Raw genomic sequence first — 114381 nt, forward strand, 5'->3', positions numbered from 1 at the left:
CCGGGCCGATCGCGGGCACCGGCGCTTGGATCATCCACAGGCCTTCCTTAGGTTCGGATTTTTCCAGTGCTTTCATTGTATTGGGACGCATTGCACTACTCCCATAAATCGGTGGACAGGTATTTTAGGCCGCTGTCGCAAATGACGATCGCGACGCAGCCGCCACGCTCCGGGCCGCGCAGCAGCTCGATCGCACCAGCAAGGTTCGCACCGGCCGAGTATCCGGCAAAGATCCCTTCGCTGCGTGCGAGCAACCGGGCGCAATCTCGGGCCGCGTTGCCTGATACCGAAAGGTGCCCAGCGAGGGGGACGCCGTTCATATGGGTCAGGTCAGCCATGGCGTAGCCGCCGCCCTGTATCGGGTGGTCGGGCGTGTCGACGACTTCACCGGCCAAGGCCCGTGCGCCTTCGGGTTCGATGGCGTAACACCGCACATCATACGGCGCGAAGAATGCCGCTGCTCCGGCCAGGGTGCCGCCTGAACCGGCGAAATCACAGAAGGCCGTGACAGCGCCACCCGATTGGTCCCAGATTTCCGGCCCGGTCCCGGTTGCATGCGCTTTGGGGTTGCCGGAGTGGCCAAACTGATCCGCGCGAAACGCGCCGCGCTCTGCGGTGACTTGCTTCGCCGCTTGGTCCACCAGAGCCAGATCAGCGCCCGAAACCTCTCCCGGTTTGCTGCCAGGTGCCTGAGGCACGATGATCACCTCAGCCCCCAGTGCCCGCATCATGCGCGCACGCTCGACCGAGTTCCCGGCGCTCATCACTGCGACAAAGGGATGGCCCATGATCCCGCAGACAATCGCCAGACCGGTTCCCATATTGCCCGAGGTCAGCTCGACCACAGTTTGGCCCGGTGTAAGCGTTCCGTCGGTGCGGGCCATTTCGATGATGGATTTTGCCGCGCGGTCCTTTTTCGAGAAGCCGGGTAACAGATAATCCAGCTTGGCCAGAATGCGACCGTCCAGCTGAAGCCGCTGGCAGATGCGCGACAGGTCCACCAGAGGGGTGTTGCCAATAGCGTCGATGACAGAGGCAAGGGTCATTTGATGACCCCAAGCTCTTTGCCGACTTTCTCAAAAGCGGCAAGCGCCTGGTCAAGCTCCTGCCGTGTCAGCGCGGCGTTCATCTGGGTTCTGATCCGGGCCTGCCCGCGCGGGACCACAGGGAAGAAGAAGCCCGATACATAGACACCTTCATCAAACAACCGGGCCGCCATATCCTGCGCCAATGTCGCATCGCCCAGCATGACGGGAATGATCGGGTGTTCACCGGGCAAAAGGTCAAAACCCAGCTTCTCCAGCCCCGCCCGCCAGTATTTGGCGTTTCCGAACAGCTGCGCGCGCAGCATGTCGCCTTGTTGGACTAGACGGATGGCCTCAATCCCGGCGGCGACGATGGAGGGCGGCAGCGAGTTCGAGAACAGATAGGGCCGCGCCCGCTGCCGCAGCAGGTCGATCACTGGCTGCGGCCCGGCGATATAACCGCCGATTGCCCCCCGAAGTGCTTTTCCCAAGGTTCCCGTCAGGATGTCGACATCGACACCGAAATGATCCGGCGTGCCCGCGCCGTTCGGTCCCATAAACCCGGTAGCGTGGCAATCATCGACCATGACGATGGCGTCATACTTATCGGCCAGCTCACGGATCTTCGGCAGGTTGGCCAGATAGCCATCCATCGAGAACACGCCGTCGGTCGCGATCATGATATGCCGCGCTCCGTCCGCGCACGCCTGTTTCAGCCAGGCCTCAAGGTCGTTCATGTCGTTGTTCAGATAGCGATAGCGTTTGGCCTTGCACAACCGCACCCCGTCAATGATCGAGGCATGGTTCAGACTGTCCGAGATAATGGCGTCCTCGGGGCCGAGAAGGGGTTCGAACAGTCCCCCGTTCGCGTCGAAACAGGCGGCGAACAGGATCGAGTCATCCTTGTTCAGGAACTCGGCAAGTTTCTGTTCAAGCTCGCGGTGAATGTCCTGCGTGCCGCAGATAAACCGGACCGAGGCCATGCCGAATCCCTTGGGGCCCATCGCTGATGTGGCCGCGTCGATCAGCGCGGGATGGTCGGCCAGCCCCAGGTAGTTGTTGGCGCACAGGTTGATGACCTGCTTGTCGCCCACCTTGATCTCACCGCCCTGAGGCGATGTAATCATGCGTTCGCGTTTATACAGACCTTCGGATTCGATCTGCGCGAGGGTGTCCGTGATATGGGACAGGAATGCATCTGCCATGGCGACCTCCGTTCATCTGAGTCGATGTCTAACATAACGGATACAATTCCCAAATAGGAGAATTACACTATACGGGAAAAATTTCCGTGAAGGTGGAATTTAAGCGTTTTTGACTATCAGAAAGACCCGCGCGGGGCCTTTCGAAGCAATGGAATGGGTCACATCAGCTGCATATCGGGCGGTGTCGCCCTGTTGCATCTCAGATATCGCAGTGCCCGAGGTGACGCGCACCGCGCCTTCCAGAACCGTCAACTGTTCATGTGTGCCGCGGGCATGCGGCTGGCTGTTCAGTGTGCCGTCGTGGTCAAAGCGGATGTCGTAGACCTCATGCCCTCCGGCCTCTTCCGGGGGCGACAGGATACGGATGCGGCAGTTCTGTCCCATATTGTCGATGCTGGGCACCTCGGCCTGGCGCAGAACCTCGATCTGGTCCGAGGTTTTGGTCTCTTCCAGCAGCCCTGCGAAATCCACCTGCAGGGCCCGCGTCAGGTTCCACAGGGTCGAGATGGTCGGGCTGCTTTCGCCCCGTTCGATTTGACTGACCATCGAGCGGGACACGCCGCTGAGATTTGCAACAGCTTCCAGCGACAGGCCCTTGGCGCGACGCGCCTCTTTCAGGCGGGCGGGCAGAAGGGTCAGGATATCGTCTGTGTTTTCCGTCATGACGGAATCTGATGCGCTTTTCACGGTGGGTTGTCAATTCTGCTTGTGACGGTACGTCCCATGGGACAGCCTTGTTTCGCAGATGCATAGTGTCGCCAAATCCAAGCTGGGAGTAGAGACATGAAAGATATCGTCATTCTGGATGGGGCCCGCACGGCTGTTGGAACGTTTGGGGGCGCTCTGGCCTCGACCGCACCGATTGACCTGGCGACCGTTGTGACCGAAGCCGCGATGGAGAAATCGGGCGTCGAAGGCGGCCAGATTGGCAATGTTGTCTTTGGCCATGTGATAAACACCGAACCGCGCGACATGTATCTGTCGCGTGCGGCGGCCAAACAGGCAGGTATCCCGGTCGAAACCCCCGCGATGAACGTGAACCGTCTGTGTGGATCGGGGGCGCAGGCAATTGTGTCGGCGGTACAGTCGCTGATGTTGGGCGATGCCGACTTTGCTGTGGCTGGTGGGGCTGAGAGCATGTCGCGCAGCCCATACATCCTGCAGCAGGCGCGCTGGGGTGCCAAGATGGGCGATATCAAATCGCTGGACATGATGTTGGGTGCGCTGAACTGCCCCTTTGGTACCGGACATATGGGTGTGACAGCTGAGAACGTCGCTGATGAACATCAAGTCACACGCGAGCAGATGGATGAGTTTGCTATAACCAGCCAGACCCGTGCCGCAGCGGCCATTGAGGCAGGATTTTTCCAGAGCCAGATCGCGCCGGTTCAGGTCAAGGTTAAGCGCGACATGGTTGATTTCATGGTCGACGAGCATCCCAAGGCGACCTCGATTGAGGCGCTGGCGGGTCTGCGTCCGGCGTTCAAGAAGGATGGCCGGGTGACGGCGGGCAACGCCTCTGGCATCAATGATGGCGCGGCAGCGATGGTTCTGGCCACGGCAGGCGCGGCAGAGAAGGCTGGTCTGAAGCCGAAAGCGCGTATTCTGGGTTACGGCCACGCCGGTGTCCGCCCCGAGGTGATGGGCATTGGTCCGGTGCCTGCGGTTCAGAACCTGCTGGCCAAGACCGGCCTGACGGTGGAAGACTTCGACGTGATCGAAAGCAACGAAGCCTTTGCTTCGCAGGCTCTGGCCGTGAATAAAGAGCTGGGTCTAGATGCCGCCAAGGTAAACCCGAACGGTGGTGCGATTGCGTTGGGTCACCCGGTGGGTGCGACTGGTGCGATCATCACGCTGAAGGCTTTGTATGAGTTGGAGCGGACTGGAGGCTCCAAAGGTCTGATCACCATGTGTATCGGCGGTGGTCAGGGTATTGCGATTGCCATAGAGCGGCTCTGACCTCGAGTTGGGCAGGGGGGCTGTCTGCCCCCCATCGCGCCTTAAGCGCAATTCCCCCCGAGGATATTTTCAGCCAGATGAAACAGGCGGCTGGCGCCTAGCTGAGCGCTGTTAGCAACAGGACCAAAGCAGCGCCTGCCACGGCTCCGAGCGTGGCGGGAAGGGCTTTGGACCACAGGCGGGAGTTGGACTGATCGTCTTTCTGGGTTTGTGCGATCAGAGCGTCTTCCACCAGCGCAGGCAGACGTGGGCCGAACCGTGCCAGAACCAGCGCGGTTTTGCCAAAGTCGCGGAGCGCCGCGCGCGGGCCGATGGATTTCTTAATGTAATCCTCGACGACCGGGCGCGCGACCTCCCATATATTGATATGCGGATCGAGTGAGCGGGCGACGCCTTCGACCACAACCATGGTGCGCTGCAGCAGGATCAGCTCGGTCCGGGTTTCCATGCCGAAGCGTTCGGTGACTTCGAACAGGTAGTTCAGCAGGCGGCCCATCGAGATATGGGTGGCGTCCATGCCAAAGATGGGCTCGCCCACAGCGCGCAGGGCGCGGGCGAATTCGTCAACGTCTTGGTTGGCGGGGACATATCCAGCCTCGAAATGAACCTCGGCCACGCGTTTGTAGTCGCGGCGGATGAAGCCAAAGAGGATCTCGGCATAGACCCGGCGGGTGTATTCGTCGATATGGCCCATGATGCCGTAGTCATAGGCGATGATATCGCTGTTGGCGTCGACCTTCAGGTTGCCCTGATGCATATCGGCGTGGAAATAGCCATCGCGCAGCGCGTGTAGCAGGAACAGGCGTAGGACACGCTCACCCAGATCGCGGCGGTTATGGCCCGCGGCGTCCAAGGCGTCGTTGTCACCCAACGGGATGCCATCCGCCCAGCTGAGCGTCATCACCCGGCGCGCGGACAGGGACCACACGACCGGAGGCAACCAGAACCCGGCATCATCCTTGGTGTTGGCGGCGTATTCCGAAGCTGCTGAGCTTTCCAGACGCAGATCCAGCTCACCCCGTACTACTCCATCGAAATGTTCGATTACTTCCATCGGGCGCAGGCGGCGCGCGCCAGGGGCGCAGAGCTGTACCATGCGGGCGGCGAAATAGAACGCGTCGACATCCTTGCGGAAGGCGCGTTCGATGCCCGGACGCAAGACTTTGACGGCGACGTCTTCGCCTGTGGTCGCCAGCTTGGCCTTGTGAACCTGAGCGATCGAGGCCGCAGCGATCGGTTCGCTGAATTCGCTAAACATGTCCGAAATCGGTTGCCCCAGCTCTTTCTCGACCTCAGTCATGGCCTCGGCCTTCGGGAAAGGCGGCAGCTTGTCCTGCAATACGCGCAGTTGCTCGGCCAGTTCGTTGCCAACCACGTCGGGTCGGGTCGACAGGACCTGTCCGAATTTGATGTACGCCGGACCCAGCGCCGTCAGGGCGCGTGTGGCAGGGGGCATCTCGGGGTCGCCCTTGTACCCAAGCCATTGAAACGGTTTGCCAAGCGCGTGGGCGACAAAGCGGACCGCGCGGGGGGCTTCGAACGCGTCCAGCACGACATTCATGGCGCCCGTGCGCTCTAGCGTGGCGCCTGTGCGGATCAGGCGTATGATGTTGTGAGGGCCGCGCATTTAGATTTTCCAGCCGGAATGCAACGCGGCGATTCCCATGCTCAGGTTGCGGTATTTGGCGTTTTCGAAACCGGCGCTGCGGACCATACCTAGGAATGTCTCCTGATCGGGGAACTTGCGGATCGATTCCACGAGGTACTGGTAGCTGTCGTAGTCATTGGCGATCAGCTTGCCCATGCGCGGGATGACGTTGAAGCTGTAGAGATCATAGAGCTTTTGCAGACCGTCATTGGGCAACTGGCTGAACTCCAGCACCATCAGGCGGCCGCCGGGTTTCAACACGCGGTAGGCCTCGTTCAGCGCCTCTTGCGGGCGAGTGACGTTCCGAATGCCGAAGGAGATCGTGTAGACGTCGAAGGTGTTGTCCTCGAACGGTAGGGACATCGCATCGCCGACGACCCAGTTCAGGCTCTCCGACATTTGGTCGGCCTCAGCCCGTTGGCGGCCCTCGACCAGCATCGGCTCGGTCAGGTCCAGAACGGTGGCGTGGCCATAGCCCGCGCGTTTGAGGAAGCGGAACGAGATGTCTCCTGTGCCGCCAGCAACGTCCAGCAAGCGCTGACCGGGGCGTGGGGAAAGCCAGTCCATCATTGCGTCTTTCCAGACCCGGTGGATGCCCATCGACATGACATCATTCATCACGTCGTATTTCGAGGCCACCGAGTTGAAAACGCCCTGTACGCGCCCGGCCTTGTCAGCCTCGCGCACGGTTTCGAACCCGAAATGAGTCGTCTTGTCGCTGTTGTCGGACATTTGCCTTGCCGTTTGTCGAATTTCGCCTCTGTTATAGGGCCATCAGAGGCGGGCACAATGCGGCCCTTTGGAATAGGAGCCATCTAATGCCCGAATTGCCCGAGGTCGAGACAGTAAGACGCGGCCTGTCCCCTGCGATGGAGGGGGTGGTGATCGAGCGTGCAGATGTGAACCGCCCCGATCTGCGCTGGCCCTTCCCGGAGCTTATGGCCGAGAGATTGACGGGACAGCGGGTGGATCGGCTGAGACGACGCTCCAAGTACATTCTGGCGGATCTCAGCAGTGGCGAGACGTTGTTGATTCACTTGGGCATGTCGGGGCGCATGACGGTATCAGGTGACCCGCTGGGGCAGTTCGTCCATGACCATCCAATGCCCGAAAAGCATGACCATGTCGTGTTCCACATGGCCAATGGTGCCCGCGTGACGTTCAATGATCCGCGCCGGTTCGGAGCCATGGATTTGCTGCCAACCGCAACCGCAGAAGACCACAAACTCCTGTCCGTTCTGGGGCCAGAGCCATTGGGCAATGATTTTCACGAACAGCACCTGATTGAAGCGTTCAAGGGCAAGAACACGCCGGTCAAATCGGCGCTTCTGGATCAGGGAATCGTTGCCGGGTTGGGGAATATTTACGTTTGCGAGGCGCTTTATCGCGGCAAGGTGTCGCCACGTCGCAAGGCCGGACAGATTTCTGCGGCACGTGTCGCAGCCCTTGTGCCGATCATCCGGCAGGTGTTGCAGGACGCGATCGAGGCAGGGGGATCGTCACTGAAAGATTTCCGTCAAGCCGATGGAGAACTTGGATATTTTCAGCACAGCTTTGATGTCTATGGCCGCGAAGGAGAACCCTGCCGAACCCAGGGCTGCGGTGCCGAAATCAAGAGAATCACCCAGTCCGGTCGCTCATCCTTCTATTGTGCGCAATGCCAAAGATAGCTTGATCCAGCGAAATCGCGTGTTAAGGAATCGTACTTGAACGGAACAACCGGAAGCTTATACCTCATGGCTTTTGAGACGATCATCGTCGAAATCGAAGACCACGTCGCCCTTATCAAACTCGACCGACCAGATGCGATGAACGCGCTGAACACCCAATTGGTGGGTGAGCTTTGCGATGCGTTGGAAGAGGCGGATCAGAACGACAAGGTGCGCTGCATCGTGCTGACCGGCTCGGAAAAGGCGTTTGCCGCAGGTGCGGACATCAAGGAAATGTCCGAGATGAGCTTTGTTGACGTTTTCAGCACCGACCTGTTTGCCTCGGTCAACGAGCGTGTCTCGGCCATTCGCAAACCCATAATCGCGGCGGTTGCGGGCTACGCGCTGGGCGGCGGCTGCGAATTGGCCATGATATGCGATTTCATCATAGCGGCCGATACAGCCAAGTTCGGCCAGCCCGAGATCAATCTGGGTGTTATAGCCGGTATCGGCGGCACCCAGCGCCTGACGCGCTTTGTTGGGAAGTCCAAGGCGATGGACATGAACCTAACCGGTCGCTTCATGGACGCAGAAGAAGCTGAGCGCGCGGGTCTTGTCAGCCGCGTGGTTCCTGCGAAAAAGCTGATCGAAGAAGCTGTGGGTGCAGCCCATAAGATTGCTGAGAAATCTCTGCTGACGGCTGCAGCCGCCAAAGAAGCAGTGAATCGCAGCTATGAGCTACCGCTTAGCGAAGGTCTGCTTTTCGAGCGTCGCGTCTTTCATTCGATGTTCGCCACCGAAGATCAGAAAGAGGGCATGGCGGCGTTTCTGGAAAAACGCGCCGCGCAATTCCGCGACAAGTAGGGTCGCGACAAGGAATTTCGGAAGGGCAGGCTGTGGCCTGCCTTTTTTTGTTGGGCGTACGGGGTAAGAATCGGCTTGGCAAACCCGTAAAACTTGGGTAGAGACCTCCGTCATACATGCGCGTGCGGCCCGCTTGGCCCGACTCACACTCGTGATTTCTGATCCGGTGCGGATAACTCCGTGGCGCGCAACCCTAGACAACCGTACCTAACAAAGGTCAGAGACACATGGCAAATTCGCCCCAGGCAAAGAAACGCGCCCGTCAGAACGAAAAGCGCTTCGCCGTAAACAAAGCGCGCCGTTCGCGCATCCGCACCTACCTGCGTAAAGTTGAAGAAGCGATCGCTTCTGGCGACAAAGACGCTGCAACCGCAGCTCTGCGCGCAGCTCAGCCTGAACTGATGCGCGGCGTCACCAAAGGCGTTTTCCACAAGAACACCGCATCGCGTAAAATGTCGCGCCTGTCGGCACGCGTAAAAGCGCTGGGTTGATTCCCGCCGGAACGCGTCAAGCGTTTTCTAACTAAAGGCGTCGCGCATTGCGGCGCCTTTCGTGTTTGTTGCCAGAAAGCCGCGACCTCACGAAGTCGAGAGATTCTTTCGCCCTGAACCCCGAGTCAATATCAGAGTTTCGTTGCTGCGACAGGCAACATCTTGCTACCATTGAGTCAGCGATTCACTCGCTTGGGGGGACAGGCTGTTCCAGACATCTGACTGACGGGCATCAGTCAGACATCAGGAACCAGCGTTCGAAAACCGGCCGTGGCCGGTTAAACGATCTGCTCTGGGTCTCGGGTTTTCCGATGATCTCAGCCCTGTCAAACAATTGGGTTACGACGCGTGCCCCGGTTCTCCGGGATCCTGCTGCGGGATACGATTTGTGCATGCTAAGTATTCATTTACCCGCCGGATGGAACAGTCCGGTGCAGAGTACCCTTGTGCGTGAACGTCAATGACCGGGAAACCGGCGACGATTGATAAGACCGACAGGTCAAAAAAAAATGGGATGCGTGAGGCGCTTGATGACACAAGAGAAATGGGGACAACTACGTAACAAACTACTGAAGGCCGTTGGCAAGAACAACTTCACCACCTGGATTGAGCCTCTGGAATTTCAGGAGCTGCAGGATGGTGTAGCCGTGTTCTCGGTTCCAACCAACTTCATGGGGAATTACGTCAGCCAGAATTTCGCAGATTTGATTCTGTATGAACTGAATACCGCGGGTGAGGCCGTCCAACGTCTTGCGTTCAAGGCGGCAGCCAATTCGACCACCCGACCGGCAGTTGTCACGGATGAACCCAAGTTGACCGCAGCTGCTGCACCAGTTGCGGAATCTGCCAATGCGGCGCTCGAGGATCTACAGGCCGCACCCTTGGATGCGCGTTTTACCTTCGACAGCTTTGTTGTCGGCAAACCCAACGAACTGGCCCATGCCGTCGCGCGCCGCGTGGCCGAAGGTGGCCCGGTCACGTTCAATCCGCTGGTTCTCTATGGTGGTGTTGGGCTAGGTAAAACCCACCTGATGCACGCGATCGCGTGGGAGCTGAAAACCAAAAGCCCCGAGCTGAACGTGCTTTACCTGTCGGCGGAACAGTTCATGTACCGCTTTGTTCAGGCATTGCGCGAACGCCGGATGATGGATTTCAAACATCTGTTCCGCTCGGTCGATGTGCTGATGGTGGACGATGTGCAGTTCATCGCGGGCAAGGACTCGACCCAGGAAGAGTTCTTTCACACGTTCAATGCGCTGGTGGACCAGAACAAGCAGATCATCATCTCGGCCGACCGCGCCCCAGGTGAGATCAAGGATCTGGAAGATCGCGTGAAATCGCGCCTGCAATGTGGTCTGGTCGTTGATCTGCATCCCACCGACTACGGACTGCGTCTGGGCATTTTGCAAAACAAGGTCCAGCAGCATATCGCCACCTATCCCGATCTGGTCATCGCCGATGGCGTACTGGAGTTTCTGGCGCATCGCATCTCGACCAATGTACGCGTTCTCGAGGGCGCCCTGACCCGTCTGTTCGCCTTTGCCTCGCTTGTGGGGCGTGAGATCGACATGGAACTGACGCAGGACTGTCTGGCGGATGTGCTGCGCGCCTCAGAACGCAAGATCACCGTCGAAGAGATCCAGCGCAAAGTGTCGGACTACTACAACATTCGCCTGTCCGACATTATCGGCCCTAAGCGCCTGCGGTCCTATGCTCGTCCGCGTCAGGTGGCCATGTATCTGTGCAAGCAACTAACCAGCCGCTCTCTACCAGAGATCGGCCGCCGTTTCGGAGGGCGCGACCACACAACCGTTATGCATGGGGTCAAGCGCATCGAAGAGCTGAAGACGACCGATGGTCAGATCGCAGAAGACGTGGAAATGCTGCGCCGCTCGCTAGAGGCCTGAACCGCGCCCATTGTCGGTAAATGCCCCGGGCCATTGCGTCCGGGGCATTTTCTTGTGCGCTATTCTCCACGGTTGCGGAGGAATGGACGCGTTTCGCGCGCGTACCTCTTGACCACCGGGGTATTCCCACCCAGAAATCGGTAAAAAATCCTTGTGCCTCAGGGCTGAGACGCTAACGTGCCAGTCCCGCCCATTTTCGGCACGCAAGTCAGAGGAACAGAGGGTATGAAGATCAGCATCGAACGCGGCACCCTTCTCAAGGCCGTTTCCCAGGCCCAATCCGTTGTGGAACGTCGCAACACGATCCCGATCCTTGCCAATGTGCTGATCGAGGCTGAAGGCGACCAAGCCCTGTTCCGAGCCACCGATCTGGATATCGAGGTTGTCGACAAAGCGCCTGCGCAGGTCGAAAAGGCCGGTGCGACAACAGTGGCTGCTACGACCCTGCATGAAATTGTGCGCAAACTGCCGGATGGCGCGCTTGTCACCCTGACGGCGGACAGCGCAGCTGGCCGTTTGACGGTAGAGGCGGGGCGGTCGAACTTCTCTCTGGCGACCTTGCCGAAAGAGGATTTCCCGGTCATGGCGTCCTCGGAATACCAGTCGAATTTCACCGCGTCGGCGGCGTTGCTGCGTCGGTTGTTCGACAAATCGAAATTCGCCATCTCGACCGAAGAGACGCGGTACTATCTGAACGGTGTCTACATGCATGTCGCGGACGGGTCCGAAGGCGGCAAGGTTCTGCGCTGCGTGGCCACCGATGGTCACCGTCTGGCGCGGATTGATGCGGACTTGCCGGATGGTGCTGCGGACATGCCCGGTGTAATCGTGCCGCGTAAAACCGTGGGTGAGCTGCGCAAACTGTTGGACGATGACGAGATGGATATCGCTGTCTCGGTCAGCGAAACCAAGGTGCGCTTTGCCACGCCGGATATCACGCTGACCTCGAAGGTCATTGATGGCACCTTCCCCGATTACACACGCGTCATTCCGCAGGGCAATACGCGCCAACTGGAAGTGGATGCTGCCGAGTTCGCGCAAGCCGTGGATCGGGTTGCAACGGTTTCGTCAGAGCGTTCGCGCGCTGTGAAGCTGCAACTGGATGCCGATAAGCTGGTGTTGTCGGTCAATGCGCCGGATAGTGGCGCGGCTGAGGAAGAGCTGGCCGTTGCTTATGGCGATGAACGTCTCGAGATCGGGTTCAACGCGAAATACCTGCTCGAGATTGCATCCCAGGTGGATCGTGAGAACGCGGTGTTCCTGTTTAACTCGGCCGGTGACCCAACTTTGATGCGCGAAGGCAATGATCTAAGCGCGGTTTACGTTGTTATGCCGATGCGCGTCTGATCGCGCTGGCGCGCGACGCCTCCGGCGGAGGTATTTTTGAACAGAAGAAGGGAGGGGTCATGGGATTGGCCCTGACCGAGCTTACGGTCTCGCATTTTCGGTCTCATAAGCTGGCACGTTTGTCTTTGGATGGGCGGCCTGTCGCCATCCATGGGCCGAACGGGGCCGGAAAGACCAATATTCTGGAAGCGGTGTCTCTGTTCTCACCCGGTCGCGGGATGCGGCGGGCCAGCGCGGCGGAGATGACCCGGCGGCCCGAAGCGTTGGGCTGGAAACTCTCTGGTCTGCTCAGTGCGCAGGGCGGGCGATATGAGATCGAGACGTGGTCCGAAGGCGGTGCGGCGCGTCAGGTTCGGATTGACCACAAGGCTTCCAGTCAGATTGATCTAGGCAAGCTCGCACGCGTCGTGTGGTTGATCCCTTCGATGGATCGGCTGTGGATCGAAGGGGCTGAGGGGCGGCGGCGGTTTCTGGACCGCATCGCGTTGAGCTTTGATCCCGCGCATGCCGAGGCGTCGCTGACCTACGAAAAGGCTATGCGTGAGCGGAACCGGCTATTGAAAGATCAGGTCCGGGATGCCCATTGGTACACGGCCTTGGAAGGTCAGATGGCCGAGACAGGGCATCGGATCCATGCGGCGCGTCTTGCCGCATTAGACCATTTGCGTGCCGCGCAGGATCAGGCCGAAACGGCGTTTCCTTCAGCCGAGTTGGAGTTGATCCAAACGGATGGTGCGATGCCCGAGACAGCGGATGATCTGCGGGAGGCGCTGAGCGAAAGCCGTTTCCGCGATCTGGCGGCGGGTCGGACTCTGGTCGGTCCGCATCGCTCGGACCTGTATGGGGTGTTTGCTGCCAAGGGGGTTCCCGCCAAGGATTGTTCCACGGGTGAGCAGAAGGCGTTGCTCGTGTCCCTGATCCTGTCAAACGCACGGGCGCTAGCGGGAATGGTCGGTGCGCCACCGATCGTTCTGCTGGATGAGGTGGCTGCGCATCTGGATGCCGGGCGACGCGCGGCGCTCTATGATGAGATCTGTGCGCTGGGCGCTCAGGCCTGGATGACGGGCACCGGGCCTGAGCTGTTTGCGGAATTGGGCGACCGGGCCCAAACGCTGGTTGTAACCGAAGGCGATGAAGGCTCGGTCGTGTCGGCTTAGGCTGGTTCGCCCACTTTACGTTCCCACAGGAAGCCGCGCATGACCTGATCGACCGGAGTTTTGGCCATGTTGTGCCCCGACAGAATTAATGCTCAATCGGGCCTATCCGGGCCTATCCGGGCCTATCTGGGATGAGGGGCGTTAAACCGCGCAGAATAAGGGGTTTTTCGGGTGCTTGAGGAGGCGTGACGATGAGGGCTCAAAATCGGGCTTGCGACAGTGATTTGCCCAATCTCGACCGCTCAGTGGTTCAGATCGCCGGAAAACGCTGGTTTTTTCTTCGCATTTCAGGGCCCGGAATCGAGCGTATTTTCCACGATCTGCGCAGGCCAGAACACCCGGATTGCGCCGATCGGTCAGAGCGCGTGGCATTGGCGTTTAACGGGGCTTTGAAGATGCGTTTAGGGCCTGTGTTGGGGCGGTTCAGGAACGGGCCCACCAGTTGGGTGGTTCGATCCCGAGGATGTCCCATTGCGGTGTCCAGGCCTTGCCCACGGCATCAGGCCATCCATGCCGGGCTGCGGCCTCTTCCTCAGGGGTATCAAGGCGGTCGATACCGTGACCCTCGACCCATGCGGTGATCTGCGCAATGGCCTCGCGCACGCAATCCCGCAATCGGTGAATCTCTGCGGGTTCGGGCAGGCCCGCACCCCAGGGGAACAGCAGGCCGTTTCTGACAGCCCCGATGGAGCATCTCAGTTCCACGGCGAATCCGGCGCCGCAGGTCGGTTTGCCGGATTTGAGTGTTTGACGGAGCCAGTCCACGGACTGCCCTGGCTCATGATCGTAGAGGAAATCACCGAACATCCGATCATCGAGATCTTCGCGATCACGTGGATCGCACTCGGTGAGACCGTGCCTTTCGAGGTCTTCCCATGTCAGGAAACCAGCCATTCGAGAAGTCCTGCGATCAGTTGCTCCATGCGGTCTTCGCCAAAGCGCATCAGGTTGACGCGGCTGCCCCCGGCGATGGCGTGAGCATAGTTGACGTAGCCTGCGCGGTCCAGTGCGCTGGTGGCGGCATGGGAGGCCAGCCGCTGCATGGCGGGGGCGTTCATGTCGAGACCGGCCGCTTGCTCGTTGATGCGCAGCGTGGCCAGTTGCCAGAGGCGATTGGCGGTGTGGCCAAGCCCGGGGCGGGGATCGGTGGCGCGGAAGAGCGAGCCATCATGGCCCACGGCGACGACGCGCACGAGGCCGGGTCGCTTTTCCAGCTGCTCAAGATCAACAGATGACAGGGCTGCGGAATCGGGATGATTGTGCACGACGCCGATACGGCGGGCCGGGTCTCTCAATATGTCGAGCATCTCCGGAGACAAGTCGACCCGGTCTCGCGCGCCCTCCACCCATTCCACGGGTGCGGCATTGCCGCCACGCACGGGGGTGTCGGCGTCGAGATCGATGGCGGCGAGATGTTCCCTGCCGGTTCTGAGGCCGCGTGCGCGGGCTTCGTGGATCAGCCCCAGTTCGATGCCGCGCGCCACCGGGTCCAGGCCCTCGGCGATGACATCATGGCGGCCCTGCTCGGCGAGGAATGTGGCCCCGGGGTTGGTCTCAAAGCCCGGCGTGATGCCCTTGGGAACCTCAAGGCTGCGCCCGGTGCGGGGATCGGTCAGGCTGCGGGTTTCCATTGGTGGCTCGGTGGCGACGGTCAGGCCCCGGCGTTCCAGCGCGCGGGCGGAGAGCTGGCGGGTGGTACAGGCGCAGAAATAGCCGTTGGGCGGGAAATGCATGGCCCACCAGATATGATCGACCGGCACAACCAGCCCGTGGAAAGGCTGATGCGCCGCGCGGCGGCTGGCGCGCTGGAGCTGGATATATTCGAGATAGGGAAAGACCTCTTTGGTGCGCTGGATGCGCATCCAGCGTCCGGCGGCATATGCGGTGCGCAGGTTGGTGTCGAATATGACGGCAAGGCGGCGTTTCGAGCCAAGCTGTACGATGCGGGTCTCGCCGGTGAGCGGATCGGTCATGCTCTTGCGGCCCCACCATCCGGCGGCCTTGAGCTTTGGCTCCAGCGCCGCGCGGAACTGCTCCATGGTCCAGCCCCCGGCGATGGCCTCGTCCACGGCTTCGCGGATCGTGGCCAGCAGATCGTCCTGCATCGCCTTGGCGACCACGAAGCCGCGCGCATGGGAGGCGCCCCACCAGTCGCGCCAGGAATAGCGCCCTTCAGGCGGGGCGTAGCCCTTGGCGCGAAAGAACTCTATGGCTTCCCGGGGCTGAAGCGCTGTGGCGGTGGCCAGTGGCGTGAGATCGATCGGGTCAGCCATGGGGTCACGCCTCCGGATCGCTTTCGGGCATCACCGGCGCATCGGCGGTGCCTGCGAGCTGGGCTGCAAAATCAGCGCGCGCGTAAAGCCCGGCCAGCGCTTCGGCGGCTGGGTGGGTGGCCAGTTCCGCCAGCCGGTCGCGCAACGCTTGAAGCGTTTCCGCCTCATCCAGTGCGCCCTGAACGGGAATGAGCGTGGCAGCGGCGGCCTCTGTGGCAATATCGGGGCCGATGAGATGGCCGACCAGCCCGGTGATGGCATCACCCGGGGCGCCGCCGGGCGGCGCGGCAAACTCTGCGGTGGGATCAGACATGTCGGGCGGCCTGTCGGGCCGGGGGGCCGGCTCTTCCCAGACCCCACCATAGACCTCTTCGATATAGCTGCGCGCGGGGCGCAGGCCGGAGGCCTGGGTGATGTAATAATCGCGTTTTGCGCGGATCTCGAGGTCCTCGGGTGGCGCGGTATCGCGGTAAAGCCGGGGCACGGCAGCCCCGGGAAAGTTCCAGTGGGTGAGCCATGTGGCCACGCTGGCGTGCAGGCATTCGGAAAGCCGATGTTCGTCACTGGCGATGAGGGCCTGAAGGGTTTCATTCTGGACCCTGGCTGTGCCCACATGCTGGCCGATCTCGGAGGTGGCGTGCTGGCCCACCACCGCTTCGGCGATCATGCGATCCAGAGCGGACAGCATGGAGCGGAAGTCTCCGCCCCCCGAGCCTCTACCACCGGCTCCACCGCCGGAACCGGCGGCGGCCAGCGTTTCCACCGACTGGCCCTCGGGCAGCGCGATGCAGCTGGCTGTCACCGCCTGTCCCATGATTGCCAGCAGCGCATCGATCTCCGGTTGCAGCGCATCCTGTCTGTATTTGCCCACCAGCACCGGCGCCCCGAACTTCTCCAGCGCCACCGACCACATGCGCAGCACCTGCCGCTTGAGCCAGACCGGCCAGATGCACCAATGCGCGGCCCCCAGCCCGAAGGGTTGCCCGCCATGGCGCGGCGGGGTGCGGTGCAGGATGTATTTTGCTGGCGGCAGCGGGATCCCGGCCGGATGGCTCCGGGTGATCAGCAGCGGCTCGAGCGTGGTCCGGTCATGGCGGATGAGGCGCGGATCGCGACTGCGGATATCGACCAGCCGGACGCGGTGCCCCTCCACCGCCCAAAGGCATTCGGAGATCGCATAGCCATACCAGATCGCGTGCAGAAGCGCCCGGCTGACCCGGTTCATGTCGAGGCCGCCCAACTGCAAGCGCAGATCGTCGGCGGCCGCCACGTCCCGCGCGCGCGTCCCGCCGGGCTCGATTGTCAGGGGGGCCGCCAGCAACCCGTCGATGCGCTGGCCCAGCACGGCGGTGGCCTTGCTGTCGGTCAGGGCGATCTCGGCGGCGTCCAGTCCGGCGTCATCGCCCGGGACAGCGCCAAAGCCGCCCGGCCCGCCGGCCAGCGCGCTGCCCAGACCTTCCAGCCAGCCTGCGGTCTGACCCCAGATGCCGGTTCCGCCCAGCCGGGCGGTCTGGGCCGGTGCGGCCCGCTCTGCGGTATCGGGGCGCTTGGGGACATCACTGTCACGGGGATCCATGGCTTACCTCCAGCCAACAGGGCCCGCCAGCGGCGAGCGGATGATGTCGAGATCGGGATCGGCGCGGTAGCCCGCGCCCGCGCCTGGCCCGCCGCCCAGCCCGGCGGAGCTGAGTTGCGGACCCGGCCGCATCTCGAAGGGCCCTGCCACCGAGGCGGCTCCGAAGGCCGCGAGCGCCAGGGCCCAGAAGCGATCGGCATGCCCGTCACTGTCCTTGCGGTCGGCAACAAGGCGCGGCGCCCCGGAGGCCGAGGGTTCGGCGCGCACGGAATGCAGATCATCCCAGAGCGCGGGATCGGCGGGAATGCGAATGCGGCGATCCTCGAAGGCCTCGCGCAGGGCGCCGGCCACATCGAGCTTGCGGGCCGCCGACAGCAGCACCCCTTCCACGGTGAGCGCGCCATGGTCTTCCTGGTACTGCTCGACCACCGCCTCGCCCATGCCGGTCTGATCGACCAGGATGCGCAAGGGGCGGTGCGCGCGCGCAAGACGGCGCATTTCGGCGCGCTGTTCGGCAAAGGTTTTGTTGTCCAGTGTGACAATCTCGCGCAGCCAGAGCGTGCCCCCATCATCTTCCAGCACGGCGGCCACCCAGAGGTCGCGACGGCGCGCCACATCAACACCGATATAGCAGGGACCGGAGCCGCGATGGTCGGGGTTTCCGGCGCGCGCGTCGCGTGAGGCGGCGCGGATGAGATCATAAAGCAGCCAGGCCCCGCCGCCCGCCGAAGGCACGCAGTCGAGCTCTTCCGGCCCGTGGCGGCCATATTGGGCGCGGATGGCGGCCTCCCAGGCGGTTTCGGCCGGCTGCGTGAGCGGTTGATCGGTAAGCTGTGCAATCCGCCCATAGAGCCCCTGAGCGAGCGCGTCACGCAGTGTCACCCGGTGGAGCGTGCCCGGCTGGCGAGCCTCCCGGATATCGCGCACCAGCGTGTTGAACGGGTTGGCCTCGCCGTTATGGGTGGAGATGATCCGCACCCGGCCGCCCCAGGTCAGAAACGCAAGCGCCGCTTTCAGCACCGCGTCGAGCGTGTCGACAAAGGCGGCCTCATCGATCACCGCCACATCGCCCGGACGGCCCTTGCCCCGAAACCCGCGTGGGGAAGAGGTCATGGCGAGGATCTGTTTGCCCGAGGCCAGCGCGATCCGGAAGGCCTGGATGTCGCGGCCCTCATCATGGATCAGAACCTCGCCGGCCGCCCCGGCCGCGATGTCGAGGTCCTCGGCCCAGCCCGCGCAATCGTCGATGAAGCCGCGCGTCATGTCGCGTGCGTAGCTCTGATAGTAGATATCGCCCCGGCCCGTGCCTGCATGCATCACCGCGTGATAGGCCTCGGCCCAGCTGATCCCGATGCGGCGGGACTTCTCGATCACGGCCAGCGGGGCGGGGTCCCCCACCCAGGCCGATTGATAGGGCAGAAGGGTCCTCATGCATCACCACCCTCGACCGCCTGCCGGATCAGGGCGGCAACATCCGGGCTGAGACCGGCCCCGCGCGCGGCCGCCCCGGCCCGTTCTCCCCCGGCGCGGCGCTCGGCCTCGGCCAGGCGTTTGCGTTCCTTGTCGGCCATTGCCTCGCGCAAGCCCGATGAGCTCATGACATCCTTCATCATCCGGCCCAGGAAATGCAGATCACGCGGATCGATCTCCCCGGCCTCCCGGGTCATCTGCGCTTTCATCACCTTGAAGGCCACGGTGGTGATCATCTCGAAGAGCACCGATTGGCGGCGGGCTTCCTCTTCCAGCCCGATCTCGTCCAGCCACCCCGCCGCCCAGCCGGTGGCCTCCTGCTGAAGGCGCGAGAACTCCCGGTGTTCCTGGCCGAACCGCTGCACCGTTGAGCGCCCGATCGTGACCAGCAGCCCCTTCTCGGCCAGGCGGTCATTGAGCGCGTCGGTGATCGTGTCATAGTCGGCAAACCCCTGCGCGGCGAGCTCTTCGCGCAGCCAGTCACGGATGGCCGAGGGCAGAAGATCGATCTTGCGCCGTCGCGGCATGTCACGGCCCCTTTGGTGCGGGCCGCCTCACGCCGGGATGGAGGGCCCGGCCTTGCGCGATATCCACGCCGCGCGCGGTGGCCGAGGCCAGAACGAAGCCCTCATGGTCCTCCAGCGTCACAAGCTCCTGTTCGCTGAGCCAGGCCAGCGTTGAGACCAGCCGGTCGCGCGAGGTGGTAATGCCCAGCCCATTGCAGACATCCATGAGGATCTCCGAGTTGGAGGCATATTCGAGACAGGCCGAAAGATGGGTGAGGATGGCCAGGCGGCGGTGGGCGTCCAGTGTTGCGGCATAGCTCATCTGCGGCTCTCTCCCAGAAGATGGTCCTCGATCCGGGTGATGGCGGCCGAAAGGGTGCCCACGGCCCTGGCATCGCGCTCCATGGCGGTGCGCAACTCCGAGACCGCGCCCGCCTGGCGTTCGATGGCAAGCTGCAGCGCGTGAATGTCCTCGCGGCTGGCCAGTCCGGCCACCGCGCCTTCCAGCCGCGTCAGCCGTTCGGCGTGGCGGTCGAGCCGGTCGGTGACATCTGCCCCGGGTTCGGATCGGGATGGGTGCGGGGAGGCGCTGCGCCGCAAAAGACCCAGCCGCTGCAGGGCCACCACGGCGCCGCCCAGAAGGCCCAGGATCGCAAGGAGCGCGGCAAAGCTCTGCCAGTCTTCAGGGGTGGGCATCATCAGCAGGCCTCCGGGAAAGATATGCGGGCAAAAGGGTCCTGCCCACATTAGCGGCTTTGCGCCACATCAGTCAGCGGACCATGGTCCGCTGCTCTGGTTATACCCGGGGCGGTGCGGGATCGTTGCAGACCGGACAGGGCACACCGCGCCGCACTTCACTGTCGGTCATGTCAAAAAGCCAGCCCGCCTCATGGCCGCAGCGGCCACATGTGAAATGCCCGCCCTTTGCGGTGCGCCAGCCGGGCATCAGGCCCGGAGCCTGCCCCCGGTCATCGGCATGCATCATCACGCGGCGCATCCGGGGTGGGGGCGTCAAACCCGGAAGCCAGGGCTGGCGGCGTTCAGTCTTCACTGTGAACCGCCCGCGCCGCCTCCAGCCACATCAGACAGGCCGCACCCAGATCGCCCCCGTGGGCGACGAGGCCGTAAAGCTGTATTTCCACGATGCCGCAGGCGAGCTGGGGGATTTCCACCTTTGCCCCGGTCTCGATGAGCGCCGTGGTTACCGCCTCGGTGATCGTCTCCACATCCTCCATCCCCGAAAGCCGCTCCAGAAGGGCGGTGCGGGCTGTGGTGCCGGGATCGGCGTTTTTGTCCTGTTCTTCCATATCCATATCCTTCATCTAGGTACATTCTCCCGCTTCCGCCTGGCACAGAGCGCCTTCGGTCTCAAATATCCAGTCCCCCTGGCGCGCCACGAAATCGGCCAGCTCCGCGCAGCTTCCATCCTTGCGCCAGTATGCGCCTGAGGGGGTGTTGCTGAGGCGCGAGGCCAGCGCTTCCATCTCTATCCACCAGGCAAAGCGGTCGGGGTCATCGCGGGCCAGGGCGGCGCGCACGGCCTCTGACTTGAGAAAGCAGCCATCGCAATTGCCCAGGGGTGTGCGCCCGTCCTCACCTGCCAGCGCCAGATCGAAAGGCTGCGCGGCCCAGAACGCGGCCACGTCGCGCCGGGCAATGCCGGCCCCGGCCAGCGGATACCAATTTTGCCATCTTTCTTTGGGATCATATTTCAAGCGCGATTGTTCATCCGCTCGTATACCCAATGCCGTCGTCCAGTTTTTCCAGCCCTGACCCACCAGCCAGCGCTTGGCGGTGCGCACTTTGAGCTCGGCGGTGCAGTAGCGCGCGGCCACATTGGGCAGATGCCGCTTGCGGCGAATGAGCGCCTCAAAAGGCTCGCCGTTTTGCGACGCGGTTGCGTGATCAACCTCGACCGCGCGAGGACCATTGCCATAGCGGTATTCCAGCCAGACAATCTCCACGCCCCAGCGGGTGCCGCATGTCGCGACAAAATCCAGCGTCTCTTCCCTCTCGCGGCCGGTGTTGGTGAAGATCACCCGCACGTGGTCGGGGTCAAGCCCGCCATTGTTTTCAAGAATATGATGCAGCATCAGGGCCGAGGAGCGGCCGCCGGAAAAGGCGATCTGCACCGGGCCTTCAGGCAGGCGGAAGGGATCGGGGGCATTCATCGCGCGCGCGCCTCGCGCCGGTAGCGCCGCACGGTGCCGGTTGCAATACGCAAGGCGCGGGCGATCTCGCCTGTTCCCAGGCCGCGCCCTGTCAGCCACAGCACCACCGCGCGGCGCGCCAGCGGCACCTCCAGCACATGACCGCCACAGCCCTGCATGAGCGCCTGTGCAGGTGCGTGACCCAGAAGGGCGATCAGGGCCTGGCCCTCGGGGCTTTGATCGCGCGCGGGCACCCGCCAGCTCCGCCCGCCATGTTCCAGCGCGATGGCAAGTGCTGCCTCGCGCCCGGCGTGATCGGCAATCTCGGCCAGGGAGGCCGGCAGGGGCGCGGATGCGCAAGTCTGATGCGGGCGGGTCAATGGTCAGGTCTCCGGTGGGCGCTCCTTTGGTGCCGCAGGCTCAGCCGTTCGGCGCGGTTCGAGATCGGCCCGGCCTGGGCGCTGGTTATGGTGACGAGTGCGACCGTGCCATCTGCCGTGCGCCGCAGATGAAACCGCAGGCCCTCGCGGATCACCGCGCCCTCGCCAAAGGTGCGCATGGCGGCCTCCGCGCCCGGCACCTGCGCCGCAATCCGCGCCCTCAGCCCCTCCACATCCACACCCCAGCTGCGCTCGAGCCAGCGCAGCACCGCGTGATCGGTGACATGCAGCGACCCGGTCATGCGCCCTCCTCCGGTGCGGGCCCGGAGCGGGCCAGCATCGCGCGCAGCGACCGGATCACATCGGTGATGCAGCCCGTATCGGTCAGCGCATCCACATCGAGGGGCACAAAGGCCCAATGCGCCCCGAAGCGCGCGCGGATGAAGGCGTTGAGCCCGGCGCGGCCCGGGCGTTTCAGCGCGCCCCGGCGCCCCAGTTCGCCCCAGAGCGCGTGAATGAGGCGCACGTCACCCCTTTTGGCTTTGGGGTGGGGGTTTGCGCCGCTGTGGCTGTCCCGGTGGGCCGCGCTGGCGCCCTTCTGACCGCCCCTGTGGACGCGCCCTGTGCCATCCGGGGCTCCGCCCCTGTGGCCGCCCCCTGTGCCATCCGGGGCTCCGCCCCTGTGGCCGCCCCCTGTGCCATCCGGGGCTCCGCCCGTTCGGCGCTTCATCCGTCCACTGGACGGATGACCGGTTGCACCGGACCGCGCCTCACCCTGCAGCGTGTTGAGATGGGCCAGCAGCAGGACCAGGTCGCGGGCGGACATGTCCCGCATCGACGCCTTGCCGGTCACAGCCAGTTGCACATCATGGCGTGCGTCCGCATCGAGTCCCAGCTTGCGGCAGGCCCCGTGCGCCCCGCGCATCAGCCGGGCGCAGTCCCCTTCGGCATATCGGCGGGTGCGGGTCATGTCACCGCCGCCCCGCCCTGCGCTTTGCGCGCCGCGCGTTCGAACCTCTTCTGCCGCCGCGCGATCCGCATCCGCTGCGCTTTGTGTTCGGGCGCCTTCATCGGCAGGTGCGTGACGGGCAGACCGGAGACCCCCTCGGGGATATGCCTGATCCGCCCGGCCGCCACCGCCGCGTCGATGAGCCTGCGCGCCTCGGCGGAGAGCGGGTCGCGCGTCATGCGGGTGCCAAAGACCGCCACCGCTCAGCCCGCCTTGGCCAGATCGATGCTGATCGGCTCCCAGGCCGCATCGGGGGTGGCGCGGCGATAACAGCGCATATAGGTTTTCGAGCCCACCACCCGCATCGCATCGCGGATCGCTTCCATCGCCCTGCGCCAGCGCCCGTCCGCGATATCGAGCCGCAGCAGGCTGTAGATGCCGGCGCGCGCGATCTCGCCCTCCTTGTCGACCTGGAAGGCGTGGGAGACGATGGTGCGGATCTCGGCGCGGCTGCCCTCGGCCCATTCGGCCAGGCATTCCTCCACCAGGTCGCGCGCCACCTGCAATTCGGGGCCGAAGGCGATGCGATCGGCGATCTGCACCTGCACCTTCATCGTGCCGTCATAGGACATATAGGTGCGGTTGCCCTTGACCGAGCGGCGGCTATGGCCGCCATATTCGGCCTCCAGGATCGCATCAAACCCGCCGATCTCATCAAAGCAATGGGACCGGAACCGCCCGATCTGCCCCGAGAGATCACCGGCAAAATGAATGACCCGGCGCACCATCTCATCCTGCAACTGGTCCTGCGGGCGCACCATCTCGAGCGGCGTCAGCCGCCCTTGTGCGTCGCGCATGTAGCGCGCACCATCAATGTCCACCGTGGCCGCATCGATCCAGTTCAGCGGCGGCAGGCCCAGAGATACGGGACCGGCTTCGCTCTCCGGGTCACAGCCCTGGTCGATCCGGGCCTCGGGGCCCCTGTCGGGATGCGGGTTTGTCTGTGCCATAACATGTCCTTTCGATGTGTTGACTGTTGCAGGGGGTCTTTTGCATCCGCCGTCAGCCCTCGGCCGCGTCCTCAAAATCCACATGCGCGAAGATCGCCGGCAGCCCGTCTTCCAGCCCGACCGCCTCGATCTCGTGAAAGCCGCCCGGGATGTCGGCGATCCAGACCTCCTCATGGGCGGGCAGCTCAGAGAGCCGTTCGATCAGCTCCTCTACGCTCATGACAGCTCTCCCGCCGCCGCTTCGATATCCGCCTCGGAGATCGCCTCGCGCCCGGCCCCGCGCGCGATCATCCAGGCCCGCGCCAGATGGCGGCGCAACCCGTGCAGCCCGCCGGGGCCTGCGGCGGCGGCGATCAGATGTTTCATCTCGCGGGCGCCCGGTTTGCGTCCCAGCGGTCCTGCGGCAATGGCGGCCACATCGTCGCGGGCCAGCGCCTTGAGATCGACCCGCATGCCGATCCGCCCCGTCACCTGCGGACAGCGCGCCAGCGTCATGCGGATGGTGTCATCGCCGATGAGCGCCAGCCCGCAGCCGGCCATGTCGCGAATGCAGCGGAGCTCATCAAGCAGGGGTGCGCGCAGATGATGCGCCTCATCGACCACGATGAGCGCGCCGCGCCCCTCAAGGCCGGCCACAATCGCCTGCTCGGCCTCCATGGAATGGGTCGGGCGTGCCCCCGCGCCAAGGGCTGTGCCGAGCCGCGAAAGCAGCCGGGGCAGGGTCGTGAGCGTCGGCGAGGCGCGCAGCCAGATCGCCTGCGCCCGGCCCGCGCAATGGGTCTCGGCCGCCCAGGTCTTGCCGCGCCCCGAGGGGCCATGGATCAGCGCCAGATCGCCGGCGGCCTGCGCATAGGCCAGGGCGGCACTGACCGCCCGCGTGGCACAGGTCTCGGCATGGGCATCGAGCCGGGCCCCGCCAAAGGCATGGGCGGCGCGCTCGGCGCGGGTATCAAGCCAGCGCCCGATCCGCGCCTCCACGGCGTCATTGTCGCCGCCATAGCTGCCGTTCAGCCAGCTTGAGAGCGTGGGGGCGCTGACCCCGGGACCGATCTCGGCCGCAGCCCTGGCGCGCGACAGGCCAAAGGCGGCCATTTCCGCCTCCACCCGCGCCCGCAGCTCCGCCGGGGCGGGGGCGGGATCGAGGGCGGCAGAAGCGGGATCGGGGTTCGCAGACTTCCCGCGCGCCTCACGCGCAAGGGGTGTGATGTTTTCTGCCGGTTCCATCGGGGGCTTCTCCTCTCTCAGATGTCTTCATCCAGAAACAGTTTCGCGGCCGCCTCCAGCGCGGGGCTGGCGCCCCCGGCCCCGCCAGCGGTGCGGCGGGAGGCTTTGGGTGCGGCGCTGGACGCAGACCCGCCTGCGCCCGCACGGGCCTCGGCCGCCTTGCCGGCCTCCTTGAGTGCCGGCGTCTCATGGGGTTGATCCGCCCGTGCCCCGGTGCTGGAAAAGGCAATCACCTTGCCCGCCGCCTCCTCAGACGCGCTGAGCACATCCTCCATCGCCCCTTTGGGATTGTGGGCGCGGGCCAGATCGCGGGCGTCCTTGCGGGCGGCCCTGTCGGCCTTGCGGGCCCGGGTTTTCGCCTGCGCCGCAATACGAGCCAGATCAGCCCCGGTGCGCGCGGGGTCCTCGGCCATGAAGAGAAACCGCCCCTCAGGCGAAAACACGAAAAGACGCGCGGGATCGGCAGGGTCATAGCGCAGCTCCACGCGCTCGCCCACGCGGGTGCCCATCTCCGGGGCCATGTACCAGATACCCCCCACCGAAAGGCCGTGCTTGGAAATGGTGCGGCGCGGCCCGTCTCCCGAGCGGCTCACCGGCTCGGCCAGCAGCGGATCAAGCGCGCGCGGATCGCTGATCTTTCTCAGCGGCTCCGCCCAAGCCGCCATGCGCTGAAAAGGGCTCCCGCCGGTGCCGCCATGGGCGCGGCGCCCATAGATGGCCTCGACCCAGATGTCGCATTTGCGCTGCAGCTCCGCCCCGGAAAGCGCGATGTCAAAGGTCTCGGCCGCGTCCGTGCCGCGTCTCCGGGACATGGACTTTTTTGCCTCAAGCTTCTTGCGGTCCATCACGTCATGGCCGGTAAAGCCCGGCAGGAAGGCAAAGAGATCGCGCGTCATCGTGCCGAAAAAGCGCTCGATATAAGGTTTTGCCTCGGGCGTATAGGGCGGGCAGATGTCATGCTGGATGCCCAGGTCCGAGAGCACCCGGGTGAGATGGCGCGAGGTGTAGTCCCGGCCCTCATCGGTGCGCGCCACCTCCGGCACGCCCCAGTCGACAAGGCAGCGCCGCAGGAGCGCGCAGATCGCCGTTGCCCGGCTGGTGGGCACCACCAGAACCTTCGCCCGGCGCGCCCAGACATCAATGGCCCCCACGATCGTATGCCGCCCGTCGGTGCAGATCACATCCGCAGGCGTCGAATCCAGTTCCCAGAGCGCGTTGGGCGCGCGCACTTCCGCCGCCGCGCACCCAAGCGCAGGGGCCAGCCGCGCGCGATGCCCGTCAGGATCAGAGACGGCCGAGAGCGCACGGGCGTTCTCCGCATCGCCCCGCCAGGCCTTCAGCCAGCGTTGTGTCGCGCGCAAGGACGGCGCCTTGCCATAGCGCGCCTTCAGCACCCGCTGCACATGGGAGGCGGTCAGGTGTCCCCCGTGCTCATGGATCAGCGCAAGGGCGCAGTCGCGCATCTGCGCGTCACTGAGCGGCCCGCAGCGCCCGCGCCCGGGCCGGTCGGTCAGCACCACCAGCCGCGCCTCGGGTGCCAGGCCCTGGCAGGTCAAACGCCAGCGGCGCACGGTGTCACCTGTCACCCCGGCCTCGCGCGCGGCCCGGGCATCCGCATCCGCCCGCGCTATCCCTGTGGCTATCAATCGCTCGGAGGCCGCCACCGCATCGAGCCGCATCCGCGCCTGCGCCAGTGCGGCAGACGAGCGGGGTGCGCTCGGGGGTGCGTCTGAACGAGACGGAAGACCGGCGGAAGGCACCGTGCCTGAACGGGTCTTTGAGGGGGCCTTGAGAGCCCCTTTAGCGGGTTTTGAATTGGACAGGCAGGGGGTCGTGCGGGCGCCTTGCAGGGGTGCTGCAGGGGGCGGGTTTGGCGATATGGCGGGTTTGGGTGGTGCGAATGTCATGGGCTATGGCCTGAAATCCCTGCCGGCAAGGGGCCGGCTTGTTCCGGGGTGGCGTCATCAACCGTCATGGCGTCGTGACGGTTTGCATCCGTCGCCAGGCGGGTGAGCGACGCGCTGACTTTTCCGGCCAGCTTCGTAACCCTCTCCTCCAGCGCCCGTCCGATCAGGGCCTCCAGTGACGGGGCCAGGCGGCGGCGTGCATTGCCGTGCAGACTTGCAACCGCGACCGCAAGATCCTCCGATTCCGTCGCAGCGAGAATGCGGCGATAACCCTCCTCCACCATATCAAGGCCTGCCTCGATATCGGCGCGCACACCATCAACCACGCGCCGCGCCGCATCGGGCCCCGCCCGCTCGGCCTTCAGCGCCTCGATCTCCGCCTTCAGTCGCGCGTTTTCACGCTCGGCACGGCCCCTTGCGGAGCGCTCCGCCATCACGCCGCGCAGCCGGTCCACGGACCAGTTGTAAAGCGAGGCCTCGGCCAGAACCGCGTCGCCCTCTTCCGGCTCCAGCCCCGCCACTTCGGCATGATGCGACCAGCTCAGTTCGTCCCGGCGTCGGGACGGTTCGATCCGCCGCGCCACCGAGGCGCGGTTCTTCAATGTGCCCAAAGGCACGTCCAGCTTTTCCGCCAGCCGCGTCATGTCGCCATAGGCCGTCGGGCGCTCGGCAACCCAGTCACCCATCTCCCAGGCAATGCCGTCAAGGCCACGGTCGAACGCCCTTTCGCGCGCCACAATCGAAAGACCCTTCTCTTCCCATTCGGCATCAAGGCGCGCCTCTATCTGTTCGCGGGGCTCAATCATTGTGCGTCCTCTTTTCCAGTGTGGCCTTGCTGATCTTCGGGTTCCGGCAACACGGGGGCGCGTTCGGCCGCCCCTTGAGCCGGTGGCGGGACCGGCCTCACAAGCCGGTAGAGAAAGATGCGCTCCATCGTCATCGGATCGATACCCTGGCGGCAGGCAATCTCCGCGCCGTTGGCGCGCAATTCCGCCACGGCCGCATTCACGGCGCAGACATCCGCCCCCGTCACGATCTCGCGCGTCGAGTGCTCCCGCCCGTCGCGCAAAAACGCGTGCAGGCGCTGCAGGCGCGGGGAGCGGGAGAGGCGCGCCGCATGCATCATGAGCGCCCTCCCCCACAGGGCGCACCGCCACCCGCAGGGGTCTCGTTGAGATGCGCAAGCACCTCCGCCACCATCAGCGCCGCCCCATCACAGGCCTCGATGCGCGCCTGCGCCCGGGCAATGCCACGGGTCACCGCCTTATGATCGCGCCCGCCAAGGGCCGCACCGATGCGCCCATACGTGGCTTGCGTGAGGGCAGCGCACAGGCACATGGCCATCTGCCGCGCCTGTGCAACCTCCCGATCCTTGAAACCCCCGCGCAGCGCATCCGCCTCCAGCCCGGCCACATGGGCGCTCACCAGGACAATCCGCGCCAGCGCGCGGTCCTGCCCGCCCGGCAGATGCGGCAGCGGCGCAAGCTCGCTGAGCAGGGCGCGCAGCTCCGCGCGCGAAAGGGGCGGTGTGTCGCTTTGCGGGACGGGTGCGTGCCCCGTCGCAGGGGATGTTTCCGGGGTTATCTCGGGGAGTGTTTCCTGACTTCCGACATTTTTTCGTATAAGTCATTGATATTATTATGCCTTGGTTGCCAAAAGGCACTACACGGACTTTTTTCGCCAGCGATTGTTTCGGAGTGTTGAGGGAGCTCAGGCTTTGGTCTGGCCAGTTTTTCGGGTGCGCCCGGGGGGTATCTTGAAAGGGGCTTCGTTCCAGGTCAGGCCGACGCAGGTGAGGATGCGTCTGGCATCGACCGTGGCATGGCTTGGCATGCCGTAGCGGTCAGGGGTGCCTTTGTGGCGCAGGATCGAGAGCTGCAATGCGTTCAACTCGTTGCGGATACGAGCCGGGCTCATCGGGTGTCCGAGCAGGTCCAGATGCTTGCGCAGGTGCTGCAGGCAGCAGAAGGCCATGTAGCAGATGGCGATATGGGCCCGGACCCGACGCGGCGACCAGTGATAGATGGGCCGGATTTTCAGATCGTGCTTGTTGGTGCGGAAGCAGGCTTCGATCTCCCACAACTGGTGATAGCGGGCAATGACGTCCTGTGCCTCCAGTTCGTCCGCACCATGAACAACAATGGCATGCAGCCCGTCCCATTGTGCCGCTGCCTTGATCTTTGCATCATCCAGCGTGACGTCCCCGCTGTCGGGGAAGGCCAGGAAGCGGCCATATCCCCGGCTGCTGAAGCTGCCGGGTTTGCGAGAGCGCTTGAGCTTCTTGTGCAGCTTTTCGATTGCCTTGTCGCGCTTGTGGGCATCATTGCGTGCCCGGGTGGGTGACCAGGTCACAATGACCCGCGCTCCCTCCTGGTCGATCACCTTGTACCAGCCCTTCTCGGTTGCCTCTTCAGAACCGTGTCCAGCCCAAGGCTGGCGTCCCTCCGGGCTCAAAATGTTCGCCTTCACGGCGGCCGGGGCGGACTTCATGCGATAGCCGAGGATGTAGGGCAGACCCTTGTTCTGCAACATCTGCTGGTTGTCCTTGCTGAGCATGGCGGCATCGGCCACGAACGTGACCCTGGCCACGTCGAAGCGTCCCTCCAACGCCTTCAGCGCAGCTTCCAGCGTATGACCTTCCCAGGTGTTTCCCGGGAAGAGTTCATAGCCCACAGGCAGCCCATCGGAGGTGACGATCAGCGCCAGCATGACCTGAGCGCGGTGATGCTTGCCATCCTTGCTGAAGCCCTTGGCCAGAAGATGATCCTGCTCGACCCCGTCCGCATCCTCGGCCGGGTCCTCGCGCTCGGTGTCAAAGGCCAGGGTCGTGCAATCGTAGAACAGCACGGTCACTGGCCCGCCCAGCAACTTCTCTGCCGCCGCGTGAGAGGTTTTGCAAATCCCGTCTATCACCGGCGTATTGATGTAATCCATGCTCCGATAGACCACGTCCAGATTGAGCGTGATGCCTGCCTGGTTCTCCAACGCCTCCACGGTCGCGCGCTTGCTCTCGGGCTGTGCGATCCGCGCCATAACCAGCTCTTTCACAATGCGATTGGCACTTTTACGCGCCGCCCCCAGAAGGGCCCCCCAACCCAGTTGGTCATACATCGTCCCCATGACATCCCGCAGACCCAGAGAGACCCGCGCCTCCTCACGGCACTCGGCAAGATCAACGCCAAGCTTGTCCGGCCGCGGAGCGCGGCGCACCAGCGCCTGCAGATCGGCATATTCCGTGGGCGTGAACAGTTCCATTTGCGGCGAGCGATCAATGCGTAATTGCTCCATCAAGCGGCCCGCCAGACGCTTGATATCCTCAATCTCGCTGTCGTTATGGGCCACACCCACATGGCGCAGGATCTTCTGGCGTACCTTGGAGCCGGTGCGGACGGATTCAACGATCTGGATCCGTGTGCGGTTGAGCTTTGCGTCATGTTTGGTGCGGATGAACATGGGCGAAGAGGTTAGCCATCTGAAGGCCCATGTCAATACTTTTTATAATAATGGGGCACTACAACGCGCCTCTGAGCAACCACACCTGAAAACAAACCAAAAACCAGTCAGATCAACAAAAAGGTCGGAAGTCAGGAGCGCCGCCCCATCACAGGCCTCGATGCGCGCCTGCGCCCGGGCAATGCCACGGGTCACCGCCTTATGATCGCGCCCGCCAAGGGCCGCACCGATGCGCCCATACGTGGCTTGCGTGAGGGCAGCGCACAGGCACATGGCCATCTGCCGCGCCTGTGCAACCTCCCGATCCTTGAAACCCCCGCGCAGCGCATCCGCCTCCAGCCCGGCCACATGGGCGCTCACCAGGACAATCCGCGCCAGCGCGCGGTCCTGCCCGCCCGGCAGATGCGGCAGCGGCGCAAGCTCGCTGAGCAGGGCGCGCAGCTCCGCGCGCGAAAGGGGCGGTGTGTCGCTTTGCGGGACGGGTGCGTGCCCCGTCGCAGGGGATGTTTCCGGGGTTATCTCGGGGAGTGTTTCGGGGGCGGTCTTGTCGTCCGCCTCGCGCCCGATCCTGTCGCCCGTCTCAAACGCCATCACGCCGGTGAGCGCCGCCTCTGCGCGGGCCATCGCGCCGCAGGCTTCAAGCTCTGCGCCAAGGGCCGCCGCCTTGCGCAGTCCGCCCAAGGTGGCTTTGGCGGTGCGGGCATCCATGCGGCCGCAGGGTTCGGCCGGGCCGATCGACCGGCCCGCCTCCGCAAGGGCGCGGCGCAATTGCCGGAAATCGGAGGCGGCGCTCATGGGCTCACCGCCCAGGCAAGCACCAGCAGAACCCAGAGTGCCCCGAACAGCGAGACCGCGCCAATGAGATCGCTCAGCCAGTGATCGTCCAGGGCGCGGACGAGCCGGGCAAGAAGGCCTCCACGGACAGGGCCGTGGGGGCAGGTGCTGCGCGCTACAGGCGGGCGCGCAGAGCCAGGGAGTAACCGGTCAGGGGTGGCGGCCGGGTCAGGCGTGACGCCCTCCCCCGCCGCCGGTACCATCGGAGATGCAAACCAACCGATGGAGGAAAAGATGGATCCAGATAACGCCGAAATAATCGCCAAGGTCGCAAGCCGCTCAGCCCGAAGCACACACCATTTACTGATCGCGCTGATTGCCTCCCTGATCGACAGCGGCGCGCTATCAGCGGAGGTATTTGCGGAAAAACTCAACGATATGGAGCGCACCATTCGGAGCGTCAGCCCCGAAGACGCCTGGGATGAACTGGAGATGAGGGTCACGATCAGCCTCATTGATCAAATTCGTGATCTTGTTTCTGGCGGCGAGAAAACGTCACCCTGAGCGCGGCGGCGATCGGCCCCCTGCAATCCATCTCGTCGACGAGCACATTGATCAGCCGATCAGCCGGATCGGCAATCTCGTCAAGATTCGGAGTAGGATGGTTATGCATGGCCGTTACCTCGTTGCTGCAGGGGTGTCGGGCGGGCGGATCATGACAGACCCTCCGCTTTGGCAGGACCGGGCGTAACGCCTGGTCCCGCCGCCGGTTCCATCGGAGATGCAAACCAACCGATGGAGAGATAAATGGATGCGGAAAAATACATGTTAATGACGGAGATCGACCGGCGTATAAGTGAGGCCGGCAATCGGGATTTTGAAACGATCATGAGCATTATGCGCCCCCTCATGGCTGTGGTCAGGGCAGGCCTGCTTTCGGGCGCGATTTCTGTTGATGACGCCATTAAGCTGCTGCCCCCGGGCCGGAATGAGGATCAGGATCGCGGGACGATTGAGCAGTGGGCAAACCCGCGATCCGGCGAATGAACGCACGATCATAGTCGTTTATCTCGATACCCGCCCCGGAGAGATCGTACTCAATCCAGAACACGCCAAGGTCCGAAGATGCGGTGGCAAAGGCGGCGATGACCTTGCGGGTCGCAAGGCGTTCCACCGGGTCTTTCCGGGTTGCCAGAACATCCACGCCACAGATGTATTGTTGCCTGTCGAAGAGTGTGGTGATCATGCAGTCTTGTCCTTGTTCATAGCGGGAGGCGGGCGTGGGGGAGATCATGACAGGCCCTCCGCTTGCGGCCCGGGCGTGCCGTCCCCGCCGCCCTCCCAGACCGGCAAGAGGCCCGCCACGCGGGTGGCCAGCGCATCGCGGCAGGGTGCGCAAAGTGCTGTCATGCGTGCGCAGGCCACGGCGCCCGGCTCCATCAGGTGATCATCCACCCGGATCAGCGCCAGATCGTAGACGCCCGCATCGCGCGCGCCGCAGTGATCGCAGCGCCCGCTCATGCAGCCGCCTCCGCAGCAGGCGAGCCCGGCGTCGGTGCGGGGCGCGGGATGTCAGAGGGCCAGGCGAATTCCGAATTGGCATGGTCAGCGATGTATTGCGCGACTCTTGCTGCGCGGCGGATTGTTACGTCATGACCGCGCTCCAGGCGCCCGCAAAAGTCGCCTGATCCCGCAGCATAGGTCGAGATCGTCTTTACGCTTAGGCCAGCGTGTGCCGCGTAGGCGTGAATTAGGTGTATCAGGGATTGGTTATCCATGACGAACATTTTTTCGTCAAACTTAACCAATTGCAAGTTAAATCTTCATGCGTGACGAATTTCAGCGATGTCGCTATTCATGACGAAATGGAATACAGAGACATTCAGGTTGCCCTTAGAGGGGCTGTTGAGAGGCGCGGCACAAACCCTTATAGAGCCGCGATCGAAGCAGGACTGCCCGGAACGGCTATCAGGCATGCTCTAGAAGGACACGAACCCAAAGTCGGCCGCGCTGCCGAGATCTGCCGCGCCCTTGGCCTCGAGTTCTACATCGGCCCGCCGCGCGATGGTGCGCCTGTCGGCCTGCCGCGCGCGCCGAACTGGAGCGCCTTCACCGATGCAACCCTGCCGCACCGAGGGCTGGCCACCTGCTCGGTGCAGGGCTGGTCGAAGAGCCAGCCCCTGCGCGACCCCCTGCCCAGACCGGAGGATATCATGGACGATGACGCTTTCTGGGTGTCTGCCACGGGGCAGTCGATGATCCCCGAAGGCATCGACGGGGGCTGCGTGTGTCTTGTCTCGCCGGGCCGTGAGGTGCGGGACGGGGACCGGGTCTGGATACTGGATTTTCAGGGGCGCGCGGCGATCAAACGCCTGGTGGAAAAGACAGAAACCGGTTCCCTCAAGCTCCGGGGCTGGCTTCCCAAACGCGACGGCGAGCAGCAGAGCTTTGACGAGGAGCGGCTGCCGGCGGGCATCCGCGAGGTCTACCCGGTGATGGCGGTGTTCCGGGGCAAGCCGGGTACGGAAGGGGCCGAATATATCCCCGACCCGAAAGCGCCTGCCCCCGCCGCGCCACCCGAAGGATCAAACGTCGCCCCTGTGGAGCGGGTGCCGAAGGCGATCACCGACATGCTGGGCCTGCCCGAGGGCGCCAGCGCGGATGCGGTGCTGAAAGCGATGGAGGCAAAGATTGCCACCCGGGGCACGGCCCATGCCACGCCGGTGGCGGCGCTGGAGCGGAAGGTGGCGCGCACGCTCAAGTCCGAGACGCGCTCCCTGAAGGACGAACTGGCGGCACTGCTGGACGCCCGCCTGCCGCCCGCACCGGACGAGGACGAGACCCGAATCAGTCTGCCCTTTGCGGGCGACGTGCGCGCGGGCCCGGGTGCGGGCGAAGAGGTGTTCGAGGAAAGTGAGATAAGCCTGGGCATTCCCGCCGAGGCTTTACCGCCGGGTCTGAGGCCCGAGCGTGCCATTGCGCTGCGCGCCGAAGGGCATACGATGGAGCCCACGATTCGCTCGGGCGATATCCTGGTGATCGACCACGGCGACCGGGAAGCACGCGAGGGCGCGCTCTTCGTGATCCGCACCGAGACCGGTCTTGTGGTCAGGCGGCTCAAACAGGAGGGGCACGGGGGCACGGGGGAATGGATCATGACCAGCGACAACCCTGAGGGCTACCCGCCGCGCCCGGTCGGGCCGGGGGACCATATCCTGGGCCGGGTGATCTGGTTCGGGCCGGAGAAGGCCGTTGTGGTGGGGGGGTGATGATAGGATCAAACGGCGAATCAGTGATGAGGATGGAGATATGGACAGCAACCGAATTATTAACGGCGCTATTAACGGCGCGATAAGTGCAGTATTGGCAACGGTGTTTATTGGGCTGCTCACCGCCGCCGCAAATTTGTTGTCCAACGGCAAAATGGCTGAAGCCCTGGGCGCGGTATCTGATCGAGAGATGAAACAGGTCATCAGCGATTTCGACAAAAAGATCGCACCGAAGCTTGAGGCTTGCAGGGTGTGTTTTCGGGAGGTGGCTAAATCACCAAATCAGTGCAAGCCTCAATATCCGGAAGCGGAAACTTGTAGCGGGTGGAGCACATCGTCTGCAAAAGGCCCGTGGACGCAGATATTTCTCGACGACACAGACGATGGTGCGGGCGGTTGCAAGTATCAATGGCGTCTTGAGTGCCGCGCGAATTAGCCTTCATCAATGGCTTGAACTCCAGCAGTGCCTCACCCGCCGCCTGAGATCAGCAACTCGCTGACCCGCTTGCTGGCCTTTGCATTGGCCGAATAGCGCGTCTCGACCTCTTCGCAATCGGCCCATGCGAAGATCTCGCGGATCTCTGCCCGGTCATTGATCGACAGGATGAACCTTCCCTTGATGCCTTTCAGCAATTCCGCCATGCGCGCAAAATCGGCGCGCGCGAACATGTGCGGGCCATAATCGCCCTCATGGCCCAGGTAGGGCGGGTCGAGATAGAAGAGCGTGCCCGGCGCGTCATAGCGGGCAATGAAGGCCTCCCAGTCCAGGCATTCGATCACGACCCCTGCCAGGCGGGTGTGCAGGTCTTCCAGCAGGGGCTCCAGCGTTGTGAGGTTGAAGCGCGCGGGCCGCTCCTTGCTGACCCCGAAGCTGCGCCCGGTGACCTTGCCGCCAAAGCTTGTGCGCTGCAGGTAGAGAAAGCGCGCGCCGCCCGTCTTGCAGCGGACCATGGTCCGCTGACATTCACGGCGAAGTGTTGGCCCCTTCGGGCGATGGTTGCGGTGAGATTCACGGGGACATAAGCTGTAAACGTGGGGGAATCTGAATCGGAAGGAGAAATTGATGGGCGATTTTGATCCGACATGGATAGCTGTCAGCGTTACATTACTGGCCTTCCTTTGCGGCGCGGGCATATGGATCGGCTCCGTGAATGCAGACCGCAAGTCCTTCAAAGCCTTTATGGCGGAGGTCAGGGATAAGCTGGACAACATTCTGTCACGGCTGCCGCCGCCGCGAGGGGTGGCACCGGGAAGCCCTTTGCAGTTGACGCCATTTGGCGAGAGGCTTTTCAAGGAGATTGAGGCAAGCGTGATCGCAACCAAACTTCTCGGCGAACTCCGCGACAAAATCACGGAGGAAATGACGAACTACGACGTTCAGCAAATGTGCTTCGATTATGTGAAGTTGGAATGGGAGCCGCCGCGCGAAACTGAATTGGCGATCAAGGAAACTGCATATCAAAACGGCACGGATATCGAGACAGTACAGGATGTTATCGCGCTGGAAGCATTTTCATTGCTATCCATGGACGCTGTCGAACAGGAAAGGTCCGCTCCAGATCTGCAAAGTGAACAAAGCAGTTCGCACATTTCTGAATCGGACAGTTGATTTTCACGTCGAGATCACAGACCGCCGCTCGGACATCGAGGAACCGGTCGGCCGCCTCAATCGTGTCTTCTCACGCCGTTCCGGCCAGCCATTCATCAAGGGCGGCATTGCCTGTGGTTTTGCGGGGCTGTTGGGCCTCGCGCCTGGCGGTGCCTGCCCCGGTGCCGGGTACGCGCGGTTCGGCGGTCGCGCCTCGACTGTCCGCTTCGGGAGTGCCCGCTGACGTGCCGTGGCCTTCGGGCTCTGCCGGGGTGTCGTGATGTGCGCCTGTTTCCCCTGCCACTTTCCCTGATGCCGTTTCGCCCGATGGATGATCCTGAGCCGGTCTCAGCCCTTCGATGGCGGCCATGGTCTCGAGGGTGCGGGCGACGTCTTTTGGCGGGCGGGACCTGCGCATTTTCTCAAAAGTGCGTGCCCCGAAATAAAAGCTCATGATCATGCCCAGGATGATCCAGAGATTGTCGGGAACAAGCTCGAGCGCGGTCATGCGGATGGCAAAGCCCTGGGGGTCCCACATGGCGAAGGCAAAAAGCGCGATGGTGCCGAGCGCCATGACCGGGCGTGGCAGGCGGTTGAGCGCGTTGACGACGCGGTCGAAGGCTCCGGCGGGCGGGCTTGCGAACTCGGCGGCAAACTGCGCCAGGGCGGCGGCTTTGGCATCGGCGGCGCGCTGTGCGGAACTTTCCGCATTGGGGCGGAAGGTTTCGATCACCTCGGTGGCGACATTGCGGGTGCCGCCGAAGAGGCCGGAGAGGATGCGCAGGAACATGTGGGGCCTCCTCAGGTCCAGGTGGCAATGCGGGTTTCGAACTGGCGCTGCGAGAGATGGAAGCGCGGGGCGATGAAGTCTTCCGCGCGGCGGATCCAGCCGCCCTTGCCGCCATCGCGGCGGCGCACGTATTTGCGGAACTGCGCCCGGCGCTCGGCGAGGCGGAAGTAATAATCGCGCCGGGCGATGCCATAGGCGTCCGCGAGCGGCGCGCCCTGTGCGGCCAGCGCGTCTGCTGCCCGCGCGGTCTGGGGTCCGATGGCGCCATCGACGCTGACGTCCTGGCCGCAGAGCCGCAGCAGGCGCTGGAGGATCTTGATGGCGTTTGAGCCCGCGTTGACCTGCATGTCGAAGACGCTGGCGTGCAGCGCCTGCGGCAGCCAGTCGATGCGGGGCGCGCGAAAATAGTGCCGCAGGAAGATATCGACGGCCATCTCCTGGGTGAGGCACCTGACATCTTCGCCATCCACATCGCCGTCGCCGTCAAGATCAAGCATGAGGGTGCGCATGGTGTGGATCGTCACGCCCCATTTGGTGGGCCCGCCGGGATCGTCCGGGTCATCCACATAGCCGCCCTCGCGGGCCACGATCTCGCGGGCGATGGCCTCAGGGGTCTGCTCCGGGTGTTGCTCCGGGTGTTGCATGGCGCGCTTTCGTCACATGGGAGGGAGGGGCCGCCCCGCCGCGAGCGGCCCCCCCCCGATATGGTCGCGCCTGTCGGCGGGCGCGCTCGGGGTATATGTGTCTGCGCTTCAGGGTAGCGCGGTTTGGGCTCTTGCGTCAGCGGACCATGGTCCGCTGACGCGCAGGGCTGTGGCTGATAGCCTGGGCCTCATGAGAGTTTCCGCCGCCCCTGCCGCAGCCCCATCCGCTGCCTCTGCCGCCTTTTCCGCGCTGGACGGGTGGATCGATATTTTCCGGGCGGGCACCCATACCGATGCCCATGGGCGGCGCGCGACCTGGACGGAGGCGGACCTGGCCGCGATCGTGGGTGATTATGCCGGGGCCGACCCGGCCCCTGTGGTGCTGGGCCATCCGGACACGGACGGGCCTGCCATGGGCTGGGTCAGCGGGTTGCGGGTGACAGGCGATCGTCTGCAGGCGCGTCTGAGCCGCCTGGATGCGGGGTTTCGGGCGGCGGTGGAGGCGGGGCGTTATGGGCCGCGCTCGGTGGCGCTTGCGCCCCTGTCCACGGGCTGGCGCCTGCGGCATCTGGGCTTTCTGGGCGCATCGCGCCCGGCCATTGAAGGTCTGTCACCTTCGCAGTTTTCCGCGCGCGCCGATGGCGTGCTTGTCTTTTCCTGTCCCCAACCGGAGGGTGTGATGAACCAACCCGTTTTCACCAGCGCAAGGGTGCCGCCGCAGGCTGCGGCCCTGCCGCTTGACGCGCAACCCAGCCCCGTGATGCAGCCCGTGATGGACCCGGGGGCGGCCCGGTTCACGGCCCAGCCTGCAGAACAGATGCAAGTACAGCCCGCAGGACAGATACCAGCACAGCCGGGTGGTGCGCTTGAGGCCCATCCCCTTTCACAGGATGTGGCGCCGCAATTTGCGGTGCAGGCGGCCCAGCTCCCCCAACAAACCCCTCAGCAAGCCCGGCAGCCGGCTCTACAGTTTGTGCCTGTCTCACAGCCGCAGGGTGCGGTCCCGCCGCTTTTTGCGGCCGCGCCGCCCGCCGGGGCGCTGCCGCCGGGGGCCGGCGGTGTGACGGGGCCTCAGACCCGGGATGCGGCGGAAGTGGCCGAGCTGGCCTCGGAACGCCAGCTGCTTTTTGCCGAGCGCCAGCAGATCGCGGCCGAGCGCCTGGCGCGCGAAGGCATGGACCGCGAGCGGGGCGCAAGCGCGCGTGTGGCGGCGCATGTGCAGGCCGGGCGTGTATTGCCGGCGGAAGCGCAGGCCTATGCGGCGCTGTTCTGCGCGCTCGATCAGGGCGGTGGCCAGATCACCATGGCGGGGGTGGACGGGCGGCCGATGGCGCTCAGCCCGTCCCAGGTGCTGGATGGGCTGATCTCGGCCCTGCCGCAACGGGTGCCGCTGGGGCAGGGCACAGCCCTGCACCCCGCACATGCCCCTGCCCCCGCATTCGCGCAGGTGGGCGCACAGGTGGGCGCGCAGGTTTCACCGGAGGCGCAGTTCACGGCGGCCACCCAGGATCTGGCCAACCGGGCGCGGGCGCTGATGGCGGCGGACAAGAGCGGTACGCTTGATCTGCCCACGGCGATCCACCGGGCCGCAAACGGGGAGACGGCGCAATGATGGAGTATCTGCTCACAAAGAGCTTCAAGGCCGGGGCAGGTATTGCCGCGCGCCGGGTCTGCCGGATCACCGATCCCGGCACGGAAGCGGTTCAGGCGGCCGGTCCGGCTGTCCTGCCGCTCGGGATCAGCGCCGATCTTGGTGCAAGCGCCGGCGGGGCGGTGGACATTCATCTTGCGGGCATTGCGATGCTGGAGGCGGGGGGCGCGTTCAGCGCCGGCACCCTGGTGAGCGGCGATGCGAACGGCCGGGGCATTCGCGCCCCGCGCGGCGGTCTGCATCAGCGTGTCGTGGACGGGGGTGCGGCGAATGCAGCCCTTGCGGTTCCGGGTCTGGGGGCCTCTGACAGGCTTGTCGGTGTGATCGAACTGGCAGACGGCTATGCCGACCGCCTGGGCCAGGCCAGCCTCACGGATGATGCGGGCCTGAGCATATCGGTGGCGACCACCGGGGAGCGGCTCCTGGTGAGCTGGCAGGCCCGCGCGCATGCGGTGGGCATCGCCCTGCAAGCCGCGCACGCGCCGGGGGACCTGGTCCGGGTTCTGATCGCGCCGCAACAGATCTGAGGAGGCAGTCATGTTCCAGTTTCAACATCCCGATCCGGCGCAGCTGATGCCGGTTGCGGCCGGGGGCGCGCAGGGGCAGCCCATTCAGGGCGGGGGCCTTCCGGGCCCCGCCTGACTTCCGACCTTTTTGTTGATCTGACTGGGTTTTTGGTTTGTTTTCAGGTGTGGTTGCTCAGAGGCGCGTTGTAGTGCCCCATTATTATAAAAAGTATTGACATGGGCCTTCAGATGGCTAACCTCTTCGCCCATGTTCATCCGCACCAAACATGACGCAAAGCTCAACCGCACACGGATCCAGATCGTTGAATCCGTCCGCACCGGCTCCAAGGTACGCCAGAAGATCCTGCGCCATGTGGGTGTGGCCCATAACGACAGCGAGATTGAGGATATCAAGCGTCTGGCGGGCCGCTTGATGGAGCAATTACGCATTGATCGCTCGCCGCAAATGGAACTGTTCACGCCCACGGAATATGCCGATCTGCAGGCGCTGGTGCGCCGCGCTCCGCGGCCGGACAAGCTTGGCGTTGATCTTGCCGAGTGCCGTGAGGAGGCGCGGGTCTCTCTGGGTCTGCGGGATGTCATGGGGACGATGTATGACCAACTGGGTTGGGGGGCCCTTCTGGGGGCGGCGCGTAAAAGTGCCAATCGCATTGTGAAAGAGCTGGTTATGGCGCGGATCGCACAGCCCGAGAGCAAGCGCGCGACCGTGGAGGCGTTGGAGAACCAGGCAGGCATCACGCTCAATCTGGACGTGGTCTATCGGAGCATGGATTACATCAATACGCCGGTGATAGACGGGATTTGCAAAACCTCTCACGCGGCGGCAGAGAAGTTGCTGGGCGGGCCAGTGACCGTGCTGTTCTACGATTGCACGACCCTGGCCTTTGACACCGAGCGCGAGGACCCGGCCGAGGATGCGGACGGGGTCGAGCAGGATCATCTTCTGGCCAAGGGCTTCAGCAAGGATGGCAAGCATCACCGCGCTCAGGTCATGCTGGCGCTGATCGTCACCTCCGATGGGCTGCCTGTGGGCTATGAACTCTTCCCGGGAAACACCTGGGAAGGTCATACGCTGGAAGCTGCGCTGAAGGCGTTGGAGGGACGCTTCGACGTGGCCAGGGTCACGTTCGTGGCCGATGCCGCCATGCTCAGCAAGGACAACCAGCAGATGTTGCAGAACAAGGGTCTGCCCTACATCCTCGGCTATCGCATGAAGTCCGCCCCGGCCGCCGTGAAGGCGAACATTTTGAGCCCGGAGGGACGCCAGCCTTGGGCTGGACACGGTTCTGAAGAGGCAACCGAGAAGGGCTGGTACAAGGTGATCGACCAGGAGGGAGCGCGGGTCATTGTGACCTGGTCACCCACCCGGGCACGCAATGATGCCCACAAGCGCGACAAGGCAATCGAAAAGCTGCACAAGAAGCTCAAGCGCTCTCGCAAACCCGGCAGCTTCAGCAGCCGGGGATATGGCCGCTTCCTGGCCTTCCCCGACAGCGGGGACGTCACGCTGGATGATGCAAAGATCAAGGCAGCGGCACAATGGGACGGGCTGCATGCCATTGTTGTTCATGGTGCGGACGAACTGGAGGCACAGGACGTCATTGCCCGCTATCACCAGTTGTGGGAGATCGAAGCCTGCTTCCGCACCAACAAGCACGATCTGAAAATCCGGCCCATCTATCACTGGTCGCCGCGTCGGGTCCGGGCCCATATCGCCATCTGCTACATGGCCTTCTGCTGCCTGCAGCACCTGCGCAAGCATCTGGACCTGCTCGGACACCCGATGAGCCCGGCTCGTATCCGCAACGAGTTGAACGCATTGCAGCTCTCGATCCTGCGCCACAAAGGCACCCCTGACCGCTACGGCATGCCAAGCCATGCCACGGTCGATGCCAGACGCATCCTCACCTGCGTCGGCCTGACCTGGAACGAAGCCCCTTTCAAGATACCCCCCGGGCGCACCCGAAAAACTGGCCAGACCAAAGCCTGAGCTCCCTCAACACTCCGAAACAATCGCTGGCGAAAAAAGTCCGTGTAGTGCCTTTTGGCAACCAAGGCATAATAATATCAATGACTTATACGAAAAAATGTCGGAAGTCAGGAAAGAGCTTCAAGGCCGGGGCAGGTATTGCCGCGCGCCGGGTCTGCCGGATCACCGATCCCGGCACGGAAGCGGTTCAGGCGGCCGGTCCGGCTGTCCTGCCGCTCGGGATCAGCGCCGATCTTGGTGCAAGCGCCGGCGGGGCGGTGGACATTCATCTTGCGGGCATTGCGATGCTGGAGGCGGGGGGCGCGTTCAGCGCCGGCACCCTGGTGAGCGGCGATGCGAACGGCCGGGGCATTCGCGCCCCGCGCGGCGGTCTGCATCAGCGTGTCGTGGACGGGGGTGCGGCGAATGCAGCCCTTGCGGTTCCGGGTCTGGGGGCCTCTGACAGGCTTGTCGGTGTGATCGAACTGGCAGACGGCTATGCCGACCGCCTGGGCCAGGCCAGCCTCACGGATGATGCGGGCCTGAGCATATCGGTGGCGACCACCGGGGAGCGGCTCCTGGTGAGCTGGCAGGCCCGCGCGCATGCGGTGGGCATCGCCCTGCAAGCCGCGCACGCGCCGGGGGACCTGGTCCGGGTTCTGATCGCGCCGCAACAGATCTGAGGAGGCAGTCATGTTCCAGTTTCAACATCCCGATCCGGCGCAGCTGATGCCGGTTGCGGCCGGGGGCGCGCAGGGGCAGCCCATTCAGGGCGGGGGCCTTCCGGGCCCCGCGCTCTTTGCGACCCCGCCCGGTCAGGGCAACCTGCCGCCCGGCGCGCGCTTTGCCGCCGGTCCCGCGCCCAGCCCCTATCCGGTGGATTTTCATCGCTCGGGCATTGCCGTGGGCTATGCCAATGATGAATATATCGCCGATCTGATCCTGCCGCGCCTCGCGGCCCTGATGCGCCGCGAATACCGGTTCAACCGCTATCCCATTGAGGAGCATTTCACGGTGCCGCCCACCCGGGTGGGGCGCCGCTCCGCGCCTGCCATGGTGCATCTGAGCTCGGCCGAGGACACCCGGTCCGTGGAGGATTACGGGCTGGATGACGCGATCCCGGCCGATGACGTGACCAACACAGCCCCCACCGCGATGAACCCGATCGACCGCGCGTCGATGGTGCTGACCGATCTTCTGATGATCGCGCGCGAATTGCGCGTGGCGGAACTGGTGTTCAATCCGGCCCATTACCCCGACACCAACAAGATCACCCTGTCGGGCAGCTCGCAATGGACCCATGCCGACAGCAACCCGCTCAGGGATATCGTTGCGGCGCAGACCGGCATGATCGTCAAGCCCACCGATATCGCCATGGGCGAGGAGGTCTTTGCCGCCCTGCGCACCCATCCGCGCATGCTCAAGGCCACCCATGCCAATGACGGGGATTCCGGCATTGCCAGCCGCGAGGCGATGGAGCGGGTGTTGATGCTGCGCATCCATGTCGGCTCAGCCCGGGTCAACACCGCCCGGCCCGGCCAGGCGGCCAACCTGGCCCGCTGCTGGGGCAAGCACGCGCTGCTTTATCGCCGCGATCCCAACACCGACTATAAAGGCCCGCCCAGCCTGGGCTTCACCGCCCCCTATCTGGGCCGCCAGGTGATGGTGGGGTTCGATCCGCGCATCGGGGTGCGCGGCACCTATGTGGTGCGCGTGGTCGACAGTTGCGACGAGGCGATGGTTGCGAAACTGGCGGGGTATTTCTTCCGCAACGCGGTGGCGTGAGAGGAGGGGCGAATGACACGGACACAAGCTGCGAACGCAGGCGCACATCCCGCCCCGGCCGTTCAGAAAGGTGATCTCGAGATCCGGCTTTTGAGCGCAGTCAAACATGACGGGCTGCATTACCCGGCGGGCGCGGTCGTGACCTGGCCGCGCGCGGCCGCAGAGCTGCTCATCGCGGGCGGGGATGCGGTGGAGCCCGGCGCGGGGGCCGACACCGACCTGCCTGACCCGGATGCCCCGCCCGGCCCGCCCGGCCCGGATGCCCCTGCTCCCCCTGCCGACCCGGAGCGCACGGAGCGCACAGAGCCCGCGCAGCGCAGGGCGGCCCTGATCCGCGCGATGGCCGCCCTGGAGCCGGGCCATCCCGATCACTGGACGCGGGGCGGCAAGCCCGAAATCCGCGCGCTGGCTCAGATCACCGGGCTGCGCGACATCCGCGCGGCGGAGCGCGATGCGGCCTGGGAGGCCGCGCAGGCCGCAGAAGGCGGCAGGGCGGAGACGGGGCCAGAGACGGGGCGAGACACCACATGAGCTACGCGGCGGCAGCGGATCTGCGCGCCCGCTTTGGCGCGGACGAGATCGACCAGCTTCTGGATCAGGACGCTGACGGCCGGCCCGATGACGGCCGGCTTGAGGCGGTGCTGGCGGATGCGGCGGCGGCGATCGATGCGCGCCTTGCCCGCCTCTATGATCTGCCCCTGCCGGAGGGCGATTACCCGCTTTTGCGCGCCATCGCCTGTGATCTGGCCCGCGCGCGTCTTTATGACGACGAGATGTCCGATACGGTCAAACACGCCGCCCGGCGGGCGCGGGCGCAGCTTGGCGCCCTGGCCGGGGGCCAGGCCGTTCTGGTGCGCGCGGACGGCAAAGCGGTGAGACGGCGGGCGCAAACCCCGCGCATCGCGGCCCCGCAGGGCCCGGTCGCGGACGGCTTTGGCGACACATCCTGCCCGGAGCGCGGGCGATGAGCGGGGCGCGGATCGAGATCGCGCTGGAAGGCAGCGCGCTGCGCGCCACGCTGGGCACTCTGGCCGGACGGCTTGGAGAGCCTGCCGAGCGCGCCGATCTCCATGACGCAATCGGGGCGCTGCTGGCCGACGGGGTGCAGCGGCGCTTCATTGCCGCGCAAGACCCCGACGGCACCCCCTGGGTCGAAAGCGAACGGGCAAAAGCCGGGGCGCGCGGCGGCAGGACACTGACCGATACCGGGCGTTTGCAGCACTCGATCACCTGGTCGGTTGAGGCCGATGGCGTGCTGGTGGGCACCAATGTGGAATACGCCGCCATTCACCAGTTCGGCGGCGAGATCGAACAGAGCGCGCGGACCCAGGTTCTGGCCTTCGATGGGCAGGGGCGGTTTGCCGCGCGCAAGAGCACGCGCCGGCGCAAGACGGGCAGTGTGCCCATTGCGATCGCGCAGATCGGCGCGCGGCGCATCACACTGCCCGCGCGCCCCTTTCTCGGGATCGACGCGGAGGATCGCCTGGGCCTTGCCGGGGTGATGCAGGACTGGCTTGAGGCCGCGCTGCCATGAGCCGGGTGACGGGACATGAGGCGCCCCGGGCCATCGTGGAGCGGCTTTCCGAGGCGGGCGGGCTTGAGGGTGTCGAGATCTGCGAGAGCCTGCGCGGAGTGCCGCAGATGAAGGGCAAACCCGTGATCGCGGTGCTGACCTTGCGCGAAAGCGGCGCCGATCCGGTGAACCGGCAGAGCGCTGCCGCCCGGATCATCACCCGCCTGGCCGTGGTTGTGGCCATCCCGCTGCGCAACGATCCCGGAGGATCAAGGGCCAGATTGCAGCTGACACCGATCCTGGAGACGATCCGCACACATCTTGCGGCGTTTCGCCCGCCCGGCGCCAAAGAGCCGCTCATCTGGCGCGAGGGACGCCTGGCGGAACTGACCCCGTCGCGCGCGGTCTGGGAGGAGGGGTTTGATCTCATCTGGTGGGTGAAGACCTGAACAGCACATGGAAGGAAAGACGCGATGCGCGAGGAGCACCATAAAAACCAGATCGTGGTGGGGGCCGGCTGGCTCTACCTGATCGAGCCGGAAGGCGGTGAGCGGTACCTGGGCGAACTGCCCTCCTGTTCCGTCACCGTGACAAGCGAGTATATCACCGTGGAAAGCAGCAACGGGCCTGTGCGCCGCCGCCTGGTGCACAAGCCCCGCAGCGTGACGCGGCGGATGGATATCGAACTGGAGGATATGAGCGCAAAAAACCTCGCGCTCTTCATCCTCGGCGAAACCGGCCGTGATGCGCAATCCGCGCAGGTGGTGGAAGGCGAGCTGCTCTCCGCCTTGCGCGAAGATGTCTGGTACCAGCTGGGCGTGAGCCGCGCGCGCCCCGAAGGGGTCTCGGCCATCGCCGCCACCCCGGCGGTGACGGTCAGGAAAGGCGCGAGCGGCAACACCGCCCTAGACGCGGCGCATTACAGGATCGATCATGGCAGGGCCCGGATCCTCTTCACCGATCTCGAGCCCATCAGCGGCGCCTCCAAGGCGGTGCGCGTGAGCTACACCCCGGTGGCACAGACCCTGGCGCGCGCGACCTCCTCGGAGGCACAGCTGCGCGAGTTCGGCCTGCGCTATATCGAGGATGCGGTGGAGGGCGTGGGCAAGCGCCTTTTTGCGCCGCGCTGCACGGTGTCGCCCAACGGGCAGATGGCCCTGAAAAACCCGACCCAGGCGCAGCGCATCCCGCTGCAGGTGGAAATTCTCGAACCAGATGCGGGCGCGGCGCTGGTGATCTACGGACCGGAGGGCTGATCCGATGCGCAAAACCCGCAAACATACCGCAGAGACAGATCCCGGGACAGCGGAACCCGGGACCCCCGATCCGCGCCAGTGTGAGGCGGCGGTTCTGCTCCCGGACATGGATCTGATGCTGCAGGACCCCGAAACCGGCGCGGAGGTGAGCGTAACCGTGCGCGAGTTCCGCTTTATGGACGGGCTGAACGTGCAGGCCCGCGCGCGGGGGCTCATCGAGGACCTGGCCGCGCTTCTGGGGGAGCCCGAGGGCATGACGCCGGCGCGGGTGGCGGAAGTTCTGGGCACACATGCCGATCTCTGGGCGGATATCTGTGCGATCTCGACGGGTCGCGCGCCGGACTGGATCGCGGCGCTGCGCGAGCCTTGGGCGGGGATGCTCACGATGGCGGTCTGGCAGGTCAACACCGATTTTTTTACCGCGCGTCTTCTGGGCCAGCACCTGGGCCGGGAGACGATGAGCGCATATTGGGCCTCGCTGAGCTCCTCAGCCTTCTTGCCAGCGCAGGACATGGACGCCCCGACGAGCTGATGGCGACCCTCACCTGGCGGCAGATGGTGCTTTACGGGCGCGCCGCCGAGCGGCAGCGGATGCGCGGGTTTGCGACGATGATGGCGGCGCTCATGAGAGAGGGCGGAGGAGGAGGAGAGAGCGGAGATGGCGGATAACACGCTTGAGCTGGCCATGCGCGTCACGGCGGATACAAAAGCGGCCGCGACAGAAGTGCAACGGCTGGGCGGGGTGATCAAACGCTCAAGCCGGGAGGTGGCGCGCGCCAATGCGGTCGCTGCGCAATCGGCGGGTGAGGCGGCACGGGCCGCGCATGAACTGGAACGCGCCCAGGCAGAAGTTGGACGCGAACACTCCGACGCCGCGCGCACAGCGCTGGAGGACGCGCGCGCAAAGGACCGGCTGGCCCGCGCCGCCCTGCGCACAGCCCGCGCGAATGTTCAGGCCGCAGGTGCCACGCTCGCGGCGGCGCGCGCCGCGGCCCGTGCGGCGGGCGCGATGGACATGCAGGCCGCATCTGCCAGCCGCGCGGCCAATGCCAACCGCGCGCTTGCGGGCGCAGGCCGCTCCAGCCGCGCGGCGATACAGAACCTGGCTTTCCAGGTACAGGATTTCGCGGTGCAGACCGCCGCCGGGACAGCCGCCAGCGTGGCGCTGGCGCAGAACCTGCCGCAGCTTTTGGGCGGCTTTGGCGCGCTGGGGGCGGTTCTGGGGGCCGTGGTCGCGGTGGGCCTGCCGCTGGCGGGAGCGCTTTTTGACCTGGGCGAAGAGGCGGGTGAGGCGGGTGAGGCCTCCGAGCGGCTGGCGGAGGCCGCCGAGCGGCTGCGGTCCCTGCGCGCCCTGGCGCGCGACGTCGAGGCGCTGGCGGAAAGATACGGGGCCGCCGCCGACCAGGCGCGCGGATTGATTGCCGCCCAGGAGGCACTGGCGCGGCGCGATGCGGCGCGGGCCGTTGCGGAGGTGATCGGAGAGCTGGAGGATGCGGCTGGCCCGGCCTCTCTTGCGGCCACGCGCCGGACACGAGCCGATGAAGAGACGCTGCTGGCAGATCTGGCCGCCCGGGCCCGGGCGGCGTTTTCCGGCCCGCTTGAGGACCTGGTTAGCCAGGTCACCGAGACAAGGGAGGTGGCGCAGGCGGAACTGGCGCAGATATTCGATGGAGACGAGCTCGACGCGGCGGCGCGGCGCTTCGGCGTCACGGTGCAGGAGCTGCTGGAGGAGATTGCCCTTCAGGCGCAACCGGAGGCGTTTGCGCGGGCCTCGCGCGCGACATGGACGATCTGGGCGCACGGGCGCGCGCGGCCCAGACAGAGCTGGCCCAGGCCTTCGGTCTCACCGAAGAGGCCGCCGCCCGGGTGATTGAGGCCTTCCGGGGCTTGCGGGCGGGTGAGGGGGAAGAGGCGCGGCGCGCAGGGCAGCCTTTGAGGCGCTGCGCACCGCGCTCGTCACCACGGGGGCGACAGTGCGGAGCCAGAGCGAGACCCAGCGCGCCGCCCTTGAGGCCTTTATCCGCAAGGTGCTGGAGGCCGAGGACCAGGTGCTCGCGCTGGCCGGTGCCGGCGCGCAGATCGCGCCGGGGCTGGAAAGCGGGGTTCTCGTGGCCGACCGCCTGGCCGAGCGGTTGCGGCAGGCGGCAAGCGAGATGGAGCGCTTTGGCAGATCGGCCGATGCGCGCCTGGACGAGGCCAGGCTGCGACGCGCGCACGCGCACGATCCGGTGGCGCTGGCGCGCGCGCTCAGCCTGCACAGATCAGAACGCGAGATCGCGCCTGTTGAACAGGGCTATGTGGCAGGTGGCCTCACGGCCGAGGAAGCGCGGGCGCGCACAAGGGGTTTGCGCGAGACGGCGGAGGCTGCGGCGGAGGCGGCAGCCGAGACCGCCCGGCTCGGGGCGCAGTTGCGTGCGGCAGGCAGCGCCGAGCGCGCGGGGTCTCGCGCGGCCGCCCGCGCGGCGGCAAAGCTGCGCCGCGAGATGGAAAAGGCGCGGCAAGAGGCGCGCAAGCTGGAAACCGCGCTGGCGCGGACGCTGGGCACTTATGCGCGCGATGCCATCGAGAGCCGCGACGAGGTGGCGCAGGCCTGGGGTGCGGGGTTTAAGGGGCTGGAAGACGCCCTCACCCGCTTTGTCACCACCGGCAAGGCGTCTTTTGGCGATCTGGCCAATTCCATCATCGCCGATCTGGCGCGGATCGCCATTCGCCAGAATATCACCGGGCCGCTGGCCGATGCCCTGGGCGGGGTGTTCGGGGGAGGTGCAGCCCCCCGCAGCTCCCCGCGCCCCCGCGCGCGCCCGTTTCATGACGGCGGTGTCCCGAAAGTGGAGCGTAATCCTGCCCCGGTCGCTTTTGCCCCTGCACTCAAGCCGGGCGAGGTCCATACCGTGCTGATGGAAGGCGAGGCGGTGCTGACCTCGGCGCAATCGCGGGCCCTGCTGGCGGGGCGCGCGGACAGCCCCGATCAGGCCCGGGCCCAGGCGATCCTGCGCGAGGCGGCGCGCTATCATGCCGGCGGCGTGGCCGGTGTGCCGGGCGTGCCGGGACTGCGCGGCCACGATATCCCCAGCCTGCGCCTGCCGGGGCGCAGCGGTTCAGAGGCATCAGGGGCCGGGCCGGGACCGCGCGTTGATATCTCGATCGACAATCGCGGCACCGCGCAGCGCGCGGTGGAGGCGCACGCCAGTTTCAGCCCCGATCGCTGGGTGATCGGCCTCGTCGTCGAGGACATCCTCACAAACGGCCCCATCGGCCAGGCCGTCCGCACCACCACCGGGGAGAGCCCCTACTGATGTCCGCCCCCCTCTCTCCCACAAGGCCCGCATGGCCCGCTTATGCACGGATCGACCCGGCCCGGCAGATCCTGCCCGTCACCGTGGTCGAGCGCACCGGGTTCGACGATGGCGCGATACGCCAGGTGCGCCGCTTTACCGCCACCCCCGCCCGCCGCCGGATCCGCGCCTGGCTCCTGGGCAGCCGGGAGGCAGGTATCACGCGCAGCCCCGATGAAGACCTCATCCGGTTCCGCGCCTGGGCCGGGGCCAATGCCCATCGCCCGTTTCGCTTTCCCGACGAGACCGGGGCGCGGGTCATGATGCGCGTGGTGGGCGGGGATGGCGGCATCAGCTACCGCGCGCATGTCGCGCCCGCCGGGCGGCGCAGCTGGGAACTTGAGATGGAGCTGGAAACCACATGAGCAAAGCCGAAAACGCCGCGCGCGCCCGCGCGCGCATTGCCGCAAGCCCGAAAGACAGCCAGTTGGCGGCGCTGGAAATCGCGCACCCGGAGCTTTCCGCCCGGGTGCGCATCATCAATGACGGCCAGAGCCGCGACCGGGTGGTCGGGGGGCGCAAATATATCGCCCTGGGCTTTGAGGCCCGCATCGCCACGGACGCACCCGACCGGGTGCCGGCGGCGGAACTGGCGATTGACAATGTGGGCCGCGAGCTCACCGCCTGGATCGATGGGGCGCGCGCCACCGCCAGCGGCATCCATGGCATCACCGTGCGGGTCATGATCGTCACCGCGCGCGCGGATACCCCCGTTGCCACCCCCGATTATGACGTCACCATGGATGTGCTGCAGATCACCGCCACCAGCCGCAAGGTGACCGCCCGGCTGGGCTTTGATCCGCTCCTGGGCCGCGCGGGTGTAACCCTGCGCCACGATCCCGCCACCTCTCCCGGCCTGTTCTGATGGGGCTGTTCTGATGGAAGCTCAGCTGATGGAGACGCACTGGACAGAGCGCTGGATCGGGCATCGGGCGGAAGATTGCGCCGCGCTGGTCTCGCATGTGCTGCGCGTCGAGTTCGGGTCCGACATCGCCCTGCCCGCCGCGCCGGGCGGCATCCGCGCCAATGACGCGGCCATCCGGGACGCGCTCATGTGTGAAGCCGGGCGCAAAACCGGATGCACAACCGGGCGCGCAACCGAAGGCGGGATCGCCCGGCGCCTGGGTGCGCGCGAGAGGGCGTGCGACGGGGACGGGGTGCTGATGCGCGCGCGCGGACGCCGCGCGGGGCTGGGCCATCACATCGGGCTTTATGCCGACATGACCGAGCCGGCCTGCCTGCACTGGCAACCGGGGCTGGGCACGGTGCTGCACCGGTTGCGCATATTGCCCGCGCGCGGGCTTGTGGTGGTCGGGCTCTATCGCTGGGAGACAGGATCATGACCTCAAAAACACCCTCAAAAACACCCTCGCAAACGCCCTTCAAACCCCCTGTGACGGCCTCTCAGGTCGGCTTTGCAAGCGCCGATCTGTGGCCGCACCCGCTGACCGCGCAGGCCCGGGTGCCGGAGATCATCCTGCCCCTGCCCGCGCGCACCCCTGACGCCCCACCTGAACCCTTGAGCGTGGCCCAGGCGCTGGATCTCGCCTGGCCCGCGCGGGGGTCCCTGCCGGTAAACGTAAGCCTTGACGGGATCGCCCTGCCGCCCGGGGCCTGGGCGCACACGGCCCTGCGCCCCGGCCAGCGCCTCACATTGCGCGCAGCCCTTCAGGGCGATGATTCCAACCCGCTTGCGGCCATCCTGACCATCGCCACCATCGCCATCGGCGGCTGGGCCGCCTCCGCCATCGCCTCAAGCGGCGCGCTTGGTTTTGGGGCCGGCAGCCTGGGGGCACAGGTTGCCGGCGCCCTGGCCGGGGCCGCCATCTCCACCGCCGGCGGGCTGATCATCAACGCGCTGGTGCCCGTGCGCGACGCGGACGGGCTGGACCAGGACGCGCCCGCCCGCCGCGATTATTCGCTGAGCGGCGGTGCCAACCGGGCCCGGCCCTACGCGCCGCTCCTGCTCACCTTCGGACGCCACCGCGTCTTTCCCGATCTCGGCGCAAAACCCTGGACCGAGTTCGAGGATGACGCGCAGTTCCTCAATCTCAGCCTCACATTCGGCCTGGGCAACCTGCATCTGGAGCGCGCCGACCTGCGCATCGGCAACCAGCCGCTGTCGGACTTTCCAGGCGCACAGGCGCAGATCCTGCGCGGGCCCGATCCCACATGGCCTGCCAATGTCGACACCATCCAGGGCGCAGAGCTCGAAGGCCGCCGCCTGATCTCGCGCCGTACAAGCCCCGGCACCAACCGCTTCGATCTCGACATCACCGGGCAGCTCTTCGGTCTGCGCAAACGCTCCGGCAAACCCTACGCTCTCTCCCGCGAGATCGTGATCAGCTATCGCAGGGTGGGCGTGCGCGAGGGCTGGACCCGCCGCCGCGTCACGCTGCGCGCAAATGGCGACAGCCCCCGCGACGGGCTGCGCCGCACCATCCGCATCCACCCCGGGGCGACCGCGCAGTGGGAGGTCCGCGTGCGCCGCCGCACCGCGCCCTCGGGCGCGGATAACGAGATCGACGCGCTGGCCTGGGCCGCGCTGCGCTCCTTCCAGCCCGATACCGCCGACTATAGCGGCCAGACCCGGCTGCGGCTGCGCCTGCCCGCCTCGGCCCAGGCCTCCGGCCAATTGCCCGCCATCCACGCCATCACCCGGCATCTACTGCCCCGCTCGGTCTCGCGCCGCGCCAAACCCCGCGCCACCTCCAACCCGGCCTGGATCCTGCTCGCCTTCCTGCGCGGCGGCTTTCTCTCGGGCCGCCTTGCCTGGGGGCTGGGACTGGCTGACCGGCGCATCGACCTGCCCTCCTTCACCGCCTGGGCCGCCTGGTGCGAGAGGCAGAACCTCACCTGCAATCTCAGCCTCGACCGCCCCGTTCCCTCGGCCCGGATCATCCGCACCATCTGCCAATGCGGGCGGGCCAGCCCCACATGGGCCAGCGGCAAGCTGGGCGTGGTGTGGGACGACCCCGCAACCCCCGCCACCGCGCTCATCACCCCCGGCAATATCATAGCGGGCAGCCTCGAGATCACCTGGTCCGGCGAAAAACCCGCCGATGAGATCGCCGTGCGCTATCTCGACCCGGACGCCGACTGGCAATTCCAGACCCTGCGCCGCACCATGCCGGGCGTCACCACGCCCAAACGCACCGCAACCCTCACGCTGCCGGGCGTCACCACGCCCGCCCAGGCCGCCACCGAAGCCAATCTGCAGGCCGCCCGCCAGCTCTATCACCGCCGCCGTCTCACATGGGAGATGGCCGCCGAAGGGCTCTCCATCGCCCGGGGCGACGTGGTGCGCCTCACCCATTCCCTCATCGATGGCGGCCAGACCGGACGGCTCGTCACGGTCCTGCCGGCTGACGCCGCCAGAAACCTTCCCGAACGCTGGGACCTGGGCCAGAGCTTCGAGATCGCGCAAGACGAGAGCTGGTATGCGATGCTGCGCCTGGGCGATGGTCGCCTCATCACCCGCGCGATCACCGCCGACGGAGCCCTGGTGCGCCCCGCCAGCGCCCTGCCCGATGACTGGCAGCACGAAGAGACGGAGGTGTCGGATGTGCTCTGGCGCGTCTATCCCGGTGACGCCCCGCCCGCGCCCCTGCGCATCGTGGGCTTTGAACCGGTCTCGGCCACGCGCATCCGGCTCGAGGCCATCGACGAGGTGGCCGCCTATCACAACGCCGCCACCGCCGATCTCAGCGCGCCCCTGCCGCTGCCCGCTCCCCAAAGCCCGGCCGTGCTCGATGCCGCGATCACCGATCGGGCGCGCGCCGACGGAACCACCGAAGTGACCCTGCGGCTCACCACATCCGGCCCCTGGCAGGGCGCGACCATCCGCGCCCGCGACAGCCATGGCTGGCGCGTCGTGGCAGACGACCGGCAGGCCGTCACCACATATATCTTCTCAACCGATGATGCCTCCGGCCGCGAGATCGACATCGAGATCACCCCCGGCTCCCGCGCCGCCCCCCTCGGGCCCGTCTTCACCACCACCCATACCCTCATCGGCGACAAAACCGTCCCCATCGCCGCCCCCGAAGGCTTCGGGGTCGAGATGCTGGGCGATGGCGCCCGCCGCTTTACCGCCACCCCGCCCCCTGACGGGCGCGTCGCCGGCTACGCCCTGCGCTACGGGCCCGCGCGCGCTGCGGCCACATGGGAGGCGCTCACCCCGCTCCTGCATGGCCGGATCACCGCCCTGCCGCTCGAGACACGCCTGCCACCCGCCGGGCGCTGGCGCTTTGCGCTCGCCGCCCTGAACAGGGATGGCGTGCCCGGAGAGGCCGCCTTCACCGGCCCCGTCGATCTGGCGGATGCGGTCAAACTGCCCGTCACCCAATATGCGTTCCGCGCCAGCGCCACGCAGAACGCGCCACCCGCCCGCCCGGGGCCTGGCGGCAGCGACAGCGATACCCATCTGCCCGCAGGATGGCAGCGCATACCGGTCAGCCTCACATCCAAGGCCCCCTTCCAGTGGATCACCGAACGCAAGGGCCGCACCGGCGGCGGGCCCTGGACCCGCTGGAGCAGCCCCACGCTCTGGTCCTCCCTGGGAGCGCAGGGCCGGCCCGGACAGGACGGACAGGACGGGCAGGATGGACAGGACGGCGCCAGCGTCGAGCGGCTCTTCACCCGCACCGCCCATGCCACCGCGCCACCGCCGCCGGGGCTGACCGGCTCAGGCACGCAAGAGGACCCCCATGTCCTGACCACCCCGCTCGGCATCCGGGCGCTCGATATCTTCCCCCTCCTCAAGGGCCTCGACCCGCCGGGCCCGGCCTGGACCGCCACATGGTTCCGCTTCACCGCACCCCGGGGACGCGCCGGCACCTGGCGCATCACCATGGACGGCGCCCCCGACCAGGGCACCGACTGGGCCATCTTCAGCGCCAAGGGCAATGCCGCGCGCCGCGGGGCAGATGATCATCTCGACATCACGCTGAGGGCCGGCGAGCGCTTCACCTTCCGGCTGCTTTTCTACAATCTGCGCTCCCGCGACACCGTCACCGCCATGACCCTCAGCCTCACCCCGCCCGCGCAAACGGGTGAGGCGGCAACAGGGGCGGCAACAGATCCGGCCCAGATGCCCGGCTACACGCCCCCGCCCTGGTCCGCCACGCCCCTGGGTGTCACCGTGGAGCAGCCATATGAATGGATCAGCGAGCGGCGCGGGCGCGCGGGGCTCTGGGGGGCGTTTTCGCGCCCCGCGCTCCTGGGCAGATATGCACGCGACGGCATCCCGGGGGCCGCCGGTCAGCCGGGACGCGACGGCACCGACGGGGACCCGGGCCAGGACGGGCAGCCGGGACGCGACGGGCAGGATGGGCGTGACGGGCAGGATGGCGCTGGGGTCGAGATGATCTTCCGGCGCACCGCCACCCGCCGGGCGCCCGCAAGACCGCAGACAACGCCCGCGCAGTCCAGGGCAAATGATCATGTGCCCCCCGGCTGGTCCGATGATCCCGTCGGGATCACGCGCGACGCGCCCTATCTCTGGGCCAGTCGCCGCACCGGCTCTTCGGGCAACTGGGGCGCGTTTTCGCCACCCGAGCTTTGGGCCCGCTATGCACGCGACGGCGCCCCGGGGCGACCGGGCAGGAAGGGCGATACCGGCGATACCGGCCGGCAGGGGCGACCGGGCCTTGATGGTCCGGGTGTCGAGTTCATCTTTCGCGCCACCAGCACCCCGATCCGCCCCGCCACCCCGCGCACAACAGCCACCCAGCGGCGCCTCGACGATCATGTGCCCGAGGGCTGGGTTGATGATGCCCCTGACGTCAGCGCCGCCAGACCCTATCTCTGGGCCAGCCAGCGCAAAGGCTCCTCCGGCAACTGGGGGGCGTTTTCCCGACCGGTGCAATGGACCAGATATGCACGCGACGGCGCCCCGGGGCGGCCGGGCAGGAAGGGCGATACCGGCGATACCGGCCGGCAGGGGCGACCGGGCAGGAAAGGCGATACCGGCGGCAAGGGAGACAGGGGGGACAAGGGAGACCCCGGCCGCAACGGGCGTGACGGGCGCAACGGCATCAACGGGCGTGATGGCAGCAATGGCGCGCGCGGGGCGGGCAGCTATGCCCGGCGCGTCAGCGCGCGCGGCTGGGTGAACAGCATCGCCGATCGCGCAACCCCCGGCGCCAATGTCACCGGCGATGTGGTCACCCTCACCGACAGCGCCGGAGGCTGGGCCGAAACCCGCGCCTGGACCGGCACCGCATGGCTCCCCGTCACCCATGTCATCAACGGCAATACCGTCATCCCCGGCACGCTGCTGGCCGAGGCCCTCGCCGCCGGCCAGATCGACGGCACCCATCTGCGCGCCGACACCGCGCTCATCACCGGCGGCGTCCAGATCGGCCCCGGCCTCATCACCCTCACCCATCTCGATGACAGCCTCATCGGCGATGTGGCCCGGGGCGCGCGCTGGCGATTGGACGCGTCGGGCAGGGCGCGCACAAGAAAAAACCAGCGCTTCTCCACGCGCCGCAGTGATGGCGGCTCCGATATCGTGGTGCGCAGGGACAGTGCCGACGAGATCATCCGCTACGCGGTCGAGGTCTCGGGCGGCGGGTTCACCCCGCCTTCCTCGTCCTATTGGTACGAACATAGCCGCAACAGCGAGGGTTCAGAATCGGCCGTGGGCACAAGATACAACAGCGCAACCTTCAACGTCCGGCTCGAGGTCCGGCTCGACAATGTCGTCATCCGGACCCTCAGCATCAGCGTCACCACCGGCGCCGCAGGCCGTGCCGTTCTCAGCGGGGTGCTGCCCGCCCGGCTCACCCCGGTCGGCCGGCAGAAAAGGCTCACCCTGCGCGCAACAGGAACCGTAAGCTCCGGGGGCGCGAGCGTCGCGGGCATCAGAGGCGGCCGCACACGGGTCGCATGGAGTGCTGCCGCATATCTCACCCTCACCGCACGAGAAACCCGCCCCTTCGCCTGATCCCGTCGCATAACCCAGGACACAAAGCCCAGTGACACAAAGCCCAGTGACACAAGACCCCACCGCACAAGACCCCGCGCCACAAACGCTCTCCTACGACGCCTTCGCACAGGCGCTCCTGGCCCTCACCGAGACAGGTCTTGCCCTGCCTCACGACATCCTGCCATGGACCGCTTTCCCCGAAGAGGCCGAGCCCCCGGAGACCATCACCAAAACCATGTGGGACCGCTACACATGGAACCCGCCGCAATTCGCCGCCGCCACACAGCCCGACCCCTATGGCCGCGAAGATGCAAAGGCCGGCGACAAGCCCGCATGGGACAGCCTCACCCGGCACGCCGTGCACCAGGCCTGCGAAGAGGCCCGGCAGCACAAGCACGCCCAACTGGCCGCAGAGCTTGCACGCCGCACCACCTTCACCCACAACGCCCGCACCTGGCAGGGCGATACCAAAAGCGCCGCAGCCATCACCGCCGCCGCCCTGCGCGCCGCCGCAGAACCCAACTGGCCCAAAGACTTCGTCTGGATCGATGCCGCAAACACCCGCGTCCCCATGCGCGCAGAGGACATCACAGCCCTCGCCAAAGCCCTCTCGGCCTGGCAGAGCGCCCGCCGCATCCACGCCCGCACACTCAAGGATGCCATCACCGCCGCCACAACCGCAGAGGCAATCCTTGCCATAAACGTCGCACAAGGATGGCCGGAGCACGCCACCCAGCCCCAATGACGCGCCCGCGCGGATATGCTAAAACACGTACAACGGAGATCGGACATGAGCCAGTACACACCGTCCTCAATGGAATATCTCGCCGCCAGAATCGACGACAAGCGCAAGGAACTCGAGGCGCTCGAGGCGCTCCACAAGACCCTGCTTGAGGCTTTCGGCCGTCGCCTGCCAAATGAAGCCGCCGATCTGGCCCTTTCAGAGATCCTCCTCAATGGCCGCTGACGGGCAGTTCGTCACACGGCTTGTCATGCAGGAGGGCGCGACCAGCAGATTTGAGCCCCGCACCTTCACGCGATGGCTCGGCGTGTTCCTGTCCGACATCGAAGCCATGCTGGGGCCCAGAGATCCCGCCTTCACTGTCCTCGGCATCGAGTTTGTCGATACATGCCATGAAATGCCCAAGACATGGTTCCCGGACACCCATCCTCATGGCAAGCATGTCATTGTGCACTTGAACCGGTCCGCAATGCAGGACGGGGCAAGGGCGCGCTGGCAGCTTGCTCACGAATGCGTCCACCTCATTGATCCCGCACAGGGCGTTGCCAGTGTCATGGAGGAAGGCATCGCGACATGGTTCCAGAATACCGCAACCACACGCAGCTTTCACAACGGCAGCGGGCCATATGCAGAAGCCGAACGCCTTGTATCACCCGTGATCAGGGAACTCTGCGAGACCATCAGGTTCCTCAGAACGCAAAACCGCCTGCACCTTGATGATATCGCGCCAGCACACCTTCAGAACCACAACCCGAACTGGTCCGGCGACTTCTGCCGCGCTCTCACCGAGCCGTTTTCTGCGCTGAAGTAATGAGGCTGATCAAAAGCAAAAATGGCAAAACAACAACCCGATTGGGCGCGAAACTGTCGCGGCGAAAATCAACGCGCGGGATTCCATTGTGCGGTCGGGAATGTTAATCTTTCTGCAAGGCAGGAAAAGGCGCAGGCATGGCAATCCTTGGACGAAAAGATATCGGTGACAGAATCGCAACGGGCGCGATCAAAATCGAGCCGTTTGACAAGACTAAAATCGAGCCCGCGAGCTACGATTGTCGAATAGGCGATGTTCTTGCCGCCGGTGCCGGTCGTCATGTCTGGGGAGAGGGCGATGAGTTCATTCTCGAAAGCAACTCTTGGGCGTCTGTATCCTCGGAAGAGTTTTTTGAACTGCCCAACAGCATTTGCGCGTCATACGGCATCCGCTCTGGTCTTGCGAGGAGGGGTGTCATCGCGTTTGGGGGTCCTCAAATCGATCCCGGCTATAAGGGAAAAATTTTTGTTTCCCTATATAATCCGACGCTGGAGCCGATTATTTTGCAATACGGCCAGGTGATCATGTCGGTCATTTTCTATGAGCTATCATCAGAGGACGAGCACGGATATACCGGGCCATATCAAGGGCAAAAGGACTTTCCGTCACAAGATGTCGAATTTATGATGAGAATGCGCAGCCGGAACCTTGCTGATGTTATTGACAACGTTGAAACGCTTGATCACTCGGTCAAAAACCTTGCCAGTAACCTGAAAATCCTGACCTCCGATGTACATGAAATTCGGCAGATTGTGAATGATGCCAAGCCTTGGCTAAAGGTCATCGGCTGGATTTTGGGTGCCGCTGGAGTTGCCGCCGTCGGGTGGATTGTTATGTCACTCCTGCAGAGTTTCTTTGGAACACCCCCCGCGCCCTAGAGTCCTGCTGTACTGCACTGTCAGCAGTGCGCATCCGGTGTGTGACAACAATACTGCCGCACAAAATCCCGATTGAGCACGAAACTGTCGCACCGGAAATCAACGCGAAAATCACATCGATTGGGCGCGAAACTGTCGCGGATTGAGCAATAATTCCTGACTTCCGACCTTTTTGTTGATCTGACTGGGTTTTTGGTTTGTTTTCAGGTGTGGTTGCTCAGAGGCGCGTTGTAGTGCCCCATTATTATAAAAAGTATTGACATGGGCCTTCAGATGGCTAACCTCTTCGCCCATGTTCATCCGCACCAAACATGACGCAAAGCTCAACCGCACACGGATCCAGATCGTTGAATCCGTCCGCACCGGCTCCAAGGTACGCCAGAAGATCCTGCGCCATGTGGGTGTGGCCCATAACGACAGCGAGATTGAGGATATCAAGCGTCTGGCGGGCCGCTTGATGGAGCAATTACGCATTGATCGCTCGCCGCAAATGGAACTGTTCACGCCCACGGAATATGCCGATCTGCAGGCGCTGGTGCGCCGCGCTCCGCGGCCGGACAAGCTTGGCGTTGATCTTGCCGAGTGCCGTGAGGAGGCGCGGGTCTCTCTGGGTCTGCGGGATGTCATGGGGACGATGTATGACCAACTGGGTTGGGGGGCCCTTCTGGGGGCGGCGCGTAAAAGTGCCAATCGCATTGTGAAAGAGCTGGTTATGGCGCGGATCGCACAGCCCGAGAGCAAGCGCGCGACCGTGGAGGCGTTGGAGAACCAGGCAGGCATCACGCTCAATCTGGACGTGGTCTATCGGAGCATGGATTACATCAATACGCCGGTGATAGACGGGATTTGCAAAACCTCTCACGCGGCGGCAGAGAAGTTGCTGGGCGGGCCAGTGACCGTGCTGTTCTACGATTGCACGACCCTGGCCTTTGACACCGAGCGCGAGGACCCGGCCGAGGATGCGGACGGGGTCGAGCAGGATCATCTTCTGGCCAAGGGCTTCAGCAAGGATGGCAAGCATCACCGCGCTCAGGTCATGCTGGCGCTGATCGTCACCTCCGATGGGCTGCCTGTGGGCTATGAACTCTTCCCGGGAAACACCTGGGAAGGTCATACGCTGGAAGCTGCGCTGAAGGCGTTGGAGGGACGCTTCGACGTGGCCAGGGTCACGTTCGTGGCCGATGCCGCCATGCTCAGCAAGGACAACCAGCAGATGTTGCAGAACAAGGGTCTGCCCTACATCCTCGGCTATCGCATGAAGTCCGCCCCGGCCGCCGTGAAGGCGAACATTTTGAGCCCGGAGGGACGCCAGCCTTGGGCTGGACACGGTTCTGAAGAGGCAACCGAGAAGGGCTGGTACAAGGTGATCGACCAGGAGGGAGCGCGGGTCATTGTGACCTGGTCACCCACCCGGGCACGCAATGATGCCCACAAGCGCGACAAGGCAATCGAAAAGCTGCACAAGAAGCTCAAGCGCTCTCGCAAACCCGGCAGCTTCAGCAGCCGGGGATATGGCCGCTTCCTGGCCTTCCCCGACAGCGGGGACGTCACGCTGGATGATGCAAAGATCAAGGCAGCGGCACAATGGGACGGGCTGCATGCCATTGTTGTTCATGGTGCGGACGAACTGGAGGCACAGGACGTCATTGCCCGCTATCACCAGTTGTGGGAGATCGAAGCCTGCTTCCGCACCAACAAGCACGATCTGAAAATCCGGCCCATCTATCACTGGTCGCCGCGTCGGGTCCGGGCCCATATCGCCATCTGCTACATGGCCTTCTGCTGCCTGCAGCACCTGCGCAAGCATCTGGACCTGCTCGGACACCCGATGAGCCCGGCTCGTATCCGCAACGAGTTGAACGCATTGCAGCTCTCGATCCTGCGCCACAAAGGCACCCCTGACCGCTACGGCATGCCAAGCCATGCCACGGTCGATGCCAGACGCATCCTCACCTGCGTCGGCCTGACCTGGAACGAAGCCCCTTTCAAGATACCCCCCGGGCGCACCCGAAAAACTGGCCAGACCAAAGCCTGAGCTCCCTCAACACTCCGAAACAATCGCTGGCGAAAAAAGTCCGTGTAGTGCCTTTTGGCAACCAAGGCATAATAATATCAATGACTTATACGAAAAAATGTCGGAAGTCAGGAGACCCCGCGCCCTAGAGTCCTGCTGTACTGCACTGTCAGCAGTGCGCATCCGGTGTGTGACAACAATACTGCCGCACAAAATCCCGATTGAGCACGAAACTGTCGCACCGGAAATCAACGCGAAAATCACATCGATTGGGCGCGAAACTGTCGCGGATTGAGCAATAATTCTGTCGCGCTACAGGTCGCATCACTGCCCCGGCGCGCAGCATCGCCAGAAGATAGGCCTGTGGTCCTGCCGCCAGATGCACATTGCGACGCTCGAGCTGGGTCAGGAAGAACGACCGGTCCACAAGGCGCGAGGCCAAGGCGGTGGACATCGAGACAGATACCATCACCGCCAGACCGATCTGCCAGTCTCCGGTCAGCTCGAACACAATCAAAGTGGTCGAGATCGGCGCGCCCAGAACCGCAGCAGCCACGGCCCCCATTCCGGCAAAAGCGTAAAGGGTGTGGGTGCCGGACACATCCGGCAGCAATCCGGTGGCGATCAGCCCAAAGGCCAGCCCGGTCAGCGCTCCGATCATCAAGGAAGGCGAAAACACCCCTCCGCCCATGCGCCCGCCCATGGTTATAGCAACTGCCACTGTTTTAAGGACCGCAAACAGGATCGCTGTGGTCAGCACCAGATCGCCGGTCAGGGCGCGGATCGTCGTTTAATACCCTACGCCAATGATATGCGGGAACCAAATCGCCAAAAGGCCCAGCATCGCGCCCGAAACCGCCGGGCGCAGCCATCCGGGCAAAGACAATCGGGCTTGAACATGATTGCCGATATCCTCGGCGAAAAAGATCGATCGCATCAGTAGCAAGGATACCAACCCGCAGATCAGCCCAAGGATTAGGAAGGCAGGCAGTTCGACGTAGAATTGCAATGAACCGGGCGTATCCAACGTGAACTCGGTGACGTCGCCATATTCCAGCCGGTTGATCACCGTACCTGCGACTGAGGCAATGACGATGGGTGCAAAGGCGTGGACCGCGAAGTGTCGCAAAACGACCTCAAGCGCGAATAGTGCTCCTGCGATAGGGGCGTTAAAGCTGGCCGAGACTGCAGCAGCTACAGCGCAGCCCAGCAGGTCGCGCCCAGTGATTCCGTCCGCATGAATGCGGTCGCTGACCCAGGTCGAGATGACCCCGGCCATATGGACCACCGGCCCTTCCCGACCCGTGGACCCGCCTGTACTGAGTGTGATCAGCGAGGCAAACAACGAAGCGACGCCAGCCTTGGTCTCGACCCGTCCATCGCTGACCGCCGCCCCTTCGATCACATCCGCGACCGAACGGACACGGCCATCGTCGGTAAAACGCGTGAGGATCAGCCCCACGATCACCCCACCGATGATCGGAATGATCAGCACGATGGACCAAGGCAGCTTCTCGGCATGACTGTGCAACAGCAGGATATCCTCGGTATCGTAGATATAGGCCTGCAAGCCGCGGATCGCCTTGCGGAACCCTAGCGCCATGAACCCCGCCGCAATCCCGATCGCCAGCGCGATAAACCAGAACTGGATTTGGCTTGGTCCTCGGCGACGCATCACCCGCAACGCATCCTTGATCGCGGCCAGAGCCTGATTGAGCTGGTTGCGCAGAACGGTGCGGGTTGATTGGGTCATTGGCTCTCGGGGATCATATCTTAACCCTTAGTAAGCCACGGCGAGGTCTGAGAAAAGTAAGATAGCGACGGTCAGGCCAGCAGATTGCGCCAAAGACGCATTAAGCCTCCAACAAAGCGCGCGCAGCCGCGCGGGCTTCCTCTGTGATCGTATCGCCCGAGACCATGCGGGCAATTTCGTCCACGCGATCTATTTCGGCCAGCGGCACGACGGTCGAAAGCGTCTGGCCATCGGTAACCTGCTTCTGCACACGCCAGTGATGGGCCGCGCGCGCGGCGACCTGAGGGGAATGCGTGACGACCAGAACCTGTCCGCCCTGTGCCAGAGACGCCAGCCTGCGGCCCACCGCATCGGCGGTTGCACCGCCCACACCCCGGTCGATCTCATCAAAGATCATGGTCCGCGCGCTGTCATCTCCGGACAGGCAGACTTTCAACGCCAATAGAAAGCGGCTGAGTTCCCCGCCCGAGGCGATCTTGTTCAACGGCCCCGATGGTGCGCCGGGATTGGTGGCGACGGTAAAGGCCACCGCGTCGGTGCCCTCGGGTCCAGGATCGGACGTGGTAACTTCTGTCCGAAAAACCGCGCGTTCCATTTTCAGCGGTGCAAGTTCCGCCATGACGGCCTGATCCAACTGTCCAGCCGCCGCTTCACGCGCAGCGCTGAGATCTGCCGCAGCCGCATCATAGGTCGCCTGTGCTGCCTCGACCGTAGCGCGTTGGTCGGCCAGATCGGCGTCACCTGCATCCAGCTTACCCAAGCGATCACGCAGAGTATCGGCAAAGGTGCCCAAATCATCCGGGGCCACATCATGTTTACGCGCCAGTGCTCGGATGGCGAACAAACGCTCCTCGGCGGCTTCCAGTTCGGCGGGGTTGAAGTCCAGCGCCTGAAGGCAGGCATTCACACCATCCTGCGCCTCGCCCAATTCGATCATGGCCCGGCCAAGCGATGCAATCGGCTCCTCCAACTGGCCACCTGCAGAGTCCGACACGCCTTCGAGCCAACGTGTCGCATCCGAAATCGCGCCTTCGGCCCCGTCACCACCCAGCAGATCAAATGCGCGGGCGACATCGTCGCGGATACGCTCTGCCCCTTGCATCATGCGGCGGCGGGCATCGAGGTCTGCGTCCTCGCCGGGTTGCGGATCGAGCTTGTCCAACTCAGCCACGGAATGGCGCAGGAATTCCTCCTCGGCACGCATGGCGGCCAAAGCGGCTTCGGTCTCGGCCAGCGCTTTGCGGCTGCGCGACATCTCGGACCACGCCTGACGTACCTTGGCCAATAGTTCCGAGACCTGAGCGTAGTCATCCAGCAGCACACGGTGCCCACGAGGGTTCAGCAATCCCCGGTCATCATGCTGCCCATGCAATTCGATCAGCGTTTCCGACAAAGCCCGTAGAACCTCACCGGAACAGCGGCGATCATTGACCCAAGCAGTTTTTCGACCCTCTGCCGTGTTGACCCGACGCAGGATCAATTCTTCACCACCCGGCAGACCAGCTTCTGCCAAAACAGCATGGGCGGGGTGGCCCTCGGGCAATTCGAACTCGGCCACAACCTCGCCCTGTGCCGCGCCTTGGCGCACCAGCTCAGCCCGTCCACGCCATCCGAGAACGAAGCCCAGCGAGTCCAGAAGGATCGACTTGCCCGCGCCGGTTTCACCGGTCAACGCGTTCAGGCCCGGCTGAAAACTCAATTCCAGCCGGTCAATGATCAGCATGTCGCGAATATCGAGGGCGCGCAGCATCGGGTCTTTAACGTCCCAAGCCTGATGACATGGCGATTACAACCACTCACCTTTGATCGTCTGGCGATAGATCGTGCTGAGCCAGTTGTTGCCACGGCTCTTCAGATCCAACCCACGCGAGGTCAGCAGCTTGTACCCGTCATCATACCATTCCGAGGATTGGTAGTTGTAGCCCAGGATCGCGCCCGCCGTCTGCGCCTCGTCAAACAGGCCAAGAGACAGGTAAGCTTCGATCAGGCGATAGAGCGCCTCGGCGGTGTGAGAGGTGGTCTGGAAATCCTCAACTACGACGCGGAACCGGTTGATGGCCGCGACGTAGTGATCCTGACGCAGGTAATAGCGCCCTATCTCCATCTCTTTGCCCGCCAGATGGTCAAAGGCCAGATCGAATTTCAGCACGGCAGAGGTGGTGTATTCGCTGTCCGGATAAACCTCGATCACGGTGCGCAGCGCTTGCAGGGCCTGAAACGTCAGACCCTGATCGCGGCCAACTTCGTCAATCTGGTCATAGTAGCTGAGCGCCAGAAGATACTGCGCATAAGCCGCATCTTCGTCGGTTGGGTAAAAATCGATATAGCGCTGTGCCGCAGCACGGCTTTCCTCGTAATTCTTGTCGGCGTGGAACGAAAACGCCTGCATGATCAGCGCGCGTTTGGCCCAATCAGAATATGGATACAGACGCTCAACTTCCGAGAAATACCACGCCGCGTCGTCCGAGCGATTCTGCGACAGCTCATATTCACCGCGCGTATAGATTTGTTCCGGTGTGAACCCTTCAAGGTTCTGATCCCGATCCGCGCCTTTGCTACCGAACAGGCCTCCCCCGTTGCCGCAGGCGCTCAAAACTGCTGCCAGAAGAATCGCACTTGCGAGTCTGACTGCCGCTTTGTTGCCAACCATACCGCTCATCCTTAGTCGTCTTACTTACAGGATCCAAACCGGATCGAGCCTCGGTCTAGCACAGAAAATTCTGGTGCAAAACGCATTATCCACTTCCTGGCGGAAATGTCGTCAGAGTTGATCAGATTAGGCGACAGCAGGGATTTCGGCGGCAATAAGGCCTTGACCGGGCAGACGGGCGGCCTGCTCGGGGGTACAAAGGATCGGACGAACCGCGCCAGGTGTTTCGAACAATGTGCGCAACAGCGTGTTGGTCATGGAATGGCCCGACTTGTCGCCGATGAAGTGACCCAGAATCGGGCCACCAGCCAGATACAAATCACCCAGCGCATCCAGCATCTTGTGGCGCACAGCTTCATCCGCGTGGCGGAAACCGCCCGGTGTCAGAATCTCGCTGCCTTGAACGACCACAGCGTTTTCCAGCGTCCCGCCCAAAGCCAAGCCGTTCTCACGCATGGTTTCGACGTCGATCCTGCGGCAGAACGTGCGGCTATCGCTGAGTTCGCGCACGAAGGACCCGTTGCGCATGTCCAGCGTTTTCGTTTGGCTTCCGATGGCCGCGTCCTCGAAATCGATGTGGAAGTCGATGATCAGCCCGTCCGCAGGCTTGATCGAGGCACTAGCCCCTTCACGAGACGCCGTTACAGGCTTCAGCACTTCGTAGGCTAGAACCGGGCTGGCCTGACGGCGAACGCCTTTCGCCATGATGCCACGCACAAAGTCGATCGAGGATCCATCCATGATCGGAACTTCAGGCCCGTCAATTTCGATCAGAGCGTTGTGAACTCCGCACCCGGCAAGCGCTGCCATGATATGTTCAATAGTCGAGACTGAAACACCGGCGTCATTCACCAGGCGGGTGCAGAGCGGTGTACGCTCGACCATGTCGTAGACTGCAGGTATCAACGCATTGCCCAGCTCAATATCCGTCCGTTTGAACCAGATTCCGTGACCGGCGGCCGCCGGTTTCAGAACCATGATTGCAGGCTGACCGCCATGCAGTCCAACGCCGTTAAACGTAACCGGAGATTTGAGCGTATGTTGCAAAATGGGCCTCAGAGCGTGGTGTCCAGCCTATACGGGCTGTGTTGGACACTGAGTTAAGGAAGAGGCCCCTCAGGCTCAACTCACTCTTTGCAACTGAATGAAACATGAATGTGACAGATCGGCAAAACCCTGCTCAGGGCTATTTAAGATCCTGTAAATCATGAATAAAGGGCCGCCTTTTGGCGACCCTTTGCAATGATTTTGTTACCGCGATCAGTTGGCTTGACGGCGCAGGAAGGCCGGAATTTCGATGCGATCCTGATCCGGATCAGCCTCTTCCTGGACAGGTGCCGTAGCGTCAGCCTGGCGCATTTGCGGCTGATGACGCGGCGGTTGCGCGGGCGTATCTGCCGCGTGGCCGGTCATCCGGTCGATCAGACGATTGAACCCGAAGCGGGGGCGCTCTTCGTGTTCTGCCTGCGGCTGAGGGGCTGGTTCCTGAGGCCGAGTAGCCGTCAGGCGTTGCGCCGCTGAGGGGACATTCTGAACGGCGGCCTGAAGGCGCTGCAAGGCCTCGGGCGAGGGGGTGCCGGCAGAATGCTGATGTGGCGCGGTATAGGTTTCGGGGGTCTCTTCAACCGGTTCCGGCTGCGGCTCGAACTCGGCCACGCGCGGTTGGTAGGCGGGGGGCGGAAGACCATCATCATCCTGCTCAACTTGCGGCTGGAACTGGCTCGGGGCCGGCTCTTCTGCCGCTTCGAACAGTGATGGTTCACGGTTTTCGGTCTGAACCGGCGTGGCCTCCGCTGCGACGGGTGCCTCTTCCTGCACCGGCTCTTCAGCAGAAACGGTGCGCGTCAAAGGCTCGGACATCGAACGGCGCGCGACCGGAACTTCCGAGGTCTTCTCGCTGGCGTCGATGCCGGTTGCGACGACCGAAACGCGCATGCCGCCTTCCATTGCGGTATCCAGCGTCGAGCCAACGATAATGTTCGCCTCGGGGTCCACTTCTTCGCGAATGCGGTTGGCGGCTTCGTCCAGTTCGAACAGCGTCAGGTCGTGCGATCCGGTGATGTTAATCAGCACACCCTTCGCGCCTTTGAGGCTGATTTCGTCCAGCAGCGGGTTGGCAATCGCCTTCTCGGCCGCCTGAATGGCGCGATCTTCGCCAGTGGCCTCACCGGTACCCATCATCGCCTTGCCCATCTCATCCATCACGGCGCGAACGTCCGCGAAGTCAAGGTTGATCAGACCCGGACGGACCATCAGGTCGGTCACACCCTTAACGCCCTGATACAGAACGTCGTCCGCCATCGAGAACGCCTCGGTGAAGGTCGTCTTTTCATTGGCCAAACGGAACAGGTTTTGGTTTGGGATGATGATCAGCGTGTCGACGACCTTTTGCAGCGACTCAACGCCGTCTTCGGCCTGACGCATGCGCTTGGCCCCTTCAAACTGGAAGGGTTTGGTAACGACACCGACTGTCAGCACGCCCAGCTCACGCGCGGCCTGCGCGATGATCGGAGCAGCACCTGTACCGGTGCCACCGCCCATACCGGCAGTGATGAAGCACATGTGTGCGCCCGCCAGATGGTCGACAATCTGTTCAATGCTTTCTTCTGCGGCAGCGGCCCCAACGGTCGGACGGGCCCCTGCCCCCAGACCTTCGGTGACCTTCACGCCCAGCTGCACCCGCGCCGAGGACTGGCTTTGCTGCAGCGCCTGCGCGTCGGTGTTCGCGACGACGAAATCCACGCCGTCCAGCTGCTTTTCAATCATGTTGTTGACCGCGTTACCGCCCGCGCCGCCAACGCCAAATACTGTAATCCGAGGCTTCAGTTCGTCGTGCCCGGGCATCGAAAGATTCAATGTCATGCTCTGTCCGCCTGTATTTTTGTTCCGCCAAAGCGGTGTTTTTCTTTACCTATCCATATTCGATTCTAGCGATGTGATGCGTAAAGGTCACGTCAAAAATCACGCGATTCCACAAAATATGGACGAAATAAGGCAGCAACCGGCGGCATTTCGCAGGCTTTGCCAAATATAGCGGAAACAACGCGGACCACTACAAGACGCAGAGCATCCGAGCAGTGAACGACCTATGCGTCACGCCTCGGATTCGAACCAAAACTACTGCGGAAAACTGCTCAATGTCGTGCCGCAAGACCTCTGACGGGTCCTGTGGATATCTTGAGGGATAAATCAGGCCTCCGCAAGGTGTTTTTCAACTGATTGTCGCTAACACGCGATATGTCCGGTGTATGTAACATGCGATCTGTCCGGTTCTATTCTGTCTCTGAGAGGAGGCGTTATGAACCGAGCAGAAGTGTTACAGGAAGTTCGACTGATGAAGTTTGAAGATGTGTATTCGCGGCGAAGCGCGAACAAGCTGACGCAAGAACAGGCGGCTGAGATACTGGGTGTATCCGTGCGCACCGTCAGGCGTTGGGAGGATCGATTTGAGGCGGATGGTGCAGAAGGTCTGTACGACCGTCGGCTTGGCAAACTGGCCAACAATCGTGTTGCCACGGATAAGGTCATGGAGATGCTTGAACTGTTTGATACCAAGTACTGGGATTACACGCCGAAGCATTTCCACGAGAAGCTGGTGGCCCACCATGGTTTCACACAGAGCTACAACTGGGTGCGGCTTACACTGCAGCGCCACGGCCGGGTTCAGGCAGCACCCCGACGAGGTGCCCATCGGCGCAAGCGGCCCCGCCGTCCGATGGTTGGCATGATGTTGCATCAGGACGGCTCCAGCCATGAATGGGTTCCGGGTCAGTGGTGGGATCTGATCGTCACCATGGACGATGCCACCAACCGGGTTTATTCGGCATTCTTTGTCGAGGAAGAAGGGACGATGAGCAGTTTTCAGGGGCTGACAGAGGTGATCGAGGCGCAAGGTCTGTTTTGCTCGCTCTATGCCGATCGGGGCTCTCATTACTGGCATACGCCCGAAGCGGGCGGCAAAGTGGACAAGGACAATCTGACCCAGGTCGGGCGCGCCTTGCAGCAACTCGGCATTGAGCTGATCCCGGCCTATTCACCGCAGGCCCGTGGACGGTCTGAACGCATGTTTGGCACGTTCCAGAACCGATTGCCGCAGGAACTGCGGTCCCATGGGATCACAACCATTGAAGAGGCCAATCAGTTCCTGAAAGAGGTCTATCTTCCCGAACACAATGCCCTGTTTGCAAGGGAGCCGGAGGATACGACCTCGGCCTTCGTGCCGTTTACAGGCAATGTGCGCGACACCCTGTGTGTGCAGGAAGACCGCGTCGTCGGCAACGACAATACGGTGCGCTACAAGGGCCTGGTCATGCAGATCGCGGCAGACAGGCACCGTCATCATTTCGTCAAGGCGAAGGTCAGGGTCCACGAATACCCCGATGGTCAACTGGTCATCTTCCACGGCCCGAGATGCATTGGCCGCTACCAGCCTGACGGATCACCCATCACACAGGAGGATAGCAAACACAAAGTCGCGTGACCCGCTTCGACGTGGCGCGAACGCGGTGGCCCAAATCTACGGTCGCCTACGGCTCCCTCCGAATTGGGCCACCGCGCAATCAACTGAAGCGGACAATTGGCATGTTACCTACACCGGACAATTCAGAATGTTCTCGACAGGTGTTTTTCAACTGATTGGGGCACTTGGACAATTCAGGCTGTGATTGGTCATGCTGCGCACCTCCTGGATTTCACCATTGCTGAGCTCTGCCAACCGAACCATCAAACGGCCCTGATATTCGAATGGCCACCAGCAGACGGGAATGCCGTCTGTATCATCGTCATAGAGAAAACAGATCTGCCCATTCGGTGTTGTGATCTGACCGTAGACGCATCCCCCACCTTCGACCCGCCAGACCGAGGTTTTGCGGTTCAGGAATTGCTCGGTTCCCACCAGATCTCCGCTGCGGATTTCGTGGAACTGCACCGTTTTGCCAAGCACAGCATCCAGAAACGTCTCAGGTGAGATGACGGACTGCGCCGAAGCGAGGCCGGGCGCAAGCGCCGCGCACAAGGCGCAGCGCAGGGCTCTACCAATTGTCACGGAACCACCGAACGGCGCGCTTGAACGGGCGCGCGGCATAGGTGTCGACGGGGATTTCGAAATCCCACCATTCATCCTGCGGATGCGCCGCAAACAGGCTGAGACCAACGGCCGAGGAAAAGCCCGGCCCCGTCGCGGATTGTGGCAGGCCGTGAACGCGCAGCGGGCGACCCAGACGGACGCGCTGGCCAAGGATACGGGTCGCGAGGCCGTCCAGCCCCATGATCTGACTGCCCCCACCAGTCAACACGATCTGCTGGCTGGGCATATGTTCGAACCCGGCCGCATCCAGACGCACACGAACCTCTTCCAGAATTTCTTCGACCCGAGGGCGCATGATCCCGATCAGCTCGGCCCGGCTGACGGTGCGGCGATCATGTTCCCAGTCGCCTGTATCGCCGCCAATATCGATCAGGTCGCGATCGTCAGCTCCGGTCGCGTGGACACCGCCATTGAAGGTCTTGATCCGCTCGGCCACGGCAGTTGGCACGCCAAGACCCATCGAGATGTCCTGTGTGACGTGATCACCGCCCATGCGTACGCAATCGGCGTAGATCATGTGCTTCTTCATGAAGATTGACACGCTGGTGGTACCGCCACCCATGTCAATACAGGCCGCGCCCAGCTCCTGCTCATCCTCAACCAATGCCGAGATTCCCGAGACGTAGGCTGAATTCGCAATCCCTGCGAGCTCCAGATCACAACGCTTGATGCAGCGGACGATGTTCTGGATCGCAATCGCGTCGACGGTCAGCATATGCATGTCGACGGCCAGAGATTGCCCCATTTGCCCGCGCGGATCGATCAGGCCCGAGCGGTTGTCCAAGGCGAAATTCACCGGTTGGGCATGCAGAACCTCACGCCCCGCCCCGTAATCCGGGACATCGCAGGCGTTCAGAACACGTCCAACCTCGGCCTCGGTCACAAGTTGGCCTTCCAGATCGACCTGCGCGTCCAGACCGTAGGAACGCGGGTTCGCGCCCGAGAAACAGGCGATCACGTGATCGACGCGGATATCGGCCATCTTCTGCGCGGCTTGCAGGGCGGTGCGGATCGCACGCTCAGTTTCCTGCATGGCCGTGACTTCGCCGAATTGTACACCGCGCGAGCGGGTGGTCGCCGCGCCAATGACCCGGAACCCGGTCTGCCCAGCCATCGAACCGATGGTGTTATCTTCACTCAGCCGTCCGGTGCCGTCAAAGCGCAGCACGAGGCACGAGATTTTCGAGCTACCCACATCCAGAATGGCGATAACGCCCCGCTGCATCGCTTGTCTGCGCATTTGCCGCATGGCGCGTTGGGACTGATAAAGATCGGTCATCATGGTCGTTACTGCCCGTTACCCACTGTCACTTTTGTATTCCACCAGTCTTCGCTGGCGGCTTTGGTCATTCTGATTGTTGGCCGCTGTCCGAGGCGCATATCCACAACGGCCACGTCACGCTCCAACAGGTCCTGTACTTCGTTCACAGCCAGCACCCGTTCGAGCGCGCGCACTGGGCGATCCGTCGGCAGCATGATGCGCTGGCCGCGATCCAGCACCAGATCCCAGCGCCGCTCACCAATGCGCACAAGACCCCGAACGCGGGTGCCAAGGCTGCGCGAAGTGCGGAAAATCTCAAGCGCTTCGGCGACATGCTCATCCGCGCCCTTGCCCGCGATCAAAGGCAGATCGCTGTGATCCTTGCGTGAGGCGATCAGGTCCACATGAACGCCGGTCTCATCCAAAAGCTCGATAGATTCTCGGGTGCGCCAGACGATGACAGGCTGACGCTCGACAACGTCCACCTGCAGGATGCCACCGGGCCGAATGCGCACAGTCGCCGATTTCACCGGGTCCAGACCGGTAATCGTGTCGCGCATCTGCTCGACATCCAAATCCCAAGAGCTGATCGGGAAATCCAAAGGCACCACTTCGCGAATGTCATCCGACAGGCCGGGACCCGCACCATCAATGGCCATCAGATTGACCATGAACTCAGGACGTTCCTGAATCGAGGTGCGTATGTCGGCGATATAGGTATTGAGCGCCTCGCGCCGCTCCTCTGACGCGAAGTAAAGACCAACGGCAGCCGCAACAGCGCAGACAGGCAGCCCCAGCTTGACGCCCATGCGGATGCCCGGTGTCAGCATCCAACGCTGGAACCGGTAGCTGAGGCGCGATGGTGCCGGGTCAGACCGGCGCGCGGTGCGGGTGAACAGCTTCACCCCGCCCAAGCGCAGAACGGGCTGCGTATCATGGGATTCGGTATCAGCGGATTCGAAATCGGCATCTGGCCCGGCCAGAGGTTTGGCCCGATGGATCACTGGCGCGCGGAAGGCCCTTAGCGGTCGCATGTGGCATCCTCCACCATCCAGGCGCAGAGCTGTCCGAAACTCATCCCGCAGTGTTCCGCCTGTTCCGGCACCAGCGAGGTCGGCGTCATCCCGGGCTGGGTGTTGGTTTCCAGCAGGAACAACCCATCCGCACCCATAGTGTCGTCCCACCGGTAGTCGGTGCGGGTCACGCCGCGACAGCCCAAAGCGTTATGCGCTTTCAAAGCGTAGTCCATGCAGCGGTCAAAGATATCCTGCGGGATGTCTGCGGGCAGCACATGCCACGAGCCGCCGGGCTTGTATTTGGCATCGTAATCGTACCAACCGCCATCCGTCATGATCTCGGTCACGGTCAGGGCGCGATCACCCATAACGGTCACAGTCAGTTCTCGACCCGCCACGTATTTCTCGACCATGATGTGATCGGGCATATCCTCCGACAATTGCGGAGGACCATTCGACCCCTCGTGTACGATATAGATGCCGACGCTGGAGCCTTCGTTGTTGGGCTTGGCGACGTAAGGCGGCTCCATCACATGGACCTCGACCACCTCGACCTTGGGCACGATCACGCTGGGAACAATGGGCAGTCCTTCGGCCTGATAGACCTCTTTGCTGCGCTGCTTGTCCATTGCAAGCGCCGAGGCCAAAACACCCGAATGGGTGTAGGGAATACGCATCCACTCCAACAGACCCTGCACGCAGCCATCCTCACCCCAGCGGCCATGCAGGGCGTTGAAAACCACATCCGGCTTGATGTCCAAAAGGCGCGCGTAGAGGTCGGGACCTGCGTCCAGCTCAACCACTTCAAAGCCTTCTCCCACAAGGGCGGCTGCGCATTCGCGCCCAGAGCTGAGAGACACCTCGCGTTCCGCCGAGGGGCCACCCATCAATACCGCCACTTTGGGGTTTGTCCTGCTCGACATACCCAACGTGCGCCTCAATGTCCCCGGACCTTATGTGGTGGTCCGTACTGCGTTTATGCCTTTGATCCGTCGCCGTTAATTGCCTGTTATGGTCTGACGGTTGGGGCTTTATTCTTTCAGCGGGTCACCGACCCGCATGATTTCCCACTTTAGCGTGATGCCGCTTGTTTCGTAAACCTTTTTTCGCACCTCTTCACCCAGACCTTCGAGGTCCGCGGCAGTGGCATCACCGGTGTTGATCAGGAAATTCGAGTGCTTGGGGCTCATCTGCGCGCCACCTTTCTTGGCCCCACGCATGCCCGCATCGTCGATGACCTTCCAAGCCTTGAGGTCATGCACATCATCTGCCTTCCCGGTCGAGGAGAACCCTGCCGGATTGCGAAAGGTCGACCCGGCGCTGCGGTCTTTGGTGGGCTGGGTCTCGTCGCGCTTTTGCAACTGCGCCGTCATTCGGGCATGAAGCGCGTCAGGTTCACCTTCCGGGCCTTCGAAACTTGCCGAGATCAGCACCGCGCCATCAGGCAGATCGGATTGACGGTAGCGGAAGTTCAGGTCCTCGGGGCCAAGCTCAATCACTTCACCCCGCCGTGTGACGACAGTGGCCCTTTTCAGAACATCCGCCGTGTAGCTGCCATAACACCCTGCGTTCATGCGCACAGCACCACCGATAGAGCCCGGTATTGTGCGCAAGAAGGTCAGATCCACACCAGCATCCGCCGCTTTGCGCGCCACATGCGCATCCAAAGCCGCCGCGCCAGCGGTTACCCTAGTGCCCTCGATCTCAATCCCATTGAAGCCCCGCCCCAGCCGTATCACCACGGCGCGCAATCCGCCATCGCGCACTATGAGGTTCGAGCCGACGCCCATCGGGAAGATTACGACGTCATCGGGAAGCTCGCGCAAAAAGCCCTGCAGATCTTCTACATCCGCAGGTTGGAACAAATAGTCAGCTGGACCGCCGACACGCAGCCATGTCAGGTCGCTGAGACTTCGGTTTTCGGACAGTTTGCCACGAGGCACAGGAAGAACAGTCATAGCTGCTAACTCGCGGATTCAGAGCGAGTTGGCAACATGTATCCGCAGTGAAACGGTCAAATCCGACGACGAAGCCACCGCCCCAGATAGATCACCGGCCAGCGCAGTATCGACATACCCATAACGAGGACTATCAGCCCGACCCATGGGCCGTTCTCATAGGTGACATATCCAAGCAGAGGGATACCGACCGCGATCAGGACATAGGCGCGGGTCCAGTGGTTGTCCTTGCTGGGGATCATCGCCAGAAGGTTCGCAACAAGGCCCCAAAGGGCCGCGAGGGCAAGAGAAAGGGTCATTCCATCACCTCTCCGCGCACCCATTTGCGCCAATAATAGCGGATCGGGTTGCGGAACATTGAGGCGAAACCTCCGAAAGCAAGAGCCGACCAGACCCATCCATGATCATAGCCCAGCCAGATGATCATTGCCGGCGCGCATATCAACAGCACAATCCCCGGAGGGAATTGTAGGCGCATCGGCAGCAAGGCCACGATGGTGGCGCTGATCACCCATAGGGCAGCAAAGATGGTCGAATAGTCCATTGTCCCCTCCTGGGACGTGGTCTTGGCAATAGATCACACACCCTCAGCCGCACCTTCGGTTCTAAATCACTGAAACAGTGCATGTTTTATCCTCTCTATGTCGAGGTTTCGGGCGAAACCCTGCGTGGTTTTGTCCGGGATTGCAACCGGATGGAGGGATATTATGCCGAGATTGACGGACGCGCGCGTGCGCGACCTGCGCGCCAGAAAAACCACACGCAATGTCAGAGACACCACCCTTGCGGGCTTTGGTGTCAGGGTTCTGCCCGGCGGCGGGAAGCGGTTCTTTTTGCACAGCCAGCACGAGGGGCAGCGTGTCTGGAAGATTTTGGGCGATCCGGCCACTATGTCGGTTGCCGAGGCCCGCGCGCGGGCGCAGGCCCTGCTGGTCTCGCTCCGGTCGGGGCAGCGCGACGGGGAGATGCTGTTTGAGAGCGTTGCGGAAGAGGCCTTCCGCCGCCATGGCCGACAGTGGAAGCCGGGCACGCTCATGGTCAACCGGAACTATCTCAAGAACCACATTCTTCCGCGCTTCGCGGGGCAGCGCATTGCGGATATCACGCGGCAGGACGTGCGGGACTGGTTTGCCGCGATGCACGCAACGCCGGTATCGGCGGATCGCTCGATGCCAGTGCTGTCGGTCATCATGACGGTGGCCGAGATGGACGGGCTGCGCCCGGAAGGGTCCAACCCCTGCAAGGGGATCAGGCGCTACCGGCGCAGGAACAGGGAGAGGTTTCTGTCGGAGGCCGAGTTCGGACGCCTTGGCGCGGCGCTGTGCTGCGCGGCCCCATCCCCGGCCGTGCCGCTCATTCGGCTGCTGGCGCTGACGGGATGCCGGTCGAGCGAGATCAGGACACTTCGCTGGGCAGAGTATCGCGACGGGCATATCTTTCTGCGCGACAGCAAGACGGGTCCGCGCACGGTGTGGCTGTCCAGGGCGGCGCGCAGGGTCCTTGACGCGCTTGCCCGCACATCGCCTTGGGTGTTTCCGTCCGTCCGGGGTGCGGGCCCGATGCCGGGTGCGACGCTCACCCGGGCGTGGTTCAGGCTGCGCGTGCAGGCCGGTCTGAGAGATGTGCGCCTGCATGATTTGCGGCACTCCTATGCAAGTGCGGCCATCGCGAGCGGGGAAACCGTTCTGGCAGCGGGTCGGCTTCTTGGGCATAACAGCCCCGAAACCACCCTCAAATACGCCCATCACACGCAAAGTGATGTGGAGAATGCCGCCGCCGCGATGGGGGCGGTTCTCGGAGGAACGCGGAGAGGAACAGGGGGAGGAACCCGGCCATGAGCAAGGTTCGGTTGACGGATGCGCGGGCACGGAGGTTCAGACCGTGTGCGCGGGAATATTGCGTGCAGGACAGCGCGGTGCCGTCCCTGAGCCTTCGGGTCTATCCCACGGGGACGAAGACATGGACCTGCACGGTGGCGGGACGCAAGGTCTCGCTGGGCCGGATTGAACTGATGCCCGCCTGCGCCGCGCGCCGGGAATGTCACCGGTTGCAGGTCGAGGGGGTCGCGCCGGTCTGGGACCTGCCCACCTACCGGGGCTTTGCGCTGGATATGTGGCACAAGACATGGTCCACGCGCTGCAAGCCATCCACGGTCAGGGGGCGGGATCACATTCTGGCGCGGCAGCTTCTGCCCGCGTTCGGAGCGCTTCGGATTGACCGGATCACGCGACAGATTATTGAGGACTGGTTTGCCGCCTATAGCGCCTCTGCGCCCGGCGGCGCGAACCATGCGCTGAAACTTTTGCGCCAGAGCCTGAACTTTGCCCTTGAGCGCGGCCTCATCGACAGCAACCCGGCGGGTTTTGTGCTTCCGAACCGGCGCGCCAGGCTGACGCGGTTCCTGTCGCGGGATGAAATCGCGCGGCTGAACGCGGCGCTTGACCGGCACAGCGCGGGGCGCAATGGCGTGCAGGCTGACATCATCCGGCTTCTGCTGCTCACGGGCTGCCGCAAATCGGAAATCACCCATCTCAGGCGCAGCGAGGTCGATGGCAGCCGCCTCAGGCTGGAAGACAGCAAGACGGGTCCGCGGATTGTGTATCTCAGCGCCGAGGCCCGCGCCATCGTTGAGAGGCGCATGAAGGGGGCCGGGGCATATCTGTTCCCCTCGCCGCGCAACCCGGCGCGGCCCGGCTCGGGAGGGTTGAGGCTCTGGTACAGGATCAGACGGGAGATCGGCATTGAGGACGTGCGTCTGCACGACCTGCGACATTCCTATGCCAGCCAATCTGTGATGGCGGGTATTCCCCTGCCGGTGGTGTCGAAGCTCCTGGGTCACAGCCAGGTCACGATGACGCTGCGCTATGCCCACAGCGCAGACAGGGACGTCGAGGCCGCAGCCGAGCGGGTCGGGGCGCGCATTGCCGGGCTGTTGCGGTCCGGCTGAGCGCTTTGCCTGTCTTATGATGCGTGGAGGCGTCCGGTTTATTGGAAGCCCCTTCCAGTTTGCCATTCAGGGCGGGCCGTTCTGACGGTTGGATCGTAATATGTCTGGTCATTGATGGGACCGTCTTGAAGGGCATATGCCTGGCTGGCCTTGGGTTTTGCCACAGTTCAGCCGCAGTTCTGACAATATCAGGGCTATTTACCAGACGTCAAAAAGCGCTTGCAAATCATTTGATTGAGTGAATCCATTCCATGGATGTGAGGTAGAGGAGGTTTCAGCGATGGTATCGGTTCGTTCAGTATTGCGTCAAATTCCCGACCCGCGCGGCAAAAAGGGCCGTCAACACCCACTTGAAGCGCTGGTCGGGTTGATGCTTCTCTCCATGCTCAGTGGGCGCAAGGGTATGATGGCGGCGTTCCGCCTTGGTCGTACGCTCACGCCGCGTCAACTCATGCGCTTGGGGTTCCGTCGCGGGCGCGCGTCACCCTGCCATGCAACGCTAACGGAAACGCTACGTATCCTCGACCCGGCTACCCTGGCGCAGGCGTTTGGGCGGCTTACGGCGCCAGCACAAGATGATGAAGCTCACCATCAGATCGCCATTGATGGCAAAACTCTACGCGGCAGCAAGGACGCGGCAGGCAAGGCGGAACATGTGTTGTCGGGGTTCTGCGCGACGCTTGAACAATCCGTCGGACACACATCATCGCGTGGCAAGGGCATGGAAATACCTGATGCCCTGCGGCTGCTGAACCAGATTGACCTTGCGGGACAGATCGTCACCGGGGATGCCATTTTCTGCCAAAAAACAGTCACTTCCAAAGTTGTGGAGAGGGGTGGCGATTACGTGTTCCCTGTAAAGAACAATCAGAAAGACCTGCGGGGAGAAATCGAAACGGCGTTCAAGACGCCGGTTTTTCCCCCTGTTGGAATGGCGGGAGACGCCGCAATCGGGGCACGGCAGAATCGACCAGCGCCGCATCGAGATCCTTCCCGTCGAGGCATTGAGTGAGCACATGCGCAAGCAGTGGCCAACGATCCGCAGTATCGCCTGCATCAGCCGAACCCGCGAGCATATCCGCGCCGGGCAGATTACCAGAACACAGGCCGAGACAGTGTATCTCATCACCAGCCTGACGCGGCCCAAACCCAAAGACATCCTGCGCCTGAACCGTAACCATTGGCGCATCGAGACCATGCACCGCGACAAGGATGTCACTCTGGGAGAGGATCGCTACACCAACCGATCTGACAACGCGCCACGCAATATCTTTACCCTTGTCAGCGCGACCAGAACCTTGCTCAAGCGCATATCGAAATCACCAACAAAGGCTATCGAAATGATGCAGGACAACCGCGCAAGGGCTATCAGAATCGTCACAGATCAACCCAAAAACACCTTTCTCTGAATCGCCCTGTGACAATATTTTGACACTGTGGGAAATTTCTGCAACCTTTGATTGCGGCTCGTCAATAAACGCGGCGAACAAAGAGAGCAGTATGGGGATGGGGATTTTGCGCAGATCAGCGCTTGACAATGCGCAGGTGGGCGATATCGTCGCTCGTCGCTCGTCGCTCGTCGCTCGTCGCTCGTCGCTCGTCGCTCGTCGCTCGTCGCTCGTCGCTCGTCGCTCGTCGCTCGTCGCTCGTCGCTTCATGTCTGTTGAGGGCCTGTCAGATTGGGGCGCGGTCTCACGGCGGGTAGAGCGCGCCCGGTTCGGGCTTTTCCGATATTGTGATCCCTGTCGTTGCGCTGGCGATTTTGTGCTGCGCGCAAGCCTTCGCTTGTGTTGTGCTGCATGTGTCCGGCAGACCTTGAGCCGGCATGCGGCTGCAGGCGCGTTGGCGCTCCAGCGCAGGGAAACCTGCACGACCTCGATACATCGCGTCTGTGCGGAATGGTTGAGGTTTCATTGCGTGTCAGTCGTCGCGGCTTCGGGGGCACGCTTTGCCACCCCCTTTGGCTCTCTGGCTGTCCTGCTGCTTCCGTCTTTGTTGGACAAGACAGAAAACAAAGCGTTTGCTGGCCCGATTGAGGCAGCCTTCGCTGTCTTTCGTCGCTGCTTCAGGCGCGCCCTCTGCCAATCCCACTGTCATCAGGCTTCCGACTGCCCTTCATCCCCGCTCTGGCGGGCAAGACACATGCTGTAATCAACCCTTTCTTATGGAGACCCCCTCACCATGACCCAAGCACAACTTTCGACTGTATCGACTGGCGCGTCTGCGTCTCAATCCGTGATTGTATTCCCTGAAGGGGTTCAGGGTTTACTGGTTCCGCTTGGTCCGAACGTGATCGCACGCACCTTCCGGCAAGGTGATGACCTTGTGATTGTTTACCAGGATGGTCGCCAGGTTCAAATTGCCGGTTTTTTTGACACGGGTGATCGTGTTTTGGTCGCGCAGGACCCGGAGAGCGGGGATCTGTTCGAGGTCAGCCTCGCGCCGGACGGTTCCCTGATCGGGGTTGAGCCGAGGTCCGTTGCGGATATTGCGGAGCTACTTGGCGCGACGCAGGAGGAGGTTGAGGCGCTGTCTGCAGCCCATGGGGCGGATGCGGATGCCGGGTTTGCCGACAACGATCACGTGACGCTTTCAACACAATCCGGTGTCGAACTGGCCGCAATCAATCCGGGCCTGATCGCTGCGGGAATTCTCGGCGCAGGTGCAATCGCCGCCATTGCAACCAGTAGCGGTGGATCGGGTTCGAAGAGCGATGACGACGAAGGAAGAGGTCAACAGCCGGAAACCGGTGATGGTACAGACCAGACCTCACCAACAGATACAACATCGACAGAGACCACCGAACCAGGCACGACGACGACCCCCGACCCGACCCCGACGACCGCCCAGGGACCTGACACTGGAGATGGCACCACCCCGCCCGCTGCCCCCGCTGGACCCGGCGGTGGTGATGCGGATGGCGACGCTGCGACTGTGGCAGCGCTGGGGACCATCGCGGCCTATGCCGAGGATCAGGGCAATACTGAGCCGACGGTTGATACCTACGCTACGGCGGGCGTGACCGGTGTGACGGCTGACAATCTCGACGCAGTGAATGCGGCGATTGCAGCAGTGGGCAGCAGTGCCCTTGTGTCCGGTGCTCTTGTGGAACCGACGGTCTTTGTTCAGGGCGTCGTGAACGGCGTGAACGGGGCGACATCCTCGCCGGAAACCGACGGTGGTGACAACCCGACCCCAACACCGGACACAACCTCGACAGAGACCACCGACCCGACCCCGACGACCGCCCGGGGACCTGACACTGGAGATGGCACCACCCCACCTGCTGCTCCCGATGGCACCGGCGGTGGTGATGCGGATGGCGACGAAGGAAGAGGTCAAGAGCCGGAAACCGGTGATGGTGAAAACCAGACCTCACCAACAGATACAACATCTACAGAGACCCCCGATGGAACCGGCGACGGTGATGTGGGCGGGAACGCTGATGCAGCAGCGGCTGCGGCAACAGCACTGGGGACCATCGCGGATTACGCTGATGATGACGCCAACAATCCAGCGCCGACGGCGGCGACCTACACCACGGCAGGTGTGGCCGGTGTGACAGATGTCAATCTTGCGGCGGTGAATGCGCGGGTTGCCGGTGCAGATCGCGAGGGTGCGGACACGGTGGCCGAACTGGATGCGCTGGTTACGCTGGCCAACGGGGATGTTGCGGCAGCAGCGGCTGCGGCAACAGCACTGGGGACCATCGTGGCCTATGCCGATGATCAGAGCAATACTGAGCCGACGGTTGATACCTACACCACGGCAGGTGTGGCCGGTGTGACAGATGTCAATCTTGCGGCGGTGAATGCGCGGGTTGCCGGTGCAGATCGCGAGGGTGCGGACACGGTGGCCGAACTGGATGCGCTGGTTACGCTGGCCAACGGGGATGTTGCGGCAGCAGCGGCTGCGGCAACGGCACTGGGCGCTATCGCGGATTACGCTGATGATGACGCCAACAATCCAGCGCCGACGGCGGCGACCTACGCCACGGCGGGTGTGACCGGTGTGACGGATGCCAATCTTGCGGCAGTGAATGCGCGGGTTGCCGGGGTGGCGCGCGAGGGTGCGGACACGGTGTCTGAACTGGATGCGCTGGTTACGCTGGCCAACGGGGATGTTGCGGCAGCAGCGGCTGCGGCAACAGCACTGGGGACCATCGTGGCCTATGCCGATGATCAGAGCAATACTGAGCCGACGGTTGATACCTACACCACGGCAGGTGTGGCCGGTGTGACAGATGTCAATCTTGCGGCGGTGAATGCGCGGGTTGCCGGGGTGGCGCGCGAGGATGCGGACGAGGTGGCCGAACTGGATGCACTGGTTACGCTGGCCAACGGCGATGTTGCGGCAGCAGCGGCTGCGGCAACAGCACTGGGGACCATCGTGGCCTATGCCGATGATCAGAGCAATACTGAGCCGACGGTTGATACCTACACCACGGCAGGTGTGACGGGTGTGACGGATGCCAACCTTGCGGCAGTGAATGCGCGGGTTGCCGGTGCAGATCGCGAGGGTGCGGACACGGTGGCCGAACTGGATGCGCTGGTTACGCTGGCCAACGGGGATGTTGCGGCAGCAGCGGCTGCGGCAACAGCACTGGGGACCATCGTGGCCTATGCCGATGATCAGAGCAATACTGAGCCGACGGTTGATACCTACACCACGGCAGGTGTGGCCGGTGTGACGGATGCCAATCTTGCGGCAGTGAATGCGCGGGTTGCCGGTGCAGATCGCGAGGGTGCGGACACGGTGGCCGAACTGGATGCGCTGGTTACGCTGGCCAACGGGGATGTTGCGGCAGCAGCGGCTGCGGCAACAGCACTGGGCGCTATCGCGGATTACGCTGATGATGACGCCAACAATCCAGCGCCGACGGCGGCGACCTACGCCACGGCGGGTGTGACCGGTGTGACAGCGGCCAACCTTGCGGCAGTGAATGCGCGGGTTGCCGGTGCAGATCGCGAGGGTGCGGACGAGTGGCCGAACTGGATGCGCTGGTTACGCTGGCCAACGGGGATGTTGCGGCAGCAGCGGCTGCGGCAACAGCACTGGGGACCATCGTGGCCTATGCCGATGATCAGAGCAATCCTGCGCCGACGGTTGATACCTACACCACGGCGGGTGTGACCGGTGTGACAGCGGCCAATCTTGCGGCGGTGAATGCGCGGGTTGCCGGTGCAGATCGCGAGGGTGCGGACACGGTGGCCGAACTGGATGCGCTGGTTACGCTGGCCAACGGGGATGTTGCGGCAGCAGCGGCTGCGGCAACAGCACTGGGCGCTATCGCGGATTACGCTGATGATGACGCCAACAATCCAGCGCCGACGGCGGCGACCTACGCCACGGCGGGTGTGACCGGTGTGACAGCGGCCAACCTTGCGGCAGTGAATGCGCGGGTTGCCGGTGCAGATCGCGAGGGTGCGGACGAGGTGGCCGAACTGGATGCGCTGGTTACGCTGGCCAACGGGGATGTTGCGGCAGCAGCGGCTGCGGCAACAGCACTGGGGACCATCGTGGCCTATGCCGATGATCAGAGCAATCCTGCGCCGACGGTTGATACCTACACCACGGCGGGTGTGACCGGTGTGACAGCGGCCAATCTTGCGGCGGTGAATGCGCGGGTTGCCGGTGCAGATCGCGAGGGTGCGGACACGGTGGCCGAACTGGATGCGCTGGTTACGCTGGCCAACGGGGATGTTGCGGCAGCAGCGGCTGCGGCAACAGCACTGGGGACCATCGTGGCCTATGCCGATGATCAGAGCAATACTGAGCCGACGGCGGCGACCTACACCACGGCAGGTGTGGCCGGTGTGACAGATGTCAATCTTGCGGCAGTGAATGCGCGGGTTGCCGGTGCAGATCGCGAGGGTGCGGACACGGTGGCCGAACTGGATGCACTGGTTACGCTGGCCAACGGGGATGTTGCGGCAGCAGCGGCTGCGGCAACAGCACTGGGGACCATCGTGGCCTATGCCGATGATCAGAGCAATACTGAGCCGACGGTTGATACCTACACCACGGCAGGTGTGACGGGTGTGACGGATGCCAACCTTGCGGCAGTGAATGCGCGGGTTGCCGGTGCAGATCGCGAGGGTGCGGACACGGTGGCCGAACTGGATGCGCTGGTTACGCTGGCCAACGGGGATGTTGCGGCAGCAGCGGCTGCGGCAACAGCACTGGGGACCATCGTGGCCTATGCCGATGATCAGAGCAATACTGAGCCGACGGTTGATACCTACACCACGGCAGGTGTGGCCGGTGTGACAGATGTCAATCTTGCGGCAGTGAATGCGCGGGTTGCCGGGGTGGCGCGCGAGGATGCGGACGAGGTGGCCGAACTGGATGCACTGGTTACGCTGGCCAACGGGGATGTTGCGGCAGCAGCGGCTGCGGCAACAGCACTGGGGACCATCGTGGCCTATGCCGATGATCAGAGCAATACTGAGCCGACGGTTGATACCTACACCACGGCAGGTGTGACGGGTGTGACGGATGCCAACCTTGCGGCAGTGAATGCGCGGGTTGCCGGTGCAGATCGCGAGGGTGCGGACACGGTGGCCGAACTGGATGCGCTGGTTACGCTGGCCAACGGGGATGTTGCGGCAGCAGCGGCTGCGGCAACAGCACTGGGGACCATCGTGGCCTATGCCGATGATCAGAGCAATACTGAGCCGACGGTTGATACCTACACCACGGCGGGTGTGACCGGTGTGACGGATGCCAATCTTGCGGCAGTGAATGCGCGGGTTGCCGGGGTGGCGCGCGAGGGTGCGGACACGGTGTCTGAACTGGATGCGCTGGTTACGCTGGCCAACGGGGATGTTGCGGCAGCAGCGGCTGCGGCAACAGCACTGGGCGCTATCGCGGATTACGCTGATGATGACGCCAACAATCCAGCGCCGACGGCGGCGACCTACGCCACGGCGGGTGTGACCGGTGTGACGGATGCCAATCTTGCGGCAGTGAATGCGCGGGTTGCCGGGGTGGCGCGCGAGGGTGCGGACACGGTGTCTGAACTGGATGCGCTGGTTACGCTGGCCAACGGGGATGTTGCGGCAGCAGCGGCTGCGGCAACAGCACTGGGGACCATCGTGGCCTATGCCGATGATCAGAGCAATACTGAGCCGACGGTTGATACCTACACCACGGCAGGTGTGACGGGTGTGACGGATGCCAACCTTGCGGCAGTGAATGCGCGGGTTGCCGGTGCAGATCGCGAGGGTGCGGACACGGTGGCCGAACTGGATGCGCTGGTTACGCTGGCCAACGGGGATGTTGCGGCAGCAGCGGCTGCGGCAACAGCACTGGGGACCATCGTGGCCTATGCCGATGATCAGAGCAATACTGAGCCGACGGTTGATACCTACACCACGGCGGGTGTGACGGGCGTGACAGCGGCCAATCTTGCGGCGGTGAATGCGCGGGTTGTTGAACTGGACGATGCCTTTGAGGAATTTGGTGGTGTGACCACGCGGGAAGACGTTCAGAGCGCCGTGGAAGCGGTATATACGGCAGCGGCGGCGCTTGAGACCATCGCGGCCTATGCCGAAGATGACACGAGCAATACTGAGCCGGATGTGGCGACCTACACCACGGCAGGTGTGACCGGTGTGACGGCTGCCAACCTCGCGGCAGTGAATGCGCGGGTCGCAGCCGCAGATCGCGACGGGGCCGACGAAGTGTCCGAACTGGATGCGCTGGTTACGCTGGCCAACGAGGATGTTGCGGCGGCAGCGGCGGCATTGGATGCAGCAGCGGCTGCGGCGACAGCACTGGGGACCATCGCGGATTACGCCGATGATGACGCGAACAATCCTGCGCCGGATGCGGCGACCTACACCACGGCGGGCGTGACCGGCGTGACAGATGCCAATCTCGCGGCGGTGAATGCGCGGGTCGCAGCCGCAGATCGCGAGGGTGCGGATACGGTGGCCGAAGTAGATGCGCTGGTTCAGCAGGCCAACGGGGATGTTGATGCAGCGGCGGCTGCAGCGACAGCACTGGGGACCATCGTGGCCTATGCCGATGATCAGAGCAATACTGAGCCGACGGTTGATACCTACACCACGGCGGGCGTGACCGGCGTGACGGATGCCAACCTTGCGGCGGTGAATGCGCAGGTTGTTGAACTAGACGATTTAACTGAGGAACTTGGTGGTGTGACCACGCGGGAAGACGTTCAGGACGCCGTGGAACTGGTATATGTGGCAGCGGCAGCACTGGGCGCCATCGCGGATTATGCCGATGATGACACGGCGAATACCGCGCCGACGGTTGACACCTACACCACGGCGGGTGTGACGGGTGTGACGGATGCCAATCTCGCGGCGGTGAATGCGCGGGTCGCAGCCGCAGATCGCGAGGGTGCGGATACGGTGGCCGAAGTAGATGCACTGGTTACGCTGGCCAACGGCGATGTTGCGGCGGCAGCGGCGGCATTGGATGCAGCAGCGGCTGCGGCGACAGCACTGGGCACTATCGCGGCCTATGCCGAAGATGATCAGAGCAATACTGAGCCGACGGTTGATACCTACACCACGGCAGGTGTGACGGGTGTGACGGATGTCAATCTCGCGGCGGTGAATGCGCGGGTTGCAGGCGCAGATCGCGCGGGTGCGGATACGCGGGTTGAGGTCCAGAGCCTCGTGAATGCCACGCTTGCAACGCTGGCACAGGCGAAGATCGAGGCCTATGCGGAAGATGACGCGAACAATCCTGCACCGACGGCGCAGGATTACACGACCGTGGATGTGTTCGGGGTCAACGCCGTCAATCTTGCTGCGGTGAACGGGGCGGTGGCAGCAGCGACCCGGGAGCAAGTGGACAGCCATGCGGAACTGAGCGCATTGGTCGGTCAGGCGGTCCTCACAGGTGGGGCTGAAACAGCGGTGTCCATAATTACGGCGTATGCTGGTAGCCAGACGCAACCCGCCCCGACGGTTGAGACTTACGAGGCGGCGGGGATCAATGGCGTAACGCCGACCAATCTTGAGGCGGCGAATGCGGCAGTGGCGGCGGCGAATGCGGCGATTGTGCAGGCTCAAGCGGCCTCTCAATCGGTGTATGCTGCAATCCAGGAGGCCCTGGACAACACGGTCACCCGCACCCTGGAGACCGCCGCAAAAGTGGATGGAACACCTTACAGTGATGCTATCACCGGCAGCACGGGTAAAGACACGCTTTCGGGCGGTGCCGGCAATGACGTTCTTGGCGGCGGTGCCGGTAATGATGTTCTGTCGGGCGGTGACGGCAATGACGCTCTTTTGGGCGGTGCGGGCGATGACATGTTGGTCGGCGGGGCCGGTCGGGATGTACTGAACGGCGGCGCTGGCACCGATACGGCGGACTATTCCGGGTCTGTGGACGCCACCGGGGCCGCTGGGGGTGTGACTGTGGATCTTTCACAATTGCCCTTCAGCACGCCGTCCGGCGGCCATGCCGAGGGTGACGTCGTATCCGGTATTGAAAACCTGATCGGCTCTGCGGCGGACGACAGGCTGACCGGCGACGGAAACACCAACGTGTTCAATGGCGGTGCCGGCGATGACGTGCTCGCTGGCGGTGCCGGCAATGACACACTGACGGGTGGTGCTGGTGCGGACCAGTTCAGGGTCGGACCTGATGAGGACAGTGTCACCATCACGGATTTCAACACGGGCGAGGACCGGCTTTATCTTGATGTGGCGGAGGGCACGGCGCTGAACCCGCAGGTGGTGGACGGCACTCTGCGGCTCACGATTCCGGGCACACAGATCAGCCTTGCCGGTGTCACTGATGTGACTGCAGTGAACATCGAGTATTCGCCCGGGCTGACAGCGCTGGGGACCATCGCGGATTACGCCGATGATGACGCGAGCAATGATGCGCCGACGGCGGCGACCTACACCACGGCAGGTGTGACCGGTGTGACGGCTGCCAATCTCGCGGCAGTGAATGCGCGGGTCGCAGCCGCAGATCGCGACGGGGCGGACACGGTGTCCGAACTGGATGCGCTGGTTACGCTGGCCAACGGCGATGTTGCGGCTGCAGCGGCACCTGATGGCAGTTCTGGCAGTACATCTGGCGGCCAGACCGTCACGGGTACAGCGAACAACGACATACTCAGAGGCGGCGCGGGCAATGATACGCTCAATGGCTTGGCGGGCGATGACCAGCTGCTCGGCGATGCTGGAGGTGACCGGCTAAATGGCGGCGCGGGCAATGACACGGCTGTCTATGGCGGGGCGACAGGTGTCAGTGTGGACCTTGCGGCTGGCACGGGCACGGGCGGCGATGCGGACGGTGACCGGCTCAGCGGGATCGAGAACGTCAACGGCACTCTGGGCAATGACACGCTCAGGGGCGACAGCGGCGCCAACTATCTGGACGGCGGCATTCTGGGCGATGATACGCTTGAGGGCCGCGGCGGCCATGACCTGCTTCATGACGTTGGCGGCAATGATACGCTCTCGGGCGGTACCGGCAATGATGTGCTGGTCCCCGGCCCGGGTGATGACCAGCTCACCGGCGGCGACGGACGGGATATCTTCCGGATTGGTCGAGGCAATGGCACCAACCGCGTCACGGACTTTGACCCTGTGCAGGATGTGCTGGAGTTCCGGGAGGGGCTGTTTGCGGACCTTGCTGCGGTGAAGGCTGCGACCACGGTGCTGCCGGAGAATGGCGGTTTGAGGATTGATCTGCCGGCGGTCGAGACCTCGGCAGCGGGCACGCTGACGGTGAGCGGTCTTGACAGCCCGGACGCGCTGACGGCCGCCAATGTGCGCATTGTGTCGGCGGACGTCGTCACCGGGGTTGCCGGGAACGGCACGGTGGCCCTTGCGGGCACGGCGGCGCAGGGCAGCCCGCTCACCGCAACGGTTACGGACGGCGACGGCATATCGACCACACCCTTTATCAGCTACCAGTGGCAGCGCAGTGACGGGACAGGTGATTATGAGGATATCGGCGGGGCCGAGAGTGCAAGCTATACCCCTGGTCAGGCGGATGTGGGTCATACCCTCCGGCTTGTGGCCATCTATAGCGATGATGACGGCAATGACGAACAGGTGACCTCGGCCCCCACAGCCCCGGTCAGTAATGTCAATGACGCGCCGGAGGGCGTGCCCGTGATCAGCGGCCCAGCGAGCGGCGCGTTGACGGCGGGCGCGGTCCTGAGCGCCGACCGGACCGGTATCAGCGATGCGGACGGGCTACCGGGTGAGGCGTCCGGCTTCCGCTACCAGTGGCAGCGCAGTGACGGTGCAGGCGGGTATGAGGATATCGGCACCAACAGCGCCAGCTATACGCTGACAGACGCAGATGCGGGCCGGACCGTCCGGGTTGCCGTCCGTTACCAGGATGAGGGTGGCAAGGAGGAAGAGGTCATCAGTACGGCGACGAACGCGGTGGCAGTCCGCCCGGAAGTGGCAGCGCTGGGGACCATCGCGGCCTATGCCGAGGACCAGGCCAATCCAGCGCCGGATGTGGCGACCTACACCACGGCGGGCGTGACGGGCGTGACGGCTGCCAACCTGGACAGGGTGAATGTGCGGGTTGCCGGTGCGGAGCGTGAGGGTGCGGACGAGGTGTCCGAACTGGATGCGCTGGTTACGCTGGCCAACGGCGATAAGTTTGAAACGGGCACTGACGGTGATGACTTCCTGGTCGGCGGTGCCGGCAATGACAGGCTTTCGGGCTTGGCCGGCGATGACGCTCTGACGGGCTTGGCCGGCGATGACATACTTTCGGGTGGTGCCGGGGGTGACGCTCTGATTGGTGGTGCCGGCGATGACATACTTTCGGGTGGTGCCGGGGGTGACGCTCTGATTGGTGGTGCCGGCGATGACACTCTGATAGGCGATGCTGGCGGTGACACTCTGACCGGTGGGGCTGGTACGAACCGCTACCTGTTCCAGGGAGACGCGGAAGGGGATGATACCATCACCGATTTCGTGGGGGACGGGAATGATATTCTGGTCTTCGATGAAGAGGAATGGGGGGCTGGTGACGATGCGGCAGACCTGGAGGCACTGATCGCGGCTGTAGAGGTCAACGGTGACGGAGACCTTGTCATCACCCGGCCCGACAATAACGGCAGCATCACCCTGGAGGGGGATTATACACAAGATACAGATGTCTCAACTGTTCTGACCAACTCGACTGTCAACTTCGACCCGGAGGTGACGACTGTATGATGGCAGGCGAGGTAGCCGATGGTGCGCTCACCGGGGAGCATCGGGGAACACCCGATGCAGGGGAGAGAAGAGAGCGACCATCGGCGGCTACACTCGGTACGATACGGCAGATACTGGAACCAGTAAGACAACCTCAAACGTTCCAGGATGTGCTGTAAGCAAAGACGAAACTGCGAACGTCTTGTCGGTATCAGAATCTGCTGCGGATATGTCGGAATGGTAAGCTTTAACTGTTGTCCGCATACGCGGGGGTGAGTCAGGCCATCCGTCGCGCCTGGCGCTGAAGCTGCAGTGTAGCCTGCGCGGGTCGAGGCCTGCACATGGGTCCACACATGGACTGTCAGTTTGACTTTTGAACCTTCCATGGCGGGGGTATCGTCGATGCGGCTTTGGGAGTGAGCGGCGGCTATTTTCCGGAGCGTTTAGGTCAGATATGCATTGGATTCCACGCCGGGATGAAGACGTCGCCGTGCCCGGCCACAGGTTTTTCGGAGCGAACCGGGTTCATTTCAGGGGGACCCGCAAATTGCACAGATGTGGCCTGTGGTGTGCCGGCCATGTATGTTCACCATGGGGCATGCCCTGTTTTTCGACCGATGAACGCCAGAATGTGCAGATTGTCTCTCAGCAGCCAAAGAAGGGGTGGGCGGATGTGTTCAGAATCGGTGGGCGGATGTCACCGGATTGCGCGCCATAGCATCCCGGACCGGTTTGAAGCTGAAGCACAAACGACCTGGCCGCGCCGGAGGGCGCGGTGCCTGTTTGCCGCCGTATGGCCCGCTGCCGCTCTGCGCGTGCCGGAGGTGATCTGATGCTTTCGGGTCCGCGCCCGCTTGTGAGCGCCGAACAGACGTTCGGTTATTTCCTGCACGAGTATCTCGCCCGCAATGACAGTGCGCACCGCTCGGCAAACCGCTGGCACGGTGCGGGTGCGCAGGTCCTGGGGCTTGGGCCGCGCGTTGGCAAGCGCAAGTTCATCTCGATCCTGTCCGGCCAGGTTCCCGGCACGCAGATCACGCTGGGCCGGGTCATTGATGGCACACGCCAGCATCGTCCCGGCTGGGACATGACATTTTCGGCTCCGAAATCGGTCTCGCTGGAGGCGCTGTATCGCGGCAGGCGGGCGGTGATGCACGCCCATGATGCGGCGGTGCGCGCCACGCTGGACTGGATCGAACGCGAGCACCTGCAGACCCGGGGCTATGACCCTGCAACAGGGCGACGGCCACGGGAGGCTGCGGACGGCATGATCGCGGCAACATTCCGGCATATGGCAAGCCGCAACAATGACCCGCAACTTCACACGCATGCGGTGGTCGCGAACATGACGCGCAACAGGGATGGGGCATGGCGCAGCATCGAGCCGACATTGCTGAAGCGCAACCGGCGCGTGTTCGGCGCATGGTACCGCAACGATCTGGCGCGGCGCTTGCGTGCGCTTGGCTACGACCTGACCCCGACCACCGTGGGCGGGTTACCGAGCTTCGAGATATCCGGCTGGTCGCGGGAGTGGCTTGAGGCCTTCTCGACCCGGCGTCAGGATATCCTTCGGCACCTGGCGGACACGGGCCGGATCTACACGACCGCGAACGCGCAGGCGGCAGCGCTGGTGACACGCGGCAAGAAGGCGGAACCGGTACAAGGTGAACTTGTCCGCCTGTGGCACGCGCGTGCAGCGCAGCTTGGCCTCGTCGAGGACCGGCCATCCCGTGCGCGCGTGGCCAAAGAGGCTGTCCTGACACCGCTTGAAGCGGTCTGGCAAGCCATGGCGCACCTGGAGGAACGGCACTGTGTATTCCGGCGCACCGACCTGCTCGCCGCCGCGCTGGGGCGCGACCCCGGACGCCACTCACACGGGGACCTGGAGGAGGCCATCGAGCGCTTGCGCAGGGACCGGCATCTTGTGGACACAAAATCCGGTGATCTGACCACGCGCCAGACCCTGCGCGCGGAACGGGACGTGATTGCCGCCCTGCGGGCGGGACAGGGGCGCGCCGCATCACTTGCCGACGACCAGACCCTCAGGGCACGGCTTGAGGCCACGTCGCTGACAGCCGGTCAGCGGGATGCGGTGCGGACGATTGTGATGTCCGAGGACCGTCTGGTCGGGGTTCAGGGGTTTGCGGGCACGGGCAAGACCCGCATGCTGAGGGAGGTCGTCCGGCTGGCCGGGGACCGCCCGGTGATCGGGCTGGCCCCGTCCTCGGCTGCGGCCCGTATCCTTGCGCTCGAAGCCGGGATTGGCACAACCACGCTGCAATGGATGCTGGCGCGGTACGAACATCTCGGGGATGGCCCTGATCTTGAGGCGGCGCGCAACCGCTTCCGGGGGGCCGTGATCGTGGTGGACGAGGCGTCCATGATCGGCACGGTTCAGATGCGCGGGCTTCAGCACGTTGCGGAGCGGATCGGAGCGGCCCGCCTCGCCCTTGTCGGCGACAGGCTTCAGCTTCGCTCGGTCGAGGCGGGGCAGCCGTTCCGCCTGCTTCAGAACGCGGGGATGGAAACGGCGCGCATGGACGATGTGCTGCGACAACGCAGGCCGGACCTCAAGGCCGCTGTCACGCATATGATCGCGGGGGATGCGGAGCTTGCGGTTCAGGCTCTGGGCAGCGACGTACGGGAAATTCCCCCCGACAGGCTGGCGGAGACGGCGGCCCGGCTCTGGCTGGCGCTTCCTGCAGAGGCCCGCAGAAGAACCATGATCCTCGCCCCGACCCATGGGCAGCGCGAGGAGATCACCGCCGCGCTCCGCAAGGGGCTTGCCGAAGACGGGCTGCTCGCTGGCCGGACGCTTGCGATCGAGCGGCTCGTGGACCGCCGCCTGACACGGGTACTTGCCGCCGATCCCATGAGCTACCGCGCAGGCGACATCGTTGTTGCCAACCGTGACGTTTACGGGTGCCGGGAGGGGGAAGCCTGGCGGGTGACGGGCAGCGACGGGGAGCGGATCGCGCTGGAGCGGCGCGGGGTTACTGGCGGGTTCCGGCCCTCGGGCAACGCCGCGCAGAACCTGTCCGTCTTCGAGACGCGCCCGATCTCGCTGCGCGCGGGGGACGAGATCGTCTTCACGCGCAATCTCGGGAGCCTCGGGGTGGTGAATGGCGACCGCGGGCGGATCGAGGAGATCGGACGGGCGCGCCTGCGCATCCGGCTTGCCGACGGGCGGCGGCTGGAGCCGCTGACAAAGGATGACCGGCTGCGGCATATTGACCACGCCTGGACATCGACGGTGCATCGCGCGCAAGGCAGGACGACCGACAACGTGATCGCGGTGCTGGACGCGGACAGCATGATGACGGACCGGGCACTGCTTTACGTGGAGATGAGCCGCGCCCGTGACGGGTTCGTCCTGTTGACCGACGACACGGAACAGCTTGTGCACCGGCTGGAACAGGACACGGGCGTGTCGCATTCCGCGCTGGAGGCGACCGGACAGGTGCTGGATATGCCGCGCTCCGGCTGGGTGTCGCAGAAGGAACCCCTGCGTCCGGCGCTGCAGGACTGGCGCGCGCTTGAGGCGGAGGCGGACCGGGTCGGGATTGCGCCGTTCCTCATGGCCGGTGCCGATGCGCTGCTGGATCGGCTGCGTCGGCGTGCAGCCATCGAAGGCGCGCCGGGGGAGATCGCAACAAAAGAGATCGCGCGGATATTGGCGGATCACGCGGCCCATATCCGGGACCGGGCGCGCGCCGCCATCGGGCAGGCCTGGCAGACCCTGCGGGCGCGGGCGGCACGCGAGGACAGCCACGTCGCCCTGCAGCCGGGGGCGGACGCGCTGCTGAAGCAAACCGGCGGGTTGCGCGGGGCGGGGCCCCTGCCCGAAGCGCTCACCACGGGCGTCAGAGACTGCCGCGCCCTGCTGCGCAGGCTTGGGGACCGGCTGGAGCGCTGCGGAACCCGGGTCAGCCAGCAGGTCCGGAGCCGGGAGGACAGGATTGGCCGGATCGAACGGGACTGGACATTGCAGCGGGTCATGGCGAAGACCACGCGGCAAGACATCGCGTTTCTGCCGGAAACGGAGGAATTGCTGGCCCGGACGCGCCGGGTTGCCGCGCAACATCCCGGTGCGCTTCCGAAACGCGTGCTGGATCATGTGGAGGATTGCGCGCGCGTGCAGGACCGATGGAAAAGGCTCGTGCATGTCGCGCGCGTGCTGACGGACAGCGCACGCTCGGTGCAGCCCGCCGATGAGACGGTTTGCGCGGCCATGGTCGAGGCGGAAGACCTGCTCGCCGATGACCGCTTGTCCTGCAAGGCGCTGCTCGAACCCGGGCTTCTTGCGCCGATGAAGCATGCTTTGAGCACGTTGAACAAAAGGCGCAGCGTGGAAGAGCGGGCGCAGGACCTTCGCAGAAGCTGGAAGATGCGGGAAGCGGAGGCGAAGCGGCAGGGGTGTCATCCGTTCCAGCTCGGAGGGTTCGATCACTTCATGGAACGGCTCACCGGCTTCGCGCACGACTCCTGACTTCCGACATTTTTTCGTATAAGTCATTGATATTATTATGCCTTGGTTGCCAAAAGGCACTACACGGACTTTTTTCGCCAGCGATTGTTTCGGAGTGTTGAGGGAGCTCAGGCTTTGGTCTGGCCAGTTTTTCGGGTGCGCCCGGGGGGTATCTTGAAAGGGGCTTCGTTCCAGGTCAGGCCGACGCAGGTGAGGATGCGTCTGGCATCGACCGTGGCATGGCTTGGCATGCCGTAGCGGTCAGGGGTGCCTTTGTGGCGCAGGATCGAGAGCTGCAATGCGTTCAACTCGTTGCGGATACGAGCCGGGCTCATCGGGTGTCCGAGCAGGTCCAGATGCTTGCGCAGGTGCTGCAGGCAGCAGAAGGCCATGTAGCAGATGGCGATATGGGCCCGGACCCGACGCGGCGACCAGTGATAGATGGGCCGGATTTTCAGATCGTGCTTGTTGGTGCGGAAGCAGGCTTCGATCTCCCACAACTGGTGATAGCGGGCAATGACGTCCTGTGCCTCCAGTTCGTCCGCACCATGAACAACAATGGCATGCAGCCCGTCCCATTGTGCCGCTGCCTTGATCTTTGCATCATCCAGCGTGACGTCCCCGCTGTCGGGGAAGGCCAGGAAGCGGCCATATCCCCGGCTGCTGAAGCTGCCGGGTTTGCGAGAGCGCTTGAGCTTCTTGTGCAGCTTTTCGATTGCCTTGTCGCGCTTGTGGGCATCATTGCGTGCCCGGGTGGGTGACCAGGTCACAATGACCCGCGCTCCCTCCTGGTCGATCACCTTGTACCAGCCCTTCTCGGTTGCCTCTTCAGAACCGTGTCCAGCCCAAGGCTGGCGTCCCTCCGGGCTCAAAATGTTCGCCTTCACGGCGGCCGGGGCGGACTTCATGCGATAGCCGAGGATGTAGGGCAGACCCTTGTTCTGCAACATCTGCTGGTTGTCCTTGCTGAGCATGGCGGCATCGGCCACGAACGTGACCCTGGCCACGTCGAAGCGTCCCTCCAACGCCTTCAGCGCAGCTTCCAGCGTATGACCTTCCCAGGTGTTTCCCGGGAAGAGTTCATAGCCCACAGGCAGCCCATCGGAGGTGACGATCAGCGCCAGCATGACCTGAGCGCGGTGATGCTTGCCATCCTTGCTGAAGCCCTTGGCCAGAAGATGATCCTGCTCGACCCCGTCCGCATCCTCGGCCGGGTCCTCGCGCTCGGTGTCAAAGGCCAGGGTCGTGCAATCGTAGAACAGCACGGTCACTGGCCCGCCCAGCAACTTCTCTGCCGCCGCGTGAGAGGTTTTGCAAATCCCGTCTATCACCGGCGTATTGATGTAATCCATGCTCCGATAGACCACGTCCAGATTGAGCGTGATGCCTGCCTGGTTCTCCAACGCCTCCACGGTCGCGCGCTTGCTCTCGGGCTGTGCGATCCGCGCCATAACCAGCTCTTTCACAATGCGATTGGCACTTTTACGCGCCGCCCCCAGAAGGGCCCCCCAACCCAGTTGGTCATACATCGTCCCCATGACATCCCGCAGACCCAGAGAGACCCGCGCCTCCTCACGGCACTCGGCAAGATCAACGCCAAGCTTGTCCGGCCGCGGAGCGCGGCGCACCAGCGCCTGCAGATCGGCATATTCCGTGGGCGTGAACAGTTCCATTTGCGGCGAGCGATCAATGCGTAATTGCTCCATCAAGCGGCCCGCCAGACGCTTGATATCCTCAATCTCGCTGTCGTTATGGGCCACACCCACATGGCGCAGGATCTTCTGGCGTACCTTGGAGCCGGTGCGGACGGATTCAACGATCTGGATCCGTGTGCGGTTGAGCTTTGCGTCATGTTTGGTGCGGATGAACATGGGCGAAGAGGTTAGCCATCTGAAGGCCCATGTCAATACTTTTTATAATAATGGGGCACTACAACGCGCCTCTGAGCAACCACACCTGAAAACAAACCAAAAACCCAGTCAGATCAACAAAAAGGTCGGAAGTCAGGAAAAGGCGCAGCGTGGAAGAGCGGGCGCAGGACCTTCGCAGAAGCTGGAAGATGCGGGAAGCGGAGGCGAAGCGGCAGGGGTGTCATCCGTTCCAGCTCGGAGGGTTCGATCACTTCATGGAACGGCTCACCGGCTTCGCGCACGACTTGCCCCCGGACCTTGCGGCCCTGCCGGAACTGGCGGCGCGGTATCGCCGGGTGCGGCAGGACCTGGATGCGGTGATCGCGTTCGACATCAGGCGGCGGACCGTCCTCATGCGGGCCGCGACATGGCGCCCGGATACGCCGCTCGACCGAAGCCTTCTCACCGGCTACGGACGCTGGGCAAGGGCTGCCCCGAACGTGATCGAGAAGGGAACGCGCCTGATGGAAGATGCGTTGCTGGCACCGCAGGACCGCAAGACGCTGGGGAAGATGCTGGAGCGCATCACATCCGCGCTGGACGGTTGCGGTCTCGAGGCCTGGCGTCTCGGGCTATTGGAGCAGATCAACGACACGGCGGATGCGCGGGGGTGCCACAGGTATTTCGTGGAGGGCTATGACAGGGTCTTTGAAGGGCTGGGCGAATGGATGGTCGCGGGGCCGGGCGGCAACACGCTGGCACGCAACGAACGGGCGGTGCGTGACGACATGGGTGCTGCGGAGTTCGCGGTGCACGCCCTTGACAGCGACCTCACCAAAGCGCTGCAGCAGCGGCAGGAGGGCGGGGAGCGCTTCGTGTCGGAGATGCATCCCTACCACTGGTGGCAACGCGACACGCAGAAAAATCTCGAAAGCGTCCGGCGCATGTTGAACGACCGCGAGAGGTACGGCCCCCATCTCGACAGGGTTCCGGGGCTGGAGGAACGTTTGCGCCAAACGGCGGCCTCGGTCTCGGAGATCATCAAGCGCGATGCACCTGTCAGGACGCAGGTCGAGGCCGAACATGCCAGGACCGTAGAGCGGGACATCGCGCGGCGGGCGCGTGAACGGTCCCTGCGCAGAGGGCGCGGCCCGTCGCGCTCCATGGGGCTCGACTTCGGGATGTAGGTCCTTGCGGCCCGCACACCCGGTTGCAACCCGGCGCGACCCCGGTATCCCCCGGTATCCTTGCCGCAGGCCCGGTTCCGGCCCATGGGCCGTGCCCTGCCGCACGGGTGCCAGTGGGTCATTACGCGCCGACATGTCCGTGCAGGGCAAACACAGGGAGCCAGCGTCGCCTGAAATCAAATCGGCGCAAGCTATGCGACCCTATACCAGAAAGACCAAAAAAGGGGTGGCCGGATGTGTTCAGAATGGGTGGGCGGATGTCATCAGATTCCGCAACGACCGCCCCGGCCCGCGCGGATCACCAGCCCGCATCACATCCGCTGTTTCGGGCCATGCACTTTTACCTCGACCGATTTCGCGCCGTGCCACTCCTTCACAGCCCTTGCCAGAAGGGCTTGCGCCCGGTCCGGCCCGAAGAGCTTCTCAAAGGCGAGGAAAAGCGCGTCGTACCGGCCCTCGGCAATCAGTTCCGTTACCTTCGCATCGCGCAGGAATGCAATCTGGTTGCCAAGTCTTTCCATCCAGTCGGGAGACAGGTCGAGCATGTCCATCAGGGCCTCGATCCGGGCGGACATGGCCCGCTGGTCTTGCGCACTCAGCACCAGGGGCTGCGGACGCGCGCCGAAGATCGACAGGTCCGCAGTGAGCGCGCGCTCCACGAGATAGGGCGAGGTTTTCATCCCGGCTCTGGACGCCCGCCGTTTCGCCTCTTCCCAATCGCTGTCGGTGCAGGAAATGTAGAAAGTCCTTTTCTCTGCCCGCTTGTTTCCTGACTTCCGACCTTTTTCCTGACTTCCGACCTTTTTGTTGATCTGACTGGGTTTTTGGTTTGTTTTCAGGTGTGGTTGCTCAGAGGCGCGTTGTAGTGCCCCATTATTATAAAAAGTATTGACATGGGCCTTCAGATGGCTAACCTCTTCGCCCATGTTCATCCGCACCAAACATGACGCAAAGCTCAACCGCACACGGATCCAGATCGTTGAATCCGTCCGCACCGGCTCCAAGGTACGCCAGAAGATCCTGCGCCATGTGGGTGTGGCCCATAACGACAGCGAGATTGAGGATATCAAGCGTCTGGCGGGCCGCTTGATGGAGCAATTACGCATTGATCGCTCGCCGCAAATGGAACTGTTCACGCCCACGGAATATGCCGATCTGCAGGCGCTGGTGCGCCGCGCTCCGCGGCCGGACAAGCTTGGCGTTGATCTTGCCGAGTGCCGTGAGGAGGCGCGGGTCTCTCTGGGTCTGCGGGATGTCATGGGGACGATGTATGACCAACTGGGTTGGGGGGCCCTTCTGGGGGCGGCGCGTAAAAGTGCCAATCGCATTGTGAAAGAGCTGGTTATGGCGCGGATCGCACAGCCCGAGAGCAAGCGCGCGACCGTGGAGGCGTTGGAGAACCAGGCAGGCATCACGCTCAATCTGGACGTGGTCTATCGGAGCATGGATTACATCAATACGCCGGTGATAGACGGGATTTGCAAAACCTCTCACGCGGCGGCAGAGAAGTTGCTGGGCGGGCCAGTGACCGTGCTGTTCTACGATTGCACGACCCTAGCCTTTGACACCGAGCGCGAGGACCCGGCCGAGGATGCGGACGGGGTCGAGCAGGATCATCTTCTGGCCAAGGGCTTCAGCAAGGATGGCAAGCATCACCGCGCTCAGGTCATGCTGGCGCTGATCGTCACCTCCGATGGGCTGCCTGTGGGCTATGAACTCTTCCCGGGAAACACCTGGGAAGGTCATACGCTGGAAGCTGCGCTGAAGGCGTTGGAGGGACGCTTCGACGTGGCCAGGGTCACGTTCGTGGCCGATGCCGCCATGCTCAGCAAGGACAACCAGCAGATGTTGCAGAACAAGGGTCTGCCCTACATCCTCGGCTATCGCATGAAGTCCGCCCCGGCCGCCGTGAAGGCGAACATTTTGAGCCCGGAGGGACGCCAGCCTTGGGCTGGACACGGTTCTGAAGAGGCAACCGAGAAGGGCTGGTACAAGGTGATCGACCAGGAGGGAGCGCGGGTCATTGTGACCTGGTCACCCACCCGGGCACGCAATGATGCCCACAAGCGCGACAAGGCAATCGAAAAGCTGCACAAGAAGCTCAAGCGCTCTCGCAAACCCGGCAGCTTCAGCAGCCGGGGATATGGCCGCTTCCTGGCCTTCCCCGACAGCGGGGACGTCACGCTGGATGATGCAAAGATCAAGGCAGCGGCACAATGGGACGGGCTGCATGCCATTGTTGTTCATGGTGCGGACGAACTGGAGGCACAGGACGTCATTGCCCGCTATCACCAGTTGTGGGAGATCGAAGCCTGCTTCCGCACCAACAAGCACGATCTGAAAATCCGGCCCATCTATCACTGGTCGCCGCGTCGGGTCCGGGCCCATATCGCCATCTGCTACATGGCCTTCTGCTGCCTGCAGCACCTGCGCAAGCATCTGGACCTGCTCGGACACCCGATGAGCCCGGCTCGTATCCGCAACGAGTTGAACGCATTGCAGCTCTCGATCCTGCGCCACAAAGGCACCCCTGACCGCTACGGCATGCCAAGCCATGCCACGGTCGATGCCAGACGCATCCTCACCTGCGTCGGCCTGACCTGGAACGAAGCCCCTTTCAAGATACCCCCCGGGCGCACCCGAAAAACTGGCCAGACCAAAGCCTGAGCTCCCTCAACACTCCGAAACAATCGCTGGCGAAAAAAGTCCGTGTAGTGCCTTTTGGCAACCAAGGCATAATAATATCAATGACTTATACGAAAAAATGTCGGAAGTCAGGAGTCCTTTTCTCTGCCCGCTTGTTTCCTGACTTCCGACCTTTTTGTTGATCTGACTGGGTTTTTGGTTTGTTTTCAGGTGTGGTTGCTCAGAGGCGCGTTGTAGTGCCCCATTATTATAAAAAGTATTGACATGGGCCTTCAGATGGCTAACCTCTTCGCCCATGTTCATCCGCACCAAACATGACGCAAAGCTCAACCGCACACGGATCCAGATCGTTGAATCCGTCCGCACCGGCTCCAAGGTACGCCAGAAGATCCTGCGCCATGTGGGTGTGGCCCATAACGACAGCGAGATTGAGGATATCAAGCGTCTGGCGGGCCGCTTGATGGAGCAATTACGCATTGATCGCTCGCCGCAAATGGAACTGTTCACGCCCACGGAATATGCCGATCTGCAGGCGCTGGTGCGCCGCGCTCCGCGGCCGGACAAGCTTGGCGTTGATCTTGCCGAGTGCCGTGAGGAGGCGCGGGTCTCTCTGGGTCTGCGGGATGTCATGGGGACGATGTATGACCAACTGGGTTGGGGGGCCCTTCTGGGGGCGGCGCGTAAAAGTGCCAATCGCATTGTGAAAGAGCTGGTTATGGCGCGGATCGCACAGCCCGAGAGCAAGCGCGCGACCGTGGAGGCGTTGGAGAACCAGGCAGGCATCACGCTCAATCTGGACGTGGTCTATCGGAGCATGGATTACATCAATACGCCGGTGATAGACGGGATTTGCAAAACCTCTCACGCGGCGGCAGAGAAGTTGCTGGGCGGGCCAGTGACCGTGCTGTTCTACGATTGCACGACCCTGGCCTTTGACACCGAGCGCGAGGACCCGGCCGAGGATGCGGACGGGGTCGAGCAGGATCATCTTCTGGCCAAGGGCTTCAGCAAGGATGGCAAGCATCACCGCGCTCAGGTCATGCTGGCGCTGATCGTCACCTCCGATGGGCTGCCTGTGGGCTATGAACTCTTCCCGGGAAACACCTGGGAAGGTCATACGCTGGAAGCTGCGCTGAAGGCGTTGGAGGGACGCTTCGACGTGGCCAGGGTCACGTTCGTGGCCGATGCCGCCATGCTCAGCAAGGACAACCAGCAGATGTTGCAGAACAAGGGTCTGCCCTACATCCTCGGCTATCGCATGAAGTCCGCCCCGGCCGCCGTGAAGGCGAACATTTTGAGCCCGGAGGGACGCCAGCCTTGGGCTGGACACGGTTCTGAAGAGGCAACCGAGAAGGGCTGGTACAAGGTGATCGACCAGGAGGGAGCGCGGGTCATTGTGACCTGGTCACCCACCCGGGCACGCAATGATGCCCACAAGCGCGACAAGGCAATCGAAAAGCTGCACAAGAAGCTCAAGCGCTCTCGCAAACCCGGCAGCTTCAGCAGCCGGGGATATGGCCGCTTCCTGGCCTTCCCCGACAGCGGGGACGTCACGCTGGATGATGCAAAGATCAAGGCAGCGGCACAATGGGACGGGCTGCATGCCATTGTTGTTCATGGTGCGGACGAACTGGAGGCACAGGACGTCATTGCCCGCTATCACCAGTTGTGGGAGATCGAAGCCTGCTTCCGCACCAACAAGCACGATCTGAAAATCCGGCCCATCTATCACTGGTCGCCGCGTCGGGTCCGGGCCCATATCGCCATCTGCTACATGGCCTTCTGCTGCCTGCAGCACCTGCGCAAGCATCTGGACCTGCTCGGACACCCGATGAGCCCGGCTCGTATCCGCAACGAGTTGAACGCATTGCAGCTCTCGATCCTGCGCCACAAAGGCACCCCTGACCGCTACGGCATGCCAAGCCATGCCACGGTCGATGCCAGACGCATCCTCACCTGCGTCGGCCTGACCTGGAACGAAGCCCCTTTCAAGATACCCCCCGGGCGCACCCGAAAAACTGGCCAGACCAAAGCCTGAGCTCCCTCAACACTCCGAAACAATCGCTGGCGAAAAAAGTCCGTGTAGTGCCTTTTGGCAACCAAGGCATAATAATATCAATGACTTATACGAAAAAATGTCGGAAGTCAGGACGAGATAGGGCGAGGTTTTCATCCCGGCTCTGGACGCCCGCCGTTTCGCCTCTTCCCAATCGCTGTCGGTGCAGGAAATGTAGAAAGTCCTTTTCTCTGCCCGCTTGTTTCCTGCCCGTGTCATTCTGCCTGCGTCATTCCTGCGCCTCTTTCGCTGTTACGCTCATTCTTCGCCTTGCATGACATAGAGAAGCGTGACCTCATCGACCATGGAAGGCCCCCCATCATCCCTGCCGTCCAGCAGATTGCGAAAACACAGTTCCAGCGCATCGATCCTGCGCACCAGATCGCGCTGCTCCTTGGGGGTGAGGACAAGCGCGCTTGCGGATGGCGGGGCGCTGTCATGCAGGGCGCAGGTCATCACGAATTCCGAAACACTCTTGCCAACCGACGCCGCCCGCATCCTGATCCGATCCCAGTCGCCGGGGGTCTTGCAATAAACCGGTCGTCCCCTCTTCATCCCGAAGCGCCTTCCCCTGAACCGCCCGCAGGGGTCGGGACAGGTCGGGTCGGGTCCGTGCGCTGCTGCATCGCGACCCGTCGCAGGGCTGCTGTCCAGCCCTCCTCTTCCCCGCGCTCCGCCAATCGTACCCGTTCCACTTCGCACAGTGTCAGCAGGGCGGTCTCGATCCGCTCAAGCCGCGCCGACAGCGTGGTGAGCGAAGGGCCGTCGGAGACTTCGGCAGACAAGGCGCGCCGGACCACATAGCCGCTTGCCGAGAGCCGCGCGGCTTTGGCCCGCGCCCGGACAATGTCCCACTCGCTGTCGGTGGCGTTGATCACCCGTTGCTTTCTGACTGACCTGTCTGACATCGCACGATCCCGGTATGTGCAAGCAAGATACACTATGTGTATAGCACCTTTAAGAGCAGCGACATTACACAAAAACCACTATGCTTTACATAGTACCTATATGCAATCGTAAGCCCCGAACAGCGCAAAACAGTAACATGACAGACACAAACATGCATAGTTAATGTTCCGAAAATGCAACTTCTGGCCCCAAAGCACGCCCCAAAATCATATATGCAATGCACATAAATCTGTCTTGCGGTGATCTGTAACAAACTGTATTAACGTCGCTAATGAGAGGTATCAAACAAACTATGCAAGGTGAGCAGGCCAAAATTGTGGTGAAATGGTGGGTTCACACCGATAGGTTGTGCAGCAAATAAGATCAGCCGTCAAACAGCCTGTTTTCGTTGCAACCGCTCCGGCAACCCGTTCGCCCATGCACTGATCGTCCCGGCGCCTAGACACACGACCATGTCACCGGGGCGGGCTTGTCCGCGGACCAGACGCTCCAGATCGTTTTCGTCCAACAAGGCCCGCGCATGGCGGTGGCCGTGACGGAGGAGGCCCTGCACCAGATCATCGCGCGAGGCGCCCTCGATCGGGTCTTCTCCGGCGGCGAAGATATCGGCGATGGCGACCACGTCAGCGTCGTTGAAGCAGGTGCAGAAGTCATCGAACAGGTTGGACAGGCGCGAATAGCGGTGCGGCTGGTGAACGGCGATCACGCGGCCCTCGGTCGCTTGGCGGGCCGCTTTCAGAACGGCGGCGATTTCGACCGGGTGGTGGCCGTAGTCGTCGATGATGGTGACACCGTCGATCTCTCCGACCTTGGTGAAGCGGCGGTTGACGCCACCAAAATTGGCCAGAGCCTCGCGGATTTCGGATGCTTTCATGCCCAGATGACGCGCCACGGCCACAGCCGACAAAGCGTTCGAGACGTTGTGGTCGCCGGGCATTGGCAAGGTGCAGCCCTCGATCACCGTGTCTTCGTATTGCAGGTGAATGTCGAAATGCGCGACGCCGCCTTTGTAGGTCAGGTTCTCGGCCCGCACGTCGGCCTGCGCGTTGAAACCATAAGTGCGCACGCGGCGGTCGGTAATGCGCCCGACCAGAGCCTGAACCTCGGCATGATCCGTGCAGCAGACCGCCAGACCGTAGAAGGGCAGGTTCGAAACGAACTCATAGAACCCATCGCGCAACCTGTCGAAATCTCCCCAATGCTCCATATGCTCGGGGTCGATATTGGTGACGATGGCGATGGTTGCGGGCAGACGGTTGAACGAGCCGTCGGATTCGTCGGCCTCGACCACCATCCATTCGCCCTGCCCCATCCGCGCGTTCGAGCCATAGGCGTGGATGATACCGCCATTGATGACGGTGGGGTCGAAATCGCCCGCGACCATCAGTTCGGCCATCATCGTGGTCGTGGTGGTTTTGCCATGCGTCCCGGCGATGGCGATGTTCGAGCGTAGTCGCATCAGTTCCGCCAGCATGTCAGCGCGACGGACGACCGGCAGGCCCTGCGCGCGCGCTTCGTCCAGTTCCGGGTTGCCCGGCTTGATCGCGGTCGAGGTGACGACCACGGCGGCGTTCTGCAGGTTCTCGGCCTTCTGCCCTACAAAGATCTCGGCCCCCAGAGACGCCAGCCGGTCCGTGATTTTCGAGGCCTTCAGATCCGACCCCTGCACCCGGTAGCCAAGGTTCAGCAACACCTCGGCGATCCCCGACATCCCGATCCCTCCGATCCCAACGAAATGGATCGGTCCTACGTCCTGCGGCAGTTTGGTTGCGGGGTTCATGTGGTCTCCTTCTGCGCCAGTTGCTCGACAAGTGCGACCAGACGCTCGGTGGCGTCGGGGGCTCCGGTCGAGAGGGCGGCATGGGCCATTTTCTGTGCGGCTTCGGGGTTGGTCAAAACCGTGGTCATTTGCTCGGTCAATGAGGGAACGTCAAGCGCCTTTTCGGGGATCATGATCGCCCCACCCGCCTGCACCAGCCCTCGGGCATTGGCGGTTTGGTGATCGCCTGCGGCGGCGGCGAAAGGGATCAGGATCGACGGGCGACCGATGACCGAGATATCGGCCACGCTCGATGCGCCCGAACGGCTGATGACAAGCTGTGCATCCGACATGCGGCGCGGAACGTCGTCAAAGAACGGTTGCACATCGGCGCGAATACCGTGATCGGCGTAGAAGGCCGTGACACGCTCACCATCCTCATCGCGGGCCTGATGCGAGACGCGGATGAAGCCGCGCAGAAATTCGGGCAAAGCGGCAATTGCCTCGGGCACCACGTCGCTGAGGATACACGCACCCTGACTGCCGCCCATCACCAGAACCGACATCGGATATTCGCCGGGTGGGATATAGGGCGCACCGGCCCGCTCCAGCACCGAAGCCCGGACCGGGTTACCGGTGTGAATGCCGCTGGACCCTTCGGGCAGATCGGTCGGCCAAACACCGCAAGCCACTTGGGCCACGCGAGTGGCGAAAAGCTGGTTCACACGCCCCAAAACGCCGTTCTGTTCATGGATCATGCGCGGCAGTTTCAGCAGCGTTGCCGCGCCCAGCGCCGGGATCGACGGATAGCCGCCAAAGCCCACAACCACGTCCGGACGGTCGCGCAACATCTGCATCGCCATGCTGGTCACACCGCCTACAATCTTAGGCCCCACCAGCGCTTTTGCGGCCAGACCGCCGCGTGCGAACGTGGCCGAGGACGCCTCAACAATCTCGGTCGTGTGCGGGAAGCCCCCAGTATAGCGAGCGCCCCGCGGATCGGTCGACAGACGCACGCGCCAGCCTTTTTGCAGCATCGCTTCGGCCAGAGCCTGCGCCGGGAACATGTGGCCCCCGGTGCCGCCAGCCGCAATCAACAGGTAAGGTTTGCCCATCAGCCTCGTCCGCGCAGAATATCACCAAGCTCACCCTGTGGGCGCGAGCGGGTGAAGGCCAGCAACATGCCGACCGCAATACCGCCCGCGATCAGGGATGAGCCGCCATAGCTGACAAAGGGCAGCGTCATGCCCTTTGCAGGCAACAGGCGCACGGCCACACCCATATTGATCATCGCCTGAACGCCAAACATGCAGGCCAACCCGGTGCCAGCCAGACGGATGAACATATCCCGCTCACGCATCAGGCGCATCAGCGAGCGCACAACGATAATCGAATAAAGGGCGATGATGATCAGCACCAGGATCAGCCCATATTCCTCGGCCGCCACAGCGATGATGAAATCCGTATGCGCATCAGGCAGAGACCATTTGACCTGCCCCTCCCCCACTCCGACACCAAACAAACCGCCCTCGCGGATGGCATTGGTGGCATAGCCGAGCTGAGTGGTCGGATCGACCTCTTGGTTCAGAAACCCGTCAATGCGGCGGGCAAAGTGGTCCGAGTTGGAATATGCAAACATTCCGCCCAGAACGACCACTCCGGCCATGCCAACCAGCAAAAGCATCGGCGCTCCGGCAACGAAATACATCACGCCCCAGCCGAACAGGATCAGGCAGGCTTGCCCGAAATCAGGCTGCATCACCAGCATGCCGACAATCGCCATACACAGCGCAAAGGACCACAACCGCCCCGGAGGGCCATTGATCTCTTGCGAGGCCGCCAGCAGCCACGCCGCAACGACCACAAATCCGGGCTTGAGAAACTCGGACGGTTGCAATGAGGCGAAGCCCAGCGAGTACCAGCGCACAGCCCCTTTTCCGAAATCCGTCCCGAAGACCGGCAGGAACGCCAGCGCCACGAAGGCCCCAAGGAAGCCCAGCACCGCTAGACGGCGCACCAGTGTCGGCGACATCATCGAGGTCAGCAGCATCGCGATCAGCGCCAATCCGCCGAAAAGAGCCTGCCGTTCGACATAGTGGAAGGGATCAAACCCGTTACGCCCGGCCAGAGGCGGCGACGAGGCCAACCCCAGCAACAATCCGATGACAAACAGAATCAGCACGCAGGACATCGTCCAGCGATCAATCGTCCGCCACCACTTCGGTAGAATCGGTTCCCCGCGCTGGTCCTGGACCGCGCCATACACCATCTCAGTCATGAGATACCGCCACTTACTGCCTCACTCGCGTCCCGTTTTCGGGATCTGTTTGAGAGTCTACAGTGAAATTGGCGTTTGGGCTAGGGAAATTGTCGCTAACACGCGATATGTCCGGTGTATGTAACATGCGATCTGTCCGGTTCTATTCTGTCTCTGAGAGGAGGCGTTATGAACCGAGCAGAAGTGTTACAGGAAGTTCGACTGATGAAGTTTGAAGATGTGTATTCGCGGCGAAGCGCGAACAAGCTGACGCAAGAACAGGCGGCTGAGATACTGGGTGTATCCGTGCGCACCGTCAGGCGTTGGGAGGATCGATTTGAGGCGGATGGTGCAGAAGGTCTGTACGACCGTCGGCTTGGCAAACTGGCCAACAATCGTGTTGCCACGGATAAGGTCATGGAGATGCTTGAACTGTTTGATACCAAGTACTGGGATTACACGCCGAAGCATTTCCACGAGAAGCTGGTGGCCCACCATGGTTTCACACAGAGCTACAACTGGGTGCGGCTTACACTGCAGCGCCACGGCCGGGTTCAGGCAGCACCCCGACGAGGTGCCCATCGGCGCAAGCGGCCCCGCCGTCCGATGGTTGGCATGATGTTGCATCAGGACGGCTCCAGCCATGAATGGGTTCCGGGTCAGTGGTGGGATCTGATCGTCACCATGGACGATGCCACCAACCGGGTTTATTCGGCATTCTTTGTCGAGGAAGAAGGGACGATGAGCAGTTTTCAGGGGCTGACAGAGGTGATCGAGGCGCAAGGTCTGTTTTGCTCGCTCTATGCCGATCGGGGCTCTCATTACTGGCATACGCCCGAAGCGGGCGGCAAAGTGGACAAGGACAATCTGACCCAGGTCGGGCGCGCCTTGCAGCAACTCGGCATTGAGCTGATCCCGGCCTATTCACCGCAGGCCCGTGGACGGTCTGAACGCATGTTTGGCACGTTCCAGAACCGATTGCCGCAGGAACTGCGGTCCCATGGGATCACAACCATTGAAGAGGCCAATCAGTTCCTGAAAGAGGTCTATCTTCCCGAACACAATGCCCTGTTTGCAAAGGAGCCGGAGGATACGACCTCGGCCTTCGTGCCGTTTACAGGCAATGTGCGCGACACCCTGTGTGTGCAGGAAGACCGCGTCGTCGGCAACGACAATACGGTGCGCTACAAGGGCCTGGTCATGCAGATCGCGGCAGACAGGCACCGTCATCATTTCGTCAAGGCGAAGGTCAGGGTCCACGAATACCCCGATGGTCAACTGGTCATCTTCCACGGCCCGAGATGCATTGGCCGCTACCAGCCTGACGGATCACCCATCACACAGGAGGATAGCAAACACAAAGTCGCGTGACCCGCTTCGACGTGGCGCGAACGCGGTGGCCCAAATCTACGGTCGCCTACGGCTCCCTCCGAATTGGGCCACCGCGCAATCAACTGAAGCGGACAATTGGCATGTTACCTACACCGGACAATTCAGAATGTTCTCGACAGGGAAATGAGCCGTGCAAACGAAAAACCGCGCCTTAACGAGATGTCATCCGCCCCTGCTAGCCTGAGCCTTTCTTTGAACCACTGACTTACCGTTTTTCACGTGACGCTGCACCAGATTGCGCATTTGGCGCCCACGTCTAGGGACCAGACGTGCGGGTTCTGGTTGGTGGCTACTGACAAAGAGTTGCGGGAAAATTTGCCTTAATTCTTCGACCCCATCCTTCCCGATCGCCCTAAGTGCTTCGGGACCGGTGAACAGGCTTTCCGTCGGCGCGCCCTCGGCAAAGATGACCTCATGGCGGTCGAGCAGAAGATGGATATACGTAACCGTCGCGCCTCCCGTCTGAACTGAAACACCGGGCAGATCGAGCAGTTTGCAAGCCGGAACAAAGACCTCATCTTTGGCAAACATGCGCTCAGCAATGGCTGACCTGACCAGCATGCGGTGTTGTGGCGAGACACACAGATCACGCGCAGGAACGCCCTGTCCCAAAGCACCCTGCGCGATATGGATTGGCCTTAGCTTGGGTTTCAGCGTCAGATCTATTTTGTCGAGGTCCTGCGTGCCGATCCAACGGATCGGTTGAGCACCGTTATCCTGAGTGAGAACCAAATCACCTGGGTTCAGATCGTCAATCAATCGTGGGCCATCAGGTGTTTCGATCAAAGTGCCCGAAACGAAACACGGCACAACCGTATCAACATCAATATCGGGGCCGTTATCGATAACCCCGTTGACCGTCAGAGGTGTGTTCAGCGGTGGAACAGAGCCATCAAGAAACCCAATGAAGAAACCGGATTCCGCATTGATGACGTTCGAGTTTCCTTTGCCGTCGATGTCATAGTCGAAAATACCGATCTGGTACGTATTGGTGCCGTCAGTGACTTCGATGGTAAAGTCCCAGAAGATCACATTGCCGTTGAAGGTCTGCGTTGGATCGTTTGGAAACTCGTTGTTCTGGTCATCACCATCGATGATTGTAGCGTCGGCCCCATCCTCGATGGTGATCTGGCTGTAGGCCGAAATCTCGAAGACAACGCCTGTCGGATCGAAGGTAACGTCATTTGCAGACAGATCAGTATCGGTTCGGAACGCGCCGAAAACATTGGTCGGCATGGTTTGGATACACTCCGTAATACGGGAAACAACTCAGAACTTGGCATTTTTCCTGACTTCCGACATTTTTTCGTATAAGTCATTGATATTATTATGCCTTGGTTGCCAAAAGGCACTACACGGACTTTTTTCGCCAGCGATTGTTTCGGAGTGTTGAGGGAGCTCAGGCTTTGGTCTGGCCAGTTTTTCGGGTGCGCCCGGGGGGTATCTTGAAAGGGGCTTCGTTCCAGGTCAGGCCGACGCAGGTGAGGATGCGTCTGGCATCGACCGTGGCATGGCTTGGCATGCCGTAGCGGTCAGGGGTGCCTTTGTGGCGCAGGATCGAGAGCTGCAATGCGTTCAACTCGTTGCGGATACGAGCCGGGCTCATCGGGTGTCCGAGCAGGTCCAGATGCTTGCGCAGGTGCTGCAGGCAGCAGAAGGCCATGTAGCAGATGGCGATATGGGCCCGGACCCGACGCGGCGACCAGTGATAGATGGGCCGGATTTTCAGATCGTGCTTGTTGGTGCGGAAGCAGGCTTCGATCTCCCACAACTGGTGATAGCGGGCAATGACGTCCTGTGCCTCCAGTTCGTCCGCACCATGAACAACAATGGCATGCAGCCCGTCCCATTGTGCCGCTGCCTTGATCTTTGCATCATCCAGCGTGACGTCCCCGCTGTCGGGGAAGGCCAGGAAGCGGCCATATCCCCGGCTGCTGAAGCTGCCGGGTTTGCGAGAGCGCTTGAGCTTCTTGTGCAGCTTTTCGATTGCCTTGTCGCGCTTGTGGGCATCATTGCGTGCCCGGGTGGGTGACCAGGTCACAATGACCCGCGCTCCCTCCTGGTCGATCACCTTGTACCAGCCCTTCTCGGTTGCCTCTTCAGAACCGTGTCCAGCCCAAGGCTGGCGTCCCTCCGGGCTCAAAATGTTCGCCTTCACGGCGGCCGGGGCGGACTTCATGCGATAGCCGAGGATGTAGGGCAGACCCTTGTTCTGCAACATCTGCTGGTTGTCCTTGCTGAGCATGGCGGCATCGGCCACGAACGTGACCCTGGCCACGTCGAAGCGTCCCTCCAACGCCTTCAGCGCAGCTTCCAGCGTATGACCTTCCCAGGTGTTTCCCGGGAAGAGTTCATAGCCCACAGGCAGCCCATCGGAGGTGACGATCAGCGCCAGCATGACCTGAGCGCGGTGATGCTTGCCATCCTTGCTGAAGCCCTTGGCCAGAAGATGATCCTGCTCGACCCCGTCCGCATCCTCGGCCGGGTCCTCGCGCTCGGTGTCAAAGGCCAGGGTCGTGCAATCGTAGAACAGCACGGTCACTGGCCCGCCCAGCAACTTCTCTGCCGCCGCGTGAGAGGTTTTGCAAATCCCGTCTATCACCGGCGTATTGATGTAATCCATGCTCCGATAGACCACGTCCAGATTGAGCGTGATGCCTGCCTGGTTCTCCAACGCCTCCACGGTCGCGCGCTTGCTCTCGGGCTGTGCGATCCGCGCCATAACCAGCTCTTTCACAATGCGATTGGCACTTTTACGCGCCGCCCCCAGAAGGGCCCCCCAACCCAGTTGGTCATACATCGTCCCCATGACATCCCGCAGACCCAGAGAGACCCGCGCCTCCTCACGGCACTCGGCAAGATCAACGCCAAGCTTGTCCGGCCGCGGAGCGCGGCGCACCAGCGCCTGCAGATCGGCATATTCCGTGGGCGTGAACAGTTCCATTTGCGGCGAGCGATCAATGCGTAATTGCTCCATCAAGCGGCCCGCCAGACGCTTGATATCCTCAATCTCGCTGTCGTTATGGGCCACACCCACATGGCGCAGGATCTTCTGGCGTACCTTGGAGCCGGTGCGGACGGATTCAACGATCTGGATCCGTGTGCGGTTGAGCTTTGCGTCATGTTTGGTGCGGATGAACATGGGCGAAGAGGTTAGCCATCTGAAGGCCCATGTCAATACTTTTTATAATAATGGGGCACTACAACGCGCCTCTGAGCAACCACACCTGAAAACAAACCAAAAACCCAGTCAGATCAACAAAAAGGTCGGAAGTCAGGAGAACTTGGCATTTTTCTACCGTCACATAGGCCAATGTAACAGATGGTAGACCTCACACTGACTCAAAATACACGAATCTGTTGCTGTTCAGGCGCTCTCGGCTGCGGAAACTGTACCTTTCGCCTGATAGAAGCTGGCCTTTGTACACGCTCTATTTTTGCGCAGGTGTCTTACCAGCGCTTGCCATCCCGGCTAATCCGCGCCATTCGCTGCGCATGACTTACAATACGATCATCCTTGGTGCCGGAGCAGCCGGTATGATGTGCGCCGCGCATTGCGGCGGGCGCATGTTGGTGATCGACCACGCGAAAGCGCCCGGCGAGAAGATCCGTATCTCGGGCGGCGGGCGCTGCAACTTTACGAATATGTATGCGGAGCCTGCCAATTTCCTGTCGCAAAACCCGCATTTCTGCAAATCCGCCTTGGCGCGGTATACGCAATGGGATTTCATCGATCTGGTCGGGCGTCACAGCATCGCATGGCATGAGAAAACGCTGGGGCAGTTGTTTTGTGACGACACCTCGAAGCAGATCGTGCAGATGCTGCTGGATGAGATGACCCGCGCCGGGGCTGACCTGTGGCTGCGGACCGAGGTCAAAACGCTGCGCAAGACCGAAACCGGGTTCGTGCTGGAGGTCGACCGCGAAGGTGCCCGGCGAAGCCTAACCTGCCGCAACCTAGTGCTGGCCACTGGCGGCAAGTCGATCCCCAAAATGGGTGCGACCGGTCTGGCCTATGATATCGCACATCAATTCAATCTGCGCGTCACCGATACCCGCGCTGCGCTGTTTCCGTTCACCTTCTCGGACGGGAGGTTCAAGGACCTGTCTGGCGTTTCTCTGCCCGCACGTCTGTCCAACGACCGCACCAGTTTTGACGAGGCGTTGCTGTTCACCCATCGTGGCCTCAGCGGACCATCGGTGCTGCAACTGTCCTCATATTGGCATGAGGGAGAAGCGATCCGCGTCAATCTGATCCCGGACCTGCCCTTGTTCGATCTTTTGCGCGATCAGCGACAAGCCGGAGGGCGTAAGGCGCTGACCACTGAACTCGCGCGACACTTGCCATCGCGGTTGGTGGATCACCTCTCCCAGCAAATCCCGATGAAAGGCAACCTTGCCGATCAGTCGGACGCGGCGCTGAACGATCTGATCTCGGCATTGTCAGAATGGCAGCTGACCCCCTCAGGGACCGAAGGATACCGCACCGCCGAAGTCACTCTGGGCGGGATCGACACAGATGAACTGTCGTCAAAAACGATGGAGGCCAGGGATGTCCCCGGCCTCTATGCGATTGGTGAAGCTGTAGATGTCACCGGTTGGCTTGGCGGCTATAACTTCCAGTGGGCGTGGTCCTCGGGCTACGCCGCCGGAAAGGCCATTTCCGCGCGCTAGCCTACACCATTGAATGCGCGGCCTCAGCCGACACGATCAATTGCGCGGCCTTAGCCGACAACGTTATAACCGCGTCCGCGCATGCAGTTGCGCACGATGACTTCCTTGTTCTGGTTCTTCGCGATCACGTCGGCTCCGGCCCCGATCAGAGCACCCGCCGCCGCAGCGCGACCCAGGTTGTCACTGCTGTCCTGAATGATCGCCGTAGTCGCCGCAGCACCCGCCGCACCGATCGCCGCGTTGCCAGCCGTCGATCCATCGACCGCCGCCTGAGACGCCGCCAGTTGCTGACATTGCAGCAGGTCCGACTGGTAATTGGGGCCAACCGGGCCATCAATAACGGGCACGTAGTTTGCGCCTGTATTCGTGCAAGCCCCAGCCAGCAGCAGAGCCGGGACGATCAGAAGGGATTTCGGGTTAGGCATATCCATGACCTCTTTTTGAATTTCCGAGCAGAAAAGCAAATTCTTAAACGGCTTCAAGCCGATACCCGCAAACTGTCGCTCAATCGGCAAGGAATTGCAAACAGGCTAGGCATTAAGGTGTTTTTGAACCTGCGCCGTGAAGTCATCCCCGCGTTGCTCAAAATTGTCATATTGATCAAAACTGGCGGCTGCAGGGGCCAGCAAAACGGTCTCTCCTGCCGCGCTGTCGGCTATGGCCTGCTCAACGGCAGCGGCCATTGTGGTGCAGACCTCCGCCTCGACCTTTAGCTGCATGGCAAAACCCGCCGCCTCGCGCCCAATCACATAGGCCTTGATCACCTGATCCGAGGAACCGTTCAGGGCGTCGATACCGCCTTCTTTCTCCAACCCGCCGCAAATCCAGCGGATCTTCTTGAACGCACTCAGAGCTTTCACCGCACTGTCCACATTCGTCGCCTTGGAGTCATTCACGAAAGTCACCCCACCCGCTTCGGCGATGATCTGACTGCGATGCGGCAGGCCCGGATAACTGTGCAAAGCATCCTCGATCACGCGCGGCGCCAGACCCAGAGACCGGCAAGCGGCATAGGCGGCACAGGCGTTCTGGTGATTATGCGAGCCCGGCAACCCCTTGATACCGCGCAGATCAATCGAGCCGGTCTGCCGCCCTTTGCGATACTCCGAAAGGAAGCCTTTGCGGGCAAAGACCTGCCATCCCGGACCGGTCAGTTTGCGCTCAACCGAGATGCGGATCACCCGGTCATCCGCCGGACCCTCGGCCAATTGCCCCGCCAGGAATGCACCTTCGGCCTCATCAATACCAATCACGGCACGGTCTGGCCCGCCCTCGGCAAAGAGGCGTCTCTTGGCGGCGAAATAGCCACCCATTCCACCGTGTCGATCCAGATGGTCCGGCGACAGGTTGGTGAATACCGCTACATCAGGCGTCAATGCGCGGGCCAGCTCGGTCTGATAGCTCGAAAGTTCCAGCACAACGACCGATCCATCGCCGCCGGGGTCTATATCCAACACGCCACGCCCGATATTGCCCGCCAGCTGCGCCTCACGCCCCGCCTCGGACAGGATGTGATGAATCAGGGCCGCCGTGGTCGATTTGCCGTTCGATCCTGTCACCGCGATCACACGCGGCGGCGTGTCGTAGCCGTTCCACTCCGGCCCCGCAAAGGATCGAAAGAACAGGCCGATATCGTTGTCCACCGGCACGCCAGCCTCCAATGCGGCGGCGACAACCGGGTTCGGTTGAGGGTAAAGATGCGGAATACCGGGTGAGACGAT

General features: G+C 63.2%; 105 protein-coding genes and 1 pseudogene (2 of these 106 cut by a window edge). 46 read left to right on the plus strand and 60 right to left on the minus strand.

Annotation, left to right across the window (positions count from 1 at the left end; all coding sequences use genetic code 11):
* From tdh to ACOERD_RS28920, 4 genes are all read right to left on the minus strand, one after another.
* Positions 1-76, minus strand: the beginning of a protein-coding gene (tdh, locus tag ACOERD_RS28905) for an L-threonine 3-dehydrogenase (RefSeq protein WP_419741300.1). 953 nt of this gene lie to the left of the window's left edge; the window shows 76 of its 1029 coding nt (coding positions 1-76); its start codon is at positions 74-76; the stop codon falls past the left edge of the window.
* 19 nt (positions 77-95) lie between these two features.
* A complete protein-coding gene (locus tag ACOERD_RS28910; protein WP_419741301.1) occupies positions 96-1046 on the minus strand; it encodes a PLP-dependent cysteine synthase family protein in 951 nt (316 codons plus the stop codon).
* On the minus strand, positions 1043-2230 hold the full coding sequence (locus ACOERD_RS28915) for a glycine C-acetyltransferase (RefSeq protein ID WP_419741302.1): 1188 nt from the start codon (positions 2228-2230) through the stop codon (positions 1043-1045). The genes ACOERD_RS28910 and ACOERD_RS28915 overlap by 4 nt, the downstream gene beginning before the upstream one ends.
* 99 nt (positions 2231-2329) lie before the next feature.
* Positions 2330-2893 (minus strand): helix-turn-helix domain-containing protein, encoded by a 564-nt coding sequence (locus ACOERD_RS28920; RefSeq protein WP_419741303.1) that lies wholly within the window; start codon positions 2891-2893, stop codon positions 2330-2332.
* Between the two features lie 120 nt (positions 2894-3013).
* Between ACOERD_RS28920 and ACOERD_RS28925 the strand changes: the two genes are divergently transcribed.
* On the plus strand, positions 3014-4189 hold the full coding sequence (locus tag ACOERD_RS28925) for an acetyl-CoA C-acyltransferase family protein (protein ID WP_419741304.1): 1176 nt from the start codon (positions 3014-3016) through the stop codon (positions 4187-4189).
* Positions 4190-4286: 97 nt separating this feature from the next.
* Here ACOERD_RS28925 and ubiB read toward each other — a convergent pair whose 3' ends face one another.
* Together ubiB and ubiE are read right to left on the minus strand one after the other, a co-directional pair.
* On the minus strand, positions 4287-5816 hold the full coding sequence (gene ubiB, locus ACOERD_RS28930) for a 2-polyprenylphenol 6-hydroxylase (protein ID WP_419741305.1): 1530 nt from the start codon (positions 5814-5816) through the stop codon (positions 4287-4289).
* Positions 5817-6569, minus strand: a complete 753-nt coding sequence (gene ubiE / locus ACOERD_RS28935) for a bifunctional demethylmenaquinone methyltransferase/2-methoxy-6-polyprenyl-1,4-benzoquinol methylase UbiE (protein WP_419741306.1) — start codon at positions 6567-6569, stop codon at positions 5817-5819.
* Positions 6570-6655: 86 nt separating this feature from the next.
* On the opposite strand from ubiE, the gene mutM reads away from it, so the two are divergent.
* The 6 genes from mutM to recF all read left to right on the plus strand — a co-directional run bounded on the left by mutM (position 6656) and on the right by recF (position 13252).
* Positions 6656-7507 (plus strand): bifunctional DNA-formamidopyrimidine glycosylase/DNA-(apurinic or apyrimidinic site) lyase, encoded by an 852-nt coding sequence (mutM, locus tag ACOERD_RS28940; protein WP_419741307.1) that lies wholly within the window; start codon positions 6656-6658, stop codon positions 7505-7507.
* Between the two features lie 66 nt (positions 7508-7573).
* A complete protein-coding gene (locus tag ACOERD_RS28945; protein ID WP_170471002.1) occupies positions 7574-8350 on the plus strand; it encodes an enoyl-CoA hydratase in 777 nt (258 codons plus the stop codon).
* A 227-nt stretch (positions 8351-8577) separates the two neighbouring features.
* Positions 8578-8841 (plus strand): 30S ribosomal protein S20, encoded by a 264-nt coding sequence (rpsT, locus tag ACOERD_RS28950; RefSeq protein ID WP_142638226.1) that lies wholly within the window; start codon positions 8578-8580, stop codon positions 8839-8841.
* Positions 8842-9371: 530 nt separating this feature from the next.
* Positions 9372-10748 (plus strand): chromosomal replication initiator protein DnaA, encoded by a 1377-nt coding sequence (gene dnaA, locus ACOERD_RS28955; RefSeq protein WP_419741308.1) that lies wholly within the window; start codon positions 9372-9374, stop codon positions 10746-10748.
* A 225-nt stretch (positions 10749-10973) separates the two neighbouring features.
* Positions 10974-12095 carry a DNA polymerase III subunit beta gene (dnaN, locus tag ACOERD_RS28960; protein WP_170351930.1) on the plus strand — a complete coding sequence of 374 codons (1122 nt, stop codon included), beginning with the start codon at positions 10974-10976 and terminating at the stop codon, positions 12093-12095.
* Positions 12096-12154: 59 nt separating this feature from the next.
* Positions 12155-13252 carry a DNA replication/repair protein RecF gene (gene recF, locus ACOERD_RS28965; RefSeq protein ID WP_419741309.1) on the plus strand — a complete coding sequence of 366 codons (1098 nt, stop codon included), beginning with the start codon at positions 12155-12157 and terminating at the stop codon, positions 13250-13252.
* A gap of 423 nt (positions 13253-13675) precedes the next feature.
* Here the strand turns inward: recF and ACOERD_RS28970 are convergent, their stop codons facing one another.
* From ACOERD_RS28970 to ACOERD_RS29080, 23 genes are all read right to left on the minus strand, one after another.
* Complete coding sequence (locus ACOERD_RS28970; RefSeq protein WP_419741310.1) at positions 13676-14146, minus strand: hypothetical protein; 471 nt, start codon at positions 14144-14146, stop codon at positions 13676-13678.
* The gene (locus tag ACOERD_RS28975) at positions 14131-15525 is read right to left on the minus strand and encodes a phage minor head protein (RefSeq protein ID WP_419741311.1); all 1395 of its coding nucleotides are present in this window, start codon (positions 15523-15525) and stop codon (positions 14131-14133) included. The genes ACOERD_RS28970 and ACOERD_RS28975 overlap by 16 nt, the downstream gene beginning before the upstream one ends.
* 4 nt (positions 15526-15529) lie before the next feature.
* The gene (locus ACOERD_RS28980) at positions 15530-17101 is read right to left on the minus strand and encodes a phage portal protein family protein (protein WP_419741312.1); all 1572 of its coding nucleotides are present in this window, start codon (positions 17099-17101) and stop codon (positions 15530-15532) included.
* A 3-nt stretch (positions 17102-17104) separates the two neighbouring features.
* A complete protein-coding gene (locus tag ACOERD_RS28985) occupies positions 17105-18532 on the minus strand; it encodes a hypothetical protein (RefSeq protein ID WP_419738328.1) in 1428 nt (475 codons plus the stop codon).
* Positions 18529-19098 (minus strand): phage protein Gp27 family protein, encoded by a 570-nt coding sequence (locus ACOERD_RS28990; protein ID WP_419737724.1) that lies wholly within the window; start codon positions 19096-19098, stop codon positions 18529-18531. Before ACOERD_RS28990 ends, ACOERD_RS28985 begins: the two co-directional genes overlap by 4 nt.
* 1 nt (position 19099) lies before the next feature.
* The gene (locus ACOERD_RS28995; protein WP_419737723.1) at positions 19100-19399 is read right to left on the minus strand and encodes a hypothetical protein; all 300 of its coding nucleotides are present in this window, start codon (positions 19397-19399) and stop codon (positions 19100-19102) included.
* Positions 19396-19824, minus strand: a complete 429-nt coding sequence (locus tag ACOERD_RS29000; protein ID WP_419737722.1) for a DUF2730 family protein — start codon at positions 19822-19824, stop codon at positions 19396-19398. The genes ACOERD_RS28995 and ACOERD_RS29000 overlap by 4 nt, the downstream gene beginning before the upstream one ends.
* Positions 19825-19873: 49 nt before the next feature.
* The gene (locus ACOERD_RS29005; protein ID WP_419737721.1) at positions 19874-20128 is read right to left on the minus strand and encodes a hypothetical protein; all 255 of its coding nucleotides are present in this window, start codon (positions 20126-20128) and stop codon (positions 19874-19876) included.
* On the minus strand, positions 20118-20399 hold the full coding sequence (locus ACOERD_RS29010; protein WP_419737720.1) for a hypothetical protein: 282 nt from the start codon (positions 20397-20399) through the stop codon (positions 20118-20120). The genes ACOERD_RS29005 and ACOERD_RS29010 overlap by 11 nt, the downstream gene beginning before the upstream one ends.
* Positions 20400-21209 (minus strand): phosphoadenosine phosphosulfate reductase family protein, encoded by an 810-nt coding sequence (locus ACOERD_RS29015; protein WP_419738330.1) that lies wholly within the window; start codon positions 21207-21209, stop codon positions 20400-20402. It abuts the gene before it with no gap.
* Positions 21210-21244: 35 nt separating this feature from the next.
* Positions 21245-21607 carry a hypothetical protein gene (locus tag ACOERD_RS29020; protein ID WP_419738331.1) on the minus strand — a complete coding sequence of 121 codons (363 nt, stop codon included), beginning with the start codon at positions 21605-21607 and terminating at the stop codon, positions 21245-21247.
* A complete protein-coding gene (locus tag ACOERD_RS29025; protein WP_419738332.1) occupies positions 21604-21909 on the minus strand; it encodes a hypothetical protein in 306 nt (101 codons plus the stop codon). The genes ACOERD_RS29020 and ACOERD_RS29025 overlap by 4 nt, the downstream gene beginning before the upstream one ends.
* Positions 21906-22577, minus strand: a complete 672-nt coding sequence (locus ACOERD_RS29030; RefSeq protein ID WP_419738524.1) for a hypothetical protein — start codon at positions 22575-22577, stop codon at positions 21906-21908. The genes ACOERD_RS29025 and ACOERD_RS29030 overlap by 4 nt, the downstream gene beginning before the upstream one ends.
* Positions 22574-22795: a hypothetical protein gene (locus ACOERD_RS29035; RefSeq protein ID WP_419738334.1), complete on the minus strand. Its 222-nt coding sequence runs from the start codon at positions 22793-22795 to the stop codon at positions 22574-22576. The genes ACOERD_RS29030 and ACOERD_RS29035 overlap by 4 nt, the downstream gene beginning before the upstream one ends.
* Positions 22796-22819: 24 nt before the next feature.
* The gene (locus ACOERD_RS29040) at positions 22820-23566 is read right to left on the minus strand and encodes a DUF3164 family protein (RefSeq protein WP_419737797.1); all 747 of its coding nucleotides are present in this window, start codon (positions 23564-23566) and stop codon (positions 22820-22822) included.
* Positions 23567-23618: 52 nt separating this feature from the next.
* A complete protein-coding gene (locus ACOERD_RS29045; RefSeq protein WP_419737798.1) occupies positions 23619-23786 on the minus strand; it encodes a hypothetical protein in 168 nt (55 codons plus the stop codon).
* Positions 23783-24790, minus strand: coding sequence for an AAA family ATPase (locus ACOERD_RS29050; protein ID WP_419738683.1), 1008 nt, complete (start codon positions 24788-24790; stop codon positions 23783-23785). The genes ACOERD_RS29045 and ACOERD_RS29050 overlap by 4 nt, the downstream gene beginning before the upstream one ends.
* A gap of 17 nt (positions 24791-24807) precedes the next feature.
* Positions 24808-26469: a Mu transposase C-terminal domain-containing protein gene (locus ACOERD_RS29055; protein WP_419741313.1), complete on the minus strand. Its 1662-nt coding sequence runs from the start codon at positions 26467-26469 to the stop codon at positions 24808-24810.
* Between the two features lie 224 nt (positions 26470-26693).
* Positions 26694-27503 (minus strand): hypothetical protein, encoded by an 810-nt coding sequence (locus ACOERD_RS29060; protein ID WP_419737802.1) that lies wholly within the window; start codon positions 27501-27503, stop codon positions 26694-26696.
* A complete protein-coding gene (locus tag ACOERD_RS29065; RefSeq protein WP_419739069.1) occupies positions 27500-27823 on the minus strand; it encodes a hypothetical protein in 324 nt (107 codons plus the stop codon). The genes ACOERD_RS29060 and ACOERD_RS29065 overlap by 4 nt, the downstream gene beginning before the upstream one ends.
* Entirely contained in the window at positions 27820-28122 is a 303-nt protein-coding gene (locus ACOERD_RS29070; RefSeq protein ID WP_419741314.1) for a helix-turn-helix domain-containing protein, read from the minus strand. Before ACOERD_RS29070 ends, ACOERD_RS29065 begins: the two co-directional genes overlap by 4 nt.
* A gap of 285 nt (positions 28123-28407) precedes the next feature.
* The gene (locus ACOERD_RS29075; RefSeq protein WP_419737624.1) at positions 28408-30150 is read right to left on the minus strand and encodes an IS1634 family transposase; all 1743 of its coding nucleotides are present in this window, start codon (positions 30148-30150) and stop codon (positions 28408-28410) included.
* Between the two features lie 42 nt (positions 30151-30192).
* Entirely contained in the window at positions 30193-30945 is a 753-nt protein-coding gene (locus ACOERD_RS29080; RefSeq protein ID WP_419741315.1) for a helix-turn-helix domain-containing protein, read from the minus strand.
* Between the two features lie 273 nt (positions 30946-31218).
* On the opposite strand from ACOERD_RS29080, the gene ACOERD_RS29085 reads away from it, so the two are divergent.
* Positions 31219-31488: a hypothetical protein gene (locus tag ACOERD_RS29085; protein WP_419737805.1), complete on the plus strand. Its 270-nt coding sequence runs from the start codon at positions 31219-31221 to the stop codon at positions 31486-31488.
* Positions 31489-31888: 400 nt separating this feature from the next.
* On the opposite strand, the gene ACOERD_RS29090 is transcribed toward ACOERD_RS29085, so the two are convergent.
* Positions 31889-32170: a hypothetical protein gene (locus ACOERD_RS29090; RefSeq protein WP_419738681.1), complete on the minus strand. Its 282-nt coding sequence runs from the start codon at positions 32168-32170 to the stop codon at positions 31889-31891.
* Between the two features lie 44 nt (positions 32171-32214).
* The gene (locus tag ACOERD_RS29095; protein ID WP_419739070.1) at positions 32215-32445 is read right to left on the minus strand and encodes a hypothetical protein; all 231 of its coding nucleotides are present in this window, start codon (positions 32443-32445) and stop codon (positions 32215-32217) included.
* 308 nt (positions 32446-32753) lie between these two features.
* Between ACOERD_RS29095 and ACOERD_RS29100 the strand changes: the two genes are divergently transcribed.
* Together ACOERD_RS29100 and ACOERD_RS29105 are read left to right on the plus strand one after the other, a co-directional pair.
* A complete protein-coding gene (locus ACOERD_RS29100; RefSeq protein WP_419741316.1) occupies positions 32754-34193 on the plus strand; it encodes a S24 family peptidase in 1440 nt (479 codons plus the stop codon).
* A gap of 40 nt (positions 34194-34233) precedes the next feature.
* On the plus strand, positions 34234-34629 hold the full coding sequence (locus ACOERD_RS29105) for a hypothetical protein (RefSeq protein WP_419739072.1): 396 nt from the start codon (positions 34234-34236) through the stop codon (positions 34627-34629).
* 32 nt (positions 34630-34661) lie between these two features.
* Here ACOERD_RS29105 and ACOERD_RS29110 read toward each other — a convergent pair whose 3' ends face one another.
* Positions 34662-35144 (minus strand): DNA adenine methylase, encoded by a 483-nt coding sequence (locus ACOERD_RS29110; RefSeq protein ID WP_419739073.1) that lies wholly within the window; start codon positions 35142-35144, stop codon positions 34662-34664.
* Positions 35145-35256: 112 nt separating this feature from the next.
* Here ACOERD_RS29110 and ACOERD_RS29115 point away from each other — a divergent pair, with 112 nt between their 5' ends.
* Complete coding sequence (locus ACOERD_RS29115; protein WP_419740177.1) at positions 35257-35802, plus strand: hypothetical protein; 546 nt, start codon at positions 35257-35259, stop codon at positions 35800-35802.
* 70 nt (positions 35803-35872) lie between these two features.
* On the opposite strand, the gene ACOERD_RS29120 is transcribed toward ACOERD_RS29115, so the two are convergent.
* Together ACOERD_RS29120 and ACOERD_RS29125 are read right to left on the minus strand one after the other, a co-directional pair.
* Positions 35873-36571, minus strand: a complete 699-nt coding sequence (locus ACOERD_RS29120; protein ID WP_419739128.1) for a 3TM-type holin — start codon at positions 36569-36571, stop codon at positions 35873-35875.
* Positions 36572-36582: 11 nt separating this feature from the next.
* The gene (locus ACOERD_RS29125; protein ID WP_419739129.1) at positions 36583-37215 is read right to left on the minus strand and encodes a holin-associated N-acetylmuramidase; all 633 of its coding nucleotides are present in this window, start codon (positions 37213-37215) and stop codon (positions 36583-36585) included.
* A 190-nt stretch (positions 37216-37405) separates the two neighbouring features.
* Between ACOERD_RS29125 and ACOERD_RS29130 the strand changes: the two genes are divergently transcribed.
* A complete protein-coding gene (locus ACOERD_RS29130) occupies positions 37406-38827 on the plus strand; it encodes a hypothetical protein (protein WP_419741317.1) in 1422 nt (473 codons plus the stop codon).
* Positions 38824-39393: a hypothetical protein gene (locus ACOERD_RS29135; protein WP_419741318.1), complete on the plus strand. Its 570-nt coding sequence runs from the start codon at positions 38824-38826 to the stop codon at positions 39391-39393. Before ACOERD_RS29130 ends, ACOERD_RS29135 begins: the two co-directional genes overlap by 4 nt.
* An 84-nt stretch (positions 39394-39477) precedes the next feature.
* Here ACOERD_RS29135 and ACOERD_RS29140 read toward each other — a convergent pair whose 3' ends face one another.
* Positions 39478-39648 (minus strand): hypothetical protein, encoded by a 171-nt coding sequence (locus ACOERD_RS29140; protein WP_419741319.1) that lies wholly within the window; start codon positions 39646-39648, stop codon positions 39478-39480.
* On the opposite strand from ACOERD_RS29140, the gene ACOERD_RS29145 reads away from it, so the two are divergent.
* The 19 genes from ACOERD_RS29145 to ACOERD_RS29235 all read left to right on the plus strand — a co-directional run bounded on the left by ACOERD_RS29145 (position 39641) and on the right by ACOERD_RS29235 (position 58616).
* Complete coding sequence (locus ACOERD_RS29145) at positions 39641-41383, plus strand: IS1634 family transposase (protein ID WP_419737624.1); 1743 nt, start codon at positions 39641-39643, stop codon at positions 41381-41383. The two genes, ACOERD_RS29140 and ACOERD_RS29145, sit on opposite strands and share 8 nt — an antisense overlap.
* An 80-nt stretch (positions 41384-41463) precedes the next feature.
* Entirely contained in the window at positions 41464-42045 is a 582-nt protein-coding gene (locus ACOERD_RS29150; RefSeq protein WP_419741320.1) for a hypothetical protein, read from the plus strand.
* Between the two features lie 10 nt (positions 42046-42055).
* On the plus strand, positions 42056-43147 hold the full coding sequence (locus ACOERD_RS29155; protein WP_419740356.1) for a hypothetical protein: 1092 nt from the start codon (positions 42056-42058) through the stop codon (positions 43145-43147).
* A gap of 12 nt (positions 43148-43159) precedes the next feature.
* Positions 43160-43678, plus strand: a complete 519-nt coding sequence (locus ACOERD_RS29160; RefSeq protein ID WP_419740355.1) for a hypothetical protein — start codon at positions 43160-43162, stop codon at positions 43676-43678.
* Positions 43675-44115, plus strand: a complete 441-nt coding sequence (locus tag ACOERD_RS29165; protein WP_419737935.1) for a phage protein Gp36 family protein — start codon at positions 43675-43677, stop codon at positions 44113-44115. Before ACOERD_RS29160 ends, ACOERD_RS29165 begins: the two co-directional genes overlap by 4 nt.
* Positions 44112-44681, plus strand: a complete 570-nt coding sequence (locus tag ACOERD_RS29170) for a phage virion morphogenesis protein (RefSeq protein WP_419737936.1) — start codon at positions 44112-44114, stop codon at positions 44679-44681. Before ACOERD_RS29165 ends, ACOERD_RS29170 begins: the two co-directional genes overlap by 4 nt.
* Positions 44678-45109 carry a phage tail terminator protein gene (locus ACOERD_RS29175; RefSeq protein WP_419740354.1) on the plus strand — a complete coding sequence of 144 codons (432 nt, stop codon included), beginning with the start codon at positions 44678-44680 and terminating at the stop codon, positions 45107-45109. The genes ACOERD_RS29170 and ACOERD_RS29175 overlap by 4 nt, the downstream gene beginning before the upstream one ends.
* A gap of 24 nt (positions 45110-45133) precedes the next feature.
* Positions 45134-45916 (plus strand): hypothetical protein, encoded by a 783-nt coding sequence (locus tag ACOERD_RS29180; RefSeq protein ID WP_419737938.1) that lies wholly within the window; start codon positions 45134-45136, stop codon positions 45914-45916.
* A gap of 4 nt (positions 45917-45920) precedes the next feature.
* Positions 45921-46448 carry a DUF6631 family protein gene (locus ACOERD_RS29185; protein WP_419741321.1) on the plus strand — a complete coding sequence of 176 codons (528 nt, stop codon included), beginning with the start codon at positions 45921-45923 and terminating at the stop codon, positions 46446-46448.
* A gap of 126 nt (positions 46449-46574) precedes the next feature.
* The gene (locus tag ACOERD_RS29190) at positions 46575-47786 is read left to right on the plus strand and encodes a hypothetical protein (RefSeq protein ID WP_419741322.1); all 1212 of its coding nucleotides are present in this window, start codon (positions 46575-46577) and stop codon (positions 47784-47786) included.
* Between the two features lie 103 nt (positions 47787-47889).
* Positions 47890-49212 carry a phage tail tape measure C-terminal domain-containing protein gene (locus tag ACOERD_RS29195; protein ID WP_419741323.1) on the plus strand — a complete coding sequence of 441 codons (1323 nt, stop codon included), beginning with the start codon at positions 47890-47892 and terminating at the stop codon, positions 49210-49212.
* Positions 49212-49616, plus strand: coding sequence for a hypothetical protein (locus ACOERD_RS29200; protein WP_419737943.1), 405 nt, complete (start codon positions 49212-49214; stop codon positions 49614-49616). The genes ACOERD_RS29195 and ACOERD_RS29200 overlap by 1 nt, the downstream gene beginning before the upstream one ends.
* Positions 49613-50116 carry a DUF1833 family protein gene (locus ACOERD_RS29205; protein WP_419740845.1) on the plus strand — a complete coding sequence of 168 codons (504 nt, stop codon included), beginning with the start codon at positions 49613-49615 and terminating at the stop codon, positions 50114-50116. The genes ACOERD_RS29200 and ACOERD_RS29205 overlap by 4 nt, the downstream gene beginning before the upstream one ends.
* A gap of 13 nt (positions 50117-50129) precedes the next feature.
* Complete coding sequence (locus tag ACOERD_RS29210; protein ID WP_419740846.1) at positions 50130-50594, plus strand: hypothetical protein; 465 nt, start codon at positions 50130-50132, stop codon at positions 50592-50594.
* Entirely contained in the window at positions 50591-56203 is a 5613-nt protein-coding gene (locus ACOERD_RS29215; protein WP_419741324.1) for a host specificity factor TipJ family phage tail protein, read from the plus strand. The genes ACOERD_RS29210 and ACOERD_RS29215 overlap by 4 nt, the downstream gene beginning before the upstream one ends.
* Positions 56204-56234: 31 nt before the next feature.
* Positions 56235-56930, plus strand: coding sequence for a DUF4376 domain-containing protein (locus ACOERD_RS29220; protein ID WP_419740348.1), 696 nt, complete (start codon positions 56235-56237; stop codon positions 56928-56930).
* 45 nt (positions 56931-56975) lie between these two features.
* Positions 56976-57152: a hypothetical protein gene (locus tag ACOERD_RS29225; protein WP_419737950.1), complete on the plus strand. Its 177-nt coding sequence runs from the start codon at positions 56976-56978 to the stop codon at positions 57150-57152.
* Entirely contained in the window at positions 57142-57738 is a 597-nt protein-coding gene (locus ACOERD_RS29230) for a hypothetical protein (RefSeq protein WP_419737951.1), read from the plus strand. Before ACOERD_RS29225 ends, ACOERD_RS29230 begins: the two co-directional genes overlap by 11 nt.
* A 137-nt stretch (positions 57739-57875) precedes the next feature.
* A complete protein-coding gene (locus tag ACOERD_RS29235; protein ID WP_419737952.1) occupies positions 57876-58616 on the plus strand; it encodes a dCTP deaminase in 741 nt (246 codons plus the stop codon).
* A gap of 111 nt (positions 58617-58727) precedes the next feature.
* Here ACOERD_RS29235 and ACOERD_RS29240 read toward each other — a convergent pair whose 3' ends face one another.
* A complete protein-coding gene (locus ACOERD_RS29240; RefSeq protein WP_419741325.1) occupies positions 58728-58916 on the minus strand; it encodes a hypothetical protein in 189 nt (62 codons plus the stop codon).
* Between ACOERD_RS29240 and ACOERD_RS29245 the strand changes: the two genes are divergently transcribed.
* Positions 58909-60651 (plus strand): IS1634 family transposase, encoded by a 1743-nt coding sequence (locus ACOERD_RS29245; protein ID WP_419737624.1) that lies wholly within the window; start codon positions 58909-58911, stop codon positions 60649-60651. The two genes, ACOERD_RS29240 and ACOERD_RS29245, sit on opposite strands and share 8 nt — an antisense overlap.
* Positions 60652-60943: 292 nt before the next feature.
* Here ACOERD_RS29245 and ACOERD_RS29250 read toward each other — a convergent pair.
* The 5 genes and pseudogenes from ACOERD_RS29250 to ftsZ form a co-directional block, all read right to left on the minus strand.
* Positions 60944-62383: pseudogene (locus ACOERD_RS29250) on the minus strand (chloride channel protein); the annotation flags it as partial.
* Between the two features lie 100 nt (positions 62384-62483).
* Positions 62484-64133 carry a DNA repair protein RecN gene (gene recN, locus ACOERD_RS29255; protein WP_419741326.1) on the minus strand — a complete coding sequence of 550 codons (1650 nt, stop codon included), beginning with the start codon at positions 64131-64133 and terminating at the stop codon, positions 62484-62486.
* A 36-nt stretch (positions 64134-64169) separates the two neighbouring features.
* Positions 64170-65033 carry an outer membrane protein assembly factor BamD gene (locus tag ACOERD_RS29260; protein WP_170375015.1) on the minus strand — a complete coding sequence of 288 codons (864 nt, stop codon included), beginning with the start codon at positions 65031-65033 and terminating at the stop codon, positions 64170-64172.
* 126 nt (positions 65034-65159) lie between these two features.
* The gene (lpxC, locus tag ACOERD_RS29265; RefSeq protein ID WP_170691871.1) at positions 65160-66080 is read right to left on the minus strand and encodes a UDP-3-O-acyl-N-acetylglucosamine deacetylase; all 921 of its coding nucleotides are present in this window, start codon (positions 66078-66080) and stop codon (positions 65160-65162) included.
* Between the two features lie 213 nt (positions 66081-66293).
* The gene (gene ftsZ, locus ACOERD_RS29270; protein ID WP_419741327.1) at positions 66294-67895 is read right to left on the minus strand and encodes a cell division protein FtsZ; all 1602 of its coding nucleotides are present in this window, start codon (positions 67893-67895) and stop codon (positions 66294-66296) included.
* A gap of 436 nt (positions 67896-68331) precedes the next feature.
* Between ftsZ and ACOERD_RS29275 the strand changes: the two genes are divergently transcribed.
* Positions 68332-69513, plus strand: a complete 1182-nt coding sequence (locus ACOERD_RS29275) for an ISNCY family transposase (protein WP_419737600.1) — start codon at positions 68332-68334, stop codon at positions 69511-69513.
* A gap of 147 nt (positions 69514-69660) precedes the next feature.
* Here the strand turns inward: ACOERD_RS29275 and ACOERD_RS29280 are convergent, their stop codons facing one another.
* From ACOERD_RS29280 to ACOERD_RS29310, 7 genes are all read right to left on the minus strand, one after another.
* Positions 69661-70077, minus strand: a complete 417-nt coding sequence (locus ACOERD_RS29280; protein ID WP_170375009.1) for a hypothetical protein — start codon at positions 70075-70077, stop codon at positions 69661-69663.
* Positions 70064-71398, minus strand: a complete 1335-nt coding sequence (ftsA, locus tag ACOERD_RS29285) for a cell division protein FtsA (protein WP_170375007.1) — start codon at positions 71396-71398, stop codon at positions 70064-70066. Before ftsA ends, ACOERD_RS29280 begins: the two co-directional genes overlap by 14 nt.
* An 8-nt stretch (positions 71399-71406) precedes the next feature.
* Positions 71407-72414, minus strand: coding sequence for a cell division protein FtsQ/DivIB (locus ACOERD_RS29290; RefSeq protein WP_419741328.1), 1008 nt, complete (start codon positions 72412-72414; stop codon positions 71407-71409).
* On the minus strand, positions 72402-73319 hold the full coding sequence (locus tag ACOERD_RS29295) for a D-alanine--D-alanine ligase (RefSeq protein ID WP_419741329.1): 918 nt from the start codon (positions 73317-73319) through the stop codon (positions 72402-72404). Before ACOERD_RS29295 ends, ACOERD_RS29290 begins: the two co-directional genes overlap by 13 nt.
* 108 nt (positions 73320-73427) lie before the next feature.
* The gene (gene murB, locus ACOERD_RS29300) at positions 73428-74354 is read right to left on the minus strand and encodes a UDP-N-acetylmuramate dehydrogenase (protein WP_419741330.1); all 927 of its coding nucleotides are present in this window, start codon (positions 74352-74354) and stop codon (positions 73428-73430) included.
* A gap of 56 nt (positions 74355-74410) precedes the next feature.
* Positions 74411-74653, minus strand: coding sequence for a DUF2484 family protein (locus tag ACOERD_RS29305; protein WP_419741331.1), 243 nt, complete (start codon positions 74651-74653; stop codon positions 74411-74413).
* Positions 74650-74898: a DUF2484 family protein gene (locus ACOERD_RS29310; RefSeq protein ID WP_419741332.1), complete on the minus strand. Its 249-nt coding sequence runs from the start codon at positions 74896-74898 to the stop codon at positions 74650-74652. The genes ACOERD_RS29305 and ACOERD_RS29310 overlap by 4 nt, the downstream gene beginning before the upstream one ends.
* A 163-nt stretch (positions 74899-75061) precedes the next feature.
* Between ACOERD_RS29310 and ACOERD_RS29315 the strand changes: the two genes are divergently transcribed.
* The 6 genes from ACOERD_RS29315 (at position 75062) to mobF (ending at position 93951) form a co-directional block, all read left to right on the plus strand.
* On the plus strand, positions 75062-76192 hold the full coding sequence (locus ACOERD_RS29315) for a tyrosine-type recombinase/integrase (RefSeq protein WP_419741333.1): 1131 nt from the start codon (positions 75062-75064) through the stop codon (positions 76190-76192).
* Positions 76193-76254: 62 nt separating this feature from the next.
* Positions 76255-77301, plus strand: coding sequence for a tyrosine-type recombinase/integrase (locus ACOERD_RS29320; RefSeq protein ID WP_419741334.1), 1047 nt, complete (start codon positions 76255-76257; stop codon positions 77299-77301).
* A 280-nt stretch (positions 77302-77581) separates the two neighbouring features.
* Positions 77582-78313 carry an ISAs1 family transposase gene (locus ACOERD_RS29325; RefSeq protein WP_419737770.1) on the plus strand — a complete coding sequence of 244 codons (732 nt, stop codon included), beginning with the start codon at positions 77582-77584 and terminating at the stop codon, positions 78311-78313.
* On the plus strand, positions 78228-78710 hold the full coding sequence (locus ACOERD_RS29330; RefSeq protein ID WP_419737837.1) for an ISAs1 family transposase: 483 nt from the start codon (positions 78228-78230) through the stop codon (positions 78708-78710). Before ACOERD_RS29325 ends, ACOERD_RS29330 begins: the two co-directional genes overlap by 86 nt.
* A gap of 3573 nt (positions 78711-82283) precedes the next feature.
* Positions 82284-89483 (plus strand): hypothetical protein, encoded by a 7200-nt coding sequence (locus ACOERD_RS29335; RefSeq protein ID WP_419741335.1) that lies wholly within the window; start codon positions 82284-82286, stop codon positions 89481-89483.
* Between the two features lie 811 nt (positions 89484-90294).
* Entirely contained in the window at positions 90295-93951 is a 3657-nt protein-coding gene (mobF, locus tag ACOERD_RS29340) for a MobF family relaxase (RefSeq protein ID WP_419741336.1), read from the plus strand.
* Positions 93952-94058: 107 nt separating this feature from the next.
* Here mobF and ACOERD_RS29345 read toward each other — a convergent pair whose 3' ends face one another.
* Positions 94059-95801, minus strand: coding sequence for an IS1634 family transposase (locus ACOERD_RS29345; RefSeq protein ID WP_419737624.1), 1743 nt, complete (start codon positions 95799-95801; stop codon positions 94059-94061).
* Positions 95802-95989: 188 nt separating this feature from the next.
* Between ACOERD_RS29345 and ACOERD_RS29350 the strand changes: the two genes are divergently transcribed.
* On the plus strand, positions 95990-96967 hold the full coding sequence (locus ACOERD_RS29350) for a hypothetical protein (protein WP_419741337.1): 978 nt from the start codon (positions 95990-95992) through the stop codon (positions 96965-96967).
* A gap of 311 nt (positions 96968-97278) precedes the next feature.
* Here the strand turns inward: ACOERD_RS29350 and ACOERD_RS29355 are convergent, their stop codons facing one another.
* Entirely contained in the window at positions 97279-97899 is a 621-nt protein-coding gene (locus ACOERD_RS29355; RefSeq protein WP_419741338.1) for a hypothetical protein, read from the minus strand.
* On the opposite strand from ACOERD_RS29355, the gene ACOERD_RS29360 reads away from it, so the two are divergent.
* Positions 97892-99634, plus strand: a complete 1743-nt coding sequence (locus ACOERD_RS29360; protein WP_419737624.1) for an IS1634 family transposase — start codon at positions 97892-97894, stop codon at positions 99632-99634. The genes ACOERD_RS29355 and ACOERD_RS29360 overlap by 8 nt on opposite strands.
* 6 nt (positions 99635-99640) lie before the next feature.
* On the opposite strand, the gene ACOERD_RS29365 is transcribed toward ACOERD_RS29360, so the two are convergent.
* Positions 99641-99916 (minus strand): hypothetical protein, encoded by a 276-nt coding sequence (locus ACOERD_RS29365; RefSeq protein WP_419741339.1) that lies wholly within the window; start codon positions 99914-99916, stop codon positions 99641-99643.
* On the opposite strand from ACOERD_RS29365, the gene ACOERD_RS29370 reads away from it, so the two are divergent.
* On the plus strand, positions 99909-101651 hold the full coding sequence (locus ACOERD_RS29370; RefSeq protein WP_419737624.1) for an IS1634 family transposase: 1743 nt from the start codon (positions 99909-99911) through the stop codon (positions 101649-101651). The genes ACOERD_RS29365 and ACOERD_RS29370 overlap by 8 nt on opposite strands.
* Positions 101652-101927: 276 nt before the next feature.
* Here ACOERD_RS29370 and ACOERD_RS29375 read toward each other — a convergent pair whose 3' ends face one another.
* The 5 genes from ACOERD_RS29375 to ftsW all read right to left on the minus strand — a co-directional run bounded on the left by ACOERD_RS29375 (position 101928) and on the right by ftsW (position 106615).
* Positions 101928-102224, minus strand: coding sequence for a hypothetical protein (locus tag ACOERD_RS29375; RefSeq protein WP_419737712.1), 297 nt, complete (start codon positions 102222-102224; stop codon positions 101928-101930).
* Positions 102221-102577, minus strand: a complete 357-nt coding sequence (locus tag ACOERD_RS29380; RefSeq protein WP_419737711.1) for a hypothetical protein — start codon at positions 102575-102577, stop codon at positions 102221-102223. Before ACOERD_RS29380 ends, ACOERD_RS29375 begins: the two co-directional genes overlap by 4 nt.
* 371 nt (positions 102578-102948) lie before the next feature.
* Entirely contained in the window at positions 102949-104358 is a 1410-nt protein-coding gene (gene murC / locus ACOERD_RS29385) for a UDP-N-acetylmuramate--L-alanine ligase (RefSeq protein WP_419741340.1), read from the minus strand.
* Entirely contained in the window at positions 104355-105452 is a 1098-nt protein-coding gene (locus tag ACOERD_RS29390; RefSeq protein WP_419741341.1) for a UDP-N-acetylglucosamine--N-acetylmuramyl-(pentapeptide) pyrophosphoryl-undecaprenol N-acetylglucosamine transferase, read from the minus strand. Before ACOERD_RS29390 ends, murC begins: the two co-directional genes overlap by 4 nt.
* Entirely contained in the window at positions 105452-106615 is a 1164-nt protein-coding gene (gene ftsW / locus ACOERD_RS29395; protein WP_170374992.1) for a putative lipid II flippase FtsW, read from the minus strand. The genes ACOERD_RS29390 and ftsW overlap by 1 nt, the downstream gene beginning before the upstream one ends.
* Before the next feature lie 168 nt (positions 106616-106783).
* Here ftsW and ACOERD_RS29400 point away from each other — a divergent pair, with 168 nt between their 5' ends.
* Positions 106784-107965: an ISNCY family transposase gene (locus ACOERD_RS29400; RefSeq protein WP_419737631.1), complete on the plus strand. Its 1182-nt coding sequence runs from the start codon at positions 106784-106786 to the stop codon at positions 107963-107965.
* A gap of 183 nt (positions 107966-108148) precedes the next feature.
* Here ACOERD_RS29400 and ACOERD_RS29405 read toward each other — a convergent pair whose 3' ends face one another.
* Both ACOERD_RS29405 and ACOERD_RS29410 read right to left on the minus strand, forming a co-directional pair.
* On the minus strand, positions 108149-109222 hold the full coding sequence (locus ACOERD_RS29405) for a Hint domain-containing protein (RefSeq protein WP_419741342.1): 1074 nt from the start codon (positions 109220-109222) through the stop codon (positions 108149-108151).
* Positions 109223-109385: 163 nt separating this feature from the next.
* Positions 109386-111128: an IS1634 family transposase gene (locus ACOERD_RS29410; RefSeq protein ID WP_419737624.1), complete on the minus strand. Its 1743-nt coding sequence runs from the start codon at positions 111126-111128 to the stop codon at positions 109386-109388.
* Here ACOERD_RS29410 and ACOERD_RS29415 point away from each other — a divergent pair.
* Positions 111121-111315 carry a hypothetical protein gene (locus tag ACOERD_RS29415; RefSeq protein ID WP_419741343.1) on the plus strand — a complete coding sequence of 65 codons (195 nt, stop codon included), beginning with the start codon at positions 111121-111123 and terminating at the stop codon, positions 111313-111315. The two genes, ACOERD_RS29410 and ACOERD_RS29415, sit on opposite strands and share 8 nt — an antisense overlap.
* 166 nt (positions 111316-111481) lie before the next feature.
* Positions 111482-112660, plus strand: coding sequence for an NAD(P)/FAD-dependent oxidoreductase (locus ACOERD_RS29420; protein ID WP_419741344.1), 1179 nt, complete (start codon positions 111482-111484; stop codon positions 112658-112660).
* 50 nt (positions 112661-112710) lie between these two features.
* On the opposite strand, the gene ACOERD_RS29425 is transcribed toward ACOERD_RS29420, so the two are convergent.
* Complete coding sequence (locus tag ACOERD_RS29425) at positions 112711-113091, minus strand: glycine zipper family protein (RefSeq protein WP_170719031.1); 381 nt, start codon at positions 113089-113091, stop codon at positions 112711-112713.
* A 99-nt stretch (positions 113092-113190) separates the two neighbouring features.
* Positions 113191-114381: the 3' portion of a UDP-N-acetylmuramoyl-L-alanine--D-glutamate ligase gene (murD, locus tag ACOERD_RS29430; RefSeq protein WP_419741407.1), read on the minus strand. 210 nt of this gene lie beyond the right edge of the window; only the last 1191 of its 1401 coding nucleotides appear in the window; its start codon lies off the right edge, out of view; the stop codon is at positions 113191-113193.

This window comes from Ruegeria sp. (assembly GCF_965199275.1).
Taxonomy (GTDB): Bacteria; Pseudomonadota; Alphaproteobacteria; order Rhodobacterales; family Rhodobacteraceae; genus Ruegeria.

Excerpts from the sequence above, each read along its gene's own strand:
- ACOERD_RS29190 (WP_419741322.1), top strand. The coding sequence starts at position 46,575 with ATGGCGGATAACACGCTTGAGCTGGCCATGCGCGTCACGGCGGATACA.
- ACOERD_RS29235 (WP_419737952.1), top strand. The coding sequence starts at position 57,876 with ATGGCAATCCTTGGACGAAAAGATATCGGTGACAGAATCGCAACGGGC.
- ACOERD_RS29325 (WP_419737770.1), top strand. The coding sequence starts at position 77,582 with ATGGTATCGGTTCGTTCAGTATTGCGTCAAATTCCCGACCCGCGCGGC.
- ubiB (WP_419741305.1), bottom strand. The coding sequence starts at position 5,816 with ATGCGCGGCCCTCACAACATCATACGCCTGATCCGCACAGGCGCCACG.
- ACOERD_RS29185 (WP_419741321.1), top strand. The coding sequence starts at position 45,921 with ATGCGCAAAACCCGCAAACATACCGCAGAGACAGATCCCGGGACAGCG.
- ACOERD_RS29075 (WP_419737624.1), bottom strand. The coding sequence starts at position 30,150 with ATGTTCATCCGCACCAAACATGACGCAAAGCTCAACCGCACACGGATC.
- ACOERD_RS29010 (WP_419737720.1), bottom strand. The coding sequence starts at position 20,399 with ATGAAGGATATGGATATGGAAGAACAGGACAAAAACGCCGATCCCGGC.
- ACOERD_RS29090 (WP_419738681.1), bottom strand. The coding sequence starts at position 32,170 with ATGATCACCACACTCTTCGACAGGCAACAATACATCTGTGGCGTGGAT.
- ACOERD_RS29045 (WP_419737798.1), bottom strand. The coding sequence starts at position 23,786 with ATGAGCGTAGAGGAGCTGATCGAACGGCTCTCTGAGCTGCCCGCCCAT.
- ACOERD_RS29390 (WP_419741341.1), bottom strand. The coding sequence starts at position 105,452 with ATGGGCAAACCTTACCTGTTGATTGCGGCTGGCGGCACCGGGGGCCAC.
- recF (WP_419741309.1), top strand. The coding sequence starts at position 12,155 with ATGGGATTGGCCCTGACCGAGCTTACGGTCTCGCATTTTCGGTCTCAT.
- ACOERD_RS29350 (WP_419741337.1), top strand. The coding sequence starts at position 95,990 with ATGCGGGAAGCGGAGGCGAAGCGGCAGGGGTGTCATCCGTTCCAGCTC.
- ACOERD_RS29365 (WP_419741339.1), bottom strand. The coding sequence starts at position 99,916 with ATGAACATGGGCGAAGAGGTTAGCCATCTGAAGGCCCATGTCAATACT.
- dnaA (WP_419741308.1), top strand. The coding sequence starts at position 9,372 with ATGACACAAGAGAAATGGGGACAACTACGTAACAAACTACTGAAGGCC.
- ftsW (WP_170374992.1), bottom strand. The coding sequence starts at position 106,615 with ATGACTGAGATGGTGTATGGCGCGGTCCAGGACCAGCGCGGGGAACCG.
- ACOERD_RS29420 (WP_419741344.1), top strand. The coding sequence starts at position 111,482 with ATGACTTACAATACGATCATCCTTGGTGCCGGAGCAGCCGGTATGATG.
- ACOERD_RS28920 (WP_419741303.1), bottom strand. The coding sequence starts at position 2,893 with ATGACGGAAAACACAGACGATATCCTGACCCTTCTGCCCGCCCGCCTG.
- ACOERD_RS28975 (WP_419741311.1), bottom strand. The coding sequence starts at position 15,525 with ATGGCTGACCCGATCGATCTCACGCCACTGGCCACCGCCACAGCGCTT.
- ACOERD_RS29295 (WP_419741329.1), bottom strand. The coding sequence starts at position 73,319 with ATGTCGAGCAGGACAAACCCCAAAGTGGCGGTATTGATGGGTGGCCCC.
- ACOERD_RS29215 (WP_419741324.1), top strand. The coding sequence starts at position 50,591 with ATGACCTCAAAAACACCCTCAAAAACACCCTCGCAAACGCCCTTCAAA.
- ACOERD_RS29205 (WP_419740845.1), top strand. The coding sequence starts at position 49,613 with ATGAGCAAAGCCGAAAACGCCGCGCGCGCCCGCGCGCGCATTGCCGCA.
- ACOERD_RS29290 (WP_419741328.1), bottom strand. The coding sequence starts at position 72,414 with ATGCGACCGCTAAGGGCCTTCCGCGCGCCAGTGATCCATCGGGCCAAA.
- ACOERD_RS28970 (WP_419741310.1), bottom strand. The coding sequence starts at position 14,146 with ATGGCTGGTTTCCTGACATGGGAAGACCTCGAAAGGCACGGTCTCACC.
- murB (WP_419741330.1), bottom strand. The coding sequence starts at position 74,354 with ATGACTGTTCTTCCTGTGCCTCGTGGCAAACTGTCCGAAAACCGAAGT.
- ACOERD_RS28945 (WP_170471002.1), top strand. The coding sequence starts at position 7,574 with ATGGCTTTTGAGACGATCATCGTCGAAATCGAAGACCACGTCGCCCTT.
- ACOERD_RS29085 (WP_419737805.1), top strand. The coding sequence starts at position 31,219 with ATGGATCCAGATAACGCCGAAATAATCGCCAAGGTCGCAAGCCGCTCA.
- ACOERD_RS28990 (WP_419737724.1), bottom strand. The coding sequence starts at position 19,098 with ATGCCGCGACGGCGCAAGATCGATCTTCTGCCCTCGGCCATCCGTGAC.
- ubiE (WP_419741306.1), bottom strand. The coding sequence starts at position 6,569 with ATGTCCGACAACAGCGACAAGACGACTCATTTCGGGTTCGAAACCGTG.
- ACOERD_RS29310 (WP_419741332.1), bottom strand. The coding sequence starts at position 74,898 with ATGGACTATTCGACCATCTTTGCTGCCCTATGGGTGATCAGCGCCACC.
- ACOERD_RS29225 (WP_419737950.1), top strand. The coding sequence starts at position 56,976 with ATGAGCCAGTACACACCGTCCTCAATGGAATATCTCGCCGCCAGAATC.
- ACOERD_RS29240 (WP_419741325.1), bottom strand. The coding sequence starts at position 58,916 with ATGAACATGGGCGAAGAGGTTAGCCATCTGAAGGCCCATGTCAATACT.
- ACOERD_RS29150 (WP_419741320.1), top strand. The coding sequence starts at position 41,464 with ATGACTTATACGAAAAAATGTCGGAAGTCAGGAAAGAGCTTCAAGGCC.
- ACOERD_RS29370 (WP_419737624.1), top strand. The coding sequence starts at position 99,909 with ATGTTCATCCGCACCAAACATGACGCAAAGCTCAACCGCACACGGATC.
- ACOERD_RS29120 (WP_419739128.1), bottom strand. The coding sequence starts at position 36,571 with ATGTTCCTGCGCATCCTCTCCGGCCTCTTCGGCGGCACCCGCAATGTC.
- ACOERD_RS29130 (WP_419741317.1), top strand. The coding sequence starts at position 37,406 with ATGAGAGTTTCCGCCGCCCCTGCCGCAGCCCCATCCGCTGCCTCTGCC.
- dnaN (WP_170351930.1), top strand. The coding sequence starts at position 10,974 with ATGAAGATCAGCATCGAACGCGGCACCCTTCTCAAGGCCGTTTCCCAG.
- ACOERD_RS29415 (WP_419741343.1), top strand. The coding sequence starts at position 111,121 with ATGAACATGGGCGAAGAGGTTAGCCATCTGAAGGCCCATGTCAATACT.
- ACOERD_RS29180 (WP_419737938.1), top strand. The coding sequence starts at position 45,134 with ATGCGCGAGGAGCACCATAAAAACCAGATCGTGGTGGGGGCCGGCTGG.
- ACOERD_RS29210 (WP_419740846.1), top strand. The coding sequence starts at position 50,130 with ATGGAAGCTCAGCTGATGGAGACGCACTGGACAGAGCGCTGGATCGGG.
- ACOERD_RS29135 (WP_419741318.1), top strand. The coding sequence starts at position 38,824 with ATGATGGAGTATCTGCTCACAAAGAGCTTCAAGGCCGGGGCAGGTATT.
- ACOERD_RS29140 (WP_419741319.1), bottom strand. The coding sequence starts at position 39,648 with ATGAACATGGGCGAAGAGGTTAGCCATCTGAAGGCCCATGTCAATACT.
- ACOERD_RS29425 (WP_170719031.1), bottom strand. The coding sequence starts at position 113,091 with ATGGATATGCCTAACCCGAAATCCCTTCTGATCGTCCCGGCTCTGCTG.
- ACOERD_RS29345 (WP_419737624.1), bottom strand. The coding sequence starts at position 95,801 with ATGTTCATCCGCACCAAACATGACGCAAAGCTCAACCGCACACGGATC.
- ACOERD_RS29040 (WP_419737797.1), bottom strand. The coding sequence starts at position 23,566 with ATGGCACAGACAAACCCGCATCCCGACAGGGGCCCCGAGGCCCGGATC.
- ACOERD_RS29260 (WP_170375015.1), bottom strand. The coding sequence starts at position 65,033 with ATGGTTGGCAACAAAGCGGCAGTCAGACTCGCAAGTGCGATTCTTCTG.
- ACOERD_RS28980 (WP_419741312.1), bottom strand. The coding sequence starts at position 17,101 with ATGGATCCCCGTGACAGTGATGTCCCCAAGCGCCCCGATACCGCAGAG.
- ACOERD_RS29380 (WP_419737711.1), bottom strand. The coding sequence starts at position 102,577 with ATGTCAGACAGGTCAGTCAGAAAGCAACGGGTGATCAACGCCACCGAC.
- ACOERD_RS29125 (WP_419739129.1), bottom strand. The coding sequence starts at position 37,215 with ATGCAACACCCGGAGCAACACCCGGAGCAGACCCCTGAGGCCATCGCC.
- ACOERD_RS29170 (WP_419737936.1), top strand. The coding sequence starts at position 44,112 with ATGAGCGGGGCGCGGATCGAGATCGCGCTGGAAGGCAGCGCGCTGCGC.
- ACOERD_RS29165 (WP_419737935.1), top strand. The coding sequence starts at position 43,675 with ATGAGCTACGCGGCGGCAGCGGATCTGCGCGCCCGCTTTGGCGCGGAC.
- ACOERD_RS29230 (WP_419737951.1), top strand. The coding sequence starts at position 57,142 with ATGGCCGCTGACGGGCAGTTCGTCACACGGCTTGTCATGCAGGAGGGC.
- ACOERD_RS29115 (WP_419740177.1), top strand. The coding sequence starts at position 35,257 with ATGGGCGATTTTGATCCGACATGGATAGCTGTCAGCGTTACATTACTG.
- ACOERD_RS29110 (WP_419739073.1), bottom strand. The coding sequence starts at position 35,144 with ATGGTCCGCTGCAAGACGGGCGGCGCGCGCTTTCTCTACCTGCAGCGC.
- murC (WP_419741340.1), bottom strand. The coding sequence starts at position 104,358 with ATGAACCCCGCAACCAAACTGCCGCAGGACGTAGGACCGATCCATTTC.
- ftsZ (WP_419741327.1), bottom strand. The coding sequence starts at position 67,895 with ATGACATTGAATCTTTCGATGCCCGGGCACGACGAACTGAAGCCTCGG.
- ftsA (WP_170375007.1), bottom strand. The coding sequence starts at position 71,398 with ATGACCGATCTTTATCAGTCCCAACGCGCCATGCGGCAAATGCGCAGA.
- ACOERD_RS29050 (WP_419738683.1), bottom strand. The coding sequence starts at position 24,790 with ATGGAACCGGCAGAAAACATCACACCCCTTGCGCGTGAGGCGCGCGGG.
- ACOERD_RS29095 (WP_419739070.1), bottom strand. The coding sequence starts at position 32,445 with ATGAGCGGGCGCTGCGATCACTGCGGCGCGCGCGATGCGGGCGTCTAC.
- ACOERD_RS28915 (WP_419741302.1), bottom strand. The coding sequence starts at position 2,230 with ATGGCAGATGCATTCCTGTCCCATATCACGGACACCCTCGCGCAGATC.
- ACOERD_RS29030 (WP_419738524.1), bottom strand. The coding sequence starts at position 22,577 with ATGACCCGCACCCGCCGATATGCCGAAGGGGACTGCGCCCGGCTGATG.
- ACOERD_RS29375 (WP_419737712.1), bottom strand. The coding sequence starts at position 102,224 with ATGAAGAGGGGACGACCGGTTTATTGCAAGACCCCCGGCGACTGGGAT.
- ACOERD_RS29155 (WP_419740356.1), top strand. The coding sequence starts at position 42,056 with ATGTTCCAGTTTCAACATCCCGATCCGGCGCAGCTGATGCCGGTTGCG.
- ACOERD_RS29080 (WP_419741315.1), bottom strand. The coding sequence starts at position 30,945 with ATGAGCGCCGCCTCCGATTTCCGGCAATTGCGCCGCGCCCTTGCGGAG.
- ACOERD_RS28925 (WP_419741304.1), top strand. The coding sequence starts at position 3,014 with ATGAAAGATATCGTCATTCTGGATGGGGCCCGCACGGCTGTTGGAACG.
- ACOERD_RS29000 (WP_419737722.1), bottom strand. The coding sequence starts at position 19,824 with ATGTGGGCAGGACCCTTTTGCCCGCATATCTTTCCCGGAGGCCTGCTG.
- ACOERD_RS29360 (WP_419737624.1), top strand. The coding sequence starts at position 97,892 with ATGTTCATCCGCACCAAACATGACGCAAAGCTCAACCGCACACGGATC.
- ACOERD_RS29200 (WP_419737943.1), top strand. The coding sequence starts at position 49,212 with ATGTCCGCCCCCCTCTCTCCCACAAGGCCCGCATGGCCCGCTTATGCA.
- mutM (WP_419741307.1), top strand. The coding sequence starts at position 6,656 with ATGCCCGAATTGCCCGAGGTCGAGACAGTAAGACGCGGCCTGTCCCCT.
- ACOERD_RS29400 (WP_419737631.1), top strand. The coding sequence starts at position 106,784 with ATGAACCGAGCAGAAGTGTTACAGGAAGTTCGACTGATGAAGTTTGAA.
- ACOERD_RS29405 (WP_419741342.1), bottom strand. The coding sequence starts at position 109,222 with ATGCCGACCAATGTTTTCGGCGCGTTCCGAACCGATACTGATCTGTCT.
- mobF (WP_419741336.1), top strand. The coding sequence starts at position 90,295 with ATGCTTTCGGGTCCGCGCCCGCTTGTGAGCGCCGAACAGACGTTCGGT.
- ACOERD_RS29315 (WP_419741333.1), top strand. The coding sequence starts at position 75,062 with ATGCCGAGATTGACGGACGCGCGCGTGCGCGACCTGCGCGCCAGAAAA.
- ACOERD_RS29025 (WP_419738332.1), bottom strand. The coding sequence starts at position 21,909 with ATGACCGGGTCGCTGCATGTCACCGATCACGCGGTGCTGCGCTGGCTC.
- ACOERD_RS29275 (WP_419737600.1), top strand. The coding sequence starts at position 68,332 with ATGAACCGAGCAGAAGTGTTACAGGAAGTTCGACTGATGAAGTTTGAA.
- ACOERD_RS29055 (WP_419741313.1), bottom strand. The coding sequence starts at position 26,469 with ATGCGGCTCGATGCGGTGGCGGCCTCCGAGCGATTGATAGCCACAGGG.
- ACOERD_RS28995 (WP_419737723.1), bottom strand. The coding sequence starts at position 19,399 with ATGAGCTATGCCGCAACACTGGACGCCCACCGCCGCCTGGCCATCCTC.
- ACOERD_RS29175 (WP_419740354.1), top strand. The coding sequence starts at position 44,678 with ATGAGCCGGGTGACGGGACATGAGGCGCCCCGGGCCATCGTGGAGCGG.
- rpsT (WP_142638226.1), top strand. The coding sequence starts at position 8,578 with ATGGCAAATTCGCCCCAGGCAAAGAAACGCGCCCGTCAGAACGAAAAG.
- ACOERD_RS29105 (WP_419739072.1), top strand. The coding sequence starts at position 34,234 with ATGGACAGCAACCGAATTATTAACGGCGCTATTAACGGCGCGATAAGT.
- ACOERD_RS29245 (WP_419737624.1), top strand. The coding sequence starts at position 58,909 with ATGTTCATCCGCACCAAACATGACGCAAAGCTCAACCGCACACGGATC.
- ACOERD_RS28985 (WP_419738328.1), bottom strand. The coding sequence starts at position 18,532 with ATGAGGACCCTTCTGCCCTATCAATCGGCCTGGGTGGGGGACCCCGCC.
- ACOERD_RS29035 (WP_419738334.1), bottom strand. The coding sequence starts at position 22,795 with ATGACGCGCGACCCGCTCTCCGCCGAGGCGCGCAGGCTCATCGACGCG.
- ACOERD_RS29410 (WP_419737624.1), bottom strand. The coding sequence starts at position 111,128 with ATGTTCATCCGCACCAAACATGACGCAAAGCTCAACCGCACACGGATC.
- recN (WP_419741326.1), bottom strand. The coding sequence starts at position 64,133 with ATGCTGCGCGCCCTCGATATTCGCGACATGCTGATCATTGACCGGCTG.
- ACOERD_RS29305 (WP_419741331.1), bottom strand. The coding sequence starts at position 74,653 with ATGACCCTTTCTCTTGCCCTCGCGGCCCTTTGGGGCCTTGTTGCGAAC.
- ACOERD_RS29065 (WP_419739069.1), bottom strand. The coding sequence starts at position 27,823 with ATGATGCATGCGGCGCGCCTCTCCCGCTCCCCGCGCCTGCAGCGCCTG.
- ACOERD_RS29355 (WP_419741338.1), bottom strand. The coding sequence starts at position 97,899 with ATGAACATGGGCGAAGAGGTTAGCCATCTGAAGGCCCATGTCAATACT.
- ACOERD_RS29060 (WP_419737802.1), bottom strand. The coding sequence starts at position 27,503 with ATGATTGAGCCCCGCGAACAGATAGAGGCGCGCCTTGATGCCGAATGG.
- ACOERD_RS29160 (WP_419740355.1), top strand. The coding sequence starts at position 43,160 with ATGACACGGACACAAGCTGCGAACGCAGGCGCACATCCCGCCCCGGCC.
- ACOERD_RS28910 (WP_419741301.1), bottom strand. The coding sequence starts at position 1,046 with ATGACCCTTGCCTCTGTCATCGACGCTATTGGCAACACCCCTCTGGTG.
- ACOERD_RS29145 (WP_419737624.1), top strand. The coding sequence starts at position 39,641 with ATGTTCATCCGCACCAAACATGACGCAAAGCTCAACCGCACACGGATC.